Origin of the sequence: Polymorphospora sp. A560 (assembly GCF_045781765.1) — a bacterium.
Classification (GTDB): domain Bacteria; phylum Actinomycetota; class Actinomycetes; order Mycobacteriales; family Micromonosporaceae; genus Polymorphospora; species Polymorphospora lycopeni.
The window spans coordinates 2,061,545-2,176,887 of sequence record NZ_CP122282.1; the positions used below are offsets into that span (position 1 = coordinate 2,061,545).

Annotated in this window: 101 protein-coding genes, 1 tRNA gene and 3 pseudogenes (2 of these 105 running past the window's edge); 72 read left to right on the forward strand and 33 right to left on the reverse strand. The window is 73.5% G+C overall.

The window, feature by feature from the left end; genetic code table 11:
• The 19 genes and pseudogenes from QCD66_RS09405 to QCD66_RS09495 form a co-directional block, all read left to right on the forward strand.
• On the forward strand, positions 1-566 hold the 3' portion of the coding sequence (locus QCD66_RS09405) for an FtsW/RodA/SpoVE family cell cycle protein (RefSeq protein WP_407567078.1). 1,054 nt of this gene lie to the left of the window's left edge; only the last 566 of its 1,620 coding nucleotides appear in the window; its start codon lies off the left edge, out of view; it ends in the stop codon at positions 564-566.
• Positions 566-1,672, forward strand: a complete 1,107-nt coding sequence (murG, locus tag QCD66_RS09410) for an undecaprenyldiphospho-muramoylpentapeptide beta-N-acetylglucosaminyltransferase (protein ID WP_357537529.1) — start codon at positions 566-568, stop codon at positions 1,670-1,672. The genes QCD66_RS09405 and murG overlap by 1 nt, the downstream gene beginning before the upstream one ends.
• Positions 1,673-1,733: 61 nt before the next feature.
• Positions 1,734-3,182 (forward strand): UDP-N-acetylmuramate--L-alanine ligase, encoded by a 1,449-nt coding sequence (murC, locus tag QCD66_RS09415; RefSeq protein ID WP_375737281.1) that lies wholly within the window; start codon positions 1,734-1,736, stop codon positions 3,180-3,182.
• Positions 3,179-4,003: an FtsQ-type POTRA domain-containing protein gene (locus tag QCD66_RS09420; protein WP_364221473.1), complete on the forward strand. Its 825-nt coding sequence runs from the start codon at positions 3,179-3,181 to the stop codon at positions 4,001-4,003. Before murC ends, QCD66_RS09420 begins: the two co-directional genes overlap by 4 nt.
• Positions 4,004-4,237: 234 nt before the next feature.
• Positions 4,238-5,356 (forward strand): cell division protein FtsZ, encoded by a 1,119-nt coding sequence (gene ftsZ / locus QCD66_RS09425; protein WP_357537523.1) that lies wholly within the window; start codon positions 4,238-4,240, stop codon positions 5,354-5,356.
• A 9-nt stretch (positions 5,357-5,365) separates the two neighbouring features.
• Entirely contained in the window at positions 5,366-6,124 is a 759-nt protein-coding gene (locus tag QCD66_RS09430) for a YggS family pyridoxal phosphate-dependent enzyme (protein ID WP_364221479.1), read from the forward strand.
• A 276-nt stretch (positions 6,125-6,400) separates the two neighbouring features.
• Positions 6,401-7,105: a cell division protein SepF gene (locus QCD66_RS09435; protein WP_364221482.1), complete on the forward strand. Its 705-nt coding sequence runs from the start codon at positions 6,401-6,403 to the stop codon at positions 7,103-7,105.
• A 24-nt stretch (positions 7,106-7,129) separates the two neighbouring features.
• Positions 7,130-7,429 (forward strand): YggT family protein, encoded by a 300-nt coding sequence (locus QCD66_RS09440; protein WP_357537518.1) that lies wholly within the window; start codon positions 7,130-7,132, stop codon positions 7,427-7,429.
• A gap of 52 nt (positions 7,430-7,481) precedes the next feature.
• Positions 7,482-8,285, forward strand: a complete 804-nt coding sequence (locus QCD66_RS09445) for a DivIVA domain-containing protein (protein WP_357537516.1) — start codon at positions 7,482-7,484, stop codon at positions 8,283-8,285.
• A 53-nt stretch (positions 8,286-8,338) separates the two neighbouring features.
• Positions 8,339-9,106 (forward strand): hypothetical protein, encoded by a 768-nt coding sequence (locus QCD66_RS09450; protein WP_375734849.1) that lies wholly within the window; start codon positions 8,339-8,341, stop codon positions 9,104-9,106.
• 138 nt (positions 9,107-9,244) lie between these two features.
• On the forward strand, positions 9,245-9,586 hold the full coding sequence (locus QCD66_RS09455) for a DUF167 domain-containing protein (RefSeq protein WP_375734850.1): 342 nt from the start codon (positions 9,245-9,247) through the stop codon (positions 9,584-9,586).
• Between the two features lie 21 nt (positions 9,587-9,607).
• Positions 9,608-11,110 (forward strand): potassium/proton antiporter, encoded by a 1,503-nt coding sequence (locus QCD66_RS09460; protein WP_375734851.1) that lies wholly within the window; start codon positions 9,608-9,610, stop codon positions 11,108-11,110.
• A 241-nt stretch (positions 11,111-11,351) separates the two neighbouring features.
• Positions 11,352-11,774: a TraR/DksA C4-type zinc finger protein gene (locus QCD66_RS09465; RefSeq protein ID WP_357544201.1), complete on the forward strand. Its 423-nt coding sequence runs from the start codon at positions 11,352-11,354 to the stop codon at positions 11,772-11,774.
• Positions 11,775-11,791: 17 nt separating this feature from the next.
• The gene (lspA, locus tag QCD66_RS09470) at positions 11,792-12,448 is read left to right on the forward strand and encodes a signal peptidase II (protein WP_375734852.1); all 657 of its coding nucleotides are present in this window, start codon (positions 11,792-11,794) and stop codon (positions 12,446-12,448) included.
• Positions 12,449-12,522: 74 nt separating this feature from the next.
• Positions 12,523-13,401 carry an RluA family pseudouridine synthase gene (locus QCD66_RS09475; RefSeq protein WP_364221554.1) on the forward strand — a complete coding sequence of 293 codons (879 nt, stop codon included), beginning with the start codon at positions 12,523-12,525 and terminating at the stop codon, positions 13,399-13,401.
• 42 nt (positions 13,402-13,443) lie between these two features.
• Positions 13,444-14,463, forward strand: coding sequence for a hypothetical protein (locus QCD66_RS09480; RefSeq protein WP_364221493.1), 1,020 nt, complete (start codon positions 13,444-13,446; stop codon positions 14,461-14,463).
• Positions 14,464-14,598: 135 nt separating this feature from the next.
• A complete protein-coding gene (locus QCD66_RS09485) occupies positions 14,599-16,542 on the forward strand; it encodes an AAA family ATPase (RefSeq protein ID WP_375734853.1) in 1,944 nt (647 codons plus the stop codon).
• 143 nt (positions 16,543-16,685) lie between these two features.
• On the forward strand, positions 16,686-18,509 hold the full coding sequence (locus QCD66_RS09490; protein WP_375734854.1) for a hypothetical protein: 1,824 nt from the start codon (positions 16,686-16,688) through the stop codon (positions 18,507-18,509).
• A 196-nt stretch (positions 18,510-18,705) separates the two neighbouring features.
• Positions 18,706-19,185 (forward strand): annotated as a pseudogene (locus QCD66_RS09495) (DUF2567 domain-containing protein); the annotation flags it as partial.
• 259 nt (positions 19,186-19,444) lie between these two features.
• Here the strand turns inward: QCD66_RS09495 and QCD66_RS09500 are convergent.
• Positions 19,445-20,148: pseudogene (locus QCD66_RS09500) on the reverse strand (LON peptidase substrate-binding domain-containing protein).
• A gap of 87 nt (positions 20,149-20,235) precedes the next feature.
• Here QCD66_RS09500 and hisD point away from each other — a divergent pair.
• The 9 genes from hisD to hisF all read left to right on the forward strand — a co-directional run bounded on the left by hisD (position 20,236) and on the right by hisF (position 27,206).
• Positions 20,236-21,564 carry a histidinol dehydrogenase gene (hisD, locus tag QCD66_RS09505; protein WP_375734855.1) on the forward strand — a complete coding sequence of 443 codons (1,329 nt, stop codon included), beginning with the start codon at positions 20,236-20,238 and terminating at the stop codon, positions 21,562-21,564.
• A 14-nt stretch (positions 21,565-21,578) separates the two neighbouring features.
• Positions 21,579-22,649 (forward strand): histidinol-phosphate transaminase, encoded by a 1,071-nt coding sequence (locus tag QCD66_RS09510; RefSeq protein WP_375734871.1) that lies wholly within the window; start codon positions 21,579-21,581, stop codon positions 22,647-22,649.
• A gap of 70 nt (positions 22,650-22,719) precedes the next feature.
• Positions 22,720-23,334, forward strand: coding sequence for an imidazoleglycerol-phosphate dehydratase HisB (gene hisB, locus QCD66_RS09515; protein ID WP_364221508.1), 615 nt, complete (start codon positions 22,720-22,722; stop codon positions 23,332-23,334).
• 16 nt (positions 23,335-23,350) lie between these two features.
• Positions 23,351-23,524 carry a hypothetical protein gene (locus QCD66_RS09520; protein WP_364221511.1) on the forward strand — a complete coding sequence of 58 codons (174 nt, stop codon included), beginning with the start codon at positions 23,351-23,353 and terminating at the stop codon, positions 23,522-23,524.
• A 22-nt stretch (positions 23,525-23,546) separates the two neighbouring features.
• Positions 23,547-24,167 carry an imidazole glycerol phosphate synthase subunit HisH gene (gene hisH / locus QCD66_RS09525; protein ID WP_375734856.1) on the forward strand — a complete coding sequence of 207 codons (621 nt, stop codon included), beginning with the start codon at positions 23,547-23,549 and terminating at the stop codon, positions 24,165-24,167.
• 115 nt (positions 24,168-24,282) lie between these two features.
• Positions 24,283-24,609 carry a hypothetical protein gene (locus tag QCD66_RS09530; protein WP_357544190.1) on the forward strand — a complete coding sequence of 109 codons (327 nt, stop codon included), beginning with the start codon at positions 24,283-24,285 and terminating at the stop codon, positions 24,607-24,609.
• 20 nt (positions 24,610-24,629) lie between these two features.
• Positions 24,630-25,364, forward strand: a complete 735-nt coding sequence (gene priA, locus QCD66_RS09535) for a bifunctional 1-(5-phosphoribosyl)-5-((5-phosphoribosylamino)methylideneamino)imidazole-4-carboxamide isomerase/phosphoribosylanthranilate isomerase PriA (protein WP_375734857.1) — start codon at positions 24,630-24,632, stop codon at positions 25,362-25,364.
• Positions 25,361-26,362, forward strand: coding sequence for an NADP-dependent oxidoreductase (locus QCD66_RS09540; RefSeq protein WP_375734858.1), 1,002 nt, complete (start codon positions 25,361-25,363; stop codon positions 26,360-26,362). Before priA ends, QCD66_RS09540 begins: the two co-directional genes overlap by 4 nt.
• A gap of 67 nt (positions 26,363-26,429) precedes the next feature.
• Entirely contained in the window at positions 26,430-27,206 is a 777-nt protein-coding gene (hisF, locus tag QCD66_RS09545; RefSeq protein ID WP_375734859.1) for an imidazole glycerol phosphate synthase subunit HisF, read from the forward strand.
• Between the two features lie 31 nt (positions 27,207-27,237).
• Here hisF and QCD66_RS09550 read toward each other — a convergent pair whose 3' ends face one another.
• Positions 27,238-27,702: a hypothetical protein gene (locus tag QCD66_RS09550; protein WP_364221523.1), complete on the reverse strand. Its 465-nt coding sequence runs from the start codon at positions 27,700-27,702 to the stop codon at positions 27,238-27,240.
• Between the two features lie 50 nt (positions 27,703-27,752).
• The gene (locus QCD66_RS09555; protein ID WP_375734860.1) at positions 27,753-28,493 is read right to left on the reverse strand and encodes a YitT family protein; all 741 of its coding nucleotides are present in this window, start codon (positions 28,491-28,493) and stop codon (positions 27,753-27,755) included.
• 58 nt (positions 28,494-28,551) lie between these two features.
• Between QCD66_RS09555 and QCD66_RS09560 the strand changes: the two genes are divergently transcribed.
• Positions 28,552-30,021 (forward strand): PLP-dependent aminotransferase family protein, encoded by a 1,470-nt coding sequence (locus QCD66_RS09560; protein ID WP_364221529.1) that lies wholly within the window; start codon positions 28,552-28,554, stop codon positions 30,019-30,021.
• Positions 30,022-30,087: 66 nt separating this feature from the next.
• Here the strand turns inward: QCD66_RS09560 and QCD66_RS09565 are convergent, their stop codons facing one another.
• The 4 genes from QCD66_RS09565 to QCD66_RS09580 form a co-directional block, all read right to left on the reverse strand.
• Entirely contained in the window at positions 30,088-31,914 is a 1,827-nt protein-coding gene (locus QCD66_RS09565; RefSeq protein WP_375734861.1) for an AMP-dependent synthetase/ligase, read from the reverse strand.
• 216 nt (positions 31,915-32,130) lie between these two features.
• Positions 32,131-32,640 (reverse strand): PepSY domain-containing protein, encoded by a 510-nt coding sequence (locus QCD66_RS09570; RefSeq protein WP_375734862.1) that lies wholly within the window; start codon positions 32,638-32,640, stop codon positions 32,131-32,133.
• 462 nt (positions 32,641-33,102) lie between these two features.
• On the reverse strand, positions 33,103-34,386 hold the full coding sequence (locus QCD66_RS09575; RefSeq protein ID WP_364215576.1) for a HAMP domain-containing sensor histidine kinase: 1,284 nt from the start codon (positions 34,384-34,386) through the stop codon (positions 33,103-33,105).
• Positions 34,383-35,072: a response regulator transcription factor gene (locus tag QCD66_RS09580; protein ID WP_357540726.1), complete on the reverse strand. Its 690-nt coding sequence runs from the start codon at positions 35,070-35,072 to the stop codon at positions 34,383-34,385. Before QCD66_RS09580 ends, QCD66_RS09575 begins: the two co-directional genes overlap by 4 nt.
• 103 nt (positions 35,073-35,175) lie before the next feature.
• Here QCD66_RS09580 and QCD66_RS09585 point away from each other — a divergent pair, with 103 nt between their 5' ends.
• Positions 35,176-35,646 (forward strand): septum formation initiator, encoded by a 471-nt coding sequence (locus tag QCD66_RS09585; protein ID WP_375734863.1) that lies wholly within the window; start codon positions 35,176-35,178, stop codon positions 35,644-35,646.
• A gap of 105 nt (positions 35,647-35,751) precedes the next feature.
• Here QCD66_RS09585 and QCD66_RS09590 read toward each other — a convergent pair whose 3' ends face one another.
• Entirely contained in the window at positions 35,752-36,381 is a 630-nt protein-coding gene (locus tag QCD66_RS09590) for a TIGR03085 family metal-binding protein (protein WP_364215569.1), read from the reverse strand.
• Positions 36,382-36,631: 250 nt separating this feature from the next.
• On the opposite strand from QCD66_RS09590, the gene QCD66_RS09595 reads away from it, so the two are divergent.
• Positions 36,632-38,506 carry an ABC transporter ATP-binding protein gene (locus tag QCD66_RS09595; protein ID WP_375734872.1) on the forward strand — a complete coding sequence of 625 codons (1,875 nt, stop codon included), beginning with the start codon at positions 36,632-36,634 and terminating at the stop codon, positions 38,504-38,506.
• Positions 38,507-38,758: 252 nt separating this feature from the next.
• Positions 38,759-40,507: an ABC transporter ATP-binding protein gene (locus QCD66_RS09600; RefSeq protein ID WP_375734873.1), complete on the forward strand. Its 1,749-nt coding sequence runs from the start codon at positions 38,759-38,761 to the stop codon at positions 40,505-40,507.
• Positions 40,508-40,638: 131 nt separating this feature from the next.
• Here the strand turns inward: QCD66_RS09600 and rpsD are convergent, their stop codons facing one another.
• Entirely contained in the window at positions 40,639-41,250 is a 612-nt protein-coding gene (gene rpsD / locus QCD66_RS09605) for a 30S ribosomal protein S4 (protein ID WP_375734864.1), read from the reverse strand.
• A gap of 73 nt (positions 41,251-41,323) precedes the next feature.
• Between rpsD and QCD66_RS09610 the strand changes: the two genes are divergently transcribed.
• Entirely contained in the window at positions 41,324-42,085 is a 762-nt protein-coding gene (locus tag QCD66_RS09610; RefSeq protein WP_357540734.1) for a DUF2470 domain-containing protein, read from the forward strand.
• Positions 42,086-42,219: 134 nt separating this feature from the next.
• Here the strand turns inward: QCD66_RS09610 and QCD66_RS09615 are convergent, their stop codons facing one another.
• Complete coding sequence (locus tag QCD66_RS09615; protein WP_364215564.1) at positions 42,220-42,975, reverse strand: ABC transporter permease; 756 nt, start codon at positions 42,973-42,975, stop codon at positions 42,220-42,222.
• Positions 42,972-43,688: an ABC transporter ATP-binding protein gene (locus tag QCD66_RS09620; protein WP_375734865.1), complete on the reverse strand. Its 717-nt coding sequence runs from the start codon at positions 43,686-43,688 to the stop codon at positions 42,972-42,974. The genes QCD66_RS09615 and QCD66_RS09620 overlap by 4 nt, the downstream gene beginning before the upstream one ends.
• A 154-nt stretch (positions 43,689-43,842) precedes the next feature.
• Between QCD66_RS09620 and QCD66_RS09625 the strand changes: the two genes are divergently transcribed.
• The 5 genes from QCD66_RS09625 (at position 43,843) to QCD66_RS09645 (ending at position 47,962) form a co-directional block, all read left to right on the forward strand.
• Positions 43,843-44,235, forward strand: a complete 393-nt coding sequence (locus QCD66_RS09625) for a MerR family transcriptional regulator (RefSeq protein WP_357540748.1) — start codon at positions 43,843-43,845, stop codon at positions 44,233-44,235.
• Positions 44,232-45,227, forward strand: a complete 996-nt coding sequence (locus QCD66_RS09630) for an aldo/keto reductase (RefSeq protein ID WP_364215557.1) — start codon at positions 44,232-44,234, stop codon at positions 45,225-45,227. Before QCD66_RS09625 ends, QCD66_RS09630 begins: the two co-directional genes overlap by 4 nt.
• Before the next feature lie 125 nt (positions 45,228-45,352).
• Complete coding sequence (hisI, locus tag QCD66_RS09635) at positions 45,353-45,817, forward strand: phosphoribosyl-AMP cyclohydrolase (protein WP_364215554.1); 465 nt, start codon at positions 45,353-45,355, stop codon at positions 45,815-45,817.
• Positions 45,814-47,358, forward strand: a complete 1,545-nt coding sequence (locus QCD66_RS09640) for an anthranilate synthase component I (protein ID WP_357540754.1) — start codon at positions 45,814-45,816, stop codon at positions 47,356-47,358. The genes hisI and QCD66_RS09640 overlap by 4 nt, the downstream gene beginning before the upstream one ends.
• A gap of 76 nt (positions 47,359-47,434) precedes the next feature.
• Positions 47,435-47,962 (forward strand): Trp biosynthesis-associated membrane protein, encoded by a 528-nt coding sequence (locus tag QCD66_RS09645; RefSeq protein WP_407567079.1) that lies wholly within the window; start codon positions 47,435-47,437, stop codon positions 47,960-47,962.
• A gap of 145 nt (positions 47,963-48,107) precedes the next feature.
• Here QCD66_RS09645 and QCD66_RS09650 read toward each other — a convergent pair whose 3' ends face one another.
• Complete coding sequence (locus QCD66_RS09650; protein WP_364215547.1) at positions 48,108-48,440, reverse strand: hypothetical protein; 333 nt, start codon at positions 48,438-48,440, stop codon at positions 48,108-48,110.
• A gap of 551 nt (positions 48,441-48,991) precedes the next feature.
• Here QCD66_RS09650 and trpC point away from each other — a divergent pair.
• From trpC to QCD66_RS09675, 5 genes are all read left to right on the forward strand, one after another.
• Positions 48,992-49,795 (forward strand): indole-3-glycerol phosphate synthase TrpC, encoded by an 804-nt coding sequence (gene trpC / locus QCD66_RS09655; RefSeq protein WP_364215630.1) that lies wholly within the window; start codon positions 48,992-48,994, stop codon positions 49,793-49,795.
• Entirely contained in the window at positions 49,792-51,021 is a 1,230-nt protein-coding gene (gene trpB / locus QCD66_RS09660; protein ID WP_375734867.1) for a tryptophan synthase subunit beta, read from the forward strand. Before trpC ends, trpB begins: the two co-directional genes overlap by 4 nt.
• A 67-nt stretch (positions 51,022-51,088) precedes the next feature.
• The gene (gene trpA, locus QCD66_RS09665; RefSeq protein WP_375734868.1) at positions 51,089-51,883 is read left to right on the forward strand and encodes a tryptophan synthase subunit alpha; all 795 of its coding nucleotides are present in this window, start codon (positions 51,089-51,091) and stop codon (positions 51,881-51,883) included.
• Positions 51,884-51,974: 91 nt separating this feature from the next.
• The gene (lgt, locus tag QCD66_RS09670; protein WP_364215538.1) at positions 51,975-53,222 is read left to right on the forward strand and encodes a prolipoprotein diacylglyceryl transferase; all 1,248 of its coding nucleotides are present in this window, start codon (positions 51,975-51,977) and stop codon (positions 53,220-53,222) included.
• 25 nt (positions 53,223-53,247) lie between these two features.
• The gene (locus QCD66_RS09675; protein ID WP_375734869.1) at positions 53,248-54,456 is read left to right on the forward strand and encodes an FAD-dependent oxidoreductase; all 1,209 of its coding nucleotides are present in this window, start codon (positions 53,248-53,250) and stop codon (positions 54,454-54,456) included.
• Between the two features lie 6 nt (positions 54,457-54,462).
• Here the strand turns inward: QCD66_RS09675 and QCD66_RS09680 are convergent, their stop codons facing one another.
• Positions 54,463-55,383: a hypothetical protein gene (locus tag QCD66_RS09680; RefSeq protein WP_375734870.1), complete on the reverse strand. Its 921-nt coding sequence runs from the start codon at positions 55,381-55,383 to the stop codon at positions 54,463-54,465.
• A gap of 409 nt (positions 55,384-55,792) precedes the next feature.
• On the opposite strand from QCD66_RS09680, the gene QCD66_RS09685 reads away from it, so the two are divergent.
• The gene (locus QCD66_RS09685) at positions 55,793-58,756 is read left to right on the forward strand and encodes an ATP-binding protein (protein WP_407567080.1); all 2,964 of its coding nucleotides are present in this window, start codon (positions 55,793-55,795) and stop codon (positions 58,754-58,756) included.
• 77 nt (positions 58,757-58,833) lie between these two features.
• On the opposite strand, the gene QCD66_RS09690 is transcribed toward QCD66_RS09685, so the two are convergent.
• A complete protein-coding gene (locus QCD66_RS09690) occupies positions 58,834-60,189 on the reverse strand; it encodes an IS4 family transposase (RefSeq protein WP_375737356.1) in 1,356 nt (451 codons plus the stop codon).
• Positions 60,190-60,378: 189 nt separating this feature from the next.
• A complete protein-coding gene (locus tag QCD66_RS09695; RefSeq protein ID WP_364215526.1) occupies positions 60,379-61,227 on the reverse strand; it encodes a GNAT family N-acetyltransferase in 849 nt (282 codons plus the stop codon).
• Positions 61,228-61,372: 145 nt separating this feature from the next.
• On the opposite strand from QCD66_RS09695, the gene gltB reads away from it, so the two are divergent.
• The 8 genes and pseudogenes from gltB to QCD66_RS09735 all read left to right on the forward strand — a co-directional run bounded on the left by gltB (position 61,373) and on the right by QCD66_RS09735 (position 74,455).
• A complete protein-coding gene (gene gltB / locus QCD66_RS09700) occupies positions 61,373-65,971 on the forward strand; it encodes a glutamate synthase large subunit (protein ID WP_364215523.1) in 4,599 nt (1,532 codons plus the stop codon).
• Positions 65,964-67,440: pseudogene (locus QCD66_RS09705) on the forward strand (glutamate synthase subunit beta). The gene gltB and the pseudogene QCD66_RS09705 overlap by 8 nt, the downstream one beginning before the upstream one ends.
• Before the next feature lie 225 nt (positions 67,441-67,665).
• Positions 67,666-70,224, forward strand: coding sequence for an FtsK/SpoIIIE domain-containing protein (locus QCD66_RS09710; RefSeq protein ID WP_407567081.1), 2,559 nt, complete (start codon positions 67,666-67,668; stop codon positions 70,222-70,224).
• The gene (locus tag QCD66_RS09715) at positions 70,225-71,109 is read left to right on the forward strand and encodes a hypothetical protein (protein WP_407567082.1); all 885 of its coding nucleotides are present in this window, start codon (positions 70,225-70,227) and stop codon (positions 71,107-71,109) included.
• 160 nt (positions 71,110-71,269) lie between these two features.
• On the forward strand, positions 71,270-71,500 hold the full coding sequence (locus QCD66_RS09720) for a hypothetical protein (protein WP_375735945.1): 231 nt from the start codon (positions 71,270-71,272) through the stop codon (positions 71,498-71,500).
• A gap of 132 nt (positions 71,501-71,632) precedes the next feature.
• A complete protein-coding gene (pyk, locus tag QCD66_RS09725) occupies positions 71,633-73,081 on the forward strand; it encodes a pyruvate kinase (RefSeq protein ID WP_375735944.1) in 1,449 nt (482 codons plus the stop codon).
• Positions 73,078-73,980, forward strand: coding sequence for an acyl-CoA thioesterase (locus QCD66_RS09730; RefSeq protein ID WP_375735943.1), 903 nt, complete (start codon positions 73,078-73,080; stop codon positions 73,978-73,980). Before pyk ends, QCD66_RS09730 begins: the two co-directional genes overlap by 4 nt.
• A 4-nt stretch (positions 73,981-73,984) precedes the next feature.
• Positions 73,985-74,455 (forward strand): Rrf2 family transcriptional regulator, encoded by a 471-nt coding sequence (locus QCD66_RS09735; protein ID WP_364215502.1) that lies wholly within the window; start codon positions 73,985-73,987, stop codon positions 74,453-74,455.
• A gap of 66 nt (positions 74,456-74,521) precedes the next feature.
• On the opposite strand, the gene QCD66_RS09740 is transcribed toward QCD66_RS09735, so the two are convergent.
• From QCD66_RS09740 to QCD66_RS09760, 5 genes are all read right to left on the reverse strand, one after another.
• Positions 74,522-75,970: an aminotransferase class V-fold PLP-dependent enzyme gene (locus QCD66_RS09740; RefSeq protein ID WP_375735942.1), complete on the reverse strand. Its 1,449-nt coding sequence runs from the start codon at positions 75,968-75,970 to the stop codon at positions 74,522-74,524.
• Between the two features lie 278 nt (positions 75,971-76,248).
• Positions 76,249-77,271, reverse strand: coding sequence for an LLM class flavin-dependent oxidoreductase (locus QCD66_RS09745; protein WP_375735941.1), 1,023 nt, complete (start codon positions 77,269-77,271; stop codon positions 76,249-76,251).
• Positions 77,272-77,482: 211 nt separating this feature from the next.
• Entirely contained in the window at positions 77,483-78,025 is a 543-nt protein-coding gene (locus QCD66_RS09750; protein ID WP_375735940.1) for a PLD nuclease N-terminal domain-containing protein, read from the reverse strand.
• Between the two features lie 106 nt (positions 78,026-78,131).
• Complete coding sequence (locus QCD66_RS09755; RefSeq protein WP_375735939.1) at positions 78,132-78,560, reverse strand: hypothetical protein; 429 nt, start codon at positions 78,558-78,560, stop codon at positions 78,132-78,134.
• Positions 78,561-78,920: 360 nt separating this feature from the next.
• Positions 78,921-79,007 (reverse strand) — tRNA-Leu (locus QCD66_RS09760).
• 98 nt (positions 79,008-79,105) lie between these two features.
• Between QCD66_RS09760 and QCD66_RS09765 the strand changes: the two genes are divergently transcribed.
• The 11 genes from QCD66_RS09765 to polA all read left to right on the forward strand — a co-directional run bounded on the left by QCD66_RS09765 (position 79,106) and on the right by polA (position 91,570).
• Positions 79,106-79,744, forward strand: coding sequence for a response regulator (locus tag QCD66_RS09765; RefSeq protein WP_357540796.1), 639 nt, complete (start codon positions 79,106-79,108; stop codon positions 79,742-79,744).
• Between the two features lie 44 nt (positions 79,745-79,788).
• Positions 79,789-80,922: a hypothetical protein gene (locus QCD66_RS09770; protein ID WP_375735938.1), complete on the forward strand. Its 1,134-nt coding sequence runs from the start codon at positions 79,789-79,791 to the stop codon at positions 80,920-80,922.
• Positions 80,923-81,177: 255 nt separating this feature from the next.
• Positions 81,178-82,338 (forward strand): branched-chain amino acid ABC transporter substrate-binding protein, encoded by a 1,161-nt coding sequence (locus QCD66_RS09775; RefSeq protein ID WP_364215485.1) that lies wholly within the window; start codon positions 81,178-81,180, stop codon positions 82,336-82,338.
• A 107-nt stretch (positions 82,339-82,445) separates the two neighbouring features.
• The gene (locus QCD66_RS09780) at positions 82,446-83,396 is read left to right on the forward strand and encodes a branched-chain amino acid ABC transporter permease (protein ID WP_364215482.1); all 951 of its coding nucleotides are present in this window, start codon (positions 82,446-82,448) and stop codon (positions 83,394-83,396) included.
• A complete protein-coding gene (locus tag QCD66_RS09785; protein ID WP_364215479.1) occupies positions 83,393-84,502 on the forward strand; it encodes a branched-chain amino acid ABC transporter permease in 1,110 nt (369 codons plus the stop codon). Before QCD66_RS09780 ends, QCD66_RS09785 begins: the two co-directional genes overlap by 4 nt.
• A gap of 1 nt (position 84,503) precedes the next feature.
• Positions 84,504-85,313, forward strand: a complete 810-nt coding sequence (locus QCD66_RS09790; RefSeq protein ID WP_364215627.1) for an ABC transporter ATP-binding protein — start codon at positions 84,504-84,506, stop codon at positions 85,311-85,313.
• On the forward strand, positions 85,303-86,013 hold the full coding sequence (locus QCD66_RS09795; protein ID WP_364215476.1) for an ABC transporter ATP-binding protein: 711 nt from the start codon (positions 85,303-85,305) through the stop codon (positions 86,011-86,013). Before QCD66_RS09790 ends, QCD66_RS09795 begins: the two co-directional genes overlap by 11 nt.
• A 40-nt stretch (positions 86,014-86,053) precedes the next feature.
• The gene (locus QCD66_RS09800) at positions 86,054-86,959 is read left to right on the forward strand and encodes an ABC transporter substrate-binding protein (protein ID WP_375735936.1); all 906 of its coding nucleotides are present in this window, start codon (positions 86,054-86,056) and stop codon (positions 86,957-86,959) included.
• 2 nt (positions 86,960-86,961) lie between these two features.
• A complete protein-coding gene (locus QCD66_RS09805; RefSeq protein ID WP_375735935.1) occupies positions 86,962-87,936 on the forward strand; it encodes an amino acid ABC transporter permease in 975 nt (324 codons plus the stop codon).
• A 68-nt stretch (positions 87,937-88,004) separates the two neighbouring features.
• Positions 88,005-88,757: an amino acid ABC transporter ATP-binding protein gene (locus QCD66_RS09810; RefSeq protein ID WP_375735947.1), complete on the forward strand. Its 753-nt coding sequence runs from the start codon at positions 88,005-88,007 to the stop codon at positions 88,755-88,757.
• Between the two features lie 125 nt (positions 88,758-88,882).
• The gene (gene polA, locus QCD66_RS09815) at positions 88,883-91,570 is read left to right on the forward strand and encodes a DNA polymerase I (RefSeq protein WP_375735934.1); all 2,688 of its coding nucleotides are present in this window, start codon (positions 88,883-88,885) and stop codon (positions 91,568-91,570) included.
• A 41-nt stretch (positions 91,571-91,611) separates the two neighbouring features.
• Here the strand turns inward: polA and QCD66_RS09820 are convergent, their stop codons facing one another.
• The 4 genes from QCD66_RS09820 to QCD66_RS09835 all read right to left on the reverse strand — a co-directional run bounded on the left by QCD66_RS09820 (position 91,612) and on the right by QCD66_RS09835 (position 93,481).
• Positions 91,612-91,944, reverse strand: a complete 333-nt coding sequence (locus QCD66_RS09820; protein ID WP_375735933.1) for a DUF3140 domain-containing protein — start codon at positions 91,942-91,944, stop codon at positions 91,612-91,614.
• Between the two features lie 28 nt (positions 91,945-91,972).
• Positions 91,973-92,197 carry a DUF2945 domain-containing protein gene (locus QCD66_RS09825; RefSeq protein ID WP_375735932.1) on the reverse strand — a complete coding sequence of 75 codons (225 nt, stop codon included), beginning with the start codon at positions 92,195-92,197 and terminating at the stop codon, positions 91,973-91,975.
• An 83-nt stretch (positions 92,198-92,280) separates the two neighbouring features.
• Positions 92,281-92,526 (reverse strand): hypothetical protein, encoded by a 246-nt coding sequence (locus tag QCD66_RS09830; RefSeq protein ID WP_364215463.1) that lies wholly within the window; start codon positions 92,524-92,526, stop codon positions 92,281-92,283.
• Positions 92,527-92,659: 133 nt separating this feature from the next.
• Positions 92,660-93,481 (reverse strand): class I SAM-dependent methyltransferase, encoded by an 822-nt coding sequence (locus QCD66_RS09835; protein WP_375735931.1) that lies wholly within the window; start codon positions 93,479-93,481, stop codon positions 92,660-92,662.
• 379 nt (positions 93,482-93,860) lie between these two features.
• On the opposite strand from QCD66_RS09835, the gene rpsA reads away from it, so the two are divergent.
• On the forward strand, positions 93,861-95,348 hold the full coding sequence (rpsA, locus tag QCD66_RS09840; protein WP_364215457.1) for a 30S ribosomal protein S1: 1,488 nt from the start codon (positions 93,861-93,863) through the stop codon (positions 95,346-95,348).
• Positions 95,349-95,609: 261 nt separating this feature from the next.
• Positions 95,610-96,794 (forward strand): dephospho-CoA kinase, encoded by a 1,185-nt coding sequence (gene coaE / locus QCD66_RS09845; protein ID WP_375735930.1) that lies wholly within the window; start codon positions 95,610-95,612, stop codon positions 96,792-96,794.
• Positions 96,795-96,849: 55 nt separating this feature from the next.
• On the opposite strand, the gene QCD66_RS09850 is transcribed toward coaE, so the two are convergent.
• Entirely contained in the window at positions 96,850-98,583 is a 1,734-nt protein-coding gene (locus QCD66_RS09850) for a hypothetical protein (protein ID WP_407567083.1), read from the reverse strand.
• A gap of 339 nt (positions 98,584-98,922) precedes the next feature.
• Between QCD66_RS09850 and uvrB the strand changes: the two genes are divergently transcribed.
• The gene (gene uvrB / locus QCD66_RS09855; protein ID WP_375736422.1) at positions 98,923-101,055 is read left to right on the forward strand and encodes an excinuclease ABC subunit UvrB; all 2,133 of its coding nucleotides are present in this window, start codon (positions 98,923-98,925) and stop codon (positions 101,053-101,055) included.
• Positions 101,056-101,086: 31 nt separating this feature from the next.
• On the opposite strand, the gene QCD66_RS09860 is transcribed toward uvrB, so the two are convergent.
• Complete coding sequence (locus QCD66_RS09860; RefSeq protein ID WP_375736423.1) at positions 101,087-101,851, reverse strand: SDR family oxidoreductase; 765 nt, start codon at positions 101,849-101,851, stop codon at positions 101,087-101,089.
• A 174-nt stretch (positions 101,852-102,025) separates the two neighbouring features.
• Between QCD66_RS09860 and QCD66_RS09865 the strand changes: the two genes are divergently transcribed.
• The 6 genes from QCD66_RS09865 to QCD66_RS09890 all read left to right on the forward strand — a co-directional run bounded on the left by QCD66_RS09865 (position 102,026) and on the right by QCD66_RS09890 (position 108,268).
• Positions 102,026-102,949: an STM4015 family protein gene (locus QCD66_RS09865; protein WP_375736424.1), complete on the forward strand. Its 924-nt coding sequence runs from the start codon at positions 102,026-102,028 to the stop codon at positions 102,947-102,949.
• The gene (locus QCD66_RS09870; protein WP_375736425.1) at positions 102,946-104,118 is read left to right on the forward strand and encodes an STM4014 family protein; all 1,173 of its coding nucleotides are present in this window, start codon (positions 102,946-102,948) and stop codon (positions 104,116-104,118) included. The genes QCD66_RS09865 and QCD66_RS09870 overlap by 4 nt, the downstream gene beginning before the upstream one ends.
• Positions 104,115-104,960, forward strand: a complete 846-nt coding sequence (locus QCD66_RS09875) for an STM4013/SEN3800 family hydrolase (RefSeq protein WP_375736426.1) — start codon at positions 104,115-104,117, stop codon at positions 104,958-104,960. Before QCD66_RS09870 ends, QCD66_RS09875 begins: the two co-directional genes overlap by 4 nt.
• Positions 104,953-106,353, forward strand: coding sequence for an STM4012 family radical SAM protein (locus tag QCD66_RS09880; RefSeq protein WP_375736427.1), 1,401 nt, complete (start codon positions 104,953-104,955; stop codon positions 106,351-106,353). Before QCD66_RS09875 ends, QCD66_RS09880 begins: the two co-directional genes overlap by 8 nt.
• Positions 106,350-107,237, forward strand: a complete 888-nt coding sequence (locus QCD66_RS09885) for an STM4011 family radical SAM protein (protein WP_375736428.1) — start codon at positions 106,350-106,352, stop codon at positions 107,235-107,237. Before QCD66_RS09880 ends, QCD66_RS09885 begins: the two co-directional genes overlap by 4 nt.
• Positions 107,238-107,362: 125 nt before the next feature.
• Positions 107,363-108,268: a virginiamycin B lyase gene (locus QCD66_RS09890; protein WP_375736429.1), complete on the forward strand. Its 906-nt coding sequence runs from the start codon at positions 107,363-107,365 to the stop codon at positions 108,266-108,268.
• 11 nt (positions 108,269-108,279) lie between these two features.
• On the opposite strand, the gene QCD66_RS09895 is transcribed toward QCD66_RS09890, so the two are convergent.
• From QCD66_RS09895 to typA, 7 genes are all read right to left on the reverse strand, one after another.
• Positions 108,280-109,194 carry a DUF6745 domain-containing protein gene (locus tag QCD66_RS09895; protein WP_407567084.1) on the reverse strand — a complete coding sequence of 305 codons (915 nt, stop codon included), beginning with the start codon at positions 109,192-109,194 and terminating at the stop codon, positions 108,280-108,282.
• Between the two features lie 343 nt (positions 109,195-109,537).
• Entirely contained in the window at positions 109,538-109,858 is a 321-nt protein-coding gene (locus QCD66_RS09900; RefSeq protein WP_364215421.1) for a hypothetical protein, read from the reverse strand.
• A 57-nt stretch (positions 109,859-109,915) separates the two neighbouring features.
• Positions 109,916-110,209, reverse strand: coding sequence for an antibiotic biosynthesis monooxygenase family protein (locus tag QCD66_RS09905; protein WP_357540847.1), 294 nt, complete (start codon positions 110,207-110,209; stop codon positions 109,916-109,918).
• Positions 110,210-110,716: 507 nt separating this feature from the next.
• On the reverse strand, positions 110,717-111,637 hold the full coding sequence (locus QCD66_RS09910; RefSeq protein WP_364215417.1) for an NlpC/P60 family protein: 921 nt from the start codon (positions 111,635-111,637) through the stop codon (positions 110,717-110,719).
• Positions 111,638-111,755: 118 nt separating this feature from the next.
• A complete protein-coding gene (locus QCD66_RS09915) occupies positions 111,756-112,826 on the reverse strand; it encodes a mandelate racemase/muconate lactonizing enzyme family protein (protein ID WP_375736431.1) in 1,071 nt (356 codons plus the stop codon).
• Positions 112,827-112,882: 56 nt separating this feature from the next.
• The gene (locus tag QCD66_RS09920) at positions 112,883-113,740 is read right to left on the reverse strand and encodes a serine hydrolase (RefSeq protein ID WP_375736432.1); all 858 of its coding nucleotides are present in this window, start codon (positions 113,738-113,740) and stop codon (positions 112,883-112,885) included.
• A gap of 74 nt (positions 113,741-113,814) precedes the next feature.
• Positions 113,815-115,343: the 3' portion of a translational GTPase TypA gene (typA, locus tag QCD66_RS09925; RefSeq protein ID WP_375736433.1), read on the reverse strand. 340 nt of this gene lie beyond the right edge of the window; 1,529 of the gene's 1,869 nt are visible here — the last part of the coding sequence; its start codon lies beyond the right edge, outside the window; its stop codon occupies positions 113,815-113,817.

The window sequence follows — 115,343 nt, forward strand, 5'->3', positions numbered from 1 at the left end:
CCGACAACGACTTCATCTTCGCCATTCTCGCCAACGAGCTGGGCGTGGTCGGCTGCTTCGTCGTGCTCGCCCTGTTCGGCGTGCTCGCGTACAGCGGGATGCGGATCGCCCGCCGGGTCGAGGGGGACTTCCGGCGGCTGGCGGCGGCGTCGGCGACCACCTGGCTGGTCAGCCAGGCGCTGATCAACATCGGTGGCGTGGTCGGCCTCATCCCGCTCACCGGCGTGCCACTGCCGTTCATCTCCCGCGGCGGCAGCGCCCTGCTGGTGACCCTGGCCGCGGTCGGCATGCTGGCGTCGTTCGCCCGCGCCGAACCGGACGCCGCCCGAGCTCTGCATGCCCGACCGCCGGCCCGATGGGTACGACTACTCTGGGCCCCGTTGCCGCCGCTTCCCGCCGGGCGCCGCGCGGACCGATCGTCCGCGCCCACCGCCCGGAGCACCGGTTCCGGTGCCAGGCGGGGCGCCGATCCGGGCGCCACGAAGCGGCGCGACGGCGACGCCCGGCCTAAGCAGGGCGGCACGGCGCGGCCGCGCGCCGGTTCGGGCAGCGAGAGGAGACGTTGATGGGTCAGCTTCGGTCGGTCGTGCTCGCCGGAGGTGGCACCGGGGGACACATCTACCCGCTGCTGGCCTTCGCCGACTGCCTGCGCCGACACGACCCCAACGTCCGGATCACCTGCGTCGGCACACCCAAGGGCCTGGAGAACGAGCTGATCCCGCCGGCCGGCTACGACCTGCGGCAGATCCCGGCCTACCAGCTGCCCCGGTCGATCAACGTGAACCTGATGCGGACCCCGGACCGGATGTACAAGGCGGCCCGCGCGGCGGGCAAGGTGATCGAGGAGGTCCGGGCCGACGTGGTCGTCGGCTTCGGCGGGTACGTCTCGGTCCCGGCCTACCTGGCCGCCTGGCGGCGCGAGCTGCCGATCGTCATCCACGAGGTCAACGTGCCGCCGGGGGTCGCCAACCGGCTCGGCATGAAGTTCACCAAGCACATCGCGGTCGGCTTCCCGCACCAGCCGGCGCAGGCCGAGTCGCTGCGCAACGCCCGCGTCGTCGGGGTGCCGCTGCGGCGCGGCATCACCGGCCTGGACCGATGGTCCCAGCAGGCCGCCGCCCGGGCGCACTTCGGGCTGCGGCCCGACCTGCCCGTCGTCTTCGTGTCCGGTGGTTCGCAGGGCGCCCGCTCGATCAACCTGGCCGTCGCCGGGGCGGCGAAGGAACTGGCCCGGCACGGGGTGCAGGTGCTGCACGTGATCGGCGCCCGTAACGAGCCGGTGTCGGTGCCGACCGATCTGCCGGTGCCGTACGTGACGCTGCCGTACCTTTCGCAGATGGAGCTGGGCTACGCCGCCGCCGACCTGATGCTGTGCCGCGGCGGGGCGATGACCTGCGCCGAGGTGGCCGCGATCGGGCTGCCCGCGGTCTACGTGCCCTACCCGCACAGCAACCAGGAGCAGAAGCGCAACGCGCTGCCGGTCGTCGAGGCGGGCGGCGGTCTCATCGTCGACGACGCCGAGCTGAGCCCCGGCTGGATCGAGAGCAACCTGCTGCCGCTGCTGCGCGACCCGCGCCGGCTCGCCGCGATGGGTACGGCGGCGGCGGCGTACGGGCGCCGCGACGGTGACGAGGCACTGCTCGACTTCGTTTACGAGGCAGTGGCCCGATGAGGCTCGCGACACAAGGCGGTGGCCCGACGGACGGGGCGCCGCGACACGGGAGGGTTCGGCTGTGAACATCGCACAGGCCGGTGCGACCGGCACGTTGGCCGCCGAGGATCTGGGCGCCATCCACCTGATCGGGGTCGGCGGCGTCGGCATGAGCGGGCTGGCCCGCCTGCTGCTCACCCGTGGCATGGTGGTGTCCGGCAGCGAGTTGCGCGAGTGGCCGGCGCTGGCCGGGCTGCGTGCCCTGGGCGGCACGATCCACATGAACCACGTCGAGTCCAACCTCGACGGTGTCGACACGGTCGTCTACTCGACGGCGATCCCGCAGGACCACCTCGAACTGGTCGAGGCCCGCCGGCGCGGCCTGCGGGTGCTGCACCGCTCGGAGGCGCTGGCGGCGACGATGACCGGCCGGCGCACGGTCGCGGTCGCCGGCACGCACGGCAAGACCACGACCACGTCGATGATGACGCTGATCCTGCAGCACGCCGGCGAGGATCCGTCGTTCGTGATCGGCGGGGAGATCTCCGAGGTGGGATCGAACGCCCACCACGGCACCGGCCGGTACTTCGTCGCCGAGGCCGACGAGAGCGACCGCTCGTTCCTGCGCTACCGGCCGTACGTCTCGATCATCACCAACGTCGACGCCGACCATCTCAACACGTACGGCGACCTCGCCGGGCTGGAGGCGGCGTTCGTCGAGTACGCCGAGCTGACCGACCCGGACGGGTTCGTGGTGACCTGCGCCGACGACCCGGGGGCGCAGCGATTGATCGCGACCCTGCGGGCGCGCGGCCGGCGGGTGTTCACGTACGGCACCGCCGCCGCCGCCGACCTGCGGCTGACCGAGGTCGTCTCGTCGGTGCAGGGGGTGCGCTACTTCGCCCATCTCGACGGCGTGTCGCTGGGCGAGATCCGGCTGCCGGTGCCCGGCCACCACATGGGCCTCAACAGCGCCGCCGCCCTGCTCACCGCCCGCAAGCTGGGTGTGCCGCTGAACGCGGCCGTCGAGGCGCTCGCGACCTTCCCCGGGGTACGCCGGCGGTTCGAGCGCAAGGGGGTGGCCGGCGGCGTCCAGGTCTACGACGAGTACGCGTACCACCCGATCTCGATGACCGCGGCGCTGCGCACCCTGCGCGAGGTCGCCGCCGGCGGCCGGCTGCTCGTGGTGTTCCAGCCCTACCGGGTCTACCGCACCCGTGACCTGCATGCCGAGCTGGCCGCCGCGCTGTCGCTGGCCGACGAGGTGATCGTCCTGGAGGTGTTCGGTCCGGGCGAGGTCCGCGAGCCGGGGGAGGGTGGCGTGGCGCTGACCGCCGCGGTCGACCTGCCCGACGCGCGGAAGGTGTTCGTGCCGTCCTGGGAGGAGGTGCCGGCCGAGGTGACCCGCCGGGCTCGCGCCGGTGACCTGGTGGTCACCATGGGCGCCCCGCCGATCTCCCTGATGGGCGACGAACTGCTCGACGCGCTGGCCCGGCCCGCCCCGGACGCCCCGACCCCCGGCGCGGGATGACCGCCGGGGCCGGCCGCGGGCGGCCCGGCGGCCCGGCGGCCGGCGGGCGGGACCGCCAGGGTGAGCCCACCCGGCGGTGGCGGCTGGTGCGTGCCGGCAGCGACGCCGTGCCGCCGTCGGTACGGCGGTTCATGCGCCGGGCCCGCCAGCGCCGGCTGCGGGCGGCGCTGCCGTGGGCGGTCGCCGGTGCGCTGCTGGCCCTGGTCGGCCTGGCGGCCTGGGTGGTCTACGGCACCGCCGTGTTCGGCGTACGCGACGTGCGCGTCAACGGGACGGATCTGCTGACCCCCGACCAGGTACGCGCCGCGGCGGCGGTCCGGTCCGGCGCGCCGCTGGCCGGCCTGGACACCGGTGCGGTGGAGCGCCGGGTCGGTGGGCTGGCGCAGGTGGAGCGGGTCGCGGTGTCGCGGGAGTTTCCGAACACGGTGGTGGTCGACGTGGTGGAACGTACGCCGGTCGCGGTGGTGCCGCGCGGCGAGGCGTTCGTGGTGGTGGACGCGTCCGGTGTGGTCTTCCGTGAGCTGCCGCAGCGGCCGGACGGGCTGCCGCTGGTGCGGGTGGCCGAGCCGGGACCCGACGACCTGGGCACCCGGGGGGCGCTGACGGTGCTGACCGCACTGACCGACGACCTGCGGCGGGAACTGGTCGAGGTGGTGGTGGACAGTCCGGCGCGGATCCGGTTGCTGCTGGCGGACGAGCGTGAGGTGGTGTGGGGCGACGCCACGGACAGCGCGACGAAGGCCGAGGTGGCGACCGCACTGCTCGCCCGCGAGGGTGACATGATCGATGTCAGCGCGCCCGACGTGGTCACGATCCGCTGAGCCGCTGGTCCGATATCCGACTCACACCTTGGCGACACGCCGCGCAGGTCCTTGGTTGCGGCCGCGCGTCCGCCTACCTTGCCGGTGAGGATCAGTAGTTGACATAACTGTAAGCCTCTAGTAGAGGGTTAGGGTTCACCCCCTGACCCTTGTCGTACCGAGTGGATGTTGATCGCGGTCTGGCCGGGCCGCACACGGTCGGCAGCCGCCCACCTCGAAGGGAAAGGTCGCCCGATGACTCCTCCGCACAACTACCTGGCGGTCATCAAGGTCGTCGGCATCGGTGGCGGCGGTGTGAACGCCGTCAACCGGATGATCGAGGTCGGCCTCAAGGGCGTCGAGTTCATCGCCATCAACACAGACGCCCAGGCGCTGCTGATGAGCGACGCCGACGTCAAGCTCGACGTGGGCCGGGAGCTGACCCGCGGGCTCGGTGCGGGCGCCAACCCCGACGTCGGCAAGAACGCCGCCGAGGACCACCGCGACGAGATCGAAGAGGTGCTCAAGGGTGCCGACATGGTCTTCGTGACGTGCGGCGAGGGCGGCGGCACCGGCACCGGCGGGGCGCCGGTGGTCGCCAACATCGCCCGCAAGCTCGGCGCGCTGACCATCGGTGTCGTCACCCGGCCGTTCTCGTTCGAGGGCAAGCGCCGCCAGGTGCAGGCCGAGGCCGGGATCGACGAGCTGCGCAACCAGTGCGACACGCTCATCGTGATCCCCAACGACCGGCTGCTCGCCCTGGGCGACCGGGGGATCAGCATGATGGACGCCTTCCGGCAGGCCGACCAGGTGCTGCTCTCCGGTGTCCAGGGCATCACCGACCTGATCACCACCCCGGGCCTGATCAACCTCGACTTCGCCGACGTCAAGAGCGTCATGAGCGGCGCCGGCAGCGCGCTGATGGGTATCGGCAGCGCGCGCGGCGACAACCGCGCGGTGGAGGCGGCCGAGGCGGCGATCTCCAGCCCGCTGCTGGAGCAGAGCATGGACGGTGCCCGGGGCGTGCTGCTGTCCATCGCCGGCGGCTCCGACCTGGGCCTGTTCGAGATCAACGACGCGGCCCAGCTGGTGACCGACGCGGCCCACCCGGACGCCAACATCATCTTCGGGGCGGTCATCGACGACGCGCTCGGCGACGAGGTGCGGGTGACCGTGATCGCGGCCGGCTTCGACGGCGGCACCCCGGCGTACAAGCCGGCCGCCGCGCCGGGCAAGACGCCGCCGCCGGCGCAGCCGGTCTCCGGCGGCGGACCCGTCAGCCCGCCGCCGGTCAGCCCGCCGCCGGCCCAGCCGCCGCGCCGGGTGCTCTTCGACGACGTCGATGTGCCGGACTTCCTCAAGAACGGGTCCTGAGCCGGTCCGATGACCGAGTCGACCCAGGGGCGCGAGGAGCGCCGCGCCGAACTGGCGGCGGGCCTCGCCCGGACCCGCGCGCGGATCGCCGACGCCTGCGCGGCGGCCGGCCGCGACCGGGGCGAGGTGACCCTGATCGCGGTCACCAAGACCTACCCGGCCTCCGATGTCGAACTGCTCGGCGGCCTCGGCGTGACCGAGGTGGGGGAGAACCGCGACCAGGAGGCGGCACCCAAGGCCCGGGCGGTCGCCGCCGCCGGCACGCGGGTCACCTGGCACTTCGTCGGCCAGCTCCAGCGCAACAAGTGCCGGTCGGTGGTCGGATACGCCGACGTGGTGCACTCCGTCGACAGTGTCCGGCTGGCCCGGGCGCTGGCCGACGCCGCGCGGCGGCACCGGGACCGCCCGCTGGACGTACTGGTGCAGGTCAGCGTCGACGGCGATCCGGCCCGGGGCGGCGCGCTGGCGCCGGCCTGGGGGGCCGATGCGGTCGAGGCGGACCGGCGGCTGGACGAGGTGGCGGCCGTGGTGGCCGGCGACGGTCCGCTGCGCCTGGCCGGGCTGATGGCGGTGGCGCCACTGGGCTGGCAGCCGACGGCGGCGTTCGAGCGGCTGGCCGCGATCGCGGCCCGGTTCCGTGTCGATCATCCGACAGCGACCGCGCTCTCGGCGGGCATGAGTGCCGACCTGGAAGAGGCGATCAGGTACGGCGCGACACACGTGCGCGTCGGCAGCGCGTTGCTCGGAATGCGTCCCACGCTGCGGTAGCCTGACGGCGGACACCAAACTACATCAGTGTTGTTTGGGGACGGGCCTTCCCGATCGGGGGACACGGCCGGTGCTCCACGGTGATCCGGTCGTGACCGGCCGGTGAGCCGTCGACAACCGGTGGTGACGGTTCCGTGCCCGGCGGGGGACACCGCCGCGGCCGCGGACCACGGGGGAGCCGGTCCGGTCACCGAAGTGGACACCACAGTGTCCACGCGCGTGACAGTGGCACGGCACGGGGGGCTCGTGCCGCACGGCGGACGGAGGGGCGCGGCGATGGGTGCACTGCGCAAGGCGGGGGTCTGGCTCGGCCTCGTCGAGGAGGACGACGAGCGGGGCTACGACGACGGCGGCTACCGCGACTCGGGCTACCGGCAGAGCCGGTATGCCGACGAGTTCAACGACGACGAGGACGACCGCGACGAGCCGCCGGCCCTGCCCCGGGCGCGGGCCAGCGAGCGGGCCCGGCTCGCCGAGCGCAACGTGGGCCGCGGCGCCGACCTCGACCGTGACCGGGGTGAGCCCGAGCGGGTCGAGCGCACCGAGCGGATCGACCGTCCGGAGCGCTCCAGCGTGCGCTCGATCACCCGGGCCGGCGGCTCCGAGTCGTCGTCCGCGCTCAGCTACCAGACCCGGGACAACCTCGCCCTGGCACCGCAGGTGCAGGTGCGGGAGCGGGCCGTGGTGGCCGAGGAGGAGCAGCGTTACCAGATCACCACGCTGCACCCGACCACCTACCGTGAGGCGCGCACGATCGGCGAGCACTTCCGCGACGGCGTACCGGTGATCATCAACCTCACCGAGATGGACGAGGCGGACGCCCGCCGCCTGGTGGACTTCGCCGCCGGGCTGGCGTTCGGGCTGCGCGGTACGATCGAGCGCGTGACCAACCGGGTGTTCCTGCTCTCACCGGCCAACGTCCAGGTCACCGCGGAGGACAAGGCCAAGATCGCTGAGGGCGGGTTTTTCAGTCTGAGCTAACCCGACCGAGGGACCCCGCCTGCCGTGTTGTCTATCGTGCTGCAAGTCCTGTATCTCATCGTTTACCTGTTCCTTCTGACGCTTTTGGCGAGGTTCGTCCTCAGCGCCGTGCTCCAGTACGGCCGCCGCTGGCAGCCCGGTCGGGGGGCATCCGCAGGATTGGAATCCGTGTGGAGCGTCACTGATCCGCCCCTCAAGGCGTTGAGGCGTGTGATCCCACCATTGCGAATTGGTACCGTGAGCTTCGACCTGGCCTCCCTTGTGCTCCTGGTTATCCTGTTCGTGCTGATGGAATTCGTGTTAAGGCCGCTGATCCTCAGGTGAACGTCCTGGGAACCAGCGAGCCACGCGGCCGCAACTGACCCGAGGAGTTTCGATGCCGCTGACCCCGGCCGACGTCCACAACGTCGCCTTCAAGAAGCCTCCGATAGGCAAACGGGGGTACGACGAGGAAGAGGTCGACGCCTTCCTGGACGAGGTCGAGCGTGAGCTCGCCCGTCTGATCGAAGAGAACAACGAGCTGCGCGCGCAGGTGGAGCGCGGCGGTCGTGGCGGCGCTCCAGCCGGCCCGGGCGCCGACCCCCGGCTCGCCGCCGAGCTCAACGACACCAAGGCCCAGCTCGACCGGGTGCAGCGCGACAAGGCGGCGGCCGAGCAGGCGGCCCGTGCGATGCAGGCCGAGCTGGAGCAGATCCGCGCGCAGGGCGGCCCGGTCTCGGGCGGCGACGGCGAGCAGCAGGCCCTCCGGGTGCTGATGATGGCCCAGCGGACCGCCGACGACCACGTGTCCGACGCGCGTCGGGAAGCCGACAAGCTGCTGTCCGACGCCCGCGGCAAGGCCGAGGAGGTGACCCGGGAGGCGCGGGCGAAGGCCGACGCGCTGGAGCGGGACGCCCGGCAGCGCCACCAGGAGGCCATGGGCGGCCTGGAGGAGAAGCGCACCGCGCTGCAGAAGCAGCTCGAGGAGCTCAAGCAGTTCGAGCGCGAATACCGCACCCGGCTCAAGGCCTACCTGGAGAGCCAGCTCCGCGACCTCGACGGCCGCGGCCAGAAGCTCGAGGGCGAGATGACCCGCGCCGAGGTGGGGGGCCGTTCCGGTAACGGTTCCGGGTTCGCGGCGGCGGGGATCTCCGGGTCCTACGGCGGGAGCCGTTCCGGCGCGCTCGAAGCCGGTCGTTGATCCGGGTCCACGACCACAGAGGACAACGTCAACTCAAGCGGCGGGGGTGAGCCGTGATCGTCGGAAGTCTGCTGCTCATCCTCGTCGCCGTTACGCTGCTCGTACTCGGACTGGCAAACGGTTCGAGCGCGTTGCTGATCAGCTCGATCGCCGCGAGCCTGCTGGCCGCCGTCGCGCTGGTGGTGGGTGCCCGACAGGCGGCCGCCGCCCGCGCGGGGGCCGGCCTTGGCGACGACCTGGATCCGCGTGCCGGCGACGAGGATGACCAACCGCACTACCACCGCGGCGGGGCGGGGGCCCGGGTGACCGAGCCGGCCACCCGGCACGGCGCCGGGGGCTGGGCCGAGGGCGACACGTCCGTCGCGGTCGCCGAGCCGATCGCCCCGGCCGTGCCGACACAGGGCGGCTACCCGCAGGAGAGCGCGACCGACGATCCCGGTCCGCGTGGACAGTTCCCCCGCTCGGCACCGGCCGACCAGCCGTTCACCCGGTCGGCGCCGGTCGACGAATCCGTCTACCGGTCGACCTCGGTCGACCGGACCGCGCAGACGGTCGCGACCGACCCGGCGGGCGAGGAAGACCCGCCGGACGAGCCGGCGGCCCAGTACGTCTCGCCCGCGGAGGCGGCCCGCATCGCCCGGATGTCCAGCGAGGTCCTCGTCGTCGACGGACGGCCCCGCTACCACCTGGGCGGCTGCGTCCACCTGCTCGGCCGGGAGGGCGAACCGCTGCCGGTCGGCGAGGCGGTCGAGCTCGGCTTCACCCCGTGCAGCCTGTGCGAGCCCGACAGCGCCCTGCTCGCCGACGCCCGCCGGGTCTGACCCGCGACGGATCTGGCCACCGGCCACTCCCGCCGGATCTCGCCAGCGCTCACGCCCGGCGCCGCTGGCCACCCGGCCGGCCCACCGTTCGGCTGTCCGACGGACGCGGCGCCGGCCGGTCGACCTGCACAATGAGGCATGACCAGTGCCGGCGGCCGCCGTACGGCGGGTGAGCCGACCCCGTCCGGACCGTTCACCGTCGCCGTACGGGTCAAGCCCGGCGCGTCCCGGGCCCGGGTCGGCGGCTGCCACGAGGGGCCGTACGGGCCGGCGCTGGTGGTCGCCGTCAACGCCCCGCCGGTCGACGGCCGGGCCACCGAGGCGGTCCGCAAGGCGCTCGCCGCCGCCCTGGACGTACGCCCGGCGGCGGTGATCCTGCGCACCGGGGCGGCCAGCCGCGACAAGCTGTTCGTGGTGGACGGTCCGGTCCCGGCGCTCGACGCCCGGCTGCGCCGGTTGCGCGACGGATCCGCGCACTGAGGCCGTCGGCGAGGGGCCGCGATGACCGGCAACCTCGACCTCGCGCTGCTGATCGGTTCCGCCGTGCTGCTCGTCGCCGTCGCCGCGGTCCGGTTCTCCACCCGGCTCGGGCTGCCCAGCCTGCTGGTCTACCTGGCGCTCGGGGTCGCGATCGGGGAGGCCGGGCTCGGCATCCGGTTCGACGACGCCGAGCTGACCCGTACCCTCGGCTTCTGCGCCCTCATCGTGGTCATCGCGGAGGGTGGGCTGACCGCGCGGTGGAGCACGCTGCGGCCGGTGCTGGCCGTGGCGGCGACGCTGGCGACGCTCGGCGTGGCGGTGAGCATCGTCGTGGTCGGCGCGGTGCTCCACGTCGGGCTGGGCCTGGACTGGCGGCTGGCCCTGCTCTACGGCGCGGTGCTGTCGTCGACCGACGCCGCGGCGGTGTTCGCGACGCTGCGCCGGCTGCGCCTGCCGCGCCGGCTGGTCGCCCTGCTGGAGGCCGAGTCCGGGATGAACGACGCCCCAGTCGTGCTGCTGGTCGTGCTGCTGTCCACCACCGGCTTCGGCGCCCATCCGTGGTGGTGGGAGGGGCTGCTGCTCACGTACGAGCTGGGGCTGGGAGCGGCGGTCGGCCTGCTGGTGGGCCGGGCCGGGCAGTGGCTGCTCGGCCGGGCCGCGCTGCCGGCGGCGGGGCTGTATCCGATCGCGGCCGTCGGGCTGACCGTGCTGGCGTACGCGGCGGCGGCCGTGGTGCACGCGTCGGGGTTCCTCGCCGTGTACGTCGCCGGCGTGGTGCTCGGCAACGCCCGGCTGCCGCACCGGCAGGCCATCCTCGGCTTCGCCGACGGGCTGGCCTGGCTGGCCCAGATCGGCCTGTTCGTGCTGCTGGGCCTGCTGGTCTCGCCGGCCCGGCTGGACGACGCGCTGCTGCCGGCGATCGTCGCCGGGGTGGCGCTGGTCTTCCTGGCCCGGCCGCTGTCGGTGCTGGTGTCGACGCTGCCGTTCGGCATCGCGGTACGGGAGCGGCTGTTCCTGTCCTGGGCCGGGCTGCGCGGCGCGGTGCCGATCGTGCTGGCGACCATCCCGCTGTCGGCGGGGGCGCCGGGGGCGGCCCGGCTGTTCGACGCGGTGTTCGTCCTCGTGGTGATCTTCACACTGGTGCAGACCTCGACGCTGGCGCCGGTGGCCGCGCGGCTGCGGGTGACCGCGCCGGCCGAGCCGGCGGAGATCGTGGTGGAGACGGCGCCGCTCGACCGGATGGGGGCCGACCTGCTGCAGCTGGAGATCCCGCCGGGGTCCCGGCTGGCCGGGGTGCACCTCGACGAACTGCGGCTCCCGGTGGGGGCGGTGGTTACCCTGCTGCTGCGGGACGGGACCGGTTCGGTGCCGGGGCCGGAGACCCGGCTCAAGGTCGGCGACAGTCTGCTGATCGTGGCGACCGCGCAGGTGCGGGACGAGACCGAGCGGCGGCTGCGGGCGGTCGGTCGGCGCGGCAGGTTGGCCCGTTGGTTTCACGAATATGGTGACGGCCGCGCGGAATGATCAGCTAGAGTTCCCTTTGCCCTAATTTGGCGGTTAATTAGGGCGCAAACCAGTCAGAACCGGGCAGCCTGTTGTCGGACGTGTGTACGTTCCGTATTCTTGCGAATCTCCGGAGTGCGCGGCGACCGCCGCGCACCGTTCTGCAACTGGGAGCCACACCCGCCCGTCGACGAGTACGGCGGCGCGGGGTCCTGTCCAGGCACCGCCGATCGCCGCGGACGCCGCGGCCAAGGGAGCGACGATGGCGAAGCCAGCCGACACGAAGACCGCGACCGCCGGCAAGCCGGTCGCCAAGGGCACCCGCAGTGCCGCGGAGACCGAGAAGATCCGGGCCGCCCTGGCGGCGCGTTGCGACGAACTGCGCGCCGAGTACGATCAGACGCTGAGCGAGATCACCGAACTCCAGCGCGGCCGGCTGACCGACTCGGCAGGGGACGACCAGGCCGACACCGGCACCAAGACGCTCGAGCGGGAGCAGGAGATCTCGCTGGTCAACAGCATCCTGGAGCGCATCACGCAGGTCGAACGGGCGCTGGAGCGGCTCGACGAGGGCGCCTACGGCTGGTGCGAGCGGTGCGGCAACCCGATCCCGGTCGAACGGCTCGCCGCGTTCCCGTCGGCGACCCTGTGCGTGACGTGCAAGCAGTTGGAGGAGCGACGCTGAATGCCGGTGGGGACCAGATGACCGCCGTACCCGACGCGGCCGGGCCACGCCCGGCCGCGACCCGTCGGCGGGCGGTGACGGTCCTCACGGCGATCGCCGTCGTGACGGTGCTCGCCGACCTCGGCACCAAACACCTCGCCCTGCAGATGCTGGAGGACCGCGAGCCGGTACGCCTGCTCGGCGGCGCCGTCTACCTCACCCTGATCCGCAACAGCGGCGCCGCCTTCAGCCTCGGCAGCGACTACACCTGGGTCTTTCCGACGGTCACGATCGTGGTGGTCGGCTGGATCGGCTGGCTGGCCCTGCGGCTGCGGTCGGTGCCGTGGGCGATCTCGCTCGGGCTGGTCCTCGGCGGGGCGCTGGGCAACATGGTCGACCGGCTGTTCCGCGCCCCCGGCCCGTTCCTCGGCCACGTCATCGACATGGTCAGCGTCTTCGACCCGCGCGGGCAGGTGTTCCCCATCTTCAACCTGGCCGACAGCGCGCTGGTCTGCGGCGTGCTGTTCGCGATCTTCCTCGAGTTCACCGGCCGCCAGCGCGACGGCACCCGGATCAGCGCCCGCGAGGCCACCGGCGGCACCGCCGGGAAGGGCCGCGACAAGTCGGTCGAACCCGAACCCGAACCCGCCGCCGCGGCCGACCCGGCCCGGCCCGTCGCCCGGACCGAGCGGTGACCGCCGGAGCGCCGGCCGGCGCCCGCCCCACCGGCGACCGCCGCAGCCTGCCGGTCCCCGACGGCCTCGACGGGATGCGCCTCGACCAGGCGGTGTCCCGCCTGTTCGGGCTGTCCCGCACCGCCGCCGCGACCCTGGTCGAGGCCGGCGACGCGCTCGTCGACGGCACCGTACGGACCAAGTCGGAGAAGGTCAGCGCCGGCTCCTGGCTGGAGGTCACGCTGCCCGCCCCGCCCGCCCCGCCCACCGTCACCGCCGAGGTCGTACCCGGCCTGCGGGTGGTCTACGACGACGACGACATCGTGGTGGTCGACAAGCCGGTCGGGGTCGCCGCCCACCCGAGCCCGGGATGGACCGGGCCGACCGTCATCGGCGGACTCGCCGGGATGGGACACACCATCGCCACCAGCGGCGCCGCCGAACGGCAGGGCGTGGTGCACCGCCTCGACGTCGGCACCACCGGGCTGATGGTGGTCGCCAAGAGCGAACACGCCTACAGCGTCCTGAAGCGGGCGTTCAAGTACCGCGAGGTCGAGAAGCGCTACCACGCCGTCGTGCAGGGGCACCTCGACCCGCTGCGCGGCACCGTCGACGCGCCCATCGACCGGCACCCGTCGCACGACTGGAAGTGGGCGGTGGTGTCCGGTGGCAAACCCAGCGTCACCCACTACGACACCGTCGAGGCGTTCCCGGCCGCCAGCCTGGTCGACGTACGGCTGGAAACCGGCCGTACGCACCAGATCAGGGTGCACTTCTCGGCCCTGCGGCACCCGTGCGTGGGTGACCTGACGTACGGTGCCGACCCGACACTTTCCGGTCGGCTCAAGCTGTCCCGCCAATGGCTGCATGCCCGTGCGCTCAGCTTCCTACACCCCCGTACGGACGAAGAGGTTCGGTTCGTCAGCGACTACCCTGACGACTTGGAACACGCGCTGGCCGTACTCCGGGGCTGAGCGCGTTCCGCGACCTCCGCCTCAAAGGGAGTGAATTCCCCCGTGCGTGCCGGCGACCTGCTGCGACGGCTGGACAGCATCCTCCTGCCACCCCTGGCCCGGGGAATGGCCCGGCTCGGCCAGGGGCCGGTGCGGTCCCGGGTGCTGACCGGTGCCGCGCTGCTCTCGGTCACCGCCGTGCTGGTCACCGCCGTGTGGGCGGCCGACCGCCGGCAGGCCGGCGACCCGACCGTCGGAGAGGTCGTACGGGTCGGCGTGGTCGAGGGCGACTCGATCCCGAGCTACGTCTCGGCCAGCCGCCACGAACTGGCGCGGATGCTGGCCGAGCCGGTCGACACCCCGTCGGGGGAGACGTACGCCCTGGTGACGCTCACCGCCTACCTGGCGCCCGACCGGCTGACCGCGGTCCTCGACGGCGTCGCGGTGTCGGAGGTCTTCACCCGGGTGCCGCTGCCGGAGACCCAGACCCAGATCGTGCGGATTCCGGCCTTCCGGATCCCGACCGACGTGGTCGCCGGGATGGGCCTGGTCGCCGGCCGCAAGGACCGGGAGGCGGCCGACTACCAGCAGCGGGCCCACGAGGTGGCCGGCGACGGGGAGCCGGAGCGGCACCTGCGGGCGGTCTACGGCAGCGGGGCCCAGGTGGCGGCGGCCGAGGCCACCGCCTACCGGTCGAGGTGTTCCTGCGTCTACGCGGCGGTCGTCCGGGCGACGCCGGCCGGGCTCGACCGGATCGCGGCGAGGTCCGAGGTCCGCGCCGTCGACCCGGCGCCGGAGGTACGACGGCTGGACCGCGCGGTGTTCCTGCCGCCCCTGCCCGAGCAGGTGGACTTCGTGCGACCCCCGGTCGACCAGGGGATCGCCGGACCGGCCGACGAGCCGACGCCGTCGGCCACCGCCGTACCGGAACCGACCCGGACACCGTCGGCGGACGGGGTACGGCCGTCCGGCGAGACCTCGCCGGGTGGTGTACCGTCCGTCACGCCCACCCCGGCGGAGAGCGCCAGCGGCGCTCCGGGCGAGCCGACGGGCACCGGGACGACCCCTTCGGACGGACAGTGACCGGTCCGCCCACATCCCGGTGACGGTCCGTGGCGTTGGAACATGCTGACGGTGGTGTAGGCGGTCCGGTGTAGCCCGAATAGGGTTTCCTTCGTAGCCTGTCAGGCGAAACCGATGGCGCGGGGAGGGTGAGCCGTGGAGGGCACCGAGGCCGGCTGGGGCCGGCCAGCCGAATCGGCCCCGCGCTGGCGGGCGCTGCTCGACCGGGCCCGGCTCGGCGGGCGTACCGGTGAACAGCCCGAGGTCGGCGACCGCCGGGGCGGATCCCGGCGGGCCGAGGAGCCGGCGCCGCGACCGGGCGCGAACGGATACCGGGGCGGCGCGGCCGACCACGGCTACTCCGGGCGGTATCCGGCCGACCCCGGTCCGGCCGACTACTCCCGCTACGAACCGGTCGATCCCAGCCCGGTCGGCTCCGCCCGGGTCGAACCCCGGTACGCGCCCGCCGACCCGCTGTCCGACCCGCTGCCCGACTCCCGCTACGAGTTCGGTGCCCGGTCGGACCTCGGTTACGACCCCGGGGCCCGCTACGAGCCGGAGCCGCAGTTCCGGCCCGACCCGGGATACGACCCCGGCGCCCGTGGCCGCGCCGAGCCGACCTACCAGCCGGAGCCGCGCTACCGGTCCGAGCCGGCGCCCGAGCCGGAGCCGCCCGGCGGGTCCCGGTGGGCGCTGCTCGACAACGGCTACCGCCCCCAGCTCGACCCGGCCCCCACCGCCGACCCGCCGCGTGGTTCCGCACCGGTCGAGCGGCCGTGGACCGAGCCGCGCGACCACCGGTCGTGGACCGAGCCGTCGACCCCGTCCCGGACCGACGCGCCGTGGACCGAGCCGCAGCCGCCCGCCCGCACCGAGGAGCCGTGGACGCAGCCCCGGTCGTGGACGGAGCCGGCCGGGCAGTCGTGGACCGAACCGGCCCGGTCGTCGTGGACCGAGCCGGCGAGCCCGTCGTGGACCGAGCCGGCCGGGCAGTCGTCGTGGACGGAGCCGGTGGACGAGCCGCGGGGGCAGTCCCGGGCGCAGGCGCCGGTACGCTCCCGCGCCGAGGTCCCCGGCCGGGCCCGGGTCGAGGCGCCGTGGATCGAGCCGCAGGCGCCGCGGACCGAGGTGTCGTGGACCGAGCCGCCCCAGCCGTCGTGGGCCGCGCCGATGCAGGCGGCGCGTCCGGAGCCGACCCGCACCGGGATCGGGTCGGCCCGGGTGCCGTCCGCCCGCGCCGAGGCCCGGGTCGCCCCGGGCGCCCTGCAGTGGCAGTCCACCGACGTCGACGTCGAGGTGACCCGCGCGGCCAGCGTGCTGCGCCGCGACATGGGCACGCCCCGGGTGGTGGCGTTCGCCAACCCCAAGGGTGGCGTGCACAAGACCACGGCCACCGTGCTCGCCGCCGCCACCGTCGGCAGCGTGCGCGGCCGCGGCGTGCTGGCCTGGGACGACAACGAGCTGCGCGGCACCCTCGGGCTGCGCGCCGGCAGCGCCCGGCACGCCCGTACGATCCGGCACCTGATCGCCGACCTGCCCGAGATCGAGGGGCGGCACGGCATCGAACTGACCGACTGGCTCGACGACTACCTGCGGCACGCCTCCGACGGCTCCTACGACGTGCTGGCCGGCGAGGAGAACTCCCGCTTCGCCCAGCAACTCGACCAGGCCACCGTGCAGCGGGTGCTGGAGCTGCTGCGCCGTACCCACGACGTGATCTGCGTCGACACCGGCAACAACGTGGAGAGCGCCAACTGGCGTACCGTCCTGCAGGCCGCCGACCAGCTCGTCGTCACCACCGTGCCGCGCGAGGACGCCGCGTTCACCGCCGACTGGATGCTCGACCTGCTGCACGAGGTCGGGATGAGCGACCTCGCCGCCAACGCGGTCACCCTGCTGTCGTGCCCCAACCCGGAGAAGTCGCCGATGCTCGACGACTTCGCCCGGCACTTCGCGACCCGGACCCGGGCGGTGGCGATCGTGCCGTACGACCCGGCCCTGGAGACCGGCTCCTCGATCGAGTACGGGCAACTGCAACCCGCCACCCGAGACGCCTGGCTGCGGGCCGCGTCGGTGATGCTGGAGCCGTTCGCCCGCTGACCGGGGCGCGGCCCCCGGCCGTACGGCGACCGGTTCCGCCCGGTCGGCGCACGGTCGTGCCGGGCGGTCCCGGGCGGGCGATTCCCGGCCACCGGCGGTGGTCGCCGACTGTGCCCCGTCCGGTACGCGCATAGGATCCGGAGGTGGTTGTTTCGGGCGATGCGCGCACTCCCACGCAGCGCGGCGACAACGACCGGCACTCCACCGTCCGGTCCGTCACCGCCGACCGGCTCGGTGGGCTGGCCGACCGCGCCGCGGCCGTACCGGCCGGCTGGTGGCACCTCGCGGTGGTGGTGTCGATGCTGCTGGCCGCGGTCGCGGTCTTCGGCCCGCTGTGGGCCGACCCGCAGGGCCGGGTCCTGTACGACAACGCCGCCGACTACGAGCTCTTCGAGTGGATGCTGGGCCACACCGCGATGGCGGTGACCAACCTCGAGAACCCGTTCTTCGCCACGGACCTGGGCGCCCCGAACGGCGTCAACCTGATGGCCAACACCTCGGTCCTGCTCCCCGGCGTGGTCCTCACCCCGGTGACCCTGCTCGGCGGCCCCGGGCTGTCGGCCACCCTGCTGCTGACCCTCTCCCTCGCCGGCACCGGCGTCGCCTGGTACTTCTTCCTGCTGCGCTGGGTCGTCGACGCCCGGTCCGCCGCCTACGTCGGCGGGCTCTTCTGCGGCTTCGCGCCCGGCATGGTCTCCCAGGCCACCGGGCACCTGCACATGTCGGCGCTCTTCCTGATCCCGCTGATCCTGTGGGTCGTCCTGCGGCTGGGCGAGCCCGGCCGCACCCTCCGCAACGGGATCCGGCTCGGCCTGCTGGCCACCGCCCAGCTTCTCACCGGCGAGGAGCCGATCTTCCTGGCCGCGCTCGCCCTGGCCGCCTTCCTGGCCTGCTACGCGCTCTGGCGGTGGCGGGACCTGCGCGACCGGCTGCGCGGCGCGCTGGCCAGCCTCGCCCTCGCGGTCGCCATCGCCCTTCTCGTGCTCGGCTACCCGCTGTGGACCCAGTTCTTCGGCCCGCACGCCTACCACGGGGTCCCGAACCACAAGTACCCCGGCGACCTCGGTGCCTTCGTCAACTACCCGACGTACGCCCTCGGCGGCGACCCGCTGACCGCCGAGCGCTACTCGCCGAACGTCAGCGAGCAGGCGACGTTCTTCGGCTGGCCGCTGCTCGTCCTCGCCCTGGTCTGCGCCGCGTGGACGTGGCGGCGGATCGCGATCCGCTGTGCCGTGCTCACCGGGATCGGCTTCGGGCTGCTGTCGCTCGGCACCGAGCTGCACCTGGCCGGGGAGCCGGTCGGGATACCCGGCCCCTGGGAGCTGGTCGACCGGCTGCCGCTCTTCCGGGACGTGATCCCGCTGCGGCTGGGCATGGTGCTCATCCCGGTGATCGGGATCCTGGTCGCCGCCACCTGGGACCGGGCCCTCGCCGCCGGCGCCGCACCAGCCGGCGACCGCCCGCTGGCCCGCCTGTGGCCGGCCGCGGTCGTCGCGGTGCTGGTACCGCTGGTCCCGCTGCCGCCCGCCGCGGTCGAGGGGGTGCCGACCCCCGGGTTCGTCAGCCAGGGGGAGTGGCGGGAATGTGCCGACGAGGGCGGCACCGTCGTCGCGTTCGTCGACGGCATCCGGCAGATGACCTGGCAGCGCGACGCCGGCTACCGGTACGCGGTGCACGGCGGCTACCACATCACCCGGGGCCCCGACGGCAAGGGACAGTGGGGGACCGCGTCGCGGCCGACCGAGGACCTCGTCTACGACGCGATCATCAAGGCCCGGGTGCCGGAGATCACCGACGAGGTACGCGCGCAGGCGGTCGAGGACATCCGGCACTGGAACGCCGACTGCTTCATCGTGCCGCTGCACCCCAACGGCGCACTCGCCGAACCGGTGGTCACCGCCATCCTCGGCGTGCCCCCGATCCGTACGCCCGAACTGTGGGCCTGGGACGTACGCGGACTGCGGTGAGACGCGCCCCCGTACGCCCCGGCGGGCCGGCCGTTCGTGGCCCGGCCCGGGGGTGGGCGGCCCCGAAGACGCCTGGGAGGATCAACCGGTGAGTGTCGTCAACCCTGAGCCGCCCGTCGGGCCGCAGCCGGTCCCGGCACCGGTGCCGGGCATCTCGCCCGGACGCGGGCCGGCCGGCCGGACGCTGCTGGTGGCCGTGGCCACCGCACTGGTCGTCGCCGGGCTCGGGGCACCGCTCGGACTGCTGTGGGCGGCGGTCGCGCCGGACGTGCCGGTGGTCCGGACCGCCACCGGCGGCGCGCTGACCGAACCGCAGCCGGAGCAGTTCGTCGCCGCCGACGGCTGGTTCAGCCTGCTCGGGTTGGCCTTCGGGGTGGCGGCCGCGGTGCTCGGCTGGCTCCTGCTGCGCGGGCAGCGCGGCCCGGCCGGGCTGGTCGCCGTCGTCGTCGGCGGTCTCGGCGCCGCCCCGCTGGCCTGGCAGGTGGGCCGGCGCGTCGGGCTGGCGGAATACCAGCGGCTGCTGGAGACCGCCCCGGTCGGCGAACTGCTCAGCCGGCCGCCGGACCTGCGCGCCGGCCGGTTCGAGTGGGTGTTCGGCTTCATCCCGACCCTCCAGGGCGATCTGCTGGTGCCGGCGTTCGCCGCCGCCGTCACGTACACCCTGCTGGCCGGCTGGTCCCGGTACGCCTCGCTGCGGCCCGAGCCGGAGCCGGACTTCGGGTTCCCGCCGTACGGCGGCGGCTGGCCGCCCCCGGTCGGCGCCGGGCCCGACCACCCGGCCGGCTGGCCACCGCCGCCCGCCACCGCGGCACACGATTTCGCCGCCGGGGCGCATGATCCCGCCGCCGGGCTGTCGAACGGCATCGGGCCGGCCGCCGCCGGGCCGCCGGGTGCCACCCCGGTGCCGGGTTTCCCGCCGGCCGGCGGGAAGCCGGCTAGTTCGGACTCGCCGGAACCGCGATCTCCGGCAGCGGCACCGGCACCGCCCGCACCTGGCGAAGCAGAGCCGCCTCGCGCTGAGCAGGCGCAGCTCGGCCCGGAGCCGGCTCGCGGTGTCGGGGGCGCAGAGCAGGCTCTGCCGATCGGTGACGGTCAGCACGGCGGTCGCCGCCACCAGGTGCGACAGCACGGTCGGGTCGTCGGGCAGTTGCTCGGCGATCTCGGCGCTGTCGGTGCGGATCAGGGTCAGGTAGCGCCGGAACAGCGCCAGCACCCGCGGCGCCAGCAGGTCGGCGACCGCCTCCTGGCCGGCCGGCTCGGGCAGCCACTCCACGTCGGCGGTCAGGTAGGGCTCCGTCTGCTCGTCGATGCCGGTGATCCGGAACCGGCGGCGGCCCACCGTCACGATGTCGAAACGCCCGTCGGGCAGCTCGGTCACCTGCCGGATCTCCGCGGTGCAGCCGACCTCGTGCAGGGTGACCGGCCCGGACGCCGGGGCGGTGCCGGGCGGCCCGGCCGCCGGCCGTACCTCCCAGCCCTTGCGGATGGCGACCACGCCGAACTCGCGGGGCGTGCCCTCGGGCAGACCGACGAGATGCCGGACGAGTTCCCGGTAGCGTTCCTCGAAGATGTGCAACGGCAGCACCAGGCCGGGGAACAGCACCGTCCCGAGGGGAAACATCGGCAGCCGCTGGTTCACCGGTCGAGCCTAGCGTGGCCCGGCTCACCGTCCCGCCCGCTGGGCGGCGCCGGACCCGTCCGTGGCGTGCCGCCTAGACTCGCAAGGGTGCTGAACCGGATCGACCTGCGCGCGGGGGGCCCTGACGGCTCTTCCGACCCGCGCCGCCTGCTGCCCCGTGCCCAACTCGACGTCTCCGTAGCGGTCGACAAGATCCGCCCGGTTGTCGAGGCGGTGCGCGAGCATGGCCTGACGGCGATCCGCGACGCCACCCATCGCTTCGACGGGCTGGAGCTGTCCGAGTTCCGGGTTCCGGCGCAGGCCATCGCCGCCGCCGAGCGGACCCTGGACGACGGCGTACGGGCCGCGCTGGTCGAGAGCATCGCCCGGGCCCGCAAGGTGCACGAGGACCAGCGCCGCACCGACACCGTCACCGAGGTGGTGCCCGGCGGCACCGTCACCGAACGCTGGGTGCCGGTCTCCCGGGTCGGCCTCTACGTGCCCGGCGGCCTGGCGATGTACCCGTCGACCGTGGTGATGAACGTCGTACCGGCCCAGGTCGCCGGGGTCGGCGCGCTGGTCGTGGCGAGCCCGCCGCAGGCCGAGAACGGCGGGCTGCCCGACGCCCGGGTGCTCGCCGCCTGCGCGCTGCTCGGCGTCGACGAGGTCTACGCGGTCGGCGGCGCCCAGGCGGTCGCGATGCTGGCGTACGGCTCCGACGTCGGCGGCGGGCAGCGGTGCGAACCGGTCGACATGATCACCGGGCCGGGCAACATCTGGGTCACCGCCGCCAAGCGGCTGCTGCGCGGCGTCGTCGGCATCGACGCCGAGGCCGGCCCGACCGAGATCGCGATCCTCGCCGACGACACCGCCGACCCGGCCCACGTCGCCGCCGACCTGATCAGCCAGGCCGAGCACGACCCGCTGGCGGCCAGCGTCCTGGTCACCCCGTCGGTCGAGCTGGTCGACGCGGTCGAGCGCGAACTGACCCGGCAGGTCGCCGCCACCAAGCACGCCGAGCGGGTCACGACCGCGCTGACCGGCGAGCAGTCCGGCGTGGTCCTCGTCGACGACCTCGGGGCCGGGCTGCGGGTGGTCGACGTCTACGCGGCCGAGCACCTGGAGATCCAGACCCGCGACGCCCGGGAGTGGGCACTGCGGGTACGCAACGCCGGGGCGATCTTCGTCGGGCCGTACGCGCCGGTGTCGCTCGGCGACTACTGCGCCGGCTCCAACCACGTGCTGCCCACCGGCGGCTGCGCCCGGCACTCCTCGGGGCTGTCCGTGCAGTCGTTCCTGCGCGGCATCCACATCGTCGAGTACGACGAGCCGGCGCTGCGCGACGTGGCCCGGCACGTGGTGACCCTGTCGGCGGTCGAGGACCTGCCGGCACACGGCGACGCGGTGAAGGCGCGCTTCCCGGGGAGCGACCTGTGACCGCGGGGGACGGCGTGACGTTGGACGACCTGCCGCTGCGGGACGACCTGCGCGGTCGCAGCCCGTACGGGGCGCCGCAGCTCGACGTGCCGGTCCGGCTGAACACCAACGAGAACTCCTACCCGGTGCCGGAGCCGGTCGTGGAGGCGATCGCCAAGGCGGTCGCCGCCGAGCTGCGCGACCTCAACCGCTATCCCGACCGCGACGCGGTGGCGCTGCGCGGTGACCTCGCCGACTATCTCGGCCACGGGCTGACGACCGCGAACGTGTGGGCGGCGAACGGCTCCAACGAGATCCAGCAGCAGCTCTTCCAGGCGTTCGCCGGACCGGGGCGGACCGCGCTGGGGTTCACCCCGGCCTACTCGATGCACCCGCTGTTGGCGCTCGGGACCGGGACCACCTGGGTCGACGGGCGGCGCGGCGATTCGTTCGACCTGACCGCCGCGGACGCCGCCGCGCAGGTCGAACGGTACCGGCCCGACCTGGTGCTGCTCTGCTCGCCCAACAACCCGACCGGCACCGCGCTCGACCCGGCCGTGCTGACCGCCGTCCTCGACGTGGCGCCCGGCATGGTCGTCGTCGACGAGGCGTACGCCGAGTTCGCCCGGCCGGGCACGCCGAGCGCGCTGACCGTGCTGCCCGGCCACCCCCGGCTGGTGGTGACCCGCACGATGAGCAAGGCGTTCGGGTTCGCCGGTGGCCGGCTCGGCTACCTGGCCGCCGACCCGGCCGTGGTCGACGCGGTGCAACTGGTGCGGCTGCCGTACCACCTGTCGTCGCTGACCCAGGCGGCCGCCCGGGCGGCGCTCGCGCACCGGGCGGCCCTGCTCGCCACCGTGGAGGCGATCAAGGCGCAGCGGGACCGGATCGTCGCCGCGCTGCGCGGGCGGGGGATCCGGGTGGCCGACAGCGACGCCAACTTCGTACTCTTCGAGGTCGGCGGCGACCAGAAGGCCGCCTGGCGGGCCCTGCTCGACCGGGGGGTGCTGATCCGCGACGTCGGCCTGCCCGGCTGGCTGCGGGTCACCGCCGGCACGCCGGAGGAGACCGACGCCTTCCTGACCGCGATCGAGGGAATGTCATGAGCGAGCGTGGCGAGCGAATCGGGCGGCTCAGGTCGACTCATGGCGGCTGTGAGCGAAGCGAGGAGACGCTGTGAGCGGGCGAATCGGGCGGGTGGAGCGGACCACCGCCGAGACCAAGGTGCTCGTCGAGATCGACCTCGACGGCACCGGCAAGGCCGACATCAGCACCGGGGTCGGCTTCTACGACCACATGCTCAACCAGATCGCCCGGCACGGCGGCTTCGACCTGACCGTGCACACCGAGGGCGACCTGGAGATCGACGCGCACCACACGATCGAGGACACCGCGCTGGCCCTCGGCACCGCGTTCGCGCAGGCGCTCGGCGACAAGGCCGGCATCCGCCGTTACGGCTCGGCGACCGTGCCGATGGACGAGGTGCTGGTCCGGGCCGCCGTCGACCTGTCCGGCCGGCCGTACGTCGTGCACGACGAGCCGCTGCTCGTGCCGTACATCGGCGGGGTCTACGCGACCAGCATGACCCGGCACATCTGGGAGTCGTTCGGGCAGACGGCCCGGCTGACCCTGCACGTCGACGTGCTGCGCGCGGCCCGGCCCGGCGGCCACCCGGACGCCCACCACGTGGTCGAGGCGCAGTTCAAGGCGGTGTCCCGGGCGTTGCGCGAGGCGGTGTCGGTCGACCCGAAGCTGGCCGGCGCGATCCCGAGCACCAAGGGCACCCTGTGAAGCCGGGACGGGCCTGATGGGCGCGGCGATCCCGATCCTGCTGCTGGCGCTCGCCGGGATCCTGGTCGGCGGCGCCTGGTCGATGTACCGCCAGGGCGCCGGACGCGGTGCCGTCGCTCTGGTCGCCGTACTCGCGTTGCTCGCCGCCGCCGGCGGCGTGCTCTGGCTACTACCGGGGGACAGTTCGTGACCGAGCGGAGCGAGGTGGGCGCATGACCGAGGTCGTGGTTCTCGACTACGGGTCGGGCAACCTGCGGTCGGCCGAGCGGGCGCTGGTGCGCGCCGGTGCCTCGGTGACGGTCACCGCCGACCTGGCCGCAGCGGCCGGCGCCGACGGGCTCGTCGTGCCGGGCGTGGGTGCCTTCGCCGCCTGCATGGCGGGTATCGACGCGCTCGGGGCCGGCCCGGTCATCGCCGACCGGGTCGCGGCCGGCCGGCCGGTGCTCGGCATCTGCGTCGGCATGCAGGTGCTCTTCGGCCACGGCGAGGAGCACGGCGTGGTCACCAAGGGGCTCGGCCTGCTGCCCGGCGGCATCACCCGGCTGCCGGCCCGGCGGGTGCCGCACATGGGCTGGAACACCGTCGAGCCGCCGGCCGGCTCCCGCCTGCTCGCCGGCCTGCCGCCCGCGTCGCGCTTCTACTTCGTGCACTCGTACGCGGCGCTGGATCCGGGCGCGCTGGCCGACGCCGGTGCGCTGGTCACCACCGCCGACCACGGGGCGCCGTTCGCGGCGGCGGTCGAACTCGGCCCGCTGTCGGCGGCCCAGTTCCACCCGGAGAAGTCCGCCGACACCGGGGCGACGCTGCTGCGCAACTGGATCGCGACCCTGTGAACCGCGGTCCACGGCGGCCACCGGCCGCTCCACGGTCGCGGCGGATCGACAGCGACGGGCGGCGGCCACCGGTCGCCTCCCGCCGCCGGCGCCGTACCAACGGCGGTGGCTGGCGGTGAGCAAGGAACGCGCCCGGCTCCGGGCGGCCCGGCAGGCCGAACTCGAGCGGGAGCGGGCCCGCCGGGCCCGTACGGTCGCCCGCCGGCAGCGCCGCCGGGCCCTGCTGCGCCGCCTCACCCCCCGGCTGCCCGACCGCCGTACGGGGCGGATGCTCGCCCGGCGCAGCCGCGGCGAACGTGCCGGGATCGTCATCCTCACGCTGTGCGCCGTCGCGGCGATCGTGCTGCTCGTCGACGACATGGCGCTGCGCATCGCGCTGATCCTGCTGATGCTGCTGGTCCTGCCGGCCGTCGTCGTGATCGCCCTCGGCCGGCGCACCTAGATTCCCACTAAGGAGTTCCGTTGAGCCTCACGCTTCTGCCCGCCGTCGACGTCGCCGACGGCCAGGCCGTACGCCTGGTGCAGGGTGCCGCCGGCAGCGAGACCACGTACGGCGACCCGCTGGAGGCCGCGCTGGCCTGGCAGCGTGACGGCGCGACCTGGATCCACCTGGTCGACCTGGACGCCGCCTTCGGCCGCGGCTCGAACGCCGAACTGCTCGCCGACGTGGTCGGCCGGCTCGACGTCGACGTGGAACTGTCCGGCGGTATCCGCGACGACGAGTCGCTGCGGCGGGCGCTGGCCACCGGGGCGGCCCGGGTCAACATCGGCACCGCCGCGCTGGAGGACCCGCAGTGGTGCGACCGGATCGTCGGCGAGTACGGCGACCGGGTCGCGATCGGCCTGGACGTCCGCGGCCGTACGCTGGCCGCCCGGGGCTGGACCCGCGACGGCGGTGACCTCTTCGAGGTGCTGGAGCGCCTCGACAAGGCCGGCACGTCCCGGTACGTCGTCACCGACATCACCAAGGACGGCACGATGCGCGGCCCGAACCTGGACCTGCTGCGCGAGGTCTGTGCCCGTACCGACGCGCCGGTGATCGCGTCCGGTGGGGTGTCGACCCTGGACGACCTGCGCGCCCTGTCGACGCTGGAGGCGGTCGGCGTCGAGGGCGTCATCGCCGGCAAGGCGCTGTACGCGGGGGCGTTCACCGTCGCCGAGGCCCTCGCCGTCCTCGCCGAGGCCGGCGCCCGATGACCGTCGGCCGTGAGGTCCACCTCGCCTCCCGGCCGGCCGGGAGGGCCGGCGCGGACAACTTCGCCGTGGTCGAGGTGCCGGTCCCCGAGCCCGGCCCCGGCCAGCTCCTGGTCCGCAACGTGGTGATGTCCGTCGACCCGTACATGCGCGGGCGGATGAACGACGTGAAGTCGTACGTCCCGCCGTTCCGGGTCGGCGCGGTCCTCGACGGCGGTGCGGTCGGCGAGGTCGTCGCGACCGGTGCCGGCACCCGTCGACAGCGCGGCGAACTGGTCCTGCACGGCCTCGGCTGGCGGGAGTACGCCGTCGTCGACGACGCCTCGGCCCGACCGGTCGACCCGGAGCTGGCGCCGCCGTCGGCATACCTGGGGGCGCTCGGCATGCCGGGCCTGACCGCGTACGCCGGTCTGGTCGACGTGGCCGGGCTGAAGCCGGGCGAGACGGTCTTCGTCTCCGGGGCGGCCGGCGCGGTCGGCAGCCTCGCCGGCCAGATCGCGAAGCTGCGCGGCGCCGCCCGGGTGGTCGGCAGCGCCGGCTCGGCGGCCAAGGTGCAGCGGCTGTACGAACTCGGCTTCGACGCCGCGTTCGACTACCACGACGGCCCGGTACGCGAGTCGCTGGCCGCCGCCGCGCCGGACGGCATCGACGTCTACTTCGACAACGTCGGCGCCGACCACCTGGAGGCCGCCCTGTCGGCGCTGCGGGTGCACGGCCGGGTGGCGATGTGCGGCGCGATCGCCCAGTACGACACGGACGAGCCGCCGGCCGCGCCGCGCAACCTGGCGTCGGCGATCGGCAAGCGGCTGACCCTGCGCGGCTTCCTGGTCAGCGACCACGATCACCTGCGCGACGAGTTCGTCGCCGAGGTCGGCGGCTGGCTGCGCGGCGGCGAGCTGCGGTACGACGAGACGGTGGTCGACGGGCTGGAGAACGCCCCGGCGGCGTTCCTCGGCCTGCTGCGCGGCGACAACCTCGGCAAGATGCTGGTCCGCCTGTGACCGGGCGGGTGCCGGCCCGCCCCGTGCGGCCGGCGGGGGCCGTCCGGCGGCCGGATAGGCTCGGGCCATGACGGTGGCGGTACGGGTGATCCCGTGTCTCGACGTGGACGCCGGGCGGGTGGTCAAGGGGGTCAACTTCCTCGACCTGCGCGATGCCGGTGACCCGGTCGAGCTGGCGGCGGCCTACGACCGGGCCGGTGCCGACGAGCTGACCTTCCTCGACGTGACCGCCTCCTCCGCCGGCCGGGGGACGATGCTCGACGTCGTACGCCGTACCGCCGAGTCGGTCTTCATCCCGTTGACCGTCGGTGGCGGCGTACGGGCCGTCGCCGACGTCGACACGCTGCTGCGTGCCGGCGCCGACAAGGTCGGGGTGAACACGGCGGCGATCGCCCGGCCGGAGCTGATCGCCGAGATCGCCAACCGGTTCGGCCGGCAGGTGCTGGTGCTGTCGCTCGACGTACGGCGGGCACCGGCCGGCAGTCCGGCGGCCGGCGGCAGCGGGTTCGAGGTCACCACGCACGGCGGCCGGCGCGGCACCGGGCTCGACGCGGTGGAGTGGGCCCGCCGGGGCGCCGAACTCGGTGCCGGCGAGATCCTGCTCAACTCGATGGACGCCGACGGCACCAAGGCCGGCTTCGACCTGGCGTTGATCGGGGCGGTCCGGGCGGCGGTCGACATCCCGGTCATCGCCAGCGGTGGTGCGGGCGCGCTCGACGACTTCCCGCCAGCGGTGGCGGCCGGTGCCGACGCGGTGCTCGCCGCGAGCGTCTTCCACTTCGGCGAACTGACCATCGGCGAGGTCAAGCAGACCCTGCGGGCCGGCGGCCACCCGGTCCGCTGACCGTGCGCCGCGGGCCCGCCGGGCCCGCGGCTCAGTCGCGGTAGGGGCCGCCCTCGGGGGACCGGCGCGGGGCCGGCGCGGTGAAGTGGGCGGCGTATTCGTGGATGGCGCGGGCGTGCTCGCGCTCGTCCAGCGCCCAGTCGGCGTCGCCCGGGGCGTGCCGGCGGTTGAGGGCGCCGTGGATGGTGTCGACGGTCGTCGCCAGCCCGCTGCGCGGCCGGGTGCGCCACAGCGTCTCGCCGCTCGCGGTGAGCCGGAACCAGCCGTCGTCGACCGTGATCAGGCCGGCGCCGGCCAGCCGGCGTACGGCGGTCTCGATGTCCTCACGGTCGGGGATGGCCCGGTTGAGGTGGTCGGCCGTGGAGAGGACGTCGGCGAGCCGGATGCCCTCCGGCCGGCGTGTTGTCGGTGCCCGGAGGTGTCGTCCCGCCCCACCGGCGATGACCACCGAGACGAAGATCCACGCGTCCGTCCACCGCCACCCCTCGTCGGCCATGCGCCAATGATGCCCGTCGAGCGCCACCGATGGAACCACGGGATCCCCTGTTATCCGCCCGTTTTCCGGCCGTCGTCGGACCCGACACCGGGTACGGCGGGTCCGACCTGGACCGGGGCCGGGGAAGACCCGACGGGACCGGTGGCATCCGGTCGAGCCGGGCTCGGGGAGGCGCGGCCCGGTCCGGGCACGGTGAACAGCGGGATGAACCGGTGGGCCAGTGGGCCGATCGAGACCGCGTAGAGCAGGGTGCCGATCCATACGGTGCCGCCGAGCAGCCAGCCGACGGTCACCACGGTGACCTCGATGACGGTCCGGACCATCCGGATCGACCGGCCCGGTCGCCGCGCCACCCAGCCGGTCATCAGGCCGTCGCGCGGCCCGGGGCCGAACCGGGCTCCGATGTAGAGGCCGGTCGCCATCCCGTTGGCGACGATGCCGACGACCATGAAGAGGATCCGCAACACCATCGCCCGTGGGGTGGGCAGTACGGCGAGGGTGGCGTCGACCGCCAGCCCGACGACGACCACGTTGCTGACGGTGCCGAGGCCGGGCCGCTGCCGCAGCGGGATCCAGAGCAGCAGTACGACGGCACCGACCAGGATGCTCGCCGCGCCGATCGACAGCCCGGTGTGGATGGCGAGGCCCTGGTGGAAGACGTCCCACGGGTTGAGGCCGAGCGTCGACTCGATCATCAGCGCCATGCTGGCGCCGTACAGCGCCAGGCCGGCGTACAACTGGACCAGCCGCCGGGGCAGGCGCCGGCCACGGAAATTGCCAATTCTTGACACGCATGCCACTCTGAGGGCCAATCTGCGGAAGGATAAGAGCCAATCCTGGAGGAGTGGCATGACCAGTACCGTGCGAGGCAGTCAACTGGCCCGGTTACTCGGGCAGTGGCATGCACTTCCGGGCCGCCGACGCAGCCCCGACTACGCCGCCCTCGCCGGCGCCATCCGGGGCCTGCTCGCCGACGGGCGCCTGCCGTTGGGCGTACGGCTGCCCGCCGAACGCGAACTCGCCGAGGCGCTGAAAGTCAGCCGCACCACGGTCACCGCCGCCTACCGGGAACTGCGCGAGACCGGGCACCTGACCAGCCGGCGCGGCGCCGGAAGCTGGACCACGCTGCCCGGCGGCCACCGGGTGGCCAGCTCCGGGCTGTGGACCCCGCAGGACGACCTCGACATGATCGACCTCGGCGTCGCCGCGCTCGCCGCACCGCCCGAGCTGGTTCCCGCTGCCCGCGCCGCCGCCGAGGACCTGCCCCGCTACGTCCACGGCGCCGGCTACCACCCGACCGGCATCGTCGAACTGCGCGAGGCGGTGGCGCGGGGATACACCGACCGCGGGCTGCCCACCAGCCCCGAACAGATCATGGTGACCAACGGCACCCAGCACGCCCTCGACCTGGTGCTGCGGCTGACCCTGCCGGTCGGTGCCGGCGTACTGGTCGAGTCACCCACCTATCCCAACGCGCTGGCCGCGCTCGCCGCGCGCCGGGCCCGGATCGCCACCCACGGCCTGGCGGCCGCCCCGGAGGGCGACGGCGCCGGCTGGGACGGCGAACTGCTGCTCGCCGGCCTGCGCCAGACCCGGCCCCGGCTGGCCTACCTCATCCCCGAGTTCCAGAACCCGACCGGCCACCTGATGCCGGCCGAGCTGCGCGAGTCGGTCGTCGCCGCGGCCCACACCAGCGGCACCGACCTGATCATCGACGAGTCGTTTGTGGACCTGCCGCTGGACGGCACGCCGATGCCGCCGCCGACCGCCGTCTTCGACCGGCACTCGCGGGTGATCTGCATCGGCGGGATGAGCAAGCCGTACTGGGGCGGGATGCGGATCGGCTGGGTACGCGCCTCCGCGCCGCTGGTGCAGCGGCTGGCCGCCGCCCGGGTCGGGGTCGACATGGCCAGCCCGGTCCTCGACCAGTTGGTCGCCGTACGCCTGCTCGCCCAGGCCGCGACGATCGTGCCGGCCCGGCGGGTGCAGCTCGCCGCCCAGCGCGACGCCCTGCTCGCCGCCGTCGCCGAGATGCTGCCGGACTGGCGGGTGTCGGTGCCCGGCGGCGGCGTCACGCTCTGGGCCGAACTGGACGGGCCGGTCTCCAGCGCGCTGGCCCGGGCCGCCGAGGACGTCGGGGTACGGCTCGCGCCCGGCCCCCGGTTCGGGCTCGACGGCACGCTCGAACGCTTCCTGCGGCTGCCGTTCACGCTGCCCGCCGCCGAACTCGTCGACGCGGTGCACCGGATCGCCGCGGTCCGCTACGACCTCGACCGGGCCAGCCGTCCACGATGGAGCGAGCCGGCCGTCATCGCCTGATCCGCGCCCGGTGTCCCGGACACGCGCGGGGCGGGCGTCCACCCGGACGCCCGCCCCGGCACGGGATCAGATCTCGGCGAGCGAACCCTCGTACATCCGCTCGATCTCGGCCGCGAAGTTGGCCTCCACGCCGCGCCGCTTGATCTTCAGCGACGGCGTGATCTCACCATCCTCGATGGTCAGGTCGCGCGGCAGGATCGTCACCTTCTTGATGGTCTCCCACCGGTTGAGCTTGCCGTTCAGCTCCTTCACGTAGCCGTCGACCATCGCCTTGGCCTCCGGCGAGGCGACGATCTCGGCGTACGACTTCCCGGCCAGCGGCCCGCCGGCCGCCCACCCGGCGATCGCGTCCGGGTCGAGGGTGACCAGCATCGTGCAGTAGTTGCGGGCCTGCCCGATCACCACCGCCTGCGACGTGTACGGGCACACCGCCTTGAACATGCCCTCGATGTGCGACGGCGCGATGTACTTGCCGCCGGACGTCTTGACCAGGTCCTTCTTCCGGTCGGTGATCTTCAGGTAGCCGTCGGCGTCCAGCTCACCGATGTCACCGGTGCGGAAGAAGCCGTCCTCGGTGAACGCGGCGGCCGTCTCGTCCGGCAGGTTGTGGTAGCCGCGCATCACCGGCTTGCCGCGGACCAGGATCTCGCCGTCCGGGTCGATCCGGCACTCCAGGTCGCCGAGCGCCTGGCCGACCGTACCGATCCGGAGCTGGCCCGGCCGGTTGACGAAGTTGCCGGCGCTCGTCTCGGTCAGGCCGTACCCCTCGGAGATCGGCAGGTTGGCGGCGGCGAAGAACTCGCCGATGTCCTTGCTCAGCGGTGCGGCACCGGAGACCAGCACCCGGATCCGGCCGCCGAGGCGGGCCTGGAGCTTGCTGAAGACCAGCTTCTCGGCCAGCCCGTAGCGGAACTTCAGCCCACCCGGCACCGGCTTGCCGGCCTGTTCCAGGGCGACCTTCTCCAGGCCGGTACGGACCGCCCAGGAGAAGATCTTCGCCTTGGCGCCGCCGCCGTCCCGGGCGGTGGTGACCGCCTTGTTGTAGACCTTCTCGAAGACCCGGGGGGCGCCGCACATCAGCGTCGGCCGGACCACGGCCAGCATCTCGACCAGCTTGTCCACCCGGCCGTCGACGTACGTCCGCAGGCCGACGTGGATGACGCCGCAGATCAGCGTCTTGCCGAACGAGTGCGACAGCGGCAGCCAGAGGTACTGGAGGTCGTCGGCGATGAGCAGGTTGTTCTGGCCCTGCGCGATCCCCTCCCAGCACCAGCCGCCGTGCAGCAGTTCGACCCCCTTGGGCCGGCCGGTCGTACCCGAGGTGTAGATCAGCGTCGCCAGGTGGTCCGGCCCGATCTCGGCCACCACCTTGTCGATCAGATCCGGCTCGGCCGCGAGTGCCTCGCGGCCCCGCTTCTCCACCTCGGCCATCGTCAACTGCGGGAACGGGGCGGCCGGGTCCGGCTCGCCGTCGATGAGGATGACGTGGGTCAGTGCCGGCAGGTTCGCGTCGGCGAGCTTGCCGGCCTGCATCGGGTTCTCCGCCACCACGACCTTGGAGCCGGAGTCGGCGACGATGAAGGCGGCGTCCTCCGGCTCGGTCGTCGGGTAGACGGTGGTCGTGGCCCCGCCGGCACACATGATGCCCAGGTCGGCCAGCACCCACTCGAGCCGGGTGCCGGCGACGATCGCCACCCGGTCCTCGCCGCTGATCCCGAGCCCGCGCAGGCCGGCCGCGAACGCCTTGGCCCGGTCGCCGACCTGCGCCCAGGTCAGCCAGACCGGCCCGGAATCGTCCGCGGCGGGGTGGGCGAACGCCTCGCGGTCGGGAGTCTTCGCGATGCGCTTGAAAAACATGTCCGGGATGGACCGGTAAGGGACGTCAAGTGTCATATTGGGGGCCGCCTCCGGGGTCGAGGTAGTGTGCGTGATCGTGGTCACGTTAATTCAGTGTTACCGAGGCTATTTGCGCTGACCACTTTCGGCTAGTCCCGGCCGGCCGTGTCGGCATCCGTCAGCCGGGCCGGACGAAGCCGGCCCCCGGCGTCGGTGACGCGGGGAGCCGGCTGGCGTGCTGCGGTACGGCCACGGTGACCGTGGGCGGTGGGGTCAGTCGTCGTAGCGGTCGTCGTCATCGTCGTGGTCATCGTCGTCGTGGTCGTCGTCATCGTCGTCGTCCTGCTCGAACTTGACGATCTCGCCGGTCTCCCGGTCGACGTCGACCTCGTACTCGACCTGGCCCTTGTAGATCTCGACCTCCCAGACCGGGCGGCCGTGCTCCCGGTCCCGGTCGACCTCCTCGACGGTGCCGCCGCCCACCCTGCCGAGCGCGATCTCCTTCGCGCGCTCGGCGGAGATCGCGTCGCCACCCGACGCCGGGCCGCCGGTCGGGCTGCTCTGCGTCGGGGCCGGGCTGCTCGTCTCCCCGCTGGTCGGACCGGTGGTGGGCGCGGTGTCGGGCGTGCCGGGCGTACCCGGGGCGCTCGTCAGCGCGACGCTCGTCGTCTGCTGCCGGTTCTCGATGGTGTCCGACGCCGCCGCCACGCCGAGTGCCGTACCGGTGAACGCAAGGGCGGCGACTCCGCCGACGGCCAGGGCGACGATCGACTTGCGGGTCATGGTGGAACCTCCTTCGGTTGCTCGTAGCCAAGAGGTTCGCCCGGATCGGGATAGGGCCGCGCTGTGGCAACGCTAAGGCCGGGTTAAGGACCGCCGGGCCGCCCGGCCGTGGTCGAGACGCCCCGGCGGGGCGACCGCCTCAACGGCCGACGCCACCGGCAGGGCTTGGGCCACCGGCAGGGCTGGGCCGCCGGCAGGGCCGGGCCGCCGGCAGGGCCGGGCCGCCGGGGTATTGCTGTCGTGGCCCACAGCGAATTCGGCGTAACGACAGCGAATTCGCTGTGGGCCGCCACACTTACCCATCCCCGGAACGCCCGTGGTGCCCCCGGCACGCGTCCTCGCGATCTTGCACTTGTCGCCCGACATTCCGGGCAGAAGGGGGAGACAAGTGCAAGATCGCGGGGCGGGGGAACGGGGCAGAGGGCGGGGGCACGGGGACGGGGCGGCAGGGGCGGGTGGGGGTCAGGTGGGGTGGGTGAGGGGGCCCAGGGTCAGGGTGATCCGGGCGCCGCCGGTGGGGCCGGCGCTCAGGTCGAGGCTGCCGCCGCTGGACTGGGCGGCCCGGCGGGCGATGTCGAGCCCCAGACCGGTCGAACCGCCGCGGCTCTCGCCCCGGCGTACCTGGTCGGCCGGCAGCCCCGGCCCCTCGTCCGCGACGGTCAACAGGGCGCCGCCGCCCGGCCCCGGGGCCAGCGTCACCGTGAACGCGGTCCCGTCGGGGGTGTGCGCGAACACGTTGCCCAGCAGGGCGTCCAGGGCCGCGGCGAGGTCGTCGGCGGAGAGCCGTACCGGCAGCGGGCCGGCGGCGAGGTCGAGGGTGACGGCCCGGCCGGTGTCCTCGGCGAGCACGGACCAGAAGTTGACCCGGTCGCCCACGACGGCGGTCGCCTCGCAGCCGTCGTGGGCCGGAGTGTCGCTGCGCTTGCGGGCCTTGGTGATCAGCCCGGTGACGGCCCGTTCCAGGGCGTCGACACCGGCGGTGATCCGGGCCGCGTCGGCCGGGTCGGCCAGCGACTCGGCCTCCAGACGCAGCGCGGTCAGCGGGGTACGCAGCCGGTGCGACAGGTCGGCGACCTGCTCGCGTTCCTCGCGCAGCAGCTCCTGGATGCGGCCGGCGAGGTGGTTGAGCGCGCCGGCGACCTCGCGCAGCTCCGGCGGGCCGGACGGGGTGGCGCGGGCGGTCAGCTCGGCCCGGGCCAGGCGGTGCGACACCTCGGACAGTTCGCCGATCGGCCGGACCAGGTTGCGGGCCAGCCGGTCGGCGACCAGCAGGCCGAGCAGCACCAGTGTGGCGCCGAGCCCGGCGAGCACCAGCCAGGCCCGGTTCACGCCGCGGGTCAGCTCGTCGTCGGGGACGAAGGTGCGTACGACGGCGGTGCCGTCCGGCCGGCCCTGCACCGCGACCACGATCTCGTGGCCGCCGGCGCTCTCGGCGGTGAAGCTGCGGCCGCGCGCGGCGAGTTCGACCGCCGGGGTACGCGGTGCCGGCGTACCGAGCACCGAACCGTCGGGCAGGAAGATGGTGACCGGCTGGCCGGACGCGGCGGCGACCTGCTCGGCGCTCAGCCGCAGGGTGTCCGGGTCGGCCGCGCCGACGGCGGCGACGATGCCCTGCACCTCGGCGGTGGCGGCACCGACGGCCCGGTCCTGGGCGACGGTACGCAGCAGCAGCGCCAGCGGCACCAGGAAGGCGACCAGCACCAGGATGGTGGTGGCGGCGACCAGCAGCGACAGCCGGCGCCTCACCGGGGCTCCGCCGGCGCGTCGAGGCGTACCCCGACCCCACGCACCGTGTGCAGGTAGCGGGGTTCCTGCGCGGTCTCGCCGAGCTTGCGGCGCAGCCACGACAGGTGCACGTCGACGGTCTTGTCGGCGCCGCCGTACGGCACCTGCCAGACCTCGGTCAGCAGTTCGCGTTTGCTGACCACCTGGCCGGCCCGGGCGGCGAGGTGGTGCAGCAGGTCGAACTCGCGCGGGGTCAGGTCGAGCGGGGCGCCGGCGAGGCTGGCCAGCCGGGCGGCCGGGTCGACCCGCAACTCGCCGACGGTCACCGTGCTGTCGACCGGCTCGCTGCCGCCGCGGCGCAGCACCGCCCGTACCCGGGCGTCGAGCTGGGCGGCGGTGAACGGCTTGACGACGTAGTCGTCGGCGCCCGCGTCGAGCCCCCGGACGATCTCCGCCTCGTCGTCGCGGGCGGTCGCGATGATCACCGGTACCTTGCTGACCGCGCGCAGCATCCGCAGCAGTTCCAGGCCGTCGAGGTCGGGCAGGCCGAGGTCGAGTACGACGAGGTCGGGCCGGTCGTCCAGGGCGTTCTGCAGGCCACCGAGGGCGGTGTGCGCGGCGGCGACGGCGTGTCCGCGGTCGCGCAGCGCGCGGATCAGCGGGGTCCGGATCGCCAGGTCGTCTTCGATGATCAGCAGGCGTGCCACAGCAGGCACGTTATCCCGGTCGATCGGCGTTCACGGCACCCGTTAACCCTCTTTTAGGGTTCCCCGGCCCCGACGTTAACGGCGGCGGGTGGATAGTCGGGGCATGCGCCGTCGAACCGTACTCGCCGTGGCCGGCTGGCTGGCCGCCGTCGCCGCCGCCACCCTCACCGGGGTGGGGGCGGTGAACGTCATCGGGGCCGGGATCACCGGTGGCTCCGCGGGCGACGTCTACAGCCAGGAGCGGATCGCCCGGGACCTGGCCCTGCCGCCGTCGGCCGGCCCGACCGGCCCGGCACCCGAGCCGAGCCCGAGCGCCACGCCGACCACGCCGGCCGCGACCCCGGAACCCCGACACGCCCTGTCCACCCCGGGCGGTACGGTCGTGGCCCGCTGCGTCGGCGGCGAGGCGGAGCTGACCTCGTGGACCCCGCACCAGGGGTACGGGGCGTCCGACGTCGACCGCGGCCCGGACGACGACGCCGAGGTCACCTTCAACGGCCCGGGCGGCAGCTACGAGGTCAGCGTCACCTGCGTCGACGGGCAGCCCAGGGTGACCTGGGAGCTGGACGACTGACCCCGCGCCGCCCACCCTCCTCGATCTTGCACCTGTCGCCCGGCGAATCCGGCGAACGGGGGAGACAACCGCAAGATCGCGGGGAAGGTGCGGGGCGGGCGGGGGTCAGAAGCCGAGTTTCGCCTCGCGGAGGCGGGCCGCCAGCGGCGGGGAGCCCTCGATCTGGGCGCGGGCGGCCCGCTGCCGGCCGCTGAGGAACAGCACCAGTTCGGCCGGGGCGGCGACGAGCCGCAGGCGGTCACCGCCGGCGCCGGCGGACGTCTCGCCGTACCCGGGTGCCTGCACGAGCACGGCGGCGCGGAACCTGCGCAGGCTCAACCGGGCCAGCGTCGACGCCCGCCGCCACAGCGTGGCCTGGAAGTCGGCGGTCAGTTCGCGCGGGTGCCAGCCCGGCTGGGCCCGCCGTACGTCCTCGTGGTGGATGAAGAACTCCATCGTGTTCGCCGCCCGGTCGAACAGCGGGTTGCTGATCGGGCTCCACCACGGAGGATGGCGCACGAGTTCCACGATCTCCGGGTAGGGTCGGCCGGCGATCCGCAGACGCACCCGCTCGGCATACCCGCGCAGCGGCGGCAGCACGATGCCGCCGGCGGCGTCCGGCCGGCGTTCCCGGACGATCAGGTGGGCCGCCAGGTCACGGGTGCGCCAGCCGTCGTTCAGGGTGGGAGCGTCGGGGCCGACGGCGAGGAACAGGTCGGCCAGGTCCCGGCGTTCGGTCTGGGCGTACGTCGGCATTCCTGGATCGTAGGCGCGATCGGCCTTCCCGGCGCGCCGGCCGGTGCGACACCCGGCGGTGCCCGACTGTGACGGCGGTTACGTCTGTTACCAGGTCGTCACAGCGGGGCCGGGTGGGTCAGGATGGGGGGTCGCCCCGGTAAGGCCGGGGTGCGGGTAGGGGAACTTACGGCGAGGGGCGCCCCGGTGGGACCGGGCGACGGTACGGCAACTCACGGCGGGGGACAGTGTGGCGAAGACGAGTCGGGACATCCTGCTTCGAGGAATGCGGATCCTCGGATACGCCATCCGGGAACAGCCCAGGATCTTCACCGTGGCGGTGGCCGGCAGCCTCGTCTTCGGCCTGGTGACCATCGCGAGCGCCTACGTGGTCGGCGCGATCGTCGGCGAGGTCGCGGCGCCCGCGGTCACCGCCGGCCGGGTCGACGTGAGCCTGCTCGCCCTCGGGGCCGCGACCCTGTTCGGGATCAGCGTCGTCAAGGTGGTCGGCATCTTCGGCCGCCGGCTCGGCGCCGGTTTCATGCAGTACCGCCTCCAGGCCAGCTACCGCCGCCGGGTGACCCGCCGCTACCTCGACCTGCCACTGTCGTGGCACCAGCGGCACGCCACCGGCACGCTGCTGTCCAACGCCAACTCCGACGTGGAGGCGGCCTGGTACCCGATCGCGCCGCTGCCGTTCGCGGTCGGCACGGTCCTGATGCTGCTGGCGGCGATGGGCTCGCTCTTCGTCACCGACTGGGTGCTGGCCCTGGTCGGCCTCACCATCTTCCCGGCGCTGTTCGCCCTCAACGTCGTCTACTCCCGCCGGATGGCGCCCCGGCAGGCGCTCGCCCAGCAGTTGCGGGCCGAGGTCTCCGCGATCGCGCACGAGAGCTTCGACGGCGCCCTGGTGGTCAAGACCATGGGGCGTGAGGCACCGGAGACCGAGCGGTTCGCCGGCCGGGCCGGCGAGCTGCGCGACGCGCTCATCGGGGTCGGCCGGCTGCGCGGCGTCTTCGACCCGCTGCTGGAGACCCTGCCCAGCCTCGGCACCCTGGCGATCCTGCTGGTCGGCGCGGCCCGGCTCAGCCAGGGCGCGATCACCGTCACCGAGCTGGTCAGCGTCGCGTTCCTGTTCACCGTGCTCGCGTTCCCGGTCCGTGCCATCGGCTGGGTGCTCGCCGAACTCCCGCGCAGCGTCGCCGGCTGGGACCGGCTCGTCCGGGTCCTCGAGGCGACCGGCGAGATGGCGTACGGCCGGACCGAACTCGACCGGCGCGGCGGCGCCCCGGCCACCCTGACCTTCGACCGGGTCAGCTACGCCTATCCCACCGGCGACGACGACCGGCCGGGCCAGCCGGTGCTGCACGACGTGTCGTTCACCGTGCCGGCCGGTCGCACCGTGGCACTGGTCGGGCCGACCGGTTCCGGCAAGTCGACGATCGCCTCGCTCGCCGTCCGGCTGGTCGACCCGTCGTCCGGCACCGTCGACCTCGACGGGGTCGACGTACGCGATCTCGCCGCCGACTCGCTCGCCGGCACCGTCGCGCTCGTCGCCCAGGTCCCGTTCGTCTTCGACGACACCGTACGGGCCAACATCTCGCTGGACCGGTCCGGCATCGGCGACGAGGACGTGTGGGCGGCGCTGCGGCTGGCCGAGGCGGACGGGTTCGTCGCCCGGCTGCCCGAGGCGCTGGACACCATGGTCGGCGAACGCGGCACGTCGCTGTCGGGCGGGCAGCGGCAGCGGCTCACCCTGGCCCGGGCGCTGGCCGGCCGGCCCCGGCTGCTGGTGCTCGACGACGCCACCAGCGCCGTCGACCCCCGGGTGGAGGCCGCCATCCTCGCCGCGCTGCGCGATCCCGGAGCCGGGTCGGGCGGCGGATCCGGCACCGGTACGTCGATCCTCGTCGTCGCCTACCGCCGGGCCACGATCGCGCTCGCCGACGAGGTCGTCTACGTCGAGCACGGCCGGGTCGTCGCCCGGGGCAGCCATCAGGCGCTGCTCGCCGACGTGCCCGGTTACGCCAGCCTGGTGACCGCGTACGAGCGGGCCGAGGCCGAGCGGGAGCGCGAGAAGCCGTACGAGTCCGACGACGCCGCAGCGACGAGCCCGACGGCGCAGCGCAGCGAGGTGACGCCGTGAGCGAGCGGAGCGAGCGAACGGTTGGGCTCAGTCCTGGGCACGGCGGTGCCGAGCGCAGCGAGGTGACGCCGTGAGCGAGCGGAGCGAGCGAACGGTTGGGCTCAGTCCTCGGTACGGCGGTGCCGAGCGCAGCGAGGTGACGCCGTGAGCGTGAGGAGTGAGCGAGCGCAGCGAGTGAGCCCCGCAGTCGCGAACGAAAGGCGAGCAACAGTGAGTGACACGACTGCCGCGACGGAGAGCACCTGGCGGACGATGCGCCGGGGGCTGGCGCTGTCGCCGGAGTTGCGCACCGGGCTCGGCGGCACGATCGCGCTCGCCCTGGTGGCGATGGTCGGGCGGGCCGTGGTGCCGGTCGCGATCCAGCAGGGCATCGACCGTGGCCTCGCCGCCGAGGACGGCCCGGCTCTCGGGGTCGTCGGCGCGGTGGTGGCGGTGACGGCCGCGATCCTGGCGGTGACCACGCTGTGCGGCTACCTGATGATGCGCCGGCTCTTCACGGTCAGCGAGACGGCGCTGGCCGGGATCCGGACCCGGACGTTCCGGCACGTGCACGACCTGTCGATGCTGCACCAGCAGTCGGAGCGGCGCGGTTCGCTGGTGTCCCGGGTGACCAGCGACATCGACCAGGTCAGCCAGTTCCTCCAGTGGGGCGGGGTGATCCTGCTCATCAACGGCGGTCAGGTCGTGGTCACCGCCGTGGTGATGTCGGTCTACTCGTGGCAGCTCACCCTGGTGGTCCTGGCCGCGTTCGTCCCGGCGGTGATCGTGATCCGGGCGTTCCAGCGCCGGCTCGCCGGGGCGTACGGCGTGGTCCGCCAGCGGACCGGGGCGATGCTCGCCGCGGTGTCCGAGACCGTCGTCGGCGCGCCGGTGATCCGCGCCTACGGGGTGTCGGGCCGGATCGCCCGGCGGCTGGACGAGACGATCGACCAGCACCGGGTCGCCCAGCAGCGGGCGATCCGCACGAGCGTGACCAGCTTCTCGGTCGGCGAGATCGCGACCGGTCTGGCGCTGGCGGCGGTGGTCGTGCTCGGGGTCCGGCTCGGTGTCGACGGCTCCATGACGATCGGACAGCTCACCGCGTTCCTGTTCCTGGTGACGCTGTTCGTCCAGCCGGTGCAGATCGCGACCGAGGTGCTCAACGAGGCGCAGAACGCGATCGCCGGCTGGCGGCGGGTGCTCGACGTGCTCGACGTGGCGCCGGACGTCGCCGACCCGGGCGAGAAGGGCCGGGACCTGCCGGCGGGGCCGATCGACGTACGGTTCGCCGACGTCGCGTACGCCTATCCGGCGGGCAACGGGGAGCGCGGGCCGAACGTGCTCTCCGACGTCACGCTGGAGATCCCGGCGAAGACCCGGGTGGCGGTGGTCGGGGAGACCGGTGGCGGCAAGACGACGTTCGCGAAGCTGCTGACCCGGTTGATGGATCCGACGCGGGGCGAGGTGCTGCTGTCCGGGGTGCCGCTGACCGACGTACGGTTCGAGTCGCTGCGCCGGCGGGTGGTGATGGTGCCGCAGGACGGGTTCCTGTTCGACACCACGGTCGGCGACAACGTGCGCTTCGGGCGGCCGTCGCTGACCGACGGGGAGCTTTCGGCGGCGTTCACCGATCTCGGGCTCGCCGACTGGGTCGACGGGTTGCCGGCCGGGCTCGACACCCCGGTGGGGGAGCGCGGCGAGGCGCTCAGTGTCGGGGAGCGGCAGTTGGTGGCGCTGGCCCGGGCGTACGTCGCCGACCCGGACCTGCTGGTCCTGGACGAGGCGACGAGCGCGGTCGACCCGGCGACCGAGGTACGCCTCCAGCGGACCCTGGAGGCGGTGACGCGGGGGCGTACGACGGTCGCGATCGCGCACCGGCTCTCCACCGCGCAGGCGGCCGACGAGGTGATCGTCGTCGACAAGGGGCGGGTGGTGCAGCGGGGGCCGCACGCCGAGCTGCTGCGGGACCCGGGTTCGGTCTACGCGCTGCTCTTCGCCTCCTGGCTGGAGCAGACCCGCTGATCCCGCCGGCCGGTCCGGCGGCGCGGGGGCGACCCGCCGGCCGGTCCGGCGCGGGGTGAACCCCTGGCCGGTCCGGCGCGGGGTGAACATCGGCCGGGGCGGCGGCCGGGGAGGAGGCCGCCGCCCGCGGGTCAGCGCGAGTAGAACTCGACGACGAGCTGCTCGTCGCAGAGGATCGGCACCTCGCGCCGGGCCGGTTCGCGCAGCAGGGTGGCGGTCAGGTCCGACAGGCTGACGGACAGGTACGGCGCGGTCGGGCCGTCCGGGGCGTATCCGCCGGCGGCGGCGACCTGGAACGGCGGCTTGGTCCGGCTGCGCTCGCGTACGGTCACGATCTGGCCGGGCCGCAGCCGGTACGACGGCCGGTCGACCTTGCCACCGTCCACTGTGAAGTGTCCATGGGCGACGAGCTGGCGGGCCTGGTAGATGGTGCGGGCCAGCCCGGCCCGGTGCACGACCGCGTCGAGGCGGCGTTCGAGCAGGTTGACCAGTTGCTCGCCGGTCTTGCCGGTGCTGCGGGCCGCCTCGTCGAAGGCACGCCGGAGCTGGGTCTCGCTGATGTTGTACTGGTGCCGCAGCCGCTGCTTCTCCAGCAGTCGGACCTGGTAGTCCGACGTCTTGCGGCGGGACCGGCCGTGCACTCCCGGCGGGTACGGGCGCCGCTCGAAGTACTTGGTGCACTTGCGGGTCAGCGGGATGCCCAGGGCCCGGGAGAGTCGCACCTTCGGACGAGCTTGGTTCACGTGGACGCCTCCTGGTTGATAAGTTAGCCTCTCCTAACTTAGGTAAGGCTAACGGATGCCGGAGGACGATGTCATGCAACCCAGCCCCGCCGAGGTCGCCCGTACTCTCGCCGCCGGCCGACTGGCCGGCACCGCGCACGTCGCCTGCCGGCCCGGCCCGCATCCGGTCCGCCACGTCACCGACCCGTCCGGACAGCTGCTCCTGCTGACCCGCGCCGGCACGCTGCCCGCGTACGCCCTGCACCCGGCCGACGGCGCCGACGACGTCGCCGTCGTGCTCGACGTGCCGGACGTCCCGCCGGTGACCGGATCGCCGTCGCTCGGCCGGGTCTGGATCTCCGGCTGGGCCGCCGAACTGACCGGCGCCGCCGCGGTCGCCGCCGCCGTCGACTACGCCGCCGTCGACCCGACCGGCGACCTGCTCGACGTCGGCCGGGGCATGGTCCTGCACCGGGTCGACGTCGCCGAGGTGCGCCTCGAGCGCGCCGGCGTGATGATCGACATCGACCCGGACGACTACGCCGAGGCCGAACCCGACCCGCTGCGCGACGAGGAGGGCGAACTGCTCGCCGACCTCGGCGACCACCACGTCACCGAGATGGCCGGATTCATCCGCCGCCAGTTGCGCGGCGCCGGCCACGACCACGAGCCGGACCACCAGCCGCAGGTGGTCCGGCTCGACCGGTACGGCTTCGTCGTCGCGATCGGCCCGCCCGGCTCGCGCTACTGCGCCCGGCTGGCGTTCCCCCGCCCGGTGACCGACCGCGCCGACCTGGCCAAACTGCTGCACCCCGTGCTCTGCCACCGCTGCGGTGAAACGGCCCCCCGCCGCTGAGCCCCGGCCCGCTCCGGGGGGCGGCACGCGCGCCGGGCCCCGGCCGCCACGTTGATCAAGGGGATGTATGCCGCGACTCGGGCGGCGAACACCACGACTAGTCCTTGATCAACGCGGCAACCCGGCGGGGTGGGTCAGCCGGTGCGGCGGCGGAGGGTGGCGGCGGCGAGCACCAGGGCGACGACCGCCGCCCCCGACACGATCGCCACGTCCCGCCACATCGTGCCGGTCGGCTCGGCGTTGGCGCCCACCTCCTGCAGCGCCTCGACCGCGTACGACAGCGGCAGGACGTCGCTGACCGCCTGGAGCCAGCCGGCCATCTGGTCACGGGGAACGAAGAGCCCGCAGAGCAGGAGTTGCGGGATCACCACCACCGGCATGAACTGCACCGCCTGGAACTCGGTGCGGGCGAAGGCGCTGCAGAACAGCCCGAGCGCCACCCCGAGGACCGCGTCGACCACCGCGATGAGCAGGACCAGCGCCGGGCTGCCGGCCGTGTCCAGGTCGAGGAGCCAGTACGCCACCCCGGCGGCGACGCCGGCCTGCACCACCGCGGCCAGGCCGAACGCGATGCCGTACCCGAACAGCAGGTCGAGCCGGCGCAGCGGGGTGGTGAGCAGCCGTTCCAGGGTGCCGCTGGTCCGCTCGCGCAGCATCGCGATGCTGGTCACCAGAAACATGATCACGAAGGGGAAGACGCCGAGCATCACCAGCGCCACCCGGTCGAAGGTGGCCGGCTGGCCCGGCGGCACCGGCTGGTCGGCGTACATGAAGTCGAGCAGGGTGAGCAGCACCGCCGGCACCACCACGAGCAGTGCGACCGTACGCCGGTCGTGGCGCAGTTGCCGCAGGACCCGGCCCACCGTCGCCGCCAGGATGCGCCCGTTCACCGGTCGGCCTCCCGCCTGATCAGGCGCAGGAACGCCTCGTCGAGGTCGGCGGTGCCGGCGTCGGCGCGTACCGCGTCCGGGGTGTCGTCGGCGACCAGCCGGCCGTCACGGATCAGCAGCAGCCGGTCGCAGCGGCCGGCCTCGTCCATCACGTGGCTGGAGACCAGCAGCGTGGTGCCGCGCGACGCCAGGTCGTGGAACCGGGCCCACAGGTCGGCGCGCAGCACCGGGTCCTGGCCGACGGTGGGCTCGTCGAGCACGACGATCTCGGGTTCGCCGACGAGGGCGCAGGCGAGCGAGGCCCGGCTGCGCTGGCCGCCGGAGAGCGTGCCGACGATCTGTCCGGCGGCGTCGGCGAGGCCGACGTCGGTCACCGCCCGGTCGGCGGCGGACCGGGGCAGGCCGTAGAGCGCCGCGAAGTAGCGGGCGTTCTCCCGTACGGTCAGGTCGGCGTAGACGCTGGGGGCCTGGGTGAGGTAGCCGAGCCGGCGGCGCAGCGGCGCGGAGCCGGCCGGCTGACCGAGCACGGTGACGCCGCCGGACCTGATCCGCTGCACACCGACCACGGCCCGCATCAGGGTGGTCTTGCCGCTGCCGCTGGGGCCGAGCAGCCCGGTGACGGCGCCGCGCGCGATCGTGCAGGAGATGCCGTCGAGCACCCGCCGCCCACCGCGCTCGACCACCAGACCGGTGACCTCGATCGCGCTGTCCATGGCCCCTCCTCGATGAGGCACGTCCAGGCTAGTGGGTCCGGACGCGCCGTGGCGGCCCGACCGGGTCGGCCCTGGTCCCGGGCCCGGCCCCGACCGGCGGACGCGGGCGCGGCGGGCTTGACTTCGAGTGCGCTCGAACTGCCAGGCTGGGTACGTGGACACCCAACTGACCGAACGGACGCTCACCGTCGGCGAGGCGGCCGAGCGGGTCGGCCTGACCACCTACACGCTGCGCTGGTACGAGCAGGAGGGGCTGGTCGCCCCGGTCGGGCGGGACACCGCCGGCCGGCGTCGCTACACCGAACGTGACGTCGACTGGCTGGTCCTGCTGACCCGGCTGCGCCGTACCGGCATGCCCGTGCGTGACATGCGGCGCTACGCCGAACTCGCCCGGCAGGGGGACCGGACCAACGCGGCCCGGCTCGCCCTGTTGAAAGCGCACCGGGACCGGGTACTCGCCCGGATGGCCGAACTCGAGGAGGACCTCACCGTGCTCAACTACAAGATCGGTTTCTACGACGGCGCGTCGGCCGGGTGCGAGGCATGATCCGCCGCCGCCTGGGCGCCGCCGGCCCGGAGGTCTCCGCGATCGGGCTCGGCTGCATGGGTATGAGCTTCGCCTACGGCCAGCCCGACGACGCCGAGTCGACCCGTACCCTGAACCGCGCCCTCGACCTGGGCGTCAACCACCTGGACACCGCCGACATGTACGGCTGGGGCGCCAACGAGGAACTGCTCGGCCCGGTCGTGCGGGCCCGCCGCGACGAGGTGTTCCTCGCCACCAAGTTCGGCAACCGGTCCAGCGGCGGGGGAGCCACCGGCCAGCCCGGCGCGTACGTCGACAGCAGCCCGCAGTGGGCCCGGGAGGCGTGCGACGCCTCGCTGGCCCGGCTCGGCATCGACACCATCGACCTGTACTACCTGCACCGGCGTGACCCGGCGACCCCGATCGAGGACACCATGGGCGCGCTCGCCGACCTGGTCTCGGCCGGCAAGGTACGCCTCGTCGGCCTGTCGGAGGTCAGCCCGGCGACGCTGCGGGCGGCGCACGCCGTGCACCCGGTCGCCGCCGTGCAGATGGAATACTCCCTGTTCACCCGGGACGTCGAGGGTGGGATGCTGGCCACCTGCCGGGAACTCGGCGTCGCCCTGGTGGCGTACTCGCCGGTCGGCCGGGGCTGGCTCACCGGCGGGATCACCTCCCGCGAGCAGGTCAGCGGCGACTGGCGGGCCGGCGCACCACGGTTCGCCGAGGAGAACTTCGCCGCCAACCTCGCCCTCGTCGACCGGGTCCGGGCCGTCGCCGCCGACATCGGCTGCACCCCGGCGCAGGCGGCGCTGGCCTGGCTGCTCGCCCGCGGCGACGACATCCTGCCGATCCCGGGCACCAAGCGGGTCCGCTACCTGGAGGAGAACGCCGCCGCCGCCGACGTGCGGCTGACCGCCGGGCAGGTCGCCGAACTGGACTCGGCCGTGCCGGCCGGCGCGGTCGCCGGGCAGCGCTACCCCGAGGCGGCGATGCGGTACGTCGGCCACTGACGGCACCGCACCGGCGGCTGACCGGGCCCGCCGGACGGCACCGGCGGAACCAGGTGCCGCCGGCCGGGGCGGTGTCGTGGGGCGGGGTCGGCGGAGCCGGGACCCGTGCTGGAGAATCGGGGACTGTGCCCGTACCTGAACTGAACCCGGACCGGTCGCCCACCGCGCCGCCCCCGGCCACGGCGACCCCGGCGGCGGCCGGCGCCGTCCGGCCGTCGGACCTCGACCCGGCGGTCGCCGCCCGGCTGCGCCGCAACGCCGACGGCCTGATCGCCGCGGTCGTCCGCGAGCACGCCACCGGCGAGGTCCTGATGGTGGCGTGGATGGACGACGAGGCGCTGCACCGCACGCTGACCACCGGCCGGGCCACCTACTGGTCACGCAGCCGGTCGGAATACTGGGTCAAGGGCGCCACCTCAGGCCACCACCAGTACGTCCGCTCGGTGGCCCTGGACTGCGACGGCGACGCGGTGCTGGTGAGCGTCGAGCAGGTCGGCGCCGCCTGCCACACCGGCAACCCGACGTGTTTTTTCCAGGACCTGCCCGTGGTACAGGGCAAGCCGACGACCGGGCCGGAGGACGACCGATGACGACCGGAGCGGTGAGCCCCGACGAGGCGACCTTCGCACTGCGGGCCCGCGCCCGCCGGGTGGTGCCGGTGATCCGCCGGCTGCTCGCCGACGGGGAGACCCCGGTCGGGGTCTACCGCAAGCTGGCCGGCGGGCCCGGCACGTTCCTGCTCGAGTCCGCCGAGCAGGGCGCCGCCGGTGCGACCTGGTCGCGCTACTCGTTCATCGGCGTCCGCAGCAGCGCCACCCTGGTCGAGCGGGACGGCGAGGCGGTCTGGCTGGGCACCCCGCCGGCCGGGCTGCCGACCGGCGGCGACCCGGTGCGGGTGCTGCGCGAGACGGTGGCGGCGCTGGCCGGCAGCGCCGACCTCGACGCCGACAGCGGCCTGCCGCCGCTGACCGGCGGCATGGTCGGCTATCTCGGCTACGACCTCGTCCGCCGCTTCGAGCGGCTGCCGGCGCGGGCCGACGACGACCTCGGGGTGCCCGAACTCGGCATGATGCTCGCCACCGACCTCGTCGTCCTCGACCACCACGAGGGCTCGGCGATCCTGGTCGCGAACGCGGTGCTGCCCGACGACCCGGACGCCCCCGACTGGCACCGGCAGGTCGCCGCCGCCTACCACCACGCCGTCGGCCGGCTCGACGCGATGACCACCGCGCTGTCCCGGCCGATCCCACCGATGATCTCCACGGTCGACGCGCCACCGATCGGCGACGTGGTCTGCCGGACCGCCGACGGGGCCTACCCGAAGGCCGTCGAGGAGGCGAAGGAGGCGATCCGGGCCGGCGAGTGCTTCCAGATCGTGGTCTCCCAGCGGTTCGAGCGCGAGACCACCGCCGACCCGCTCGACGTCTACCGGGTGCTGCGCACCACCAACCCCAGCCCCTACATGTACCTGCTGCGCTTCGACGACTTCGACATCGTCGGCTCGTCGCCGGAGGTGCACCTGAAGGTGACCGGCGGCAACCGGCGGGTGCTGCTGCACCCGATCGCCGGCACCCGCCCGCGCGGCGGCACCCCGCAGCACGACGCGGCGCTGGCCGCCGAACTGATCGCCGACCCGAAGGAACGCGCCGAGCACGTGATGCTGGTCGACCTCGGCCGCAACGACCTCGGCCGGGTGTGCGTGCCGGGCACCGTGGAGGTGCCGGAGTTCGCCACGATCGAGCGCTACAGCCACGTCATGCACATCGTGTCGACCGTGGTCGGGCAGTTGCGCCCGGACCGGACGGCGTTCGACGCGCTGGCCGCGACGTTCCCGGCCGGCACCCTCTCCGGCGCGCCGAAGGTACGCGCCATGGAGATCATCGAGGAGTTGGAGCCGACCCGGCGCGGGGTGTACGGCGGCACGGTCGGCTACTTCGGGTTCGGCGGCGACATGGACATGGCGATCGCCATCCGCACCGCGCTGATCCGGCGCGGCCGGGCCTACGTGCAGGCCGGCGCCGGCATCGTCGCCGATTCCGACCCGGCCGCCGAGGAGCAGGAGACCCGCAGCAAGGCGGCGGCCGTGCTGGCCGCGATCGCGGCGGCGGAGACCCTGCGGCCGGCGCGGTGACCGGCGACCGGCCCGAGGACGGCGCCGACGCCGGGGCGCCCCGGCCGGCACCGGTCGCCGGGCGCTGACGGTCGCGGTGCTGCTCGGGCTGGCCGGCGCCGGCCTGGCCAGCTACGCGGTGACCCGTACCTGGGCGGTCGAGCTGACCCCGCGGGCCGCGCCGTTGCCGCCGACCCGGACCACGTCGACCGGCGGCGACCTGCTGCCCTGGGTGACGGCGCTGGCCCTGGTCGCGCTCGCCGGGGCCGGTGCGGTGCTGGCCACCCGGGGTGCCGTACGCCGGCTCGTCGGCGTGCTGCTGACGCTGATCGGGCTCGGGATCGCCGCCGGCGGCGGCTACGGGCTGGTCGGCCTGAGCGACGTCGACGTCGGTCCCGGCTGGCCGCTGCTCTGCCTGGCCGGAGGCCTGCTGGTCGCCGCCGGTGGGGCGTCGACCGCGGCCGGCGGGCACCGCTGGCCGGCGATGGGGGCCCGCTACGACCGTTCGACCGGTGCCGCGCGCCGGGCGGCCCCGGCCCGCGGTGCCGACGGGCGGGTCGGTGGCGCGGGTACGGCGGCCGCCTGGGACGCCCTCGACCGGGGCGAGGACCCGACGGTCAACTGATCCGTCGTTGTGGCCCCGTCGCCCCTCTCGATCGTCTGCGGGTGGGACGTACCGCGCCCGGCGTGTCGACCGCCTGAGCATCAGACGATCAGGACGGCGTGCGGGCGGCGCGGGGGCGGCGGCTGTCGGGCGCGGAATCCGCCGGTCAGCGGGCCAGGACGGTGGCCGGCTCGACCGGCTCGCCGGCCGTGGCGGTGTCGTGGCCGGGGATGGTGGTGTCGGAAACGGTGGTGCGCTCGGCCGCGAGGGCGCGGTCGGTCGCGTTCAGGGTCGCCACCAGGCGCTGGATCTCGGCCCGCTGGTTGGCCCGCTCCCGGTCGGCGCAGATGGCGGCCCAGGCGTTGCCCCGGGCGGTGCGGATCCGGGCCTCGCCGACGACGGCCCGCTCGACGGTGTCGACCACCCCGGTCGCGATCGACAGCACGGCCCGGGGGATCGAGAGCAGACCGATCGGGGTGCCTCGCTCGGCAGTGTTCATCTTCATCTCCGCAGTGGGACGTCTTCGCCGGGAGTGTTTCGGGTCGCCAGTGCGCCAGCCTGCCCGAAACCGATGCTGCCCGGGGCGTGTTTCGCCCGGGTGACCTGCGCGTCAACGGTTCGGGTGACCGGGGCCGGAGCGGGGTCGGTGCCCGGCCGCCTGGTTCGCGTACCGCCGTGCGGCCTTGTCCAGGATCGCCGATTCCGGGCCCGGCCGCCCGTCGTCTTGACCGACGTCACAACGTGGCCCGGACCACCCCGGCCCGGACCGGCATCACGCGGTCCCGGTAGGTGGACTGCGGTCGATTGAAACTTGTGTTCTAATCCTGGGGTGCGTCTCGGTGGGGGGCTGGATACTCAGCGTGATCTTGTCTTCACAGGCCGGGCATTATGCACCAGCCCATCGGGTGAGGCACGCCATACCCCGGACGGTGTTCACGGCGTGGCGCCACCTAGCATCGGCCCATGACACCCGGAGAGGGGAGTCCGTAGGTGAGTGCTGAGCATGCCCACGCGGAAGATGGCGGCGCCGGGCCGGCGGCCTCCAAGAACGTGCTCGACGAAATCCTTGCCGGGGTGCGGGAGGACGTCGAGCGACGCCAGCAACTGCTCCCGCTGGAGCGGGTCCGCGAGCTGGCCGCCGCGGCACCGCCGCCGCGCGATGCGTACGCCGCACTGCGCCGCCCCGGCGTCGGGGTGATCGCCGAGGTCAAGCGCGCGTCGCCGTCCAAGGGGCCGCTGGCCGACATTCCCGACCCGGCGGACCTCGCCGGTGACTACGCGGCCGGCGGCGCCCGCTGCATCAGCGTGCTCACCGAGGGGCGCTGGTTCGGCGGGTCGCTGGAGGACCTGGTCGCCGTACGGGCCGCCGTCGACGTGCCGATCCTGCGCAAGGACTTCATCGTCTCCAGCTACCAGGTGCACGAGGCCCGGGCCAACGGCGCCGACCTGGTGCTGCTGATGGTCTCCGCGCTGGAGCAGAACGTGCTGGTCGGGCTGCTGGAGCGGATCGAGTCGCTGGGCATGACCGCCCTGGTCGAGGTGCACACCGAGGAAGAGGCCGACCGGGCCCTGGAGGCCGGCGCCCAGGTGATCGGCGTCAACGCCCGCGACCTGCGCACCCTGGAGGTCGACCGGTCGGTCTTCGAGCGGATCGCCCCCGGCCTGCCGAGCAACGTCGTCAAGATCGCCGAGTCCGGCGTACGCGGCCCGCACGACCTGATCCGCTACGCGTCGGCCGGCGCCGACGCCGTACTGGTCGGGGAGGGGCTGGTCACCAAGAAGAGCCCGCGGGACGCGGTCGCCGAGCTGGTCAACGCCGGCAACCACCCGGCGACCCCGAGGCCGGTCCGGTGACCGCCGCCGACACCGCGGCGCTGCCCGACCCGCGTGGCCACTTCGGGCGCTACGGCGGCCGGTTCGTCCCGGAGGCGCTCGTCGCCGCGCTCGACGAACTGGAGGCCGCCTACCGCAAGGCGCAGGGCGACGAAGCCTTCCAGGTGGAGCTGGCCGCGCTGATGCGGGACTACGCCAACACGCCGTCGCCCCTCTACCGTGCCCGGCGGCTGTCCGAGCGGGCCGGGGCGCAGATCCTGCTCAAGCGGGAAGACCTCAACCACACCGGCGCCCACAAGGTCCGCAACGTGCTCGGCCAGGCGCTGCTGACCCGGCGGATGGGCAAGCGCCGGGTGATCGCCGAGACCGGCGCCGGGCAGCACGGTGTGGCCAGCGCGACCGCGGCCGCCCTGCTCGACCTGGAGTGCGTCGTCTACATGGGCGAGGTCGACACCGAGCGGCAGGCGCTCAACGTGGCCCGGATGCGGATGCTCGGCGCCACCGTGGTGCCGGTGACCAACGGGTCGCGCACGCTCAAGGACGCCCTCAACGAGGCGCTGCGCGACTGGGTGTCCAGTGTGGACACCACGCACTACCTGCTCGGCACCGCCGCCGGCCCGCACCCGTTCCCCGAGATCGTCCGCGACTTCGTCGGCGGGATCGGCACCGAGGCCCGCGAGCAGTGCCTGGCGCTGACCGGCGCGCTGCCCGACGCCGTGGCCGCCTGCGTCGGTGGCGGCTCCAACGCCATCGGCATCTTCCACGCCTTCGTCCCCGACACCGACGTGCGCCTCTACGGCTTCGAGGCCGGCGGCGACGGCGTCGCCACCGGCCGGCACGCCGCCTCGATCACCGGCGGCTCGTCGGGGGTGCTGCACGGCGCCCGCACCTACGTGCTGCAGGACGAGGACGGGCAGACCGTCGAGTCGCACTCGATCTCGGCCGGGCTCGACTACCCCGGTGTCGGCCCCGAGCACGCCTGGCTGCACGACGCCGGCCGGGCCAGCTACCTGCCGGTGACCGACGCCGACGCGATGGCGGCGTTCCAGTTGCTGTGCCGCACCGAGGGGATCATCCCCGCGATCGAGAGCGCCCACGCACTGGCCGGCGCCCTGCAGATCGCCCCCCGGCTCGCCGCCGAACTCGGCCGGGAGCCGACCATCGTGGTCAACCTGTCCGGCCGCGGCGACAAGGACGTCCACACCGCCGGCAGCTACTTCGGCATCCTCGACGGAGAGCAGGCATGAGCGAGCGCGAGCGAGCCATCGGGCGCGGTGTCGCAGACGCCGCCGCCGAGCGTAGCGAGGTGGCGGCGTGAGCATCTCCGTGGCGTTCGAGAAGGCCCGCGCCGAGGGCCGGGCGCTGCTGATCGGCTGCATGCCGGCCGGCTTCCCGACCGTCGACGGCAGCATCGCGGCGATGACCGCGATGGTCGAGGCCGGCGTCGACGTGATCGAGGTCGAGATCCCGTACTCCGACCCGGTCATGGACGGGCCGGTCATCCAGCGGGCCAGCGACATCGCCCTGGCCGGCGGCGTACGCACCAGGGACGCCCTGCGGATCATCGAGGCGGTCGCCGCGACCGGCGCCCCGGTCGTGACCATGACCTACTGGAACCCGATCGAGAAATACGGCGTCGACGCGTTCGCCCGCGACCTGGCCGCCGCCGGCGGCACCGGCCTGATCACCCCGGACCTGATCCCCGACGAGGCCGACGAGTGGCTGGCGGCCTCCGACGCCCACCAGATCGACCGCACCTTCCTGGTGTCGCCGTCGTCGACCGACGCGCGGATCGCGATGACGGTCGAGCACTGCCGGGGGTTCGTCTACGCGACCGCGGTCATGGGTGTCACCGGGGCCCGGGAACAGACCTCGTCGGCGGCGCCGACCCTGGTCGGCCGGGTCCGCGCGGTCACCGACCTGGCCGTCGGTGTCGGGCTCGGCGTCGGCACCGGTGCGCAGGCCGCCCAGGTGGGCTCCTACGCCGACGGCGTCATCGTCGGCAGCGCCCTGGTCCGCTGCCTGCTCGACGTTCCCGACGAGGCCACCGGGCTGGCCGCGCTGCGGACCCTGAGCGCCGAACTCGCCGAAGGCGTCCGCCGCCGCTAGCGGCTCCGCCGCCGGTCGTCGGCCGGCGGCGGCAAACCCGCAGCCGGACCGGGGTGCCGCCCACCGGCGTACGACGGTAGCCTGTGCACCCGTGACCCTCGCTTCGCTCCCGGTCCAGGCGACTTCATGGTCCGGCCAGGACTACCTCGCGGCCCTGCCCAGCCCCTCCACGGCGGTCTGGCAGATCGGACCGCTGCCGATCCGGGCCTACGCGCTGTGCATCGTGCTCGGCATCGTCGTCGCCTGCGTCGTGACCGAATACCGGCTGCGTAGCCGGGGCGCCCCGCCGTGGGCGGTGCTCGACATCGCCGTCTGGGCGGTGCCGTTCGGCATCGTCGGCGCCCGGATCTACCACGTGATCACCTCGCCCGAGGCATACTTCGGCGAGGGTGGCGACCCGCTCTCGGCCCTCTACATCTGGGAGGGCGGCCTCGGCATCTGGGGCGCGGTCGCCGGTGGCGCGGTCGGCGCCTGGCTCGGCGGCCGCCAGATCGGCATCCCGCTGACCGTGATCGCCGACGCGCTCGCCCCCGGGTTGCCGCTGGCGCAGGCCGTCGGCCGGTTCGGCAACTGGTTCAACAACGAACTCTACGGTGGGCCGACGACGCTGCCGTGGGGCCTGCAGGTGCACCGGATGGACCCGGAACGCCCCGGCCACGCGCTGCTCGACCCCGAGGGCAACCCGGTGCTCGAACCCGGGCTCTACCACCCGACGTTCGCGTACGAGGCGCTGTGGAACGTCGCCGTCGCCGGCCTGGTGCTGCTCGCCGACCGGCGCTGGAAGCTCGGCCGCGGCCGGGCCTTCGCGCTGTACGTGATGGGCTACACCGCCGGCCGGTTCTGGATCGAGATGATGCGGACCGACGAGGCCAACGAGATCCTCGGCGTACGGCTCAACGTCTGGACCGCCGCCCTCGTCTTCGCCGCCGCGCTGGTCTACTTCCTGCGCGTGCGCGGCCCCCAGGAGTTCCTGGTGCCGATCGGTGGCCGGTGGGAGCCGCCGGCCGGAGCAGACGGGCCGCGCGGCGACGTCTCCCAGGTCGACGTCTCCGGCACCAACCGTCCCGACAACCCGGCACCGGACGGCTACCGGGTGGTGACCGAGCAGCAGTACGCCACCTACCTGGAAACCGGTCAGGTCCCCGACGACGACCCGCCCGCCGGGGCCGACGAGCGCCCCGCCGGACCGGACGGCCGGCACGACGACCTCGACGGCGACACCGCGACCGCGGACGACGAGCCGGCGCGCGACGAGCCCGCCGGAGTCGACGCCGGGAAGCCGGCGACCGGCGGCACAGGCACCACCGGCGAGGCCACCGCCCGCGGCGACGACCGCTGACCCGGCGCGGGGAGGCACGGCGACCATGCGTACGGCTGTCGTCGTCGGCGCGGGCATCGGCGGGCTCGCCACGGCGGGCGCGCTGGCCCGCTCCGGCTGGCAGGTGACCCTGCTCGAACGCGCCGACCGTCTGCGGGCCGACCACACCGCGATGGTGCTGTGGCCGAACGGGATCCGGGCGCTGCACGCGCTCGGGCTCGGCGCGGGCCTCGACGCCATCGCCACGCCCCTGCCCGACCTGGGCGTACGCCGCCCCGACGGGCAGTGGCTGGTGCAGCCACGCAAGCCCGCCCCGCCGCCCGGTGCCGGGCGGGCCGTCGTCGTGCACCGGGAGGACCTGCACGACGCCCTCGTCGCCGGGCTCGGCGACCGGGTCGACATCCGCACCGGAGTCGCCGTACGGGCGCTGCGCTCCGCCGCCGGCGAGCGGCCGGCGGTCGACGACGGCCGGCAGACGTTCGAGGCCGACCTGGTCGTCGCCGCGGACGGGATCGACAGCACGCTACGCCGCAGGCTGGCTCCGGAAGCGGCCGTCGTCAGCTCCGGCTGCGCCGCCTGGCGGGCCGTCATCCCCTGGTACCGGGCACCGCGGCTCCCCGCCGACGGGCCGGTCGGTGGCGAGTTCCTCGGCGCCGGCTACCGGTTCGTGGCCGCCTCGCTCGGCGAGCGCGGCTCGTCCGGCGGCTCGACCCGCGGCGGCATCTACTGGATCGCCACGGCGGCCGGCGCTCCCCGGCCGGAATCCCCGGCCACCCAACTCACCCTGCTGCGCCGCTGGCTCGCCGGCTGGCCCGCCCCGGTCGGCGAACTGCTCGCCGCGACCGAACCCGACGACCTGGTGCAGCAGGAGGTACGCGAACTGCGGCCGCTGCCGAAGGCGTACGCGTTCCCGGTCGGCACCGGCGGCTTCGCGCTGCTCGGCGACGCCGCGCACGGCATGCCGCACCACCTCGGCCAGGGCGCCTGCCTGGCGTTCGAGGACGCCGCCACCCTCGCCGCGGTGCTGCGTTCGGCGCTGCCCGGTCCCGGCGCCCGGGCCGCCCTGTCGACCTACCAGCGGCTGCGCCACACCCGCACGGTCACCGTCGTACGGCAGACCCGGCGGATGTCGGCGGTGCTGCGTACCCGGGGCCGGCTGGCCCTGCGCGCCCGGGACGCCGCCCTCGGCACCATCAGCCCCCGCCTGATGGGACGGGCGGCGGCCGCCGCGACGGGCTGGCAGCCGCCGGACTGACGCCGGTCAGCGCGGGGTGCCGGCGAGGGCGGCGAGGCGTTCGGTCGACAGGCAGGAGACCAGGCAGCGTTCCTTGGCGTCACCGGTGAGCAGCGCCGTCCACCCGGTGAAGCCGCCGTCGCCCAGCTCGACGGCTTCCGACCCGTCGCCGGCGGTCAGCCGCAGCGCGGCGGCCACGTAGTAGCCGCGGCCGCGCTCCCGCCCGGGCTCCTCGACGAGGGCGACGCCGCCGCCCGTGGCCAGGGCGGGCACCACCGTGTCGGCGACCCGTTCGGCCACGACGGGATCGTCCAGCACCGTGTACCGCAGTCGCGGGGTGGCGGGCAGCGCGTCGAGCACCCGCTGCCAGTACGAGAGGTGGCGGACGAGCAGCCGGGCCTCGGTCCTGCCGGAGCCGGTGTCGCGGGCGCTGGACACCAGCGCGAAGAGCCGGAAGTGCGCCGACATCCCCGGCCCGAAGGGCTGGGCCCGCAGGTGACGGTGGCTGGCCGCCAGGTGCACCTCGCCGGCCGCCGGCTGCCGGCGGCGCCGGACGGCGGCCTCGACGGCGAGCGCGTTCGTCGCGTCGCTGACCACCTCGGTCGCCCGCATCGTGGAGACGATCCGGTCCTGGCTCACCGGGGCGACCGCCGAACAGATGCCCAACGGTACGACCGGCGACAGCTCCACCCCGGCGAACTCGGCGGGCAGCAGCCGCCACAGCCGGGCCTCGACCTCGGCCAGCACCCTCGGGTCGCTGTCGGCGGGGCGTACGAAGCGGTCGTCGCGCCACCGCCGCAGCAGGTCCGCCGGCCGGACCGCCGCCGCCCGGGTACGGGCCACGTCGAGCAGCGCCGTCCGCAGGTCCGCCGGCGCGAGCCGGGCCGTCAGGGCGTCGCGGGCACCGTCCGGCAGCCGCCCCCAGACCCGTCGCTCCGCATCGGTCATGTGCCGCTCCCCGCTCCGCTCGGTCATGTGCCAGCCTCGCTTCGCTCAGCCGGCACATGACTACTCCTGAGCCGGCCGATGCCCTCGCTGCGCTCGGTCATGGCGGTCACCGTGGCAGCCGGCCGGCATCCTGTCCACGGATATCGACGGCCGCCAGCCGCCGGCGGTCGCCGTCGACACCGGCCAGCGGGCGACCGCCGAGCGGATCGAGGGATCGCCCGTTCGCCGGTCGCGCGGACCGAACGGAGGCTGACCGGGGTCGCGGTGCCGGCGCAGACTACCCGGAGGCGAGAGAGAGGGCTCCCACGTGCGGCGCGTTGATCCCGATCGGCCCCACGGTGCCGGGAACGCGGCCCCGACCGGCGTAGCTCCTCGGGCCGGACGGGAGACCGCGGACGCCGCCACGGACATGTCCGACCGGGACACCGGTGCGGCCGGCGGGTTCGACGTGCTGGCCGCCGGTGGGCGGGCCAGGATGGCCGCCGGCGACCTGGCCGGCGCCGTACCGCTGCTCGCCGCCGCGCTGCGCCGCCGACCCGCGCCCGCGGCGACCGGTCCGGCCCCGGCCGGAACCGCCGGTGCGCCGGCCCGGCTGGCGGTGTACGAGGACCACGCGGAGTGCGTGCTGCGGCTGGCCGCCGCGGCGATCGCCGCCGCCGGCGGGCCCACCGCCGGAACCGCCGCCGTGGCCGCGGCGACGGCGGCCGCCCGTACCGCCGCCGGCGCCGCCACCGACCTCGACCGTGCCGTGGCCGCGCACCCGCTGCGGCCACGGCTGTGGGAACTGCTGCTCGTGGCGGCCGCGTTGGCGGACGGGCGCCGGTCGGCGGAGGCGGTGTACGACCGGGCCCGCCGGACCTACCTGGAACATCTCGGGGTGGACCCGGGCGGGCAGTTGCCGGAGCTGGCCGCGGTGGCCCGGCGCGGTGACCTCGCGCAGCGGTGGGCGACCCCGACCGAGGCCGTCGAGGCCCGGCCGGCCGCCGACCCCGGGCCGCACGCCCGGCCGGGCCGGCTACCGGTGCCGCTGACCAGCCTGCTCGGCCGCGACGAACTGCTCGGCACGGTCGTCGGCCGGCTCGCCACCCACCGCCTGGTGACGCTCACCGGCCCCGGCGGGGCCGGCAAGACCCGGCTCGCGCTGGCCGCCGCGCAGCGGGTCATTGGCGTACGCCCGTCGGCGTCGGTGCGGTTCGTGGACCTGAGCGCGGTGGAGGCGTCCGCGCTGGTGCCGGCCGCGGTCGCCGCGGCCCTCGGCGTACGCGACGTCGCCGGCAGCGGCGTGCCGGCGACCCTGGCCGACGAGATCGGCGACACCGACGCCCTGATCGTGCTCGACAACTGCGAGCACCTGGTCGCCGGCTGCGCCGAACTGGTCGACCACCTGCTCACCCGCTGCGCCCGGCTGCGGGTGCTGGCGACCAGCCGGATCGCGCTCCGGCTGCCGGCCGAGGCCGCCGTGCCGGTACCGCCGCTGGCCACCCCGGCCGCGGTCGGCGGGCACACCCTGGCCGGCCTGGCGGCGCACCCGGCGACCCGGCTGTTCCTCGACCGGGCCCGGGCCCGCTCCGGCCGCCCGGTGCCGGAGTCGAGCGCCGACGCGGTGGCCCGCCTGTGCGCCGAACTCGACGGGCTGCCGCTGGCGATCGAGCTGGCGGCGGCGCGTACGACGGTGCTCGGCGTCCCGCAGATCGTCGAGCGGCTGCGGGCCGACCCCCGGCTGCTGCGCAGCACCGACCCGACCGCGCCGGCCCGGCACCGCACCGTGGCGGCGGCCATCGGGTCCAGTGTGGATCAACTCGACGCGGCGGCGCGTACCCTGTTCGACCGGCTGGCGGTCTTCGCCGGCGGCTTCGACGCGGACGCCGTCGCGGCGGTCGCCGGCCCGGGCGGGGTTGCCGCGCTGCCGGCCCTGGTCGAGGCGTCGCTGGTCGAGGCCGTACCCACGGACGGCCCGGACCGGCCGGCACCGGGTGCGCTGGCCGGTCCCGACCTGGCCCGGCTCGCCGCCGGCCAGGCCACGGCCGGGCCGGCGCCGGCCGGTTCCGCACCGACCGGACCGGGTACGGACCCGGCCCCCGTCCGGTACCGGATGCTGGTGCCGATCCGCCGGCACGCGCAGGACCGGCTCGCGCGCGACGGCGACGAACCGGCGGCCCGGCTGGCGCACGCGCGGCACTTCCTGGCCCTCGCCGAGGCGGCCGACGGGCGGCTGCGCGGGGCGGACCAGCACCGGTGGCTGCACCGGCTGCGCGGCGAGACGGCCAACCTGCGGGCCGCGATGACCTGGCTCGCCGGCCCCGGATCGCACGCCGAACCGTACGGCGACCTGCGGCTGGCCGCCGCCCTGGGGATGTACTGCCGGCTGGAGGGCCACTACCGGGAGGGGCACGCGTGGCTCGCCGCCGGACTCGACCGGCACCCGGACGCGCCGGCCGCGCTGCGGGCCCGGGCCGGCAGCGCCGCGGCGATGCTGGCGATGCTGCTCTGCGACTACCCGGCGGCGGCCGGGCACGCCCGGGCGGCGCTCGCCGCCTGCCAGCGCGCCGGTGACCAGCGGGCCGCCGCCCGGATCGAACTGACGCTCGGGTCGGTGGCCCGGGAACGCGCCCAGTACGCGCTCTCCGCCGCACATCTCGCCGCCGCCTCCGCCCGGTACGCCGCCTGCGGCGACGAGTGGGGCGAGGCCCAGGCCACCCAGTTGCGGGGCTTCACCGCCTGGCTCTCCGGCGACCTGGACCGGGCCGACTCCCGGCTGTGGGCCAGCCTGCGCTGGTACGGCCGGCTCGGCGACCCGGAGGCGGTGGCGACCGCGCTGATGAACCTCGGCGCGGTCGCGTACTACCGCGACGACGGCGACCGCGCGGCGGCACTGCTCGACGCCGCCCTGGAGCGCTACGCGGCGCTCGGCTTCCCCGAAGGGCTGGGCTGGGCACACAACCTGCGCGGACTGGTGGAGTTGCGGGCCGGCCGCACCGACGTGGCCGCGGCGCACCTGGCGCTGAGCCTGGCCGCCCACCGGCAGGTCGGCGACCGGTGGCGTACGGCGAGCGTGGTCGAGGCGCTGGCCGAGGTGGCCCGGCTCGACGGGGTCCCGGTACGCGGCGTACGGCTGCTCGGGGCGGCGGGCCGGATCCGCGCCGAGATCGGCGCGCCGGTCCCCGCCTGCGAACAGGCCGGGGTGTCGGCGACCGCGCGGGCACTGCGGGCCACCCTGGGCGCCGACGGATTCCGGACGGCGTACGGGTACGGCGGCTCCGCCGCCCTCGATACCCTCCTGACCGCCCCGTCGCACAGCCCGGCGGCCGTCCCACCGGTGCCTGCGGCCGTCCCGCCCGTGCACCCGGCGCACCCGGCCGTTCCGTCGATCTAGGGGATGTATCGGGACAAAGTGCGCACGATTCGCGCAACTAGTCCCAACGCCGTTCAGTTAGGGCGGTGGCTGGTTGGTCAAGGTTCGTTGGTGATGACGTCGATGTTGGTGGTGGCCTTGTAGGTGCGGCGGTCGATGTTCGGTCCGCGGGCCTGGTATTTGGAGTTCGAGCGTTTGATCATGCGGGTCTTGGTGCGGATGCGGCGTTTGGGTAGCAGATCGGCCAGGACACGTTCGCCGATGGCGCCGACCAGGTCGATGACGGTATCGGCGATGACGCCGGCGGCGTGGACGACCTGGTCGCGGGCGGCGTTGAGGGCGGTGGTGAAACTGGCCCGGTCCGGGTCGAGGCCGGGCCGGCTGTCGGTGGCGTCGGTCATGGCGGTCCGTAGCAGTTGGTAGACGATCAGCAGGGCATGGATCTCCTGGTCGACGCCGTCGGGGGTGCGGGCACGCAGGACCCGGCCGCCGAGGATCGTGGACTTGAGTTCCAGGTAGGCGGTCTCGATCTCCCATCGCTGGTGGTAGAGGGCGACGAGGTCGGCGGCGGGGTAGCGACGCGGGTCGAGCAGGGTGGTGATGAGCCGGTAGTCGCCGGTGTGGCTGCCGGCGGTGGTGGTGATGCTGATCCGGGCCTCGATCACGCGGACGTGTCGGCCGCCGATGACCGACAGCCAGGAACCGTCGTGGTAACGGCGGATCAGGGGGAGCCTGCGGCCGGTCTTGCAGCGGATCAGCAGGTCCGCTCCGGTCGTGGTGATTGTGGTGATCAGGGCGGCGGCGGCGTAGTTGCGGTCGGCCAGGAGCAGCATCCCGGCGCGTAGGCTGCGGGCCAGTCGCTCGGCTTGGACTGTCTCGCCGGTGGTGCTCGGGTCGAACACGGCGTCGAGTATCGATCGGGTGCCGCAGGCCAGCAGGGCGCTCAGCCGCAGTGTCGGGTAGCCGGAGCCGCCGTTGTTACAGCGGTGTTTGACGTAGCGGCGCAGGTTGGCCGGCGAGTCCGCTACGGCGATGACGGTGCCGTCGATGACGACCGGTAGCAGGCCCCGCCACCACACCGCGGCGACGGCGCCGGTGGCCGCAGGGCCGCGTAGCAGGTCGAACAGGGCCCGTAACGGGGCTGGGCCGAGTCGTTGCCGGGCCTGCCGCAACGCACTGCCACTGGGATCGGCGACTGGTAGCCCGCGTAGGCCGGCGACGAGTTTCGCCCACACCTGCCGGTAGCCGAGGTCGGCGAACAGACAGCCGGCCAGTAGCAGGTACACCACGACCCGGGCCGGCAACAGACGGACCCGTCGCTGCGTACGCCGGGTCGTGGCCAGCACGTCATCGACCATCTCGAACGGCACGAGGCGGGTCAACTCACCGAGATGACCCGCCGCGAACGGTCCGGCAGCTACCGTGACCGTCCGTGTTATGGCAATCTGATCCACCAAGCGGGGTTCCTGGTTCGGGTTGTCTTGGAGTGACAAACCTTGATACCGGAACCCCGCTTCTCACTTCCTGATCAACACACCCCTTGACCAGCCCCGCCCACCCCTAACTGAACGGCGTTGCAACTAGTCCTTGATCGGCGTTACGTGCCTGGGCGGCGCCCGGCGTTACGTGCCCGGGCGGGCGGGTCAGACCGCCGCGACCGCTGCCGGCTCGGCGATGCAGGCGGTGCCGATCCGGCGGAAGCCGACCCGGAGGTAGACCCGGGCCACGTCCTCGCTGCCCGCCGAGAGGAACACCAGGCCGGCGCCGCTGTCCAGGGCCTGCCGGGCGAGTGTCGCGGTGACCGCGGCGGCCAGCCCACGGCGCCTCGCGGCCGGCAGCGTCGCCACCCCGGCGATCTCGGCGACGTCGCCGACCCGCTGGTACATGCCGGTGGCGAGCGGACCGGTCGACGGCGTACCGGCGACGGCGTACGCGCGCCGTCCGGAGATGATCCGGGTCCGGGCCTCGGTGACCGCCTCGTCCGTCGGCCGCTGCCGGGCGGCGTCCCGTTCGGCGGCACCGACCGGGCCGGCCGCCACGCCCGGCGTACCGAATCCGACCGCGGCGACCGCCGCCGACGACGAGAGGTCGTCGGCGAAGCCGGCCGCCTCGACGTCGAGCAGGCGTACGGGCACGTCCGACAGCGTGGCCGGGGCCGGCAGCGCGGCCGGGTCGAGCACCATCAGCGGTGCCTCCAGCACCGACAGCCCCGCCGAGCGGGCCACCGCGAGCAGGTCGGGATCGTGGTCGTGCACCCATTCGAACGCCTCGGGCAGGCCGAGGTCGCGCTGCCGTGCCCGTGCGGAGGTGATGTCGGCGGCGGACGGCGGCTCCGTGGCGCCGGGCCGCGGCCGGGCGTAGAACGGCCATCCCGCACCGTCGCGGACGAAGAGCACCAGTCCGCCGAAATCCTCGGTGTGGGCCACGTCCCGGGGAACCGCGTCGTAGAAACGCTCCAGCCGGTCGAAGATGTCGCCTTCCAGGTGGGTCACCGCGCGAGACTACCTGTCCCAGATCCTGGAAGTGTGATCAATCCGGCCTGGTGAAGTCAGGTGACCCCTAACGTAGACTCAAATATCCGCCCAGGGCCGACGTCGTCCCGACCGTGAACCAACGTGACTGACGACAGGAGGCCCGGTGGCTTCTTCGCACCCTCAGAGCCGGCCGATCCGCCCCGGTGGACCCGCCCAGGGGCTGTACGACCCGGCATACGAGCACGACGCCTGCGGGGTCGCGTTCGTCGCCGATCTGAACGGCCGCCGGTCGCACGCCGTGGTCGCCAAGGGCCTCTCCGCGCTCTGTCGGCTCGATCACCGGGGTGCCCGTGGCGCGGAACACAACACCGGCGACGGCGCCGGCATCATGCTCCAGGTTCCCGACGCGTTCCTGCGCGACGTCGTCGACTTCCCGCTCCCGCCGCCCGGGCAGTACGCGACCGGCCTGGCCTTCCTGCCCGACGACGACGGGGCCGCCGCCCGGGCCGCCACGATCCTCAACAAGTACGCCCTGGTCGAGGGCGCGGAGATCCTCGGCTGGCGGGACGTACCGGTCAACGCGGACGACCTGGGGGAGACCGCCCTCGCCGCCCGGCCCCGGATCCGGCAGGTGTTCCTCGCCGCCGAACGGCTCACCGACTCGCCCGCCGGGCCGGCCGGCTCGGCCCTGACCGGCCTCGACCTGGACCGGGTCGCGTTCTGCGTACGAAAGCGGGCCGAACGGGAGACCGCCGAGCGCGGCATCCCGGTCTACTTCCCGTCGCTGTCCGCGCGCACCATGGTCTACAAGGGCATGCTCACCCCGGACCAGCTTCCGGCGTTCTTCCCGGACCTGACCGACGAGCGGGTCGCCAGCGCGATCGCCCTGGTGCACTCCCGGTTCTCCACGAACACGTTCCCGTCCTGGCCGCTGGCGCACCCCTACCGGTTCATCGCCCACAACGGCGAGATCAACACGATCCGCGGCAACAAGAACTGGATGAACGCCCGCGAGGCGCTGCTGGCCAGCCCGAACATCCCCGGCAACATCCGGCGGCTGTTCCCGGTCTGCACCCCGGACGCCTCCGACTCGGCCAACTTCGACGAGGTCCTCGAACTGCTGCACCTGGCCGGCCGTAGCCTGCCGCACGCCGTGCTGATGATGATCCCGGAGGCGTGGGAGAACGACCCGGACCTGGATCCGGCCCGGCGCGCCTTCTACCGCTTCCACGCCAGCCTGATGGAGCCGTGGGACGGCCCGGCGTCGGTCGCGTTCACCGACGGGTCGGTCGTCGGCGCCGTACTCGACCGCAACGGGCTGCGGCCGGGCCGCTGGTGGCGCACCAGCGACGGCCTGGTCGTGCTCGGCAGCGAGGCCGGCGTGCTCGACCTCGACCCGGCCACCGTGGTCGCCAAGGGCCGGTTGCAGCCCGGCCGGATGTTCCTGGTCGACACCGCCGCCGGCCGGATCGTGCAGGACGACGAGATCAAGGCCGAGCTGGCCGCCGCGCAGCCGTACGACCAGTGGCTGCACGCCGGCCTGATCGACCTCGCCGACCTGCCCGAGCGCGAGCACACCGTCTACACCCACGACTCGGTACGGCGCCGCCAGCAGATCTTCGGCTACACCGAGGAGGAGCTGAAGATCCTGCTCGCCCCGATGGCCCGCAGCGGCGCCGAACCGCTGGGCTCGATGGGCACCGACACCCCGATCGCGCCGCTGTCCACCCGGCCGCGGCTGCTCTACGACTACTTCCACCAGCTCTTCGCCCAGGTCACCAACCCGCCGCTGGACGCCATCCGCGAGGAGCTGGTCACCAGCCTCCAGGCCACCATCGGCCCGGAGGCCAACCTGCTCGCCCCCGGCCCGGCGAGCTGCCGGCAGATCGTGCTGCCGTACCCGGTCATCGACAACGACGAGCTGGCCAAGCTGCTGTCCATCGACGACGACGGCGACCTGCCGGGCTTCAAGGCGGTCCGGGTCTCCGGGCTCTACCGGCTGCGTGACGGCGCCGCCGGCATCAAGGCCCGGCTGACCGAGATCTGCCGGCACGTCTCCGAGGCGATCGAGGACGGCGTACGCATCCTCGTGCTCTCCGACCGCGACTCCACCGCCGAGCTGGCCCCGATCCCGTCGCTGCTGCTCACCGCGGCCGTGCACCAGCACCTCGTACGCGAGCAGACCCGCACCCAGGTGGCGCTGATCGTCGAGACCGGCGACTGCCGCGAGGTGCACCACGCGGCCGTCCTCATCGGCTACGGCGCCGCCGCGGTCAACCCCTACCTGGCGTTCGAGTCGGTCGAGGACCTTATCGCCACCGGCGCGCTGCCGGGCGTCGCCCCCAACAAGGCGGTCCGCAACTACGTCAAGGCGCTCGGCAAGGGCGTCCTGAAGATCATGTCCAAGATGGGCATCTCCACGGTGTCGTCGTACTGCGGAGCCCAGGTCTTCGAGGCCGTCGGCCTGGAGAACACCCTGGTCCGGCGCTACTTCGCGGGTACGCCGAGCCGGATCGGCGGCGTCGACCTCGACGGCATCCACGCCGAGATCGCCGCCCGGCACGCGACCGCCTACCCGGCCGGCGGTGCCGCCGGGGCCGACGACACGCACCGCCGCCTCGACGTCGGCGGCGAATACCAGTGGCGCCGCGAGGGCGAACTGCACCTGTTCAACCCCGAGACGGTGTTCCTGCTCCAGCACGCCACCCGCAGCCGCCAGTACGAGGTCTTCAAGAGCTACACCGCCAAGGTCGACGAGCTGGCCGGGCGGGCCGGCTCGCTGCGCGGCCTGTTCACCTTCCGCGACGGGCTGCGCCCGCCGGTGCCGCTCGACGAGGTCGAGCCGGCCAGCGAGATCGTCAAGCGGTTCGCCACCGGCGCGATGTCGTACGGCTCGATCTCGGCCGAGGCGCACGAGACCCTGGCCGTGGCGATGAACCGGCTGGGCGGCAAGTCCAACACCGGCGAGGGCGGCGAGGACGTCGAGCGGCTGCACGACCCGGAGCGCCGCTCCGCGGTCAAGCAGATCGCCAGCGGCCGCTTCGGCGTCACCAGCGAATACCTGGTCAACGCCGACGACCTGCAGATCAAGATGGCGCAGGGGGCCAAGCCCGGCGAGGGCGGCCAGCTTCCGGGCAACAAGGTGTGGCCGTGGATCGCCAAGACCCGGCACGCCACCCCGGGCGTCGGCCTGATCTCGCCGCCGCCGCACCACGACATCTACTCGATCGAGGACCTGGCCCAGCTCGTCCACGACCTCAAGTGCGTCAACCCGGCCGCCCGGGTGCACGTCAAGCTGGTCTCCGAGGTCGGCGTCGGCACCATCGCCGCCGGCGTCGCCAAGCTCAAGGCCGACGTCATCCTGATCTCCGGCCACGACGGCGGCACCGGCGCGTCACCGCTCAACTCGCTCAAGCACGCCGGCACCCCGTGGGAACTGGGCCTGGCCGAGACCCAGCAGACGCTGCTGGTCAACAAGCTGCGCGACCGGGTGACGGTGCAGGTCGACGGGCAGCTCAAGACCGGTCGCGACGTCGTCGTCGCCGCCCTCCTCGGCGCCGAGGAGTTCGGCTTCGCCACCGCCCCGCTGATCGTCGCCGGCTGCGTCATGATGCGGGTCTGCCACCTCGACACCTGCCCGGTCGGCATCGCCACCCAGAACCCGGTGCTGCGCGACCGCTTCACCGGCAAGCCCGAGTTCGTGGAGAACTTCTTCCTCTTCCTCGCCGAGGAGGTCCGCACCATCCTCGCCGACCTCGGCTTCCGCTCGGTCGAGGAGGCGATCGGCCGCACCGAGGTCCTCGACGTGCTGCGGGCCGTCGACCACTGGAAGGCGCAGGGCCTGGACCTGTCGCCGGTGCTGCACCTGCCGGACGTCCCGCAGGACGCGGCGCGGCGCGGCGTCCGCGCCCAGGACCACGGCCTGGAGAAGGCGCTCGACAACGAGCTGCTCGCCCTGGCCGCCCCGGCCCTGTCCGCCGGCACCCCGGTGCGGGCCACCGTCGCCGTACGCAACGAGCACCGCAGCGTCGGCGCGATGCTCGGCGGCGAGGTCACCCGCCGCTTCGGCGGCGCCGGCCTGCCCGAGGACACCATCGAGTTCACCCTCGACGGCACCGCCGGCCAGTCGTTCGGCGCCTTCCTGCCGCGCGGCGTCACGCTGCGGCTGCGCGGCGACGCCAACGACTACGTCGGCAAGGGCCTGTCCGGCGGCCGGATCGTCATCCGCCCCGACGCCGGCGCCCCGTTCGTCGCCGAGGACCAGATCATCGCCGGCAACACCATCCTGTACGGCGCCACCGGCGGCGAGATCTTCCTGCGCGGCCGGGTCGGCGAGCGGTTCGCCGTACGCAACTCCGGCGGCGTCGCGGTCGTCGAGGGGGTCGGCGACCACGGTTGCGAGTACATGACCGGCGGCACCGTCGTGGTGCTCGGCCCGACCGGGCGCAACTTCGCCGCCGGCATGTCCGGCGGGGCCGCGTACGTCTGGCGGCTCGACCCGCGCCGGGTCAACCCGGAACTGGTCGAGCTGACCCCGCTGACCGACGCCGAACAGGTCGTGTTGCGCGAACTCGTCGAACGGCACCGCACCGAGACCGGCTCGGCGGTCGCCGAGGCCCTGCTCAAGCGCTGGACGGAGGCGGTCGAGGAGTTCACCGCCGTCGTACCGCGTGACTACAAGCGTGTGATCGAAGCGATCCGGACCGCCGAAGCCGCCGGCCGTGACGTCGACCAGGCCGTCATGGAGGTGGCCCGTGCCTGACCCGAACGGATTCCTGCGCTACGGCCGGCGGATGCCCGCCCGGCGTCCGGTGCCGGTCCGCATCTCCGACTGGCGGGAGGTCTACCCGTCCGCCCCGGACGAGCTGATCACCGAGCAGGCGACCCGCTGCATGGACTGCGGCATCCCGTTCTGCCACGACGGCTGCCCGCTCGGCAACCGCATCCCGGACTGGAACGACCTGGTCCGTACCGGGAGCTGGGCGAGCGCGATCGAGTCGCTGCACGCCACCAACAACTTCCCGGAGTTCACCGGGCGGCTGTGTCCGGCGCCGTGCGAGGCGGCCTGCGTGCTCGGCATCGCCGGCGGCGAACCGGTCACCATCAAGCAGGTCGAGGTCGAGATCGTCAACCGGGCCTTCGACCTCGACCTGGTCGCCGCGCAGCCGGCCCCGGCGCCCACCGGCCGGTCGGTCGCCGTCGTCGGCTCCGGCCCGGCGGGTCTCGCCGCCGCGCAGCAGCTCGCCCGGTCCGGTCACCGGGTGACCGTGTACGAGCGCGACGACGAGATCGGCGGCCTGCTGCGGTACGGCATCCCCGACTTCAAGCTGGAGAAGGAGCACATCGACCGGCGGCTGGCCCAGCTGGCCGCCGAGGGGGTCGTCTTCCGCACCGGCGTGAACGTCGGCGTCGACGTCACCGCCGACGGGTTGCGGGCCGAGCACGACGCGGTGCTGCTCGCCTGCGGCGCCCTCGCCGGCCGGGACACCCCGGAGACGCCGGGGCGGGCGCTGCGCGGCGTACACCAGGCGATGGAGCACCTCGTCGCCGCCAACCGCGTCGTCGCCGGAAAGGACGCGACCGCGCCGATCGACGCCGCCGGCCGGCACGTCGTGATCATCGGCGGTGGCGACACCGCCGCCGACTGTCTCGGCGTCGCCCACCGGCAGGGCGCGAAGTCCGTCTACCAGCTCGACCAGTACCCGCTGCCGCCGGCGGCCCGCGACGAGGCCCGCGACCCGTGGCCGACCTGGCCGTGGATCCTGCGCGAGTACGCCGCCCACGAGGAGGGCGGCGAGCGGATCTTCGAGGTGGCGGTCCAGGAGTTCGTCGACGACGGCACCGGCGCGGTCCGCGCGGTCCGGATCGCCCAGGTCACCGTCGAGCGGCGGGACGGCCGCCGGGTCGTGACCGTGGTCCCCGGGTCGGAGCGGGAACTCCCCGCCGACCTGGTGCTGCTGGCGATCGGCTTCGAGGGCACCGAGCCGCAGCCGCTGCTGGAACAGTTCGGGGTGGCGCGCAACGCGCGTGGTGCCGTCGACACCGACGCGACGTGGCAGGCGGCCGACGGGGTCTTCGTCGCCGGTGACATGCACCGCGGCGCCTCCCTGATCGTCTGGGCGATCGCCGAGGGTCGGGCGGCCGCCGCCGCCATCCACGACCACCTGGGCGCCCCCACCCCCCCTGCCCGCCCCGGTGACCCCCACCACCAGAGCCCTGACCCCCAGCTAGATCCTCCGACCGACCGCCTCTCCCGCCCCGCCCGCCCCGCCCGTGATCCGCGTGATCAGGGACCGGGGCGGGCGTGTCGTCGGCGTGCCGCGGGTCAAAGTCCCTGATCACGCGGATCACGGCGGTCCGGCGGCGTGGGGGAGCGAGCGCGGGACCTTTGGCCGGTACGGTGCTTCGGTTAGTGTGCTCGTGACTACGCAGCCGTGATCATGGGTGGGGGTACGGGTGGGCAGGCTCGCGACCACGTACGAGCAGGCGGTCGCGGCCCACCGGAAGGCCCGGGAACACCTCGACCGGGCCCGGGCGGCGCTGGCCGCCCCCGGCCGGGCGGGCGACACCGCCGCCGCGGCCGACACCGTCGGCCGGCTCGCCCGGGTCGGCACCACGCTGGCCAACCCGACCCCGGGCGCCGCCGACCTCACCACCGCCCCGGTCCCGGTCCGGCTCGGCGAGGCGACCACCCCGGACGGCCCGTTCCCCGCCGTCGTCCCGCTCGCCGGCGGCCACCACCTCGCCATCGACACCGACGGCCGGGACCCCCGCGTCGGCGGGCTGCTGCGCGCCGTCACCCTGCGGCTGCTCGCCACCGCCGCCCCCGGCACCGTACGGGTGGCCGCGCTGGACACCGCCGCCCTCGGCGCGACGTTCCTGCCGCTGCGGCCACTGGTCGACGCTGGCGTGCTCGCCCCGCCCGCGACCACCGAGGCCGAGGTCGGCGACCTGCTCGACGCCGCCGAACGGCACGCCCGGGCCGCCCAGCACGACCACGGCGGCGACCCTTCGGCCACCGCGGCGCCCGGCGCCCGTGGCGAGTTGCTGCTGGTCGTCGCCGCCAACCTGCCGCCCGGCCGGGAACTGGCCCGGCTGGCGGCACTGACCCACGCCGGTCCGGCCGCCGCGGTCTGCGTACTGCTCGCCGGCTACCCGGCCGGCGACGCGCCGCCGCCGCTCGGCGCGACCACCCTGGTCCGGCTCGACGACTCCGCCGCCCGGGTCGGCGACCCGCCCGGCCAGCCGTTCAGCACCGACGGCTCCGGGCTGGCCGCGCCGGTCACCCTCGACGGCGACCCGCCCGCCGGCTCGGTACGCGCACTCGCCGAGCACCTGGCCGCCGCCACCCGGCAACACTCCACGACCGACTTCACCGACCTGCTGCCGCCCCGCCGCTGGACGGAGTCGTCGCTGACCGGGCTGCGTACCGTCGTCGGCCGGTCCGGCCGCCAGCCGGTGACCCTGGCCTTCGACGACGCCACCCCGCACTGGCTCGTCGGCGGCCGTACCGGCTCCGGCAAGACCGTCTTCCTGCTCGACGTCCTCTACGGGCTCGCCGCCCGCTACGGCCCGGACCAGCTCTCCCTCTACCTGCTCGACTTCAAGGAAGGCGTCAGCTTCACCGAGTTCGTACCCACCGACCGCGACCCGTCGTGGATCCCGCACGCCCGCGCCGTCGGGATCGAGTCCGACCGCGAGTACGGCGTCGCCGTGCTGCGCGAACTGCGCCGCGAACTCAACCGGCGGGCCGCGGCACTGAAACGCCACGGCGTCACCAAGCTCGCCGACCTGCCCCGCGACCGGTCGGCGCCGCGCGTCGTCGCCGTCGTCGACGAGTTCCACGTCCTCTTCGCCGGCAACGACGCGGTGGCCCGCGAAGCGGTCGCCCTGCTCGAGGAACTGGCCCGCAAGGGCCGCTCGTACGGCATCCACCTGGTGCTGGCCAGCCAGAGCATGTCCGGCATCGAAGCCCTCTACGGAAAGATCGACTCCATCTTCGGGCAGTTCCCGCTGCGGGTGGCGCTGCCCGGCGGCAACGGGGTGCTGCACCAGCTCAACGAGGCCGCCGGCACCCTGCCGGTTGGCTCCGCGGTCGTCAACGCCTCCGCCGGCCTGGCCGGCGCCAACACCGTCGTCCGCTTCCCCGACGCGCACGCCGGCACCGGTGCCGTCACCCGGCTGCGCCACGAACTCTGGGACGCCCGGCCGGCCGGATCACGACCGCCCGCCGTCTTCCGCGGCTACGACGCCGCCCACGTCGAGGACGACCCCACGTTCCGCGGCCTCCAGCCCGGCGGCCGCCGCCCGCTGGCGCTGGTCGGCCGTACCGTCGACGTCGACCTGACCGCGGCCTGCTTCGCGGTCGACACCAGCCCCGGCCGGCACCTCGGCGTCGTGGGCACGTCGGCGGTCGGCGCCGCGGTCCTGCACGCCGCGGCCGTCAGCGTCGCCCGCCAGCACGAGCCGGGTACGGCCCGGTTCCTGCTGGCCGCGCTGGTCGCCGCCGCCGACGAGGTCGCCGACCGCTGCGCCGACGAGCTGGCCGCCGCCGGGCACCCGGTGACCCGGATCGACGCGAACGGGCTGCGCGACGAGCTACGTACCCTGGCGGAGCCGGCCGGACCGGCGACCGGCCGCACGTTCGTCGTGGTGTTCGGCATGGACGGCGCCAGCGGCGTGCTCGGGCTGCGCGACGACACGTTCCGGTCCGGGCTCGACGACCTGCAGGCGGTGCTGCGCCGCGGTCCCGCCCACGGGGTGCACCTGTTCGGCTGGTGGCGGGGCCTGCGCCGGCTGTCCGAGGACATCGGCGGCGCGCAGAACCGTGACGACGTCGCCTGCCTGGTGGCGCTGAACGTGCCCGGCGGGGAACTCGGGCTCTATCTCGGCGTGCCCGACCTGTCGTACGCGCCGCGCCCCAACCGGGCCCTGCTGGTCGACCGGCACGACCAGCGGACCCGGCTGATCGTGCCGTTCGTACGGCCCGGACACGAGCTGGACGAGGAGCGGTAGGTGTCGACCTTCGAGGAGTACGCCGCACTGGCCCGTCACCTGTCGGAGCTGCGCCGGGCCGGGGAGCGCGACGCCGCCGCCGACACCGCCCGGCGGGCCGCGACCCGGGCCGCCGCCGACCAGCTCGGCCACCGGCTCGACGCACAGGAGCAGCGGCTGCGCCACCTCGGCCGGGCGGCCGGCCGGCCCGACCCGGTGCCGGCGGGGCCGGCCGGCGGTGCCGGGCCGGACGCCCCGGCGGGCGGTCACCCGCGGTATCCGGTCGCCGCGACCGGCTACCCGGCCGGTGCGGGACCGGACCCCACCGGACCGGGGCCGGCCGCCGCGCCGCGGTATCCGGCCGGCCGGCCGGAGCCGGCGAAGCCCGGGCAGCTGCCACCGCCGGCCGGCTACCCGGCGCTGCCGGCCGCGCCGGTACCGGGGCCCCGCCCGCCGCTGGGTGCCGACGGTGTCGTCGCCGGAGCCGACCCGGACGCGGAACTGGAGTCCGCCCGGCAGGCCGCCGACGTCGCCGACGCCGCCGCGCACACCGGCGAGCAGATCGCCCGGCGGCCGCCGCTGCTGCCGTCGTGGTCGCCGTTCGCCCGGGCCGCCGCCGTCTACGCGGGCTGTGCCCTGCTCAGCCTCGTGCCGATGTTCCTGCTGGAGATCGGTGCCGGGCTCGGCGCGGTCGGCACGTTCACCCTCTACGCCTGGACCTGCGCCGGGCTGCCGGTGCTGGCGTTCTTCGCCGGCTACCTCGTGCTCGGCCGCTGGGGCCGGCCACCCGGCGTCGACGAGACCCCGTCCCGGTACGTCCTCGTCGGCTTCGCCCTCTGTCTCGTCCTGCCCGTCCTCGCCTACTGCGGGTACGTCGTCGCACTGCGTACCGTCTTCGGCGGCTGACCACGACCCGGCCGGCGGACCCGCCGGACCGGCACCGGGGCGGGCCGGCTCGGGCGGTGACCACGTCGGTCCGGCCGCCGTGCCGGGCGGGCGGTCCGGTGTCGACCGGTCGGGCACCGGGGCGGAAACGCACCGTAGGGCGGTTTTCCCGGGGGGTGTGGTGGCCGACACCGCGGTGACGGCGAGGAGTAGGCTTTCCGGTGCGGTCACCGATGCCCGCCGGCACCGGACCGACGGCACCGCCGTACCGGCGGCCGCCGCCCCGACCAGTGCCGTGCCGACGGCGATGGTGTCCGAGGGCAGTGTGTCCCGGTGGCGCCGTCACCCGCCGACAGTTCCGCCGTCGACCCGGGTGCCGCTGGCCGACACCGGGTCGCGGGAGCGCCGGTGACGACGCCGGGCAGTGCCGATTCCGACCGGTGTGGCGACATCCGGTCACGTGTGCACCATCCGGTGTTGGATAGGTGTTCGGATATCCGACAAGGGCCGGTCGTGGGACCGGTCCGGGGGAGAGACTAGCCTGATGGGCGTGACACGCCGTGCAAAGATCGTCTGCACCCTTGGCCCTGCCACTTCGTCGCCGGAACGCATCCGCGGCCTGGTCGAAGCGGGCATGGACGTGGCCCGGCTCAACTTCAGCCATGGCAGCCACACCGACCACGAGCAGGTCTACCAGCTGGTACGCCAGGCCGCCCGCGCCGCCGGCCGGGCCGTAGCCGTCCTCGCCGACCTCCAGGGGCCCAAGATCCGCCTCGGCCGGTTCGCCGACGGGCCGCACGAATGGCGCACCGGCGACTCGGTCGTGATCACCAGCGACGACATCCTCGGCACCGCCGACCGGGTCTCGTGCACCTACCGCAAGCTTCCGCAGGAGGTCCGCGCCGGCGACCGGCTGCTCATCGACGACGGCAAGGTCGGCGTCGAGGTCACCTCCGTCGCCGGCAACGACATCCGCTGCCTGGTCGTCGAGGGCGGGCCGGTCTCCAACAACAAGGGCGTCTCGCTGCCCAACGTCGCCGTCAGCGTGCCGGCGCTGTCCGACAAGGACACCGAGGACCTGCGCTTCGCGCTCGGGCTGGGCGCCGACCTGATCGCCCTGTCGTTCGTCCGTTCGCCCGAGGACATCAAGCTCGTCCACGGCATCATGGACGAGGTCGGCGTCCGCCGGCCGGTGCTCGCCAAGGTCGAGAAGCCGGAGGCGGTCACCCACCTGGAGTCGATCGTCGACGCCTTCGACGGCGTCATGGTCGCCCGCGGCGACCTCGGCGTCGAACTCCCGCTCGACCAGGTTCCCCTGGTGCAGAAGCGGGCCGTGCAACTCTGCCGGGAGAACGCCAAGCCGGTCATCGTCGCCACCCAGATGCTCGACTCGATGATCGAAAACTCGCGGCCGACCCGCGCCGAGGCGTCCGACGTCGCGAACGCCGTACTCGACGGCGCCGACGCCGTGATGCTGTCCGGCGAGACCAGCGTCGGCAAGTACCCGGTCCTGACCGTCAGCACCATGGCCAAGATCGTCCACACCACCGAGTCCGGCTCGATCGGTGTCCCGCGCCTCCAGCACGACCCGCGCACCCACGGCGGCGCGCTCACCGTCGCCGCATCCCAGATCGCCCGCAACATCGGAGCCAAGGCGCTGGTCGCCTTCTCCCAGACCGGCGACACCGTACGCCGGCTCTCCCGGCTGCACTGCGAACTGCCGCTGCTCGCCTTCACCCCGGTCCCCGAGGTACGCGACCAGCTCGCCCTCTCCTGGGGCGTGGAGACGTTCCTCATGCCGTTCGTCCAGCACACCGACGACATGTTCCGCCAGGTCGACCAGGCCCTGCTCGGCCTCGGCCGGGCCAACCCCGGCGAATACGTCGTCATCGTCGCCGGCAGCCCGCCCGGCACCCCCGGCTCCACCAACACCCTGCGGGTGCACCAGCTCGGCTCACTCGTCGACGCGGCGGCGGCCCGGGCCCTCCAGTGACCCCCGGTGGTCCCGTCACCGGCGCCGCCGCCGTCGAGCAACTGCTCGAACTGTTCGACCTCAGGCGCCTCGGCGACACCACCTTCCTCGGGACGAGCCCGCCCGTAGGCCCGCTACGGGTCTACGGCGGGCAGGTCGCCGGCCAGGCCCTCGTCGCCGCCGGGCGCACCGTCGACCCCAGCCGCCACGTGCACTCCCTGCACGGCTACTTCGTCCGTCCCGGCGACCCCACCGAGCCGATCGAATACCAGGTCGAGAACATCCGCGACGGCCGGTCCTTCTCCGTACGCCGGTCCGTCGCCGTCCAGCACGGCAAGACGATCTTCTTCATGTCGGCGTCGTTCCAGCACCCCGAAGAGGGCCTCGACCACCAGACCCCGCTGCCGCCCGACGTACCCGGGCCCGACGAGGTCCCCACGATGACCGAACGGCTCGCCCGCTATCCCGAACGGCTCGGCATCTGGGGCCAGATCCCCCGCCCGATCGACGTCCGCTACGTCGGCGAACCCGGCTGGGTACGCCCCGGCGACCGGCCCGCCGAACCCAACCAGCGGGTCTGGATGCGGATCGACGCCAAGCTCCCCGACGACCCGCTCCTGCACGCCTGCGCGCTGACGTACGCCTCCGACCTGACCCTGCTCGACGCGGTCCTGTCGACCCACGGCGAGGTCTGGGGCCCGGGCGGTGTCGCCGGCGCCAGCCTCGACCACGCCCTGTGGTTCCACCGGCCGTTCCGCGCCGACGAATGGTTCCTCTACGACTGTGTCAGCCCATCGGCGTCCGGCGGCCGCGGCCTCGCCACCGGCCGCATGTTCGGCCCCGACGGCCGACACATCGCCAGCGCCGTACAGGAAGGGCTGGTCCGCCGTGAGCAGGGACGACCACCGCAAGTAGGGTGACGCCATGCGTCTCTCCGCCCGGGTCGACTATGCGCTGCGCGCGACCGCCGAACTCGCCGCCGCCGCCGACCCCGCCTCCGGGCGACCCGGAGCGCCGGTGACCGCCGACCAGATCGCCCGGGCACAGGAGATCCCGCCGAAATTCCTGGAGAGCATCCTGCTGCAGCTCCGCCGCGGCGGCATCGTGCACGCCCAGCGCGGTCCCGAAGGCGGCTACTGGCTGGCCCGGCCCGGCGCCGAGATCACCCTCGCCGACGTGATCCGGGTGATCGACGGGCCCCTCGCCCACGTACGCGGGCAGCGCCCCGAGGAACTCGGCTACCGGGGCGCGGCCAGCGCCCTCCAGGAGGTCTGGATCGCGCTGCGCGCCAGCGAACGGGAGATCCTGGAGACGGTCACCATCGTCGACGTGGCCACCGGCAAACTGCCCGAACGGATCCGCGACCTCGTCGCCGACCCGCGCGCCTGGACCTGACCGGCCCCGCGGCCGGCCGGTACGAGACGCCGCGGCCCCGCCCGGCCGGGCGGGGCCACCCGCCACTCAGCCGGCCAGCACCGCCGTCGCCTCCGCACTGATCAACCGCCACGCCTCCTCGACGTGCGACGCCCGCGTCTGCGGCGCACCCACCGCCAGCCGCAGCGCGTACGCACCCCGCACCCGGGTGTGCGTCAGATAGATCCGGCCACCCGCGTTCACCCGGGCCAGCAGCGCCGCGCTCGCCGCGTCACCATCCACCCCGTCCGCGTCCCTCAGCCGGAAACACACCAGCGAGAACGGATGCGGCGCCACCACCTCGAACCGGTCGTCGGCGCGTACCCGCCCGGCGAAGCCGGCCGCCATCTCGACCCCACCCCGGATGTGCTCCCGCAACCCCTCCGCCCCGTACCAGCGCAGCACGAACCACAGCTTCAGCGCCCGGAACCGCCGCCCCAACGGCACCTGCCAGTCCCGGTAGTCGAGCACCGCACCGGACTCCGAGGCCGCGTTGCGCAGGTATTCCGGCAACACCGTCAGCGCCTCGACCAGCTCCGCCCGGTCGGCCACCCAGAACGCGTCACAGTCGAAACCCGTCAACAACCACTTGTGCGGATCGAAACAGTACGAGTCCGCGTACTCCAACCCCGCGTGCGTCCACCGCAACTCCGGGCAGACCGCCGACGCCCCCGCGTACGCCGCGTCGACGTGCAGCCACACCCCGTACTCGCGGCAGATCGCCCCGATCGCCGGGATCGGGTCGACCGCCGTCGTCGACGTCGTACCGATCGTCGCCACCACCAGCGCCGGCCGGGCCCCCGCCGCGATGTCGGCCTCGAGCATCGACCGCAACGCCGCCGGATCCATCGCCAACGTACGGTCGTCGACCTCGACCGGCCGCACGTTGCCGTCCCCGATCCCGGCGATCCGGGCCGCCTTCTCGATCGACGAATGACCCTGCGTCGACGTGTAGACGGTGTAGCGGCCCTCCACGCCGTCGCCGCGCCACCGCCCCTTGCTCGCCCGGTGCAGCGCCGCCAGCGTCGCGACCAGCGTCGCCGACGACGCCGAATCCTGGATCACCCCGCCACCGGTCCCCGACGACCGGAACCGCGCCGGCAGATCCAGCAGATCCGCCAGCCAGTCCAGCATCACCGTCTCCACCTCGGTGCACGCCGGCCCGGTCGCCCACAACATCCCCTGCACCCCGAGCCCCGAACTCACCAGGTCGCCGAGCACACTCGGCCCGGAGACGTTGGCCGGGAAATAGCCGAAGAAGCCGGGATGCTGCCAGTGCGTCACCCCCGGCATGACCACCGCGTCCAGATCGGCCAGAATCCGGTCGAAGTCCTCACCGCGCTCCGGCGCGGCGGACGGCAACCGGCCGGCGACCGCGCCGGGCTGATCCAGGGACAGCACCGGGCGCCGCTCCAGCGACGCCCAGTAGTCGGCGATCCAGTCGATCACCGCATGCCCGTTACGCCGGAACTCCTCGGCGTCCATGTGAGTGGTCATGCCTGAAGTCGATCAAAATCCGGGTGCCCCGATCAAGGCCCGGGGCCGTCCGCGCCGGTGGAAGCGAACAAACCCCCACCGGCACGGCGCGGCACATACACACCGCGACGACACGTGGCCACCGATCCGGCCGGCCACCATACGGCCGGCACACCCGAACCGGTCACGACCACGCGCGTCGAACCACCACCGGATACGAGACTAGGCCGCGACCGGGACCAGCCGGTGTCACCCAGATGAAGATCATGTTTCGCTCCACCCCACCGGCCACCCCGGACTCACCCCTCCCGCCGCAACCCACCCACGACCTTCTCGGCGACCAACTCGAACGACCGCACCCGGTCCCCGATGTCGTACACCATCGTCGTCAACATCAACTCGTCGGCGGCCGTACGCGCCAACAGATCCGCCAACTGCCGCCGTACCGTCTCCGGCGAACCCACCGCCTGGCCCCGCTGCCGCTCCAACGCGAAGTCCCGCTCCAGATCCGAGTACGGATACGCCGCAGCCTCCTCCGGCGACACCAGCGGCTCCGGCCGCCCCGACCGCAACCGCAGGAACGACAACCCGCTCGGCCCCGCCAACCACTGCGCCCGCTCGTCGGAATCCGCGCAGATCGTGTTCACCGCCACCATCGCGTACGGCTTCTCCAACCACCGCGACGGCCGGAAACTGTCCCGGTACAACGCCAGCGCCGGCTCCGTGTTCGCCGCGCTGAAATGGTGCGCGAACGAGAACGGCAACCCCATCAACCCGGCCAGCCGCGCACTGAACCCGCTCGACCCCAGCAACCAGATCGCCGGCCTGTCACCACCACCCGGCGTCGCACTCGTGCCCCGCCGCCGCTCGCCGTCGAAATAGGCGATCAGGTCCTCCAACTCCTGCGGGAACGCCTCCGCCGACAACCCCTCCATCGTCCGCCGCAACGCCAGTGCCGTCACCTGGTCGGTCCCCGGCGCCCGCCCGATCCCGAGATCGACCCGCCCCGGATGCAACGCCTCCAGCGTGCCGAACTGCTCGGCCACCACCAGCGGCGGATGGTTCGGCAGCATCACCCCACCCGAACCCACCCGGATCGACGACGTCGCCGCCGCCAGATGCGCGATCAGCACCGCCGGCGCCGAACTCGCGATCGCCGGCATGTTGTGGTGCTCCGCCACCCAGAACCGGTGGTAACCGAGCGCCTCGGTACGCCGGGCCAGCTCGGTCGTGTGCCGTAGCGCCTCACCGGCGCCCGCCCCGGCCGCGACCGGGGCAACGTCAAGGACAGACAGGGGTACGTCGAGAGGTACGTCGTTCACACGCCTTGCCAACCCCTCCGGCACCCGGTTTCTTCCGGAACCGGCGCGGTGGATTCCCGCCGCGCCCGTCCCTGACCCCGCCGCGCCCGTCCCCGGCCCCGCCGCGCACGCTTCCGGCCCCGACGTGCCCGTCCCTGATCACCGTGATCAGGGACGGGCACGGGCGACACGCCGGCGACACGCGGGACCAGATCCCCGATCACGCGGACCGTCACGCCTTGGCGCTGTCCGCCATCGGCGGCTCGGCCGGGGCGCTGCCGTTGGCCGGCGTCCCGGCCGGCATGCCCTCCTTCGACAGCTCCGGGGCCGCCATCCGGGTGGTGGTGATCGTCGGCCGGGTCAGCAGCGGCCCCTTCGACTCCGCGCCCGGCACCGGTACGGCCGCCAGCCGCGCCTTCTCCGCCGAGAACTCCGGATCGCTGAGCTTGCCCCGGTCGTGCAGGTCGGCCAGCAGCCGCAACTGCTCGGCGCGGTTCTGCGCCGTGTACTGCGGGCCGTGGTCGGGCTGCCGCACCGGCCGCTCAGGTGCCGGGCCGGCGGCCGCCGCGGTCTCCCGGGCCGGCCGGAAGAGCAGGTAGAGCAGGGTGCCGACGAACGGCATCAGCACCACGGCGATCATCCAGCACGCCTTCGCCAGACCGGACACGTCCGTACGCCGGAAGATGTCGACGATCGCGAAGCCCCAGACCAGCAGCAGCGGTATGAAGATGATCAGTAGCCAGAACGCTTCCCAGAAGCCGATTCCCTCGGACATGGTTTCCCCCTTTGCGTCTACCGCGAAGCTAACGCTGGGCAGTCCGATAGGAGAGGATTATTCACAGATGTCAGGGACGTTGACCCCGGCGCGCCCGCGACACCAGTCAGGACTTCGGCCCGACATGCCGGTCGAGCGCGGCGACCGCGTCCCGGCGGGCCACCGACAGCGAGTCCGGCCGGTTCATCCGCCAGGCGATCCCGAGCAGGTCCAGTGCCCAGCGGCAGAGGCCCAGGATGTCGACCGACCGGTTCGTGAACAGGTATCGCGGATACGAGTACTCGCGACCCGCCCGGCGTACCCGGTTGTCGATCCGGCAGCCGTCGGAGTGGAAGAGGCCGCGCAGGAAGTCGCCCGGCCGGTCCGCGACGACCCGGCGCTGCCACTCGGCGAGCACGATCGGGCGCAGATGCTTCGGTCCGGGGCCGTGTTGGGGCAGCAGGCAGGGCCAGTGCTTCCCGTAGCTCTGGACCGCGACGTAACCCCTACCCTTCTTCGGTACCCGCTGGACCCGGTTGGCGAGTACGGCCAACATCGCCCGCTCGCACAGATCGATCAGTCTGGGGTACGTCTCCGTGCAGGCGATGCTCAGGACCGGAGCCCGCGCGGATGCGACCAGGTGCCCGTCGCCGAGATAGAGGCCCAGCGAATAGGAGTAGGAACCGAGGTCTGGCTGGGGGTTGTCGTCAGGCAGGCAGCGAAAGCAACGTAGGGCTGTGCCGCGGATGGCTCGATCGGGGCGGTCGACACACCAGTGCCAGACGGTGGAGTAGGGCAGCCCAAGCGCTCTTGCCGTGTCTGTCACGGTTCGGCCTGCCAGAAACGCTTGCCGGGCACGAGCGCGTAGTTCGGGTGGATGCACGCTGTTCACTATCGAACATGTGTGCGGTATTTTTGGTGCCGGGAGCGGGACTTGAACCCGCACGCCCTTTCGGGCAGATGCTTTTGAGGCATCCGAGTCTGCCGATTCCTCCATCCCGGCATCCGCCATCCCGGCGGGTGCGACTCACTGTACCCGACTACGCTGATGCGGCAGCATTGAGGCAGCGTTGGATTTGACGATCGTGGGGGTAGGGCTTCGTGGCCGAGACGCAGGCGGGTGCCGAGCGCAGGCGGGTGCTGATCGCCGAGGACGAGGCGCTGATCCGGCTCGACCTGGCCGAGATGCTCGTCGAGGAGGGCTACGACGTGGTCGGCGAGGCCGGCGACGGCGAGGCGGCCGTGCGCATGGCCGAGGAACTCAAGCCCGACCTCGTCATCCTCGACATCAAGATGCCGATCATGGACGGGCTGGCCGCCGCGGAGCGGATCGCCGGCGGGCGGATCGCCCCGGTGATCATCCTGACCGCGTTCAGCCAGCGTGACCTGGTGGAGCGGGCGCGGGCGGCCGGTGCGATGGCCTACCTGGTGAAGCCGTTCCAGAAGAGCGACCTGGTGCCGGCGATCGAGGTGGCGCTGTCGCGTTACTCCGAGATCGCGGCGCTGGAGTCGGAGGTCGCCGGCCTCACCGACCGGCTGGAGACCCGCAAGGTCGTGGAGCGGGCCAAGGGCGCGTTGATGACCACGTACGGGATGACCGAGCCGCAGTCGTTCAAGTGGATCCAGCGCACCGCGATGGATCACCGGATGACGATGCGCGAGGTGGCCGAGCGGATTCTCGCCGAGGGCACCGGGCAGACACCGGCGGCCGGGGCCGGCGAGACGACCGGCGCGAGCTGATCCGGATGGGCCGCCGGCCGGCTCCACGGGGGAGTCGCCGGCGGTTGGTGGCGGCCCTGCTCGCCGGGGTGCTGCTCTGCACCGGCGCGTGTGCCGGCTCGTCGGACGACGACGGGCCAATGCCGGTCCGCTGGCAGCGCGGGACGCTTCCGGTGCCGGACGGGACGCCCGGCCGGGTCGTCGTACGGGACGTGACCGTCTGCGGTGACCGCTGGTACGTCGTCGGCGCGGTGGAGGCGGCGGACGGTGAGACCCGGCCGGCGGCCTGGGTCAGTGCCGACACGGGCACGTGGTCGCCGGTCGGGGTGGCCGCCGAGAGCTTCTACGGCCAGCGGGCGGTGCTGTATTCGGTCGGGTGCCGCGACGGTGTGGTCGCGGTGGTGGGGGCGCGCAGCGGCGGGATGCACGGCAACCCGCGGGTGGTCACCTGGCGGCAGGTTCCGGACGGTTCGCTGGTCGAGGTGCCGGCGCCGTTCGAGTTGTACGGCGGTGCCGAGGCCCGCAATGTCGGCCGGGTCGCCGGTGGTGCCGGTGGTTGGCTGATCGCCGGCAACCGGGTGTCGGGCGCGGCGGTGTGGAGTTCGCCCGACGCGGCCGGGTTCGAGTTGCGGGCCGGGTTGCCCGGGTTGGCGTCGGACGACCGGGGGGTCACCTGGGCGTACGACGTGGCGGCCGGGCCGGCGGGCTGGGTGCTGGCCGGGGCGGTGACGGCGGGGGCGGACGCGGCGGTGGTGTGGGTTTCGCCGGACGCGATGGCGTGGACCCGGGTCGGGTTGCCGGGCGACGGGGCGCGGGAGCGTCCGCAGCGGGTGGTGGTGACGGCGGCCGGGCCGGTGGTGGTCGGGGTGCGTGGGGCGTCGTTCGGGGCGTGGCGGGCGGAGGACGACCGCTGGGGGCGGTGGCGGGCGGTGGGCCGGTTCGGCGCCGGTGGGGCGGGCGGGGCGGTGCAGGCGGTGGCGCCGCTGGCGGCGGGGCTGCTGGTGGTGACGTGGGACGGCGGCCGGCACGGGTTGTGGGTGTCGCCGGACGCGGGGGATTCGTGGCGGGCGTTGTCGGGGCCGGACGATCTGCCGGCCGGCGGTGACCGGTCGGCCGGGGTCGCGGCGTCCGGTGGGCGGGTGGTGCTGGTTGTCGACGACGGCCGGGAGGGGCGGCTGTGGGTGGCGCCGGCGGTGTGACGGCGGGACGGCTGTCGGCCCTGCGTATGGGCGTCATACGCCCTGGAAGTCCGGGTGCGTATTACACGCGTAACATCGATCTGAGCACTGCACGTAACGGTTAGGTCAACGCCACTCGCTAGACCTTACGGGCCGCCCGTGTAGTGGGATAACGTCCCGCCCCAGACCGGGTTAACGGTCGGGCTCCCTCCATGCCGCAAGAGCCAATCGACGGCGGGTGGATCGAGCCGTCGGGATGGAGAAGGGGTTCGGGCCTTGAGGCAGAAGCTCGCGCGGGTGGTCGGTGGCGTGGCCATGATGGCTCTCGTCGCTGGTGCCGCAGCTTGTAGCAGCGGCGATGGCGGCACGGAGGCCGGCGGCGACGCCTGCGGCAACAAGATCGCATTCTTCGGTGCGCTGACCGGCAGTTCGGCGGCGCTCGGCATCAACGAGAACAACGGCGTGAAGCTCGCTGTTGACCAGTACAACAAGGCCAACCCGGACTGCACCGTCGAGCTGGTCCCGCTGGACTCGCAGGGCAGCCCCGACCAGGCGCCGGCGCTGGCGCAGCGCGCCATCGACGACGAGAAGATCCTCGGCATCGTCGGCCCGGCCTACTCGGGTGAGTCGGAGGCCGCTGGTCCGCTCTTCTCCGAGGCCGGTCTGGTCACCATCACCCCGTCCGCGACCCGGCCGAGCCTGGCCGAGCAGGGCTGGAAGACCTTCTTCCGCGCGGTCGGCAACGACCTGAGCCAGGGTCCCGCCGCCGGTAACTACATCAAGAACGTGCTGAAGTCCGACAAGGTCTACGTCATCGACGACCAGTCGGCCTACGGCGCGGGTCTGGCCGACGAGGTCAAGAAGGTCCTCGGCACCGCGATCGTCGGCGAGGACAAGGTCCAGGGCGAGGGCAAGCAGGTCGACTTCTCGGCGGTCATCGCCAAGGTCCGCTCCTCGGGCGCGACGGCCGTGTTCTACGGCGGCTACTACCAGGAGGCCGGCCTGATCCGTAAGCAGCTCACCGCTGCCGGGATCACCGCCACCCTGGTCGCCGGTGACGGCGTCAACGACCCGGCCTACATCACCTCCGCCGGCCAGGCTGCGGCTGAGGGCACGATCCTGACCTGCCCGTGCGCGCCGGCTGCCGAGGCCCGTGGCACCTTCGTCAACGACTTCAAGGCGCTGAACGGCACCGACCCGGGCACCTACAGCGACACGGCGTACGACGCGGCGAACATCCTGCTCGCCGGTATCAAGGACGGTAAGACCACCCGCCCGGGGCTGCTGGAGTTCGTCGGCGGCTACAGCGGTGAGGGTGTCGCGGCGTCCTACAAGTTCACCGAGACCGGTGAGCTGGACCCGGCCCAGGTCAAGGTCTGGGCGTTCAAGGTTGTCAACGGTGCGGTCGTGCCGGACCAGGAGATCCCCAAGTCCTGATGGTCTCCGCGTCTGCGGTGGCTCAGCAGTGATCGCGGGTGCGGCCGGGAGCTTGCGCGCTCCCGGCCGCACCCGACTTTCGTTTCAAGCCTGATGGAGCACCCCCCTTGAACTTCGACGGGTTGTTCTCCAACTTCGGAGAACTGACGACTACCGGCTTGACACAGGGTGCGATCTATGCCCTGGTCGCGCTGGGATACACGCTGGTGTACGGCGTGCTCAGACTTATCAACTTCGCGCACTCCGAGGTCTTCATCGCCGGCGCCTTCGCCGCGCTGTGGACCTGGAGTGCGTTCGGACTCGACCAGAACTCGGTGATCAGCGGGTTCGGGACGATCTTGCTTTACCTGCTGGTCGCGATGGTGGTGGCGGCGCTGGCGTCGGCGGCGACCGCGACGCTGGTGGAGCGGGTGGCCTACCGGCCGCTGCGGAAGCGCAACGCCCCGCCGCTGGCCTTCCTGATCACCGCGATCGGCGCGTCGATCGTGATCGCCGAGGCGTTCGGTGTCTATACCCGGCGGCTGCCGCAGGGGGTGCCGACGATCGTCTCGAACACGCCGGTGATCACCATCGGCGGCGTCGGGATCACCCCGGTGCAGTTGCTGACCGTCGGCGCGGCACTGGTGATGATGGTGCTGCTGGACACGTTCATCAACCGCAGCCGGCTCGGCCGGGGTATCCGCGCGGTCGCGCAGGACCCGAACACGGCGGCGCTGATGGGTGTCAACAAGGACCGGGTCATCATGCTGGTGTTCATCGCCGGTGGCGCGATGGCCGGTGTGGCGGGTCTGCTCTACAACATCCGGATCGGGGTGCTCACCTACAGCGTGGGCTTCCTGCTGGGCTTGAAGGCGTTCACCGCGGCGGTGCTCGGCGGTATCGGCAACCTGCGCGGCGCGCTGGTCGGCGGTCTGCTGCTCGGCCTCGTGGAGAACTACGCGGCCGAACTGTTCGGCTCGCAATGGAAAGACTTCGTGGCCTTCGCCGCGCTGGTCGTGCTGCTGATGTTCCGGCCGACCGGTCTGCTCGGGGAGTCACTGGGGAGGGCACGCGCATGACAACGTTCGTGAACAAGGTGCGCGACGGCAAGGCTGCGATGGCCGAGCGCTGGCACAACGCGCCGAAGTGGGTGCGGTGGGCGGCGATCGGCGCGATCATCGTCTTCTTCTACGCCCTGCCGAACAAGGAGTTCTACCAGTACCTCGGGCCGATCCCGACCACCGAGTCCAACTTCGGGCAGGTGCTGTTCACGGTCTCGATCTACGTGCTGCTCGCGGTCGGGCTCAACATCGTGGTCGGGTTCACCGGCCTGCTCGACCTGGGCTACTTCGGCTTCTACGCCGTCGGTGCGTACACGGTGGCGGTGCTGACCTCGCCGGGCAGCGACCTGAAGACGTTGTGGCCGTGGCTGGCGGCGCTGCCGCTCGCGATCGGTGTCACGATGATCTCCGGGGTGCTGCTGGGTACGCCGACGTTGCGGTTGCGCGGTGACTACCTGGCGATCGTGACGCTCGGCTTCGCCGAGATGATCCGGATCGCGGCGACCAGTTCGGAGTTCCTCAAGGGGCAGCGGGGCATGAACCAGGTTCCGCACCCGCCGGGCAGCTACCCGGACGGTAAGCCGATCTTCGGTGTGCTGGACCCGCGGCCGTACTACTGGCTGGTGCTCACGCTGATCATCCTGGTGGTCCTCGGGGTGCGGAACCTGACCCGTAGCCGGGTCGGCCGGGCCTGGGTGTCGATCCGGGAGGACGAGGACGCGGCGCAGCTCATGGGTGTGCCGACCTTCAAGTTCAAGCTGTGGGCGTTCGCCGTGGGTGCGGCGATCGGCGGTCTGGCCGGTGCGCTGTTCGCCGGTAAACAGAACTTCATCAACTCGCAGAGCTTCGAGCTGCTCAACTCGATCATCATCCTGGCGGCGGTGATCCTCGGCGGCTCCGGCAACATCGTCGGGGCGATCGTCGGCGGTGGCCTGGTGGCCTACCTGATCGAGCGGTTCCGGGGTATCGAGATCCTGGGTGTGCAGCTCTACGAGTACCGGTTCCTGGCGTTCGGCCTGGTCCTCGTGGTGATGATGATCTTCCGGCCGCAGGGCCTGATTCCGAACCGACGAAGAGCGGCCGAGTTCAAGGACCGCCGCAAGGAGGTGATCGTCGGTGGCTGAGCTGGCCAAGGAGGAGGCCGCGGCGGCTCCGGTCAGCCGTGAGCCGCTGCTGGAGGTCGACAACGTCACGCTGCGCTTCGGTGGCGTGGTCGCGCTCAACAACGTGGACTTCACCCTCTACAAGGGGGAGATCCTCGGGCTGATCGGACCGAACGGTGCCGGCAAGACCACCTGCTTCAACGCGATGACCGGCATCTACCGCCCGACCGAGGGCGAGATCCGGTTCCGCGGTGAGAAGGTGACCGGCAAGAAGCGGCACATGATCACCAAGATGGGCATGGCCCGTACGTTCCAGAACATCCGGCTCTTCCCGGAGATGACGGCGCTGGAGAACGTGCAGGTCGGCGCGGACGCGCACCACAAGACCAGCGTGATCTCGGCGCTGTTGCGGCTGCCCCGGCACTGGAAAGAGGAGCGCGAGGGCCGGGAGAAGGCCGCCGAGCTGCTCAAGTTCGTCGGCATCGAGGGTCGTACGCACGAGATGGCCCGCAACCTGTCGTACGGCGAGCAGCGGCGGCTGGAGATCGCCCGGGCGCTGGCGACCGATCCGGTGCTGCTGTGCCTGGACGAGCCGGCGGCCGGCTTCAACCCGGCCGAGAAGGAGGAGTTGCTCCACCTGATCCGGCAGATCCGCGACCGGGGCATCACCGTGCTGCTGATCGAGCACGACATGCGGCTGGTCATGGGGGTCACCGACCGCATCGTGGTGCTGGAGTTCGGAAAGAAGATCGCCGAAGGGCTGCCCGCCGAGGTGCGGGAGAACCCGAAGGTGATCGCCGCATACCTTGGAGTGCCGGACGATGCTGCTTGAGATCGATGATGTCAGCCTGCTCTACGGGCGGATCCAGGCGTTGCACGGCATCAGCCTCACCGTCGACGAGGGCGAGATCGTCGCCCTGATCGGCGCGAACGGTGCCGGCAAGTCGACGACGATGCGGGCGATCTCCGGCATCCGGCCGGTGGCGTCGGGCTCCATCAAGTTCGCCGGTGAGGACATCACCAAGCTGCGGGCCGACCTGCGCGTGCAGCGGGGCCTGTGCCAGGCGCCGGAGGGCCGGGGGATCTTCCCCGGCATGTCGGTGCTGGAAAACCTGGACATGGGCGCCTACACCCGCAAGGACAAGGCCGGCATCGCCGCCGACCTCGACCGGGTGCTGAACCTGTTCCCGCGGCTGGCCGAGCGGCGCAAGCAGTCCGGCGGCACGCTGTCCGGCGGTGAGCAGCAGATGCTGGCGGTGGGCCGGGCGCTGATGAGCCGGCCGAAGCTGCTGCTCCTCGACGAGCCGTCGATGGGTCTGGCGCCGATGCTGATCCAGCAGATCTTCACGATCATCACGGAGATCAACGAGCAGGGCACCACGATCCTGCTGGTGGAGCAGAACGCCCAGCAGGCGCTGTCCCGGGCGCATCGGGCGTACGTCCTGGAGACCGGGCGGATCGTCAAGAGCGGGACCGGCCAGGAACTGCTGCACGACCCGGCGGTCAAGGAGGCGTACCTCGGTGTTGCCTGACCGGCCGCCGAGTTCGCACACATGGGGAGGAACGGGAAACATGAGGATCGGTAACGCGCGGCGGGCGGTGCTCGCCTCGGCGGGCGCGTTGGCGTTGGCGCTGTCGATGGCCGCCTGCGGCGAGCAGGAGAACGAGGGCGGTGCATCGGGCACGAGCCCGGCCCCGTCGACCTCGGTCGACCAGGCGCTGGCCGACCGGGTGCCGGAGGCCATCAAGGCCGACGGCGTGATCAAGGTCGGTACCGACTCGCAGTACCCGCCGGCGGAGTACCTCGACACCGACGGCACGACGGTGATCGGCTTCGACGTCGACCTGTTCAACGCGGTCGCCGCGAAGCTGGGCCTGAAGGCCGAGTACGTGTCGGCGCCGTTCGACGCGCTGCTGCCGGGTGTGACGTCGGGCCAGTACGAGGTCGGCGTGTCGTCGTTCACGATCAACCCCGAACGGTTGCAGACGGTGACGATGGTCAGCTACTTCGAGGCCGGCACCCAGTGGGCCACGAAGGCGGGTAACCCGACCGGGGTCAACCCCGACGACGCCTGCGGCAAGAAGATCGCGGTGCAGACCGGCACGGTGCAGTTCGACGACATCACCGCCCGGTCGGAGAAGTGCGTCACCGACGGCAAGCCGGCGATCACGATCGACCAGTACCAGGCGCAGACCGACGCGACCGCCGCCGTGGTCAGCGGCAAGAACGACGCAACCCTGGCCGACTCGCCGGTCGGGGCGTACGCGGTGAAGCAGACCAACGGCCAGCTGGAGCTGCTCGGCGACATCTACGAGTCGGCGCCGTACGGCTACGCGGTCACCAAGGACCAGCAGGCGTTCGCCGAGGTGCTGCGGGACGCCCTGAAGGCCCTGATCGCCGACGGGTCGTACGAGGCGGCGCTGGCGAACTGGGGTGTCGAGGCCGGCGGCATCGACAACCCCGAGGTCAACGCGTAGCGATGTCGCTCGACAAGATGGAAACCGTACGGGCACGGCCTGAACCGATCAAGGCCGTGCCCGTACGGCATCCGGGGCGCTGGGTCGCGGTGGTCGTCATCGGCGTGCTGACGTCGATGTTCGTGCACCTGCTGGTGACCAACGAGGCGTTCCAGTGGTCGTTCATGGTCGACAACATGTTCCGGCCGCCGGTGATCGCCGGCCTGCGCGGCACGATCGCGCTGACCGTGCTGGCGATGCTGATCGGTGTCGTGCTCGGCACCGTCGTCGCGATCATGCGGCTGTCGGAGAATCCGATCCTGCGCGGCGTGGCGTGGGTCTACACCTGGTTCTTCCGGGCGGTGCCCCGGCTGGTGCTGGCGATCCTCTTCGGCAACCTGGGCATCCTGTGGTCGCGGCTGGAGTTCGGCCTGCCGTTCGACCGGCAGATCGGCGCGCTGTTCGGGGTGGAGAACTTCGAGGCCCGGCTGTTCGGGTTCAGCGCGGTCGACATCCTGAGCGGGTTCGTGGCCGGCATGCTGGCGCTCGGTCTGTCCGAGGCGGCGTACATGGCCGAGATCGTCCGGGCCGGTATCCAGTCGGTCGACCCGGGCCAGACCGAGGCGGCCGAGGCGCTGGGGATGTCCCGGTCGCAGATCCTGCGCCGGATCGTGCTGCCGCAGGCCATGCGGGTGATCATCCCGCCGACCGGCAACGAGACGATCGGCATGCTCAAGGACACCTCGCTGGTGGCGTTCGTGCCGGTGTCGGCCGAGCTGTTCTTCCAGCTCAAGGCGGTCGGCACGCGTACCTTCCAGGTCTTCCCGATGTACGTCGCGGCGTGCCTGTGGTACCTGCTGCTGACCAGCGTCCTGCTGGTCGGCCAGTACTACCTGGAGCGGCACTTCTCCCGCGGCTACGGGCGCGAGGAGAGGGCCCGGATGCGGCTGCGCAACATCGGCGCCGAGAACACCGGCCGGACGACGGGGGCATCGTGACCGAGCTGAGTGGGACCGGGCGGAGCGGTGTGGCCGAGGTGGTGAAGGAAAGCGCGGAGCCCGGGGTGATGGTCCGGGCCGAGCAGGTGCACAAGTCGTTCGGCAGCCTGGAGGTGCTGCGCGGCATCGACCTGACCGTGCGCACCGGCGAGGTGAGCTGTGTACTCGGCCCGTCCGGGTCCGGCAAGTCGACGTTCCTGCGCTGCGTCAACCACCTGGAGAAGATCAACGCCGGCCGGATCTGGGTCGACGGCGAGTTGATCGGCTACCGGGAGCGCGGCGGGAAGCTGCACGAGCTGCGGTCCCGCGAGGTGGCCGCCCAGCGGCGCGACATCGGCATGGTGTTCCAGCGGTTCAACCTCTTCCCGCACATGACGGTGCTGGCCAACGTCATGGAGGCGCCGCTGCGGGTGCGCGGGGAGTCGAAGGCCGAGGTCCGGGAGCGGGCCGAGGCGCTGCTGGCCCGGGTCGGTCTCGCCGACAAGTCCGGCAGCTATCCGGGGCAGCTCTCCGGCGGCCAGCAGCAGCGGGTGGCGATCGCCCGGGCGCTGGCGATGCGGCCGAAGCTGATGCTCTTCGACGAGCCGACCAGCGCCCTCGACCCGGAACTCGTCGGCGAGGTACTGGATGTGATGAAGGACCTGGCCCGCGAGGGGATGACGATGATCGTGGTCACCCACGAGATCGGCTTCGCCCGGGAGGTCGGCGACTCGCTGGTCTTCATGGACGGCGGCGTGGTCGTCGAGTCGGGCGTACCGCGCGAGGTGATCTCGAATCCCCGGCACGAGCGTACGAAGGCGTTCCTGGCCAAGGTGCTGTGAACCGGGCCGCCCGGCCCGCCGTACCGTGGCGGGCCGGGCGGGGCCGGCGCCGTCGGCCGGCCGGCGGCGCGACCGGCCGGGTCGCGGGCGGTTTTCGTCGGGGCCCCGGACTAGAGTGGGCCGACGTGACCGACAACCAGCCCCGACTGCTGTTGCTCGACGGCCACTCGCTGGCCTACCGGGCGTTCTTCGCCCTGCCGGTGGAGAACTTCTCCACCACGACCGGGCAGCCCACCAACGCGGTCTACGGCTTCACCTCGATGCTGATCAACCTGCTGCGCGACGAGAAGCCGACCCACATCGTGGTGGCGTTCGACGTGTCCCGGCGGTCGTTCCGCACCGAGAAATACGCCGAGTACAAGGCGGGCCGCTCGGAGACCCCGGCCGACTTCGCCGGACAGGTGAGCCTGGTCCGCGAGGTTCTCGACGCGCTGCGTATCCCGGTGGTGGAGAAACCCGGCTACGAGGCCGACGACGTGCTCGCGACGCTGGCCTGCCAGGGCCGCGACGCCGGCATGCGGGTGCTGATCAGCACCGGTGACCGCGACGCGTTCCAGCTCGTCGGCGACCAGGTCACCGTGCTCTACCCGCGCAAGGGCGTCTCCGACCTGGCCAGGATGGACCCCGCCGCGGTCACCGCGAAATACGGCGTGGGACCGGACCGCTACCGCGACCTGGCCGCCCTGGTCGGCGAGTCCAGCGACAACCTGCCCGGCATCCCGGGCGTCGGCCCGAAGACCGCCGCGAAGTGGATCAACCAGTACGGCGGGGTCGACGGCGTCGTCGCCCGGGCCGACGAGATCAAGGGCAAGGCCGGCGAGAGCCTGCGCGAGCGGCTCGCCGACGTGATCCGCAACTACGACATCAACTGCCTGGTCTCCGACCTGGAGCTGCCGCTGCGCCCCGAGGACGCGCGCTGGGCGGGCTGGGACCGCGAGGCGGTCCACCAGGTGTTCGACACCCTCCAGTTCCGGGTCCTGCGCGACCGGCTCTACCAGTACCTGGAGGCGGTCGAGCCGGAGGCCGAGGCCGGCTTCGACCTGGCCGGCGAGAAGCTGGCGCCGGGGGCGGTCGGCGCCTGGCTGGTCGACCACGTCGTGGTCGGCGAGCCGACCGGGGTGGCGGTCACCGGCACGTTCGGCCGGGGCACCGGCGCGCTGACCGGGGTGGCGCTGGCCACCGCGGACGGGCCGGCGGCCTGGTTCGACCCGGCGACCCTCGACGCGCAGGACGAGGCCGCCGTGGCGACGTGGCTGGCCGACCCGGAGCGGCCCAAGGTGATCCACGACAGCAAGCCCGCGCTGCTGGCGTTCGCCGCGCACGGCTGGCGGTTGCGGGGCGTCGGGCGCGACACCGCGCTGGCCGCCTACCTGGCCCGCCCCGACCAGCGGTCCTACGACCTCACCGACCTGGCACTGCGCTACCTGCACCGCGAGCTGCGGATCGACACCCCGCAGAACGGGCAGCTCACGCTCGACGGGCTGGGCAACGACAGCGAAATCGAACAGAACCTGATGCTGCGGGCCCGGGCCACCCTCGACCTGGCCGAGGCGATCGACGAGGAACTCGACCGGGACGGCGAGGCGTCGGCCCGGCTGATGGCCGAGGTCGAACTGCCCCTGGTCGAGGTGCTGGCCGCGATGGAGCGGGCCGGGATCGCCGCCGACACCGACTACCTGTCGAACCTCGAGGCGCACTTCGCGGCCGAGGTGAAGGCCGCCGCCCAGGGGGCCTACGCGGCGGTCGGGCGGGAGTTCAACCTCGGCTCGCCCAAGCAGCTGCAGGAGATCCTCTTCACCGAGCTGGGCCTGCCCAAGACCAAGCGGATCAAGACCGGCTACACCACCGACGCCGACGCGCTGCAGTGGCTCTACGCGCAGAACCCGCACCCGGTGCTGGAACACCTGCTGCGGCACCGCGACGTGGCCAAGCTGAAGTCGACCGTCGACGGCCTGCTCAAGTCGGTCTCCGACGACGGCCGGATCCACACCACGTTCCACCAGACGGTCGCCGCGACCGGCCGGCTGTCGTCGACCGACCCCAACCTCCAGAACATCCCGATCCGCACGGAGGAGGGCCGGCGGATCCGGCGGGCGTTCGTGGTGGGGGAGGGCGCCGAGTCGCTGCTCACCGCCGACTACAGCCAGATCGAGATGCGGATCATGGCGCACCTGTCGAAGGACGAGGCGCTGATCGAGGCGTTCAACTCCGGCGCCGACTTCCACGCCGCCACGGCCTCGTCGGTGTTCGGCGTACCGCTGGCCGAGGTCCTTCCCGACCAGCGGCGCAAGATCAAGGCGATGAACTACGGCCTCGCGTACGGCCTCAGCGCCTTCGGCCTCTCCCAGCAACTCGGCATCTCGACCGAGGAGGCGCGCGGGCTGATGGAGGAATACTTCTCCCGGTTCGGCGGCGTGCGCGACTACCTCCAGTCGGTGGTGAAGCGGGCGGTGCAGGAGGGCTACACCGAGACGATCCTCGGCCGCCGGCGCTACCTTCCCGACCTCGTCAGCGACAACCGGCAGCGCCGCGAGATGGCCGAACGGATGGCGCTCAACGCCCCCATCCAGGGCTCGGCCGCCGACATCATCAAGGTCGCCATGCTCCGGGTCGACGCGGCGCTGCGCGACACCGACCTGCGGTCGCGGATGCTGCTGCAGGTCCACGACGAGCTGGTCTTCGAGGTCGCCACCGGCGAACGCGAGCGGCTGGAGACCCTGGTCCGGGCCGAGATGGGGGCCGCCTACCCGCTGTCGGTGCCGCTGGAGGTGTCGGTCGGGTTCGGCACCGACTGGAACAGCGCCGACCACTGACCGTCCGGGCCGGCCGCGCGACGCGCGGCCGGCGTACGGGCTCACCGCAGCGGGTCGTGCCCCCAGTTCATCAGCGAGTGTCGCCAACGGGTGTCGGTGACGTCGCCGTCCGGGCGCTGCGCGAGGTGGCGGTGCACGTAGCCGACCACCTTGCGCATGTGGCTGCGGTCGGCGCCGGTCAGGTCGGGCTTCTTCGTACGCAGCAGGGCGACGATCCGCCGGCCCGATTCGTGCCCGGTCGTCTCGGCCGCGCCGCCCTTGTGCTGCCCGGCCTCCTTCGACGCGTCGGTGCCGAGCCAGTCCTCCAGTTCGCGTGGCGTCATGTTGACCGCTTTCCGGAAGTCGCGGTCGGTTTCCTCGTCGGTGTGCGGCATCCCCCGGCCCTCCCGCCCGGCGCCCCGGCTAGCGCTTCTCCCGGCCGAGTGCCTCCGGCCGGTGTACGGCGTCGCGGCCGGACTTGTCGCTGCGTACCCGGAACTGGGGATGCTCCGGCGAGGCGTCGACGGTACGGCCGGCCGTCTCGGTCCGCTCGTCGATCTCCTCCTCCACGGTGCCGGGCACCGTCACACCGTGGCTGCGCCACGTCACCCGGTCGCCGACCTGGGGCTTTCCCCGTCGTTCCGCCATACCGGCCGGGTACCCGGGGCGGGCTCGTGGAAACGCGGCGGAGCCGGCCACCGGGCCGTCCTCCGCCGCGCGCCGTCCGAGGATCAGCTCTGGTTGCCCGGCACGTTCTTCCAGTCCCGCGGCCGGCTGCCCCGGGGCGCCGGGTCGTGCTGAGCGCCGCTCGACCGGGCCTTCTGCGGCGGTCCGCCGCCGTACCGACCGGGCCGGGCCTGCATGGCGTGCATCAACTCGTCCCGGTCCATCCGGTCGGCGTCGGTGACTCCGGCGTGCCGGGCCTGTTCGGCGAGTTCGGCGGTGCTCATCTGCTGGTTGCGGGCCAACGGTCTCACCTCCGTGTCCGTGCTGCCTGCCCCCTGCGCATACCCGGCCCGGGCCGCGGTGAACGGTCCGCCCGGACGGGCCGCCCCGAAGGGCGGCCGGGACACGGTGGCCGGTGTCAGGCCGTGGGCACGGTGGCCGGTGTCAGGCCGTGCCGGTGGCCGCCGGCTTGTCGCTGACGAAGATGGCGGTGCCGGGGAAGAGCCGGCCGCGCAGCGGGCTCCACTGCCCCCACACGCCCTCGTGCCCGGCCGGCCACTCCGGTTCCACCACGTCGCGTACGACGAAACCCGCCGCGACCAGCTCACGGATCCGGTCGCCGAGGGTGCGGTGCTGTTCGACGTACGTCGGGATGCCGGATTCGTCCTGTTCGACGTACGGGCGGCGGTCGAAGTACGAGTGCACCGCCCGCAGCCCGCCCTCCCCCGGATCGTCGAGGAAGATCCACCGCATCGGGTGGGTGACGGAGAAGGCCCACCGGCCGCCGGGACGCAGCACCCGGTGGACCTCGCGCATGACCGCCCCGGAGTCGGTGACGAACGGGACGGCGCCGAAGGCGGTGCAGACGACGTCGAACGAGCCGTCGCGGAACGGCAGCGCCATCGCGTCGGACTGGACCAGCGGCACGCGTACCCCGGATCTGTCGGCGCCGGCGGCGGCGTGCCGCAGCATGCCGGCGGACAGGTCGGTGGCGACCACCTCGGCGCCCTGGCCGACCAGCCAGCGGGCCACGGCGGCGGCGCCGCAGCCGAGTTCGAGGACACGCCGGCCGCGTACGTCGCCGAGCAGGCGGGCGTCGGACTCGCGCAGCCCCTCCGGGCACCACACGAAGTCGACGTCGCCGAGAAACGGGCCGTGCTCGGCCTGGTAGTCGTCGGCGTCCTGGTCCCACCAGCCCCGGCTGGCCCGCCGGCTCTCCGCGTCGGTCACCGTTCGCCGGGTGACCCTGGATCCCTCGTCCGTCACATCGCAGACCCTAGGGGGCGCGGCGGCGGGGACGGCGCGCGCCGGGCGGGGTGTTTCCCGCCTTTGCCGGAAGGTGAGATGATTGTGTGTTCGCGTCCCAGGATGCGGTCGGACGTCCGTCTAGATCGGCCGGGTAATCGGCCGGGTGGCAATCCGGTGCGAAAAAGAGGGACCCGACTCGTGCCGGGAGGGCTTGCATGCTGTGGTAATGCACACGGTAGGCTAGTCGATGCGCTCGCGGATCGTGTGCCTCGGCAGGGAGCAGGTCCGCGGTCGACGGACATGACGAATGTGGCGTCGACGGATCCGCTGGCGCAAACAGGTCACCGCGACACCAGCCTTGCTGTGACACCCACATCCGACCGGAGCAACCGCCCACATGACGAGCAGCATCGAGGCCACCTCGAGCGCCACCAAGGTCACCGTCGACGACCTCGGTTCCGAGGAAGCCTTCCTCGCCGCGATCGACGAGACCATCAAGTACTTCAACGACGGTGACATTGTCGAAGGCACCGTCGTCAAGGTCGATCGGGACGAGGTCCTGCTCGACATCGGCTACAAGACCGAGGGCGTCATCCCCTCGCGCGAGTTGTCGATCAAGCACGACGTGGACCCCGCTGAGGTGGTGTCGGTCGGTGACCAGATCGAGGCCCTGGTCCTCCAGAAGGAGGACAAGGAGGGTCGCCTGATCCTCTCGAAGAAGCGGGCGCAGTACGAGCGTGCCTGGGGCACCATCGAGAAGATCAAGGACGAGGACGGCGTCGTTCGGGGCTCCGTCATCGAGGTGGTCAAGGGCGGTCTCATCCTCGACATCGGGCTGCGGGGCTTCCTGCCCGCCTCCCTGGTCGAGATGCGGCGGGTCCGTGACCTTCAGCCGTACGTGGGTCGCGAGCTCGAGGCGAAGATCATCGAGCTGGACAAGAACCGCAACAACGTGGTCCTGTCCCGTCGTGCGTGGCTGGAGCAGACGCAGTCCGAGGTTCGCACCGAGTTCCTCAACAAGCTGCAGAAGGGCCAGGTCCGCAAGGGCGTCGTGTCCTCGATCGTCAACTTCGGCGCGTTCGTCGACCTGGGCGGCGTGGACGGCCTGGTGCACGTCTCCGAGCTGTCCTGGAAGCACATCGACCACCCGTCCGAGGTCGTCGAGGTCGGCCAGGAGGTGGAGGTCGAGGTCCTCGACGTCGACCTCGACCGCGAGCGGGTCTCGCTGTCGCTGAAGGCCACCCAGGAAGACCCGTGGCGCCAGTTCGCCCGCACCCACGCGATCCAGCAGATCGTGCCGGGTAAGGTCACCAAGCTCGTTCCGTTCGGTGCGTTCGTCCGCGTCGACGACGGCATCGAGGGCCTGGTCCACATCTCCGAGCTGGCCGAGCGCCACGTGGAGATCCCGGAGCAGGTTGTCCAGGTGGGCTCCGACGTCATGGTCAAGGTCATCGACATCGACCTGGAGCGGCGCCGGATCTCGCTGTCGCTGAAGCAGGCCAACGAGGGCTTCGTCGAGGGCGAGGAGCACTTCGACCCCACCCTCTACGGCATGGCCGCGACGTACGACAGCGAGGGCAACTACATCTACCCCGAGGGCTTCGACCCGGAGACCGGGGAGTGGCTCGAGGGCTTCGACAAGCAGCGCGAGACCTGGGAGACGCAGTACGCCGAGGCGCGTCAGCGCTGGGAGGCCCACACCAAGCAGGTGCAGACCTCCCGGGCCGCCGACGCCGAGGCTGCCGCCAACCCGGCTCCGGCCGGCGGTGGGGCGACCTCGTCGTCCACCCCGGCTCCGGCCCGTCAGGCGGAGGAGCCGGCCGGCACCCTCGCCACCGACGAGGCGCTCGCCGCCCTGCGCGAGAAGCTCGCCGGCGGCAAGTAACCCGTACCGACAGCGGCCCGGCCGCCAGCCCTCCGGGGTTGGCCGCCGGGCCGCTGCCTTTCCCCACCCGCCCCAGCTGTGCCGTCCCGCCCGACCCGCCCCAAGATCCGCGTGATCAGGGATCGAGTCGCGCGTGTCGTCGGCGCGTCGGGCCGCATACTCCCTGATCACGCGGATCTTGGGGGTGAGGGCGGACTCTGGCGAGGGGAGGGCGCGGACCCTCGCGACAGGGGGAGAAGCGCATCCGGTTCACTTGAGACCGTGTTGAATGTGGGGCTTACCGGTGGGATCGGGTCCGGCAAGAGCTCGGTGGCGCGGCGGCTGGCGGAACACGGCGCCGTCGTCGTCGACTCCGACGTCATCGCCCGCGAGGTCGTCGCACCCGGCACCGACGGGCTGCGGGAGATCGTCGAGGCGTTCGGCGCCGGGGTCCTGCAGCCCGACGGCAGCCTCGACCGGCCGGCGCTGGGCGCCCTCGTCTTCGGCGACACCGCCGCCCGCCGCCGGCTGGAGGAGATCACCCATCCCCGCGTACGGGCCCGGAGCCGGGAACTGGCCGCCGCGGCGGCACCCGACGCGGTGCTGGTCAACGACGTACCGCTGCTGGTCGAGGGGGGCCTCGCGCCGACGTACCACCTGGTGGTGGTCGTGGAGACCGACCGCGACATCCGGATCGGGCGGCTGGTCCGCGACCGGGGGATGACCGAGCGGCAGGCGCTGGACCGGATCGCGGCCCAGGCCGACGACGCGCGGCGGCGGGCGGCCGCCGACGTCGTGCTCCGCAACGACGGGGACCTCGCCGACCTGCACGTCGTGGTGGACCGGCTGTGGCGGCGGCTGGTGCCGTACGAGGCGAACGTCCGGCACCGGCGGCGGGCGCCGCGTCCGGCGGACGTGACGCTGGCCGGGCCCGACCCGTCCTGGCCGGACCAGGCCCGGCGGCTCGCCGACCGGATCCGTCACCTCGTCGGCGACCCCGACCGCCGGATCGACCACGTCGGTTCGACGGCGGTGCCTGGGCTGGCCGCGAAGGACGTCGTCGACCTGCAACTGTCGGTGTCGTCGCTGGCCGAGGCCGACTCGCTCGCCGACCGGCTCGCCGACGGCGGCTTCCCCCGACCGCCCGGTGACTGGTATGACTCGCCCAAACCACCGGATCTCGACCCGGCGCGATGGACCAAGCGGCTGCACCTCAACGCCGACCCCGGCCGGCCGGTCAACCTGCACGTACGGGTGACCGGCTCGCCGGGCTGGCGGTGCGCCCTGCTGCTGCGCGACCTCCTGCGCGCCGACGAGGCGACACGCGCCGAGTACCTGGCGCTGAAGCAGGGGCTCGCCGAGCGCTCCGCGACCGTCGACGAGTATGCCGAGGCGAAGGAGCCGTGGTTCGACGTCGCCTACGACCGCGCCCGGCGGTGGGCCGACCGGACCGGCTGGCAGCCGTAACGGTGCCGGCCGGGACCGAACCGGCCGGCGCGATGGTGCCGGCCGGTCGGGCCGGTCAGGCGCGCGGCACCGGGCGTACGTAGGCGACCCGGCCGGGATCGACGTCGAGCTGGGCGAACGCGCCCGTGCGGGTCCGCAGCTCCAGCCGGCGCAGCGCGCCGGAGGAGTCCACCCAGTACCGCAGCCGGCCCTGCCCCGGCCGCGCGCCCGGCTGTCCCGGGCGGCCGACCTCGAAGACGGTGACGGCGGTGCCGTCCACCCGGTCGTCGCGCAGCCGGATCGCCGACCGGCGCAGCGCGGCCACGTCGTCGCGGGCCCCGGTGCCGAGCGCCAGCAGTTCCGTGATCAGCAAGTCGACGTCGAGCGCACCCTGCGCGTCGCCGCGCTGGCGCCAGTCGACGTGGGTCCAGCTCCGGTCGGTCGGTGGCGGCACCGGCGGCTGCCGGTCGGCGGTCACCCGCTGCGGCGCGACCCGGATCGCCGGTCCGGTCCGGTCGGCGCGGATCAGTGCGGTCTCGCCGGGTTTGTCGAGGTCGCCGACGGCGACGTACGCGACGGTGTTGCGCCAGTCGACCAGTCCGGTGCCGCGCAGGTTCGCGATCGGCATGGTCGGCAGGGTGAAGGTCACCTTGCCGCCGCCGAGCGCCCGGTTGCGCTGCCGCATCCGGGACAGCAGGTCGGCCTCCTCGGCGGTGACGGCCCGGGGCTCGACCGGCCGGCCGCCGAGCGCGTCGATCGCGGTGATCCCGGCGCTGTCGGCCCGGTCGAGATGCGCGTTGACCGGCTGATTGCCGGCGAGCAGGGCCTCGAACCGGTGCAGTCGCGCGTCGCCGTCGAGCCAGTAGCGCACCGCGCCGCCCATCGCCGCCAGCGACGTCTCCGCCGGTCGCGCCGACGCCGGCCCGGCGGCCGGGTCGGTGGTCGCCGCCCCGGCGGTACGGGACGCGTCCGCCCCGGCCGACGCCGATCCGTCGGCCGTCCGGCTGCCGGCGGGTGCGGTGGCGCCGGTGGGCGATGGGCCGGCGGCGGACGGGCCGGCGGCCGGTGGCGTCGGGGGCCGGGTGGTAGCGGGGGAGGCCGTCGCGGTCGGGGTCGCCCTCGGCTGGGGTGGCACCGCCGGGCCGAGCAGCACGTCGACCGTGGCTCCGCCGGCCCGGTCCCGGCCCAGCCAGCGGGCCTCGCTGTGCTCGATCAGGTCGGCGGCGTCGGCCCGGTCGTGGGCGATGGCGAAGAGCAGGGCCAGGAACGACTCGACCGGTCCGGCCTCCGGTCCGCTGGCGGTGAACCGCTCGACCCGCCAGCCGTCGGTGGGCGGTACGTCGGGCGGCGCGGCCGCGACCGAGCTCCCGGCCGTGCCGGTGGGGCCGACGGTGCCGACCGCGCCGGTTCCGGCGGGTGGTGCGGTGCCGTCCGGTGCGGTGTCCGCCGACCGGGTGGCGAGGACGCCGGGCATCGCCTGGAGCAGGCCGCGCCGTTCGCCCGCGCCCGGCCCGGACACCGACAGGTACGCCAGCGCGCGGCTCCAGTCGACCCGGCCGATGAGGCGCACCTCGGCCCCGGGGTCGCCGATGGTGGCGCGGACGCCGACCCGGGCCTGCTGGAAGTTGGTCATCCGCATCGTGGCCAGCCGTTGTGCCTCGGCCGTCGACAGCGGCCGGGCCTGCGGCTGGGCCGTCGGCGCGCACGAAACGAGGCCGGTGGCCAGGCCGGCCGCGGATCCGATGGCGATGCAGCCGAGGGCGACCAGGGCGACGATCCGGCGGCGGTCGCCGGTGGGGGAGAACCTCACGCGTGGTTGAACGCCGGTGGCGGGGCGAAGGTGACGTGTGCCCGCGAACGGAATGGGGATGCCCGGGCGGGCGTAGGGGCTGCTCGCGGCGGCCGGTCTGCGCTTGCGCGCGACCGCGTCCGGTGCGCTCGCCGGCGATGTGCCGGGGCTGCAACCACGCGCCGGGTCCGATCGGCCGGTGTGGAGGCCCGATCGTCGACCCGGACGACCGCCGCGAGCGGCCTACCCCTAGCACGGTAGTCCGGTGACCTTTACCACACAATGGGAATATCGAAGCTGATCGTGTACTGACCGTTGCCGGTCCGCGGGCTGTCAGACCCTGGGCGTACGTTTGATGGCATGGCGCTCGACATTCCACGGCTCGACGGTCGCTTCGAGGTGATCAGCGACTTCATCCCGTCCGGCGACCAGCCGACGGCAATCGATGATCTTGAGCGCCGGGTGCGGCGGGGCGACCGCAGTGCCGTGCTGCTCGGCGCGACCGGCACCGGCAAGAGCGCGACCACCGCCTGGCTGATCGAGCGGTTGCAGCGGCCGACCCTGGTGCTGGCACCCAACAAGACCCTGTGCGCCCAGCTCGCCAAGGAGTTCCGCGAGCTGCTCCCGCGAAACGCCGTCGAATACTTCGTCTCCTACTACGACTACTACCAGCCCGAGGCGTACATCGCGCAGACCGACACCTACATCGAGAAGGACTCCTCGATCAACGAGGAGGTCGAGCGGCTGCGGCACTCGGCGACCATGTCGCTGCTGACCCGTCGCGACGTGGTGGTGGTGGCGACCGTCTCGGCGATCTACGGCCTGGGCACCCCGCAGGAATACCTCGACCGGGCGGTCCGGGTGCACGTCGGGCAGGAGATCGAGCGCGACAAGCTGCTGCGCCGGCTGGTCGACGTGCAGTACACCCGCAACGACCTGGCGTTCACCAGGGGCACGTTCCGGGTCCGCGGCGACACCCTGGAGATCATCCCGGCCTACGAGGAGCTGGCGGTCCGGATCGAGTTCTTCGGCGACGAGGTGGAGAAGCTCTACTACCTCCACCCGCTGACCGGCGAGGTGGTTCGCGAGGTCGACCACCTGCTGATCTTCCCGGCGACGCACTACACCGCCGGGGCGGAGCGGATGGAACGCGCGATCAACGGCATCGAGGCGGAGCTGGCCGAGCGCCTCGACGAGCTGGAGCGCCAGGGCAAGCTGCTGGAGGCACAGCGGCTGCGGATGCGCACGACGTACGACGTCGAGATGATGCGCCAGGTCGGCTCCTGCTCCGGGATCGAGAACTACTCGATGCACATCGACGGCCGGCTGCCCGGCAGCCCGCCGCACTGCCTGCTCGACTACTTCCCCGACGACTTCCTGACCGTCGTCGACGAGTCGCACGTCAGCATCCCGCAGATCGGCGGCATGTTCGAGGGCGACGCGTCCCGCAAGCGGGTGCTGATCGAGCACGGGTTCCGGCTGCCCAGCGCGCAGGACAACCGGCCGCTGCGGTTCGACGAGTTCCTGGAGCGGGTGGGGCAGATGGTGTTCCTGTCCGCCACCCCCGGCCCGTGGGAGCTGGAACAGGTGCAGGGCGAGGTGGTCGAGCAGGTGATCCGCCCGACCGGCCTGGTCGACCCCGAGGTCGTCGTCAAGCCGACCAAGGGGCAGATCGACGACCTGATGCACGAGATCCGGCTGCGCACCGAGCGCGACGAGCGGGTCCTGGTCACCACCCTGACCAAGAAGATGGCCGAGGACCTCACCGACTACCTGCTGGAGCACGGCATCCGGGTCCGCTACCTGCACTCCGAGGTCGACACCCTGCGCCGGGTCGAGCTGCTGCGCGAGCTGCGCAAGGGCGACTACGACGTGCTGGTCGGCATCAACCTGCTGCGGGAGGGGCTCGACCTGCCCGAGGTGTCCCTCGTCGCCATCCTCGACGCCGACAAGGAGGGCTTCCTGCGCAGCGGGCGGTCCCTGATCCAGACCATCGGCCGCGCCGCCCGTAACGTCTCCGGGCAGGTGCACATGTACGCCGACAAGATGACGCCGTCGATGGCCGCGGCGATCGACGAGACCAGCCGCCGGCGGGCCAAGCAGATCGCCCACAACGAGGCGCACGGCATCTCGCCGGCACCGCTGCGCAAGAAGATCCACGACATCCTCGACGACATCTACCGCGAGGCCGACGACACCGAGGGCGCGCTCGCCGGGCACGGTCCGGGCGGGGCGATCATCGGTGGCGGCGGCCGGCAGATGTCGCGGGGCAAGGCGCCGGTGCCGGAGACCCGCTCGCGGGGCCGGGCGACCGCCGGACCGTCGCGCGAGGGCATGGCCCGCGCCGACCTGGCCCAGCTCATCCAGGACCTCAACGACCAGATGCTGGCCGCCGCCCGGGAGCTGCAGTTCGAGCTGGCGGCCCGGATCCGCGACGAGGTGGCCGAGCTGAAGAAGGAGCTGCGCGGGATGGACGTGGCCGGCGTCAGGTAGCCGGCACCGGCCGGTGCGGGCGGTCGGCAGGTCAGACGTAGCGGTCGAAGCCGCCCTCGGAGTCGATCACCTGTCCGGTGATCCAGCGGGCGTCCGGCGAGCACAGCCAGCCGACCAACCGGGCCACGTCGTCCGGGGTGCCCCACCGGCCACCGGGAAAGAGCCGGGCCACCGCCTCGTGGGCGGCCGGCCCCGCATACCCGGTGTCGGTCGGTCCCGGGTTGACGCAGTTGACGGTCACCCCTCGGGGGGCCAGCAGCCGCGCGAACTGCCGGGTCAGCACCTCGACGCCGGCCTTGCTCGCCGCGTACGCCAGCTCGTCCGGCATCGGGCCGAGCCGCTGCCCGCTGGAGAACAGCACCACCCGGCCACCCCCGGCACCGTCGGGGAAGCCGGCGGCGAACGCCTCCACCAGCAGCATCGTCGCGCGTACGTTGACCACCAGGTGCCGGTCGATCTCCGCCGCGTCCAGTTCGCCGAGCGGCGTACGCGTCGAGTAGGCGTGCACGGCCAGCAGCGCGTCCAGCCGGCCGTGCCGCTCCCGCGCGTGCGCGACGTGGGCGGCCGGGGCCGCCGGGTCGGACAGGTCGGCCTCGACGTGTTCCGCCCGGTCGCCGAGTTCGGCGAGCAGCGCCGGCACGCCGTCCGGGTCGCCGCCGTACGGCTGCTCCGCGTCGTACCCGGGCAGGCCGGTCAGGGCCACCCGCCAGCCGTCGGCGACCAGCCGGCGGGCGACGGCCGCGCCGATCCCGATCCGGCGGCTGACCCCGGTCACGAGCGCTACCGGCTGTGTCATGGTCCGAGCAAACCCCACCCGGAGCGCCGGCCACCAGCGAATTCGGGCCCCGTGCCCGGTTCGTCACCGTACGTGGATGGGGTGGCCCTCCAGCGGGTCGACGGGCCCGGTTGTCGCACAGGATTGTTATGGTTCGGCCCGCCCCCACAAACCGATCGCATCCGGAGCCTCGTAGTGGCCATCTACCAGCACATCACCGAGTTCGCCGGCCTTCCCGTCACCGTTTTCGACCCCGAGTCGGCCGCCCCGACGGCCGACCCCGCCGCGACCGCCTGGCGGGTCGAGGGCGACTACGAGACCAGCACCGACGAGTTCCGGGAACTGTTCGAGAAGTTCCTGGCCGTCGTCGACCCGGCGCAGGTGCGGGCCCTGATCATCGGCCAGTGGGGCGAGGCGTACGAGGAGAGCGCCCCCGTCGAGATGCTGGTCGAGTTCGCGCCCCGGTTCACCGGGCTGCGGGCGCTGTTCCTCGCCGAGCTGACCATGGAGGAGTCGGAGATCTCCTGGATCCAGCAGGCTGACGTCACCCCGCTGTTCACCGCCTTCCCCGAGCTGGAGATCCTGCGGGTGCGCGGCACCGAGGGCATGGAGCTCACCCCGGTGCGGCACACCGCGCTCCGCGAGTTCGCGATCGAGTCCGGTGGCCTGCCCGGCCGGATCGTCCGGCAGGTCGCCGAGTGTGACCTGCCCGGCCTGACCCACCTCGAGCTGTGGCTCGGCACCGACAACTACGGCGGCGACGCCACCATCGACGACTTCGCCCCGATCCTGGCCGGCGGCCGGCTGCCGGCGCTGCGTCATCTCGGGCTACGCAACGCCGAGATCGCCGACCAGGTCGCCGCCGCGGTGGCCGGTGCCCCGGTCGTCGCCCGGCTCGAGGTCCTCGACATGTCGCTCGGCATGCTCGGCGACGAAGGCGTCGCCGCCCTGCTCAGCGGGCAGCCGCTGACCCACCTCAAGCGCCTCGACCTGCACCGCCACTACATCAGCGACGAGGTCGGCGCGCGGCTGACCGCGGAACTGCCCGGCGTCGAGGTCGACCTGTCCGACCAGCAGAAGGACCGTCCCGGCGACCGTTACGTGGCCGTCTCGGAATGACCGCGCCGCCCGTGCTGGTCCTGGTCGGCAACCCGGACAACCGCCGGGTCACCGGGTTCCGGGCCGCGGCAACCGGCGGCTGGCCCGGCCGGCTGGAGGTGCTGCCCTGGCGGCGTCTCGCCACCGGCCCGGTGCGGCTGCCGGCCGGAGCCGTCGTCCGGGTCGACTCGCCCGGTGAGGACGCCGAGGTCGACCGGCTGCTGCGCGGTGCCGCCCGGCCGGCCGAGCACGGCGAGATCACCGGCCTGGCCGACTGGCACCGGGGGCTGGGCGACGCCCTCGACCGCCTCGCCACGGCCGCGCGGGCGGCCGGGGCGACCCTGCTGAACGCACCGGACGAGATCCACACCATGTTCGACAAGCGGGCCTGCCACGCCCGGCTGGCCGCCGCCGGGGTGCCGGTGCCGGCCGCCCTGCCGGCGCCGCCACGTGACTACGACGAACTACGGGCGGCGCTGCGCGCGGCCGGCTGGTCGCGGGTGTTCGTCAAACCGGCACACGGCTCGTCGGCATCCGGGGTGCTGGCGCTGGAACTGGCCGGCGGCCGGATCAGGGCGACGACCTCGGTCGAACTGACCACCGGCGGACGCCTGTTCAACTCGCTGCGGGTCCGCACCTACCAGGCCGAACGGGACGTCGCCGCGATCGTCGACCGGCTGGCGCCGGACAGCCTGCACGTCGAACGGTGGTTTCCCAAGGCCGGCCTCGGCGACCGGGCCGTCGACCTGCGGGTGCTCGTGGTGGCGGGCGAGCCGACCCACACCGTGGTGCGGTCGAGCCGTGGCCCGCTGACCAACCTGCACCTCGGAAACGCCCGCGGCGACCTGGCGGCGCTGCGGGCCGCGATGGGGCCGGCCGCCTACCGGTCGGCGCTCGACACCTGCGTCCGCGCCGCCGGTTGCTTCCCGGGAAGCCTGCACGTCGCGGTCGACCTGCTGCCCGGCGTCGGCTGGCGGCGGCACGCGGTCGCCGAGGTCAACGCCTTCGGCGACCTGCTGCCCGGCCTGCGCGACGACGCCGGCCGCGACACCTGGGCGGCGCAGTTGCACGCCCTGCGCACCGGCCGGTTCGCCGCCCTGCGCACCGGCCGGTTCGCCGTCCGGGGTGTCACGGCCGGCGGGTCGGGTGCGGTTCCGGCCGGCCGGGTCGGCTCCGGGGTGGCGGCGTGAAGGACCTCGTCGGCAGCCACGACCTGCTCTTCGTCACCCTCGACACGCTGCGCTACGACGTCGCCGCCGAACTGGTGGCGGCCGGCCGTACCCCGGCCCTGGCCCGGGCCCTGCCCGGCGGGCGGTGGCAGCGGCGGCACAGCCCGGCCAGCTTCACGTACGCCGCCCACCAGGCGTTCTTCGCCGGATTCCTGCCCACCCCGACCGCCCCGGGGCCACACCCGCGGCTGTTCGCCGCCGCGTTCCCGGGCAGTGAGACCACCGGCGGCGACACCTGGGTCTTCGACGCCCCCGAGGTGGTGAGCGGGCTGGCCGCGGCCGGCTACCACACGGTCTGCGTCGGCGGGGTCGGCTTCTTCAACCACCGCTCGCCGCTCGGCCGGGTGCTGCCCGGCCTGTTCGCCGAATCGCACTGGGAGTCGGAGTTCGGGGTGACCGCGCCCGGCTGCTTCGAGGCACAGCTCGACCGGATCGCCACGGTCGTGCCGACGGTCCCCGCCGACCGGCCGCTGTTCCTGTTCGTCAACGTCGCCGCGATGCACCAGCCCAACCGCCACTACCTGCCCGGCGCCGCCGCCGACAGCCGGGACAGCCACGCCGCCGCGCTGGAATACGTCGACCGGCACATCGGCCGGCTCTTCGCCCTGGCGACCGCACGCGGCCGGCCGTGCCTGGTGCTGATCTGCGCCGACCACGGGACGGCGTACGGCGAGGACGGCCACACCGGACACCGGGTCGCCCACGAGGTGGTGTGGACGGTGCCGTACGCCGAGTTCGTCATCGAGCCGGGGCAGTGGGAGCTTTCCGGAACGGCAGCGACGGGCGGGTCGTTCCATGATTGACGGATCGCCGTACCAGGGGTATCTCTACGCGTACCCGCACAAGACGGCCTACCGGCCGCTGCGGCCCCGCCCGGCGCTGCGCGACGTGTGGTCGGCCGAGCCGACCGACGCCCTCATGCTCTACCTGCACCTGCCGTTCTGCGAGATGCGGTGCGGCTTCTGCAACCTGTTCACCCGCGCCAACCCACCCGCCGAGCAGGTCCGCGCCTACCTCGACCAGTTGCGCCGCCAGGCGGCCCGGGTCCGCGAGGCGCTCGGCGGGCGGCCCGGGATCGCCCGGCTCGCGGTCGGCGGCGGCACCCCCACCTACCTCACCGCCGGCGAGCTGACCGAGATGTTCGACATCGTCGCCGACTTCGGCGCCCCGCTCGGCGCCGTACCCACGGCCGTCGAGACGTCGCCGGCCACCGCCACCGACGACCGGATCGCGGTGCTGGCCGAGCGCGGCACCACCCGGGTCAGCATCGGCGTGCAGAGCTTCCTCGACGCCGAGGCGCACGCCGCCGGCCGTCCCCAGAAGCGGGCCGAGGTCGAACGCGCCCTGGCCACGATCCGGGCCCACGACATCCCGGTGCTCAACCTCGACCTCATCTACGGCATCGGCGGGCAGACGGCCCGGACGTGGGCCCACTCGCTGGATGCCGCACTCGCCTGGCGGCCCGAGGAGGTCTTCCTCTACCCGCTCTACGTACGGCCGCTGACCGGCCTCGGTCGCCGGGTCCTGCCGCTGTCCGCGGCGGGCGGTCCGGCACCCGGCGGCCCGGATCCGGCCGTCGGTGGCCCGGATCCGGGCTTCGGCGGGCCCGGGGCGGCGGGAGAGGACCCCTGGGACGCCCAGCGGCTGGCGCTGTACCGGCAGGGGCGTGACCACCTGCGCGCCGCCGGCTACCGACAACTGTCGATGCGGCACTTCCGCCGCGCCGACCTGCCCGACGACGACGCGCCGGACTACTCGTGCCAGGACGACGGCATGGTCGGCCTCGGCTGCGGCGCCCGTTCCTACACCGCCGACCTGCACTACTCGTTCGACTACGCGGTCGGCATCGGGCAGGTCCGTGCGATCATCGACGACTACCTGCGCCGCCCGGCCGCCGACTTCGACCACGCCGAGGTCGGGTTCCGGCTCGACGGAACCGAGAAACGGCGCCGGTGGCTGGTCAAGTCGCTGCTGCGGGCCGAGGGCCTCGACCCGGCCGCCTACCGGGACCGGTTCGCCGCCGACCCGGGCGACGACTTCCCGCAACTCGATATCCTCGCCGGGCGGGGCTGGCTACGGCGCGACGCCGGCCGGCTCGCGCTCACCGACGCCGGCGTGGAACGCTCCGACGCGATCGGCCCGTGGCTCGTCTCCGGCCCGGTCCGCGCCGCGATGGCGGAGCACGTGCCGCGATGAACCTGTCGATCCTCTACCGGGGGCCGCTGGCCAGTTGCAACTACGACTGCCCCTACTGCCCTTTCGCCAAGCGCCGGGACAGCCGCGCCGAGCTGCGGGCCGACCGGGAGGCGCTGGCCCGGTTCGCCGACTGGGTCGACCGCAACCCGGACGGCGACCGGATCTCGGTGTTGTTCACCCCCTGGGGCGAGGGCCTGACCCGCTCCTGGTACCGCCAGACGCTGACCCGGCTGTCCCACCTTCCGCACGTCGACCGGGTCGCGATCCAGACCAACCTGGCCTGCCGGCTCGACTGGGTCGCCGACGCCGACCGGGACACCCTGGCCCTGTGGGCCACCTACCATCCGGGCCAGGTGCGCCGGGACGCCTTCCTCGGCAGGTGCGCGACCCTGCGTGACCTCGGCGTGCGCTTCTCCGTCGGCATCGTCGGCCAGCCCGAGCACCTGGCCGAGGCGCGGGCACTGCGGGCGGCCCTGCCCGACGACGTCTACCTGTGGGTCAACGCCGCCGACGGCCACCGCTACGAGCCGGCCGAGGAAGCCGACTGGACCGCGATCGACCCGCTCTTCGGCTACAGCGTCCGGCCACACGAGTCGGCCGGCCGGGCCTGCCGGGCCGGCGAGACCGTGATCTCCGTACGCGGTGACGGCCAGGTGCGGCGCTGCCACTTCGTCGACGAACCGCTGGGCAACCTCTACGACGGCTCCTACCGCGCCGCGCTGCGGCCACGCCCCTGCCCCAACCGGCTCTGCGACTGCCACATCGGATACGTGCACCTGAAGACCCTGCCGCTCTACGACGTCTTCGCCGGCGGGGTGCTGGAACGCATCCCGGTCCGTGGCGTGACCTGGGGGGTGCCGCGCCGCGCGCTGGCCGCCTCCTGACCGGGCAAACCGGTTGCCCGGTCCGGGGTGGCGGCGGGAGTGTTGTCGGCACCCGTCGCGGGCCGGACGGCGGGCGCCACTGCGGACCAGGCGCCCGACGGGCCGTACCGGAAGAAGGAGACCGCATGCCGACCCACCGCCCACCGATCAGCCGGTTCGTGGTGTCCGACCCCGCCGCCGGCCCGTACGGCATCACGGTCGGGCCGGACGCGGCGCCGTGGTTCACCCTCGTCCACGCCGGCCGGATCGGCCGGCTCGCGGCCGACGGAACCGTGGCCAGCTACCCGGTCGATACGCCGTCGAGCGGCCCGGCGATCATCACGACGGGACCCGACGGGGCACTGTGGTTCACCCGGTCCCGCGACCACCACATCGGGCGGATCACCACCGACGGCGTCACGGCGTCGTTTCCCGTGCCGTCGGCGGAGGCCGCGCCGTTCGGTATCGCGGCCGGCCCGGACGGCGCGCTGTGGTTCACCGGGATGAACGCCGACGTGATCGGCCGGATCACCACCGACGGCCGGATCACCGAGTTTCCCCTGCCCGTCACGGGTGGCTTTCCGTCGATGATCACCGCCGGGCCGGACGGCGCGCTGTGGTTCACGCTCAACCGGGCGAACGCGATCGGCCGCATCGACCCGGCCGGCGCGGTGACCCTGCACCGGCTGCCGACCGCCGACGCCGGACCGGTCGGCATCACCCGTGGCACCGACGGCAACCTATGGTTCGTCGAGATCGCGGCCGGCCAGATCGGCCGGATCACCCCGGACGGTGCCGTCGCCGAGTTCGCGCTGCCGGACCGCGACGCGAAGCCGCACGCGATCGTCGCCGACCCGGCGGGCGGCTGCTGGTTCACCGAATGGGCCGGCAACCGGATCGGCCACGTCAGCGCCGACGGCGACTTCCACCATCACGACCTGCCCGATCCGGCGTCGGAGCCGCACGGCATCGCCGTCGGCCCCGACGCCGCCGTCTGGGTCGCGCTGGAGACCGGCACGGTCGTCCGGCTCGCGCCGCGAGCGGGCGGCTAGCCGGCCGTCGGTCAGGTCTGCGCCAGCGGCGCGTATTCCTCCTCGGTGAGGCCGAACGTCCACGCGACCCCGCCCCGCGCGGTCCGGGTGTCCGGCGGGACCCGCAGCCAGTAGGTTCGGTGGGTGCCGTCGGGCTCGGCCGTCGAGTTGACCACCTCGACCATGACCAGCGGCTCGTCGTCGCTGAGGTTGATCCGCCACAGCACGCCGCACTCGTCGCGGTGCATCGCGTGGGCGTTGCTCTCCCGCAGGTAGCGGTCGTAGCCGAAGTGCTCCAGCATCACCCGGCGGACCTCGGCGTTCTGCTCCGCCCTGATCCGCTGCACGGTCAGCCGGGGCAGCTCCTGCGCGACCTCTGGCGGGATCGCCATGCCGCGCCACACGTGCAGGCCGTAGCCGTCCGGATAGGCCAGGGCCGGCCCGTCGCCGCGGTGCAGCCGGCCGACGTTGTCGCGCTCGGTGACCACCGGCCGCTCGGTCAGCACCGCGACCTGCTCGTAGGGCCACCACCAGCCGGCCGAGGTGGCGACGTTGGCCAGCCCGCGCAGGCGGGGGTCGCCGTCGAAGGCGGACAGCCAGGCCGCCTCGTGCAGCCCGTAGACGGCGTCGAAGAGCGCGGACCGCGCCCGTTCGGTCAACGGGTCGCGGACATCGGCGACCAGGTCCTCGGCGAGCCGGGTGCGCAACGGTGTGACGACCCGGTCGACGAGCAGATTCCAGGTGCGCTGCCCGCCGGCCGCCCAGTGCGCGGCCCAGCCGGCCGGACCGAGCCGCTCGGTCGCCGCCGTCCGGGCCGCCGCCCACGGGGCGGTGCGCAGGGTGCCGCGGATCGCCCTGCCCGGCGCGACCTCGCCGGGCACGCAGCCCTGGGCACGCAGCGCCGCCAGCACCTGGTCGATCGTGGTGGCGGTGCGGGTGGTCGGCACGGTGTCGCGGTCAGGGGCCGGGGTGTCGCCGTCGGGGTCCGGAGTGCCCGCGCTCGACCCGGTCGGGCCGGCCTCGGGGCGGGGGCGGTGAGCAGTGCGGCGGCCAGCGCGCCGGCGAACGGCGACGGCAGCCAGACCACGTGGCGCGGGGCGGGCAGGCCGGCGGCGACGTATGCCTCCCGGACCGCGGCCTCGGCCGCCGGGCGGTCGGCCGGCGCGGTGCACAGACCATGCTCCAGCCAGCGGTCGGCGATGCCGGCCAGGGCCGCCGCGGCGGCGGCGTCCTCGGCGGTCCCCGGCTGGTCGGTGAGCGTGTCGGCGGGGGAGATGGTCTCGGTCGCCATCAGTCGGCCACCGGCCGCCACGCGCCCGGCACGTATTCCCGCTGCCGGATCACCCGGTAGGAACCCGCCGGCAGGGCGATCGGTCCGTGCTCCTCGTGGCTGAGCCGGCCGTAACCCTCGATGAGCAGGACCGAGGGGTCGCTCTGGTCGGGCGACGCCCACAGCGTGACACCGGAACCACTCACCACGTGGGCGTGACCGGTCGCCTCGCCCCGGGCGAGCACGAGCCGGCCGCGGGCGTCGCGACCGGCCGGCACCAGGCCGGCCGGGACGTCGGCGGGTTCGATGGGATGGACGAGGACATCACCCTGGCGGTACATGCACGCTCCCGGGGTCGTTGACGGACGCTGTGGAGGCTAGCGCCGCCGTACGACAACTCAGGCGGGCACGTCGGTGAAGTGTTCGACCACCGGCGGGCCGGCGAAGTAGGGGCCGATCAGCGAACGCCAGGTCGTGAACCGTTCGCTGGCCCGGAAGTTCTCCTCGTGGGCGGCGACCGAGTCCCACTCGACCAGCAGCACGAACCGGGTCGGCGACTCGATGCCGCGGGTCATCCGCACCGACCGGCAACCGGGCGTCGTGGCCAGCACCTCGTGTCCCTTGGCGTACGCGGCGGCGAACTCGTCCTCGCGACCGGCGACCACATCGATCAGGGCAACCTCAAGCACCATGCCCGGCAGCCTCCCACGCCCCCGCCCACCCCCGCCGCCCGGGTCCTGATCCGCGTGATCAGGGAGTAAATCGAGCGTGTTGTCGGCGGGGCGCGATGCAAACTCCCTGATCACCCGGATCTTGGTTGGGCGGCGGGACCAGCGCGGTGAACCGGCTGCCGGCCGGCGGAAGCACCCGCGCGACCGTCCGTCCACCGCCAGCGAGCCCGGAACAAGATCCGCGTGATCAGGGGCCGCTACCGGCGCCACGCCGGCGACACGCCCGACCAGCTCCCTGATCACGGTGATCAGGGAGCCCGGCATCGATCAGGGAGCCCGGCATCCCGGCAAGATCCGCGTGATCAGGGAGTTCGCACCATGGCACGCCGACGACACACTCGACGTACTCCCTGATCACGCGGATCAAGAGGGGGGCGGGATAGCCTCCTAGGATGGCGTAGTGGGTGTGGCGTGCGGCGCGAAACGAGCGGCGCAGTGCGGGGAGAGCTATCTCGCGAGGAAGAAGGGCTAGACGCGGTGGGCGCCGACCAGGGTGGCGGCGCGGTCGGCGGAGAGCGGCTCCTCGATGACGCGCCGCTGGGTGTAGCAGGCGTGCAGCATCCGGCGCCGCTCCGGGCCGTCCGCGGCGGCCGTCACTATCCCGATGTGGTGGATCGGCCGGCCCGGCCGGGCGAAGAAGTAGAGGTCGCCGGGGAGTTCCGCGCCCAGGCGCAGGGGAGTGGTGGCGTCGGCCTGGTCGTCGGCGTCGCGTGGCAGCCGTACCCCGAACCGGCGCCAGGCCAGGTGCACCAGGCCCGAGCAGTCCACCCCGTACGCCGAGACGCCGCCCCAGATGTAGACGACGTCACGCAGCCGGGACGCCATCGCCAGCACCTCGGTCGCGGTCGGCGGGCGGGTCGACACCGGCACGAGATGGCTCTCCGGTGTCCACAGTGGCTGCCGGTGGCCGGGGGCGTGCACCGGGCGCCAGCCGTCGCGGACGGGGCCGGCCGGCAGCAGCCGGGTGCCGAGGATGACGCCGTCGAGCACCAGGTCGCCGGCCGGGCCGGCGTGCAGGCTGGTGGTGGTGGCGTCGACGACGAGGGGCTGGCCGGGCGGGTCCACGTCCGGGGCCGGGCTCAGTTGGCTGGCCGGCAGCCAGCCGGGATAGCCGCGCGGGTCGAGCTTGGCGGCCGGCTGCTCGACGGCGACGACCCGGGCCCAGCCGTCGGCGCGTATCTCCTCGACCAGGACCCGCTCGCCGAGCAGGAGCTGGCTGAGGACGCATTCGCCGACCTGCTGGTCGCGGTCCATCGCGGAGATCCAGCCGGGGATGTCGGTGTGGTCGGCCAGTGCGGGCGCGTCGACCTCGCGGGTGGCCTCCGGGCCCGCCCAGAGTGTGGCGACGGCGACCCGTACGACCGCCTCCCGGCCTGCCTCGAGCGTCATGCCCACCGCCACCCCTCCAGGTTGCGCGACCCCGCCCCGCCCGGGAATCGACGAACGTCCCGGAACCCGACCATACGAAAGTATCTTGCAATGAACAACGACGGTCTGGATGTTGCTTTCAGGTCAGGTCGACGTCGAGCCCCGGTCCGGCGGGCAGGACCACGGTCGCACCCTCGTAACGAATACCGCCGCGCACCGGTGACGCCGCCAGCCACCACGCCGCGTCCAGATCGGACACCACGGTCGTACCGTACGCCGCGACCAGGCTCGCCGCCGCCCCGAGCCCGATCGGTCCCTCCATCATCGACCCGACGACCGTGCCCATGCCATGGGCCGCCGCGAGGTCCAGCAGCGTACGCGCCGGGGCCAGCCCGCCGCACTTGGCCAGCTTGACGTTGACCATGTCGGCGGCCCGGCGCCGGATCACCTCGACCAGGTCGCGTACGTCGAAGACCGCCTCGTCGGCCAGGATCGGGGTGTCCACCCGGTCGCTGACCCACGCCAGCCCGTCGAGGTCGCGGCCGGCGACCGGCTGCTCGACGAGTTCGACGTCGAGGCCGGCGTCCTCGACGCCACGGATGACGCGTACCGCCTCGCGGGGCGACCAGCCCTGGTTGGCGTCCAGCCGGACGCGGGCCGCCGGGCCGGCCGCCGCCCGTACGGCGCGTACCCGGGCCAGGTCGCCGGCGGCGTCGGTGCCCACCTTGACCTTCAGCACGGTGAACCCTTCGGCGGTCCGGGCGGCGGCGGCGGCCGCCAGCGCGTCGGGGTCGCCGGCGGCGAGGGTGACGTCGGTCGGCACCCGCAGCGTGGTGCCGCCGAGCAGCCGGACCAGCGGCAGCCCGGCCCGGCGGGCGGCCAGGTCGTGCAGGGCGACGTCGACGGCGCACTTGGCGGCCTCGTTGCCGGCCACCGCCCGGCGGGTGCGGGCGCAGTTGGCCAGCAGGTCGTCGGCGTCGAGTCCGGTCAGGGCCGGGCCGAGGACCTGTTCGACGCACGCCTGGGCGCCGGCGATGGACGCGCCGGTGACCTGCCAGACCTGCGGCGCCTCGCCGAATCCGGACCGGCCGTCGGCGTCGACGATCTCCACGATCAGCGTGTCGACGGTCGTGGCGCGGCGCAGCGCGGTCACGAACGGGGTGTGCAGCGGCGCCGAGAGGTGGTGGGTGCGTACGGCGGCGATCGTCATGCGGGGCACCCTATCGACCGGGCGGTGGTGGTGCGGGGCGCGGACCGGCGGCGTGGTCAGCCGTGCCGGCCCTGCCAGGCCGCCGCGGAGAGGTCGGCGATGAGGCGGCGGGCGGCGGCGTCGTGGGTGGCCCGGTCGAAGCCGTCGGCGGCGGGGTCGGCGGTGGTGCAGACGACGACCGAGTACGGCGGGGCGTCGGCGGGCAGGACCACGCCGGCGTCGTGGCGTACGCCGGTGATCCAGCCGCTCTTGTGCGCGATCGGGGTGCCCGGTGGCAGGCCGGCAGGCAGGCAGTCGCGGTGTTCCTGGGCGCGGAGCACCTCGAGCATCTGCGCGCAGTGTTCGGGGGCGGCCAGCGGGCCGGGGCGGGTGGCGCCGGCGGCGATGGTGGCGAGCAGGGCGGCGAGGTCGGCGGCGGTGACCAGGTTGGTCAGGCCGGTGTCGCGGGCGGCGTAGTCCTCGATGCCGCGTTCGGTGACGCTGTGGTGGGCGCCGGCGAGGCGCCAGACGTCGGCGAGGCCGGGCAGGCCGACGTGGGCGAGGACGATGTTGGTGGCGAGGTTGCTGGATCGCACGATCATCCGGCGGGCGAGCCAGCGCAGGGAGGCGGTGCCGTCGAGGTGGGCCCACACCACGGGGTCGTTGTCGTAGTCGGGGGCGCATCCGAACCGGGGGGCGCCGGGGTGGGCCGAGTCGAACTCGTTGCGTACGGCGACGGGCCGGTCGGGGTCGACGGTGCCGGCCTCGGTGGCGCGGTGCAGCGCGGCGAGTACGGCGATCTTCATGGTGCTGGCGGCGTAGTGGGTGTCGTCGGGTTGCCGGGTGTAGGCCGGTGGGGTGTCGAGGCGGCCGACGTAGGCGGAGACGGTGCCCGGGGTGGCGGCCAGGCGCTGGTCGAGGTCGTGCGGGATCACGCGGTGACGGTAGCCGAGCCGACCGCCGGCACCGCCCCGCGACGGGCCGGTCGTGGGGCGGTTTCCGGGGCTGGTCAGCCGGCGTGCTTGCGGCGGGCGGCGGCCCGGCCGCGGGTGGTCTGGTCGAGGACGACCTTGCGCAGCCGGACGGCGGCGGGGGTGACCTCGACGCACTCGTCCTCGCGGCAGAACTCCAGGGCCTGTTCCAGGGACAGCTTGCGGGGCGGGATCACCTTCTCGGTCTCGTCGGCGGTCGACGAGCGCATGTTGGTGAGCTTTTTCTCCTTGGTGATGTTGACGTCCATGTCGTCGGAGCGGGAGTTCTCCCCGACGATCATGCCCTCGTACACCTCGGTGCTCGGTTCGACGAACAGGGTGCCGCGTTCCTGGAGGTTGAGCATGGCGAACGAGGTGACGGCGCCGGCGCGGTCGGCGACGAGGGAGCCGTTGTTGCGGGTACGCAGCTCGCCGAACCAGGGTTCGTAGGACTCGAACACGTGGTGCAGGATGCCGGTGCCGCGGGTGTCGGTGAGGAACTCGGTGCGGAAGCCGATCAGGCCGCGGGCCGGGACCAGCCATTCCATGCGGATCCAGCCGGTGCCGTGGTTGACGAGCTGCTCCATGCGGCCCTTGCGGGTGGCGAGGAGCTGGGTGATGGCGCCGAGGTATTCGTCGGGGGCGTCGATGGTGAGCCGTTCGACGGGTTCGCAGGTCTTTCCGTCGATCTCCCGGGTGACGACCTGCGGCTTGCCGACGGTCAGTTCGTACGTCTCGCGGCGCATCTGCTCGACGAGGATGGCGAGGGCGAGTTCGCCGCGGCCCTGGACCTCCCAGGCGTCCGGGCGGTCGGTCGGCAGGACCCGCAGCGACACGTTGCCGATGAGTTCCTTGTCGAGCCGGTCCTTGACCATGCGGGCGGTGACCTTGGCGCCCTTGACCCGGCCGACCATCGGTGAGGTGTTGGTGCCGATGGTCATCGAGATGGCCGGCTCGTCGACGGTGATCAGCGGCAGCGGGACCGGGTTGTCGACGTCGGCGAGCGTCTCGCCGATCATGATCTCGGGGATGCCGGCGACGGCCATGATGTCGCCGGGGCCGGCCTCTTCGGCGGGTTTGCGTTCCAGTCCCTCGGTCATCAGCAGTTCGGAGATGCGGACCCGCTCGGTGGTGCCGTCGGTGCGGCACCAGGCGACGGTCTGGCCCTTGCGGATGGTGCCCTGCCGGACCCGGCACAGGGCGAGCCGGCCGAGGAACGGCGACGCGTCGAGGTTGGTGACGTGGGCCTGGAGCGGGGCGGTCTCGTCGTACGCCGGCGGCGGAATGGTGTCGAGCAGGGTGCGGAACAGCGGTTCGAGGGAGTCGCTGTCGGCGGGTACGGAGCCGTCGGCGGGCTGGGTCAGCGAGGCGATGCCGTCGCGGGCGCAGGCGTAGACGATCGGGAAGTCGATCTGCTCCTCGTCGGCGTCGAGGTCGAGGAACAGCTCGTAGGTGTCGTCGACGACCTCCTTGATCCGGGCGTCCGGCCGGTCGACCTTGTTGATCACGAGGATGATCGGCATCCGGGCCTTGAGGGCCTTGCGCAGCACGAAGCGGGTCTGCGGCA

What these genes read in the sequence shown, in the direction of transcription:
- murG (WP_357537529.1), top strand. Translation starts at nt 566, where the DNA reads ATGGGTCAGCTTCGGTCGGTCGTGCTCGCCGGAGGTGGCACCGGGGGA.
- QCD66_RS09420 (WP_364221473.1), top strand. Translation starts at nt 3,179, where the DNA reads ATGACCGCCGGGGCCGGCCGCGGGCGGCCCGGCGGCCCGGCGGCCGGC.
- ftsZ (WP_357537523.1), top strand. Translation starts at nt 4,238, where the DNA reads ATGACTCCTCCGCACAACTACCTGGCGGTCATCAAGGTCGTCGGCATC.
- QCD66_RS09430 (WP_364221479.1), top strand. Translation starts at nt 5,366, where the DNA reads ATGACCGAGTCGACCCAGGGGCGCGAGGAGCGCCGCGCCGAACTGGCG.
- QCD66_RS09435 (WP_364221482.1), top strand. Translation starts at nt 6,401, where the DNA reads ATGGGTGCACTGCGCAAGGCGGGGGTCTGGCTCGGCCTCGTCGAGGAG.
- QCD66_RS09445 (WP_357537516.1), top strand. Translation starts at nt 7,482, where the DNA reads ATGCCGCTGACCCCGGCCGACGTCCACAACGTCGCCTTCAAGAAGCCT.
- QCD66_RS09455 (WP_375734850.1), top strand. Translation starts at nt 9,245, where the DNA reads ATGACCAGTGCCGGCGGCCGCCGTACGGCGGGTGAGCCGACCCCGTCC.
- QCD66_RS09460 (WP_375734851.1), top strand. Translation starts at nt 9,608, where the DNA reads ATGACCGGCAACCTCGACCTCGCGCTGCTGATCGGTTCCGCCGTGCTG.
- QCD66_RS09465 (WP_357544201.1), top strand. Translation starts at nt 11,352, where the DNA reads ATGGCGAAGCCAGCCGACACGAAGACCGCGACCGCCGGCAAGCCGGTC.
- lspA (WP_375734852.1), top strand. Translation starts at nt 11,792, where the DNA reads ATGACCGCCGTACCCGACGCGGCCGGGCCACGCCCGGCCGCGACCCGT.
- QCD66_RS09475 (WP_364221554.1), top strand. Translation starts at nt 12,523, where the DNA reads ATGCGCCTCGACCAGGCGGTGTCCCGCCTGTTCGGGCTGTCCCGCACC.
- QCD66_RS09520 (WP_364221511.1), top strand. Translation starts at nt 23,351, where the DNA reads ATGGGCGCGGCGATCCCGATCCTGCTGCTGGCGCTCGCCGGGATCCTG.
- hisH (WP_375734856.1), top strand. Translation starts at nt 23,547, where the DNA reads ATGACCGAGGTCGTGGTTCTCGACTACGGGTCGGGCAACCTGCGGTCG.
- QCD66_RS09540 (WP_375734858.1), top strand. Translation starts at nt 25,361, where the DNA reads ATGACCGTCGGCCGTGAGGTCCACCTCGCCTCCCGGCCGGCCGGGAGG.
- hisF (WP_375734859.1), top strand. Translation starts at nt 26,430, where the DNA reads ATGACGGTGGCGGTACGGGTGATCCCGTGTCTCGACGTGGACGCCGGG.
- QCD66_RS09550 (WP_364221523.1), bottom strand. Translation starts at nt 27,702, where the DNA reads ATGGCCGACGAGGGGTGGCGGTGGACGGACGCGTGGATCTTCGTCTCG.
- QCD66_RS09560 (WP_364221529.1), top strand. Translation starts at nt 28,552, where the DNA reads ATGACCAGTACCGTGCGAGGCAGTCAACTGGCCCGGTTACTCGGGCAG.
- QCD66_RS09565 (WP_375734861.1), bottom strand. Translation starts at nt 31,914, where the DNA reads ATGACACTTGACGTCCCTTACCGGTCCATCCCGGACATGTTTTTCAAG.
- QCD66_RS09570 (WP_375734862.1), bottom strand. Translation starts at nt 32,640, where the DNA reads ATGACCCGCAAGTCGATCGTCGCCCTGGCCGTCGGCGGAGTCGCCGCC.
- QCD66_RS09585 (WP_375734863.1), top strand. Translation starts at nt 35,176, where the DNA reads ATGCGCCGTCGAACCGTACTCGCCGTGGCCGGCTGGCTGGCCGCCGTC.
- QCD66_RS09590 (WP_364215569.1), bottom strand. Translation starts at nt 36,381, where the DNA reads ATGCCGACGTACGCCCAGACCGAACGCCGGGACCTGGCCGACCTGTTC.
- QCD66_RS09600 (WP_375734873.1), top strand. Translation starts at nt 38,759, where the DNA reads ATGCGCCGGGGGCTGGCGCTGTCGCCGGAGTTGCGCACCGGGCTCGGC.
- QCD66_RS09610 (WP_357540734.1), top strand. Translation starts at nt 41,324, where the DNA reads ATGCAACCCAGCCCCGCCGAGGTCGCCCGTACTCTCGCCGCCGGCCGA.
- QCD66_RS09620 (WP_375734865.1), bottom strand. Translation starts at nt 43,688, where the DNA reads ATGGACAGCGCGATCGAGGTCACCGGTCTGGTGGTCGAGCGCGGTGGG.
- QCD66_RS09630 (WP_364215557.1), top strand. Translation starts at nt 44,232, where the DNA reads ATGATCCGCCGCCGCCTGGGCGCCGCCGGCCCGGAGGTCTCCGCGATC.
- QCD66_RS09640 (WP_357540754.1), top strand. Translation starts at nt 45,814, where the DNA reads ATGACGACCGGAGCGGTGAGCCCCGACGAGGCGACCTTCGCACTGCGG.
- QCD66_RS09650 (WP_364215547.1), bottom strand. Translation starts at nt 48,440, where the DNA reads ATGAACACTGCCGAGCGAGGCACCCCGATCGGTCTGCTCTCGATCCCC.
- QCD66_RS09675 (WP_375734869.1), top strand. Translation starts at nt 53,248, where the DNA reads ATGCGTACGGCTGTCGTCGTCGGCGCGGGCATCGGCGGGCTCGCCACG.
- QCD66_RS09680 (WP_375734870.1), bottom strand. Translation starts at nt 55,383, where the DNA reads ATGACCGATGCGGAGCGACGGGTCTGGGGGCGGCTGCCGGACGGTGCC.
- QCD66_RS09685 (WP_407567080.1), top strand. Translation starts at nt 55,793, where the DNA reads ATGTCCGACCGGGACACCGGTGCGGCCGGCGGGTTCGACGTGCTGGCC.
- pyk (WP_375735944.1), top strand. Translation starts at nt 71,633, where the DNA reads ATGGGCGTGACACGCCGTGCAAAGATCGTCTGCACCCTTGGCCCTGCC.
- QCD66_RS09735 (WP_364215502.1), top strand. Translation starts at nt 73,985, where the DNA reads ATGCGTCTCTCCGCCCGGGTCGACTATGCGCTGCGCGCGACCGCCGAA.
- QCD66_RS09740 (WP_375735942.1), bottom strand. Translation starts at nt 75,970, where the DNA reads ATGACCACTCACATGGACGCCGAGGAGTTCCGGCGTAACGGGCATGCG.
- QCD66_RS09750 (WP_375735940.1), bottom strand. Translation starts at nt 78,025, where the DNA reads ATGTCCGAGGGAATCGGCTTCTGGGAAGCGTTCTGGCTACTGATCATC.
- QCD66_RS09755 (WP_375735939.1), bottom strand. Translation starts at nt 78,560, where the DNA reads ATGTTGGCCGTACTCGCCAACCGGGTCCAGCGGGTACCGAAGAAGGGT.
- QCD66_RS09785 (WP_364215479.1), top strand. Translation starts at nt 83,393, where the DNA reads ATGACAACGTTCGTGAACAAGGTGCGCGACGGCAAGGCTGCGATGGCC.
- QCD66_RS09795 (WP_364215476.1), top strand. Translation starts at nt 85,303, where the DNA reads ATGCTGCTTGAGATCGATGATGTCAGCCTGCTCTACGGGCGGATCCAG.
- QCD66_RS09800 (WP_375735936.1), top strand. Translation starts at nt 86,054, where the DNA reads ATGAGGATCGGTAACGCGCGGCGGGCGGTGCTCGCCTCGGCGGGCGCG.
- QCD66_RS09805 (WP_375735935.1), top strand. Translation starts at nt 86,962, where the DNA reads ATGTCGCTCGACAAGATGGAAACCGTACGGGCACGGCCTGAACCGATC.
- QCD66_RS09810 (WP_375735947.1), top strand. Translation starts at nt 88,005, where the DNA reads ATGGTCCGGGCCGAGCAGGTGCACAAGTCGTTCGGCAGCCTGGAGGTG.
- QCD66_RS09820 (WP_375735933.1), bottom strand. Translation starts at nt 91,944, where the DNA reads ATGCCGCACACCGACGAGGAAACCGACCGCGACTTCCGGAAAGCGGTC.
- QCD66_RS09825 (WP_375735932.1), bottom strand. Translation starts at nt 92,197, where the DNA reads ATGGCGGAACGACGGGGAAAGCCCCAGGTCGGCGACCGGGTGACGTGG.
- rpsA (WP_364215457.1), top strand. Translation starts at nt 93,861, where the DNA reads ATGACGAGCAGCATCGAGGCCACCTCGAGCGCCACCAAGGTCACCGTC.
- uvrB (WP_375736422.1), top strand. Translation starts at nt 98,923, where the DNA reads ATGGCGCTCGACATTCCACGGCTCGACGGTCGCTTCGAGGTGATCAGC.
- QCD66_RS09860 (WP_375736423.1), bottom strand. Translation starts at nt 101,851, where the DNA reads ATGACACAGCCGGTAGCGCTCGTGACCGGGGTCAGCCGCCGGATCGGG.
- QCD66_RS09870 (WP_375736425.1), top strand. Translation starts at nt 102,946, where the DNA reads ATGACCGCGCCGCCCGTGCTGGTCCTGGTCGGCAACCCGGACAACCGC.
- QCD66_RS09880 (WP_375736427.1), top strand. Translation starts at nt 104,953, where the DNA reads ATGATTGACGGATCGCCGTACCAGGGGTATCTCTACGCGTACCCGCAC.
- QCD66_RS09885 (WP_375736428.1), top strand. Translation starts at nt 106,350, where the DNA reads ATGAACCTGTCGATCCTCTACCGGGGGCCGCTGGCCAGTTGCAACTAC.
- QCD66_RS09890 (WP_375736429.1), top strand. Translation starts at nt 107,363, where the DNA reads ATGCCGACCCACCGCCCACCGATCAGCCGGTTCGTGGTGTCCGACCCC.
- QCD66_RS09900 (WP_364215421.1), bottom strand. Translation starts at nt 109,858, where the DNA reads ATGTACCGCCAGGGTGATGTCCTCGTCCATCCCATCGAACCCGCCGAC.
- QCD66_RS09905 (WP_357540847.1), bottom strand. Translation starts at nt 110,209, where the DNA reads ATGGTGCTTGAGGTTGCCCTGATCGATGTGGTCGCCGGTCGCGAGGAC.
- QCD66_RS09910 (WP_364215417.1), bottom strand. Translation starts at nt 111,637, where the DNA reads ATGACGCTCGAGGCAGGCCGGGAGGCGGTCGTACGGGTCGCCGTCGCC.
- QCD66_RS09915 (WP_375736431.1), bottom strand. Translation starts at nt 112,826, where the DNA reads ATGACGATCGCCGCCGTACGCACCCACCACCTCTCGGCGCCGCTGCAC.